This window comes from Pseudomonas sp. HC1(2025) (assembly GCF_058742075.1).
Genome location: NZ_CP196017.1, coordinates 3,313,258 through 3,428,600, shown reverse-complemented (window position 1 = coordinate 3,428,600; position 115,343 = coordinate 3,313,258). Strand labels below are relative to the sequence as shown.

92 protein-coding genes, 1 tRNA gene and 3 pseudogenes (1 of these 96 running past the window's edge) are annotated in these 115,343 nt (G+C 61.7%); 46 read left to right on the top strand and 50 right to left on the bottom strand.

Annotated elements, in window-relative coordinates; translation table 11 throughout:
- Positions 1 to 2: a 2-nt sliver of an AMP-binding protein gene (locus tag ACSSVH_RS15305; RefSeq protein WP_169955775.1), read on the top strand. It extends 1,702 nt beyond the left edge of the window; just 2 of its 1,704 coding nucleotides fall inside the window; its start codon lies off the left edge, out of view; only part of the stop codon is in view: it crosses the left edge, with 2 bases visible at positions 1 to 2.
- A 122-nt stretch (positions 3 to 124) separates the two neighbouring features.
- Here the strand turns inward: ACSSVH_RS15305 and ACSSVH_RS15300 are convergent, their stop codons facing one another.
- On the bottom strand, positions 125 to 1,240 hold the full coding sequence (locus tag ACSSVH_RS15300) for a Gfo/Idh/MocA family protein (protein WP_492633405.1): 1,116 nt from the start codon (positions 1,238 to 1,240) through the stop codon (positions 125 to 127).
- Between the two features lie 328 nt (positions 1,241 to 1,568).
- Here ACSSVH_RS15300 and ACSSVH_RS15295 point away from each other — a divergent pair, with 328 nt between their 5' ends.
- On the top strand, positions 1,569 to 2,609 hold the full coding sequence (locus tag ACSSVH_RS15295; protein ID WP_170041594.1) for a WD40/YVTN/BNR-like repeat-containing protein: 1,041 nt from the start codon (positions 1,569 to 1,571) through the stop codon (positions 2,607 to 2,609).
- 15 nt (positions 2,610 to 2,624) lie between these two features.
- Positions 2,625 to 5,000, top strand: coding sequence for an efflux RND transporter permease subunit (locus ACSSVH_RS15290; protein WP_169955773.1), 2,376 nt, complete (start codon positions 2,625 to 2,627; stop codon positions 4,998 to 5,000).
- A 65-nt stretch (positions 5,001 to 5,065) separates the two neighbouring features.
- Here ACSSVH_RS15290 and ACSSVH_RS15285 read toward each other — a convergent pair whose 3' ends face one another.
- Positions 5,066 to 9,727, bottom strand: a complete 4,662-nt coding sequence (locus tag ACSSVH_RS15285) for a hypothetical protein (protein ID WP_492633404.1) — start codon at positions 9,725 to 9,727, stop codon at positions 5,066 to 5,068.
- A 45-nt stretch (positions 9,728 to 9,772) separates the two neighbouring features.
- The gene (locus tag ACSSVH_RS15280; protein WP_492633403.1) at positions 9,773 to 14,626 is read right to left on the bottom strand and encodes a hypothetical protein; all 4,854 of its coding nucleotides are present in this window, start codon (positions 14,624 to 14,626) and stop codon (positions 9,773 to 9,775) included.
- A gap of 141 nt (positions 14,627 to 14,767) precedes the next feature.
- Here ACSSVH_RS15280 and ACSSVH_RS15275 point away from each other — a divergent pair, with 141 nt between their 5' ends.
- The 3 genes from ACSSVH_RS15275 to ACSSVH_RS15265 all read left to right on the top strand — a co-directional run bounded on the left by ACSSVH_RS15275 (position 14,768) and on the right by ACSSVH_RS15265 (position 16,555).
- A complete protein-coding gene (locus tag ACSSVH_RS15275) occupies positions 14,768 to 15,058 on the top strand; it encodes a DUF5629 family protein (RefSeq protein ID WP_492633402.1) in 291 nt (96 codons plus the stop codon).
- Positions 15,045 to 16,220, top strand: coding sequence for a lactonase family protein (locus ACSSVH_RS15270; RefSeq protein WP_169955769.1), 1,176 nt, complete (start codon positions 15,045 to 15,047; stop codon positions 16,218 to 16,220). The genes ACSSVH_RS15275 and ACSSVH_RS15270 overlap by 14 nt, the downstream gene beginning before the upstream one ends.
- A 155-nt stretch (positions 16,221 to 16,375) precedes the next feature.
- Positions 16,376 to 16,555 (top strand): hypothetical protein, encoded by a 180-nt coding sequence (locus ACSSVH_RS15265; RefSeq protein WP_169955768.1) that lies wholly within the window; start codon positions 16,376 to 16,378, stop codon positions 16,553 to 16,555.
- Positions 16,556 to 16,576: 21 nt separating this feature from the next.
- Here ACSSVH_RS15265 and ACSSVH_RS15260 read toward each other — a convergent pair whose 3' ends face one another.
- The 12 genes from ACSSVH_RS15260 to ACSSVH_RS15205 all read right to left on the bottom strand — a co-directional run bounded on the left by ACSSVH_RS15260 (position 16,577) and on the right by ACSSVH_RS15205 (position 32,014).
- Positions 16,577 to 17,185 carry a glutathione S-transferase gene (locus ACSSVH_RS15260; RefSeq protein WP_169955767.1) on the bottom strand — a complete coding sequence of 203 codons (609 nt, stop codon included), beginning with the start codon at positions 17,183 to 17,185 and terminating at the stop codon, positions 16,577 to 16,579.
- Positions 17,182 to 20,820, bottom strand: coding sequence for an AAA family ATPase (locus tag ACSSVH_RS15255; RefSeq protein ID WP_432754317.1), 3,639 nt, complete (start codon positions 20,818 to 20,820; stop codon positions 17,182 to 17,184). Before ACSSVH_RS15255 ends, ACSSVH_RS15260 begins: the two co-directional genes overlap by 4 nt.
- Positions 20,817 to 22,058: an exonuclease SbcCD subunit D C-terminal domain-containing protein gene (locus tag ACSSVH_RS15250; RefSeq protein WP_169955765.1), complete on the bottom strand. Its 1,242-nt coding sequence runs from the start codon at positions 22,056 to 22,058 to the stop codon at positions 20,817 to 20,819. Before ACSSVH_RS15250 ends, ACSSVH_RS15255 begins: the two co-directional genes overlap by 4 nt.
- A gap of 209 nt (positions 22,059 to 22,267) precedes the next feature.
- Entirely contained in the window at positions 22,268 to 22,567 is a 300-nt protein-coding gene (locus ACSSVH_RS15245) for a DUF6124 family protein (RefSeq protein ID WP_170041060.1), read from the bottom strand.
- A gap of 483 nt (positions 22,568 to 23,050) precedes the next feature.
- Positions 23,051 to 24,691 (bottom strand): BatD family protein, encoded by a 1,641-nt coding sequence (locus tag ACSSVH_RS15240; protein ID WP_492633401.1) that lies wholly within the window; start codon positions 24,689 to 24,691, stop codon positions 23,051 to 23,053.
- Positions 24,688 to 26,424, bottom strand: coding sequence for a VWA domain-containing protein (locus ACSSVH_RS15235; protein WP_492633400.1), 1,737 nt, complete (start codon positions 26,422 to 26,424; stop codon positions 24,688 to 24,690). Before ACSSVH_RS15235 ends, ACSSVH_RS15240 begins: the two co-directional genes overlap by 4 nt.
- Positions 26,421 to 27,509, bottom strand: a complete 1,089-nt coding sequence (locus ACSSVH_RS15230; RefSeq protein ID WP_169955762.1) for a vWA domain-containing protein — start codon at positions 27,507 to 27,509, stop codon at positions 26,421 to 26,423. Before ACSSVH_RS15230 ends, ACSSVH_RS15235 begins: the two co-directional genes overlap by 4 nt.
- Positions 27,502 to 27,996, bottom strand: coding sequence for a DUF4381 domain-containing protein (locus ACSSVH_RS15225; protein WP_169955761.1), 495 nt, complete (start codon positions 27,994 to 27,996; stop codon positions 27,502 to 27,504). The genes ACSSVH_RS15230 and ACSSVH_RS15225 overlap by 8 nt, the downstream gene beginning before the upstream one ends.
- Positions 27,993 to 28,925 carry a DUF58 domain-containing protein gene (locus ACSSVH_RS15220; RefSeq protein ID WP_169955760.1) on the bottom strand — a complete coding sequence of 311 codons (933 nt, stop codon included), beginning with the start codon at positions 28,923 to 28,925 and terminating at the stop codon, positions 27,993 to 27,995. The genes ACSSVH_RS15225 and ACSSVH_RS15220 overlap by 4 nt, the downstream gene beginning before the upstream one ends.
- A 5-nt stretch (positions 28,926 to 28,930) precedes the next feature.
- Positions 28,931 to 29,890: an AAA family ATPase gene (locus ACSSVH_RS15215; RefSeq protein ID WP_003218556.1), complete on the bottom strand. Its 960-nt coding sequence runs from the start codon at positions 29,888 to 29,890 to the stop codon at positions 28,931 to 28,933.
- Positions 29,891 to 30,135: 245 nt separating this feature from the next.
- Positions 30,136 to 30,489, bottom strand: a complete 354-nt coding sequence (locus ACSSVH_RS15210; protein WP_170041068.1) for a hypothetical protein — start codon at positions 30,487 to 30,489, stop codon at positions 30,136 to 30,138.
- A gap of 94 nt (positions 30,490 to 30,583) precedes the next feature.
- Positions 30,584 to 32,014, bottom strand: a complete 1,431-nt coding sequence (locus tag ACSSVH_RS15205; RefSeq protein WP_492633399.1) for a dermonecrotic toxin domain-containing protein — start codon at positions 32,012 to 32,014, stop codon at positions 30,584 to 30,586.
- Between the two features lie 683 nt (positions 32,015 to 32,697).
- Between ACSSVH_RS15205 and ACSSVH_RS15200 the strand changes: the two genes are divergently transcribed.
- On the top strand, positions 32,698 to 37,557 hold the full coding sequence (locus ACSSVH_RS15200) for an NAD-glutamate dehydrogenase (protein WP_170041071.1): 4,860 nt from the start codon (positions 32,698 to 32,700) through the stop codon (positions 37,555 to 37,557).
- A 216-nt stretch (positions 37,558 to 37,773) separates the two neighbouring features.
- Here ACSSVH_RS15200 and ACSSVH_RS15195 read toward each other — a convergent pair whose 3' ends face one another.
- The 3 genes from ACSSVH_RS15195 to ACSSVH_RS15185 all read right to left on the bottom strand — a co-directional run bounded on the left by ACSSVH_RS15195 (position 37,774) and on the right by ACSSVH_RS15185 (position 40,646).
- Entirely contained in the window at positions 37,774 to 38,451 is a 678-nt protein-coding gene (locus ACSSVH_RS15195; protein ID WP_492633398.1) for a GntR family transcriptional regulator, read from the bottom strand.
- A 15-nt stretch (positions 38,452 to 38,466) separates the two neighbouring features.
- Positions 38,467 to 39,168 carry an FCD domain-containing protein gene (locus ACSSVH_RS15190; protein ID WP_172311742.1) on the bottom strand — a complete coding sequence of 234 codons (702 nt, stop codon included), beginning with the start codon at positions 39,166 to 39,168 and terminating at the stop codon, positions 38,467 to 38,469.
- 152 nt (positions 39,169 to 39,320) lie between these two features.
- The gene (locus ACSSVH_RS15185) at positions 39,321 to 40,646 is read right to left on the bottom strand and encodes a C4-dicarboxylate transporter DctA (RefSeq protein ID WP_170041595.1); all 1,326 of its coding nucleotides are present in this window, start codon (positions 40,644 to 40,646) and stop codon (positions 39,321 to 39,323) included.
- Positions 40,647 to 40,863: 217 nt separating this feature from the next.
- Between ACSSVH_RS15185 and ACSSVH_RS15180 the strand changes: the two genes are divergently transcribed.
- Positions 40,864 to 41,493 (top strand): DNA-3-methyladenine glycosylase I, encoded by a 630-nt coding sequence (locus tag ACSSVH_RS15180; protein WP_492633397.1) that lies wholly within the window; start codon positions 40,864 to 40,866, stop codon positions 41,491 to 41,493.
- A gap of 29 nt (positions 41,494 to 41,522) precedes the next feature.
- On the opposite strand, the gene ACSSVH_RS15175 is transcribed toward ACSSVH_RS15180, so the two are convergent.
- The 8 genes from ACSSVH_RS15175 to ACSSVH_RS15140 form a co-directional block, all read right to left on the bottom strand.
- Complete coding sequence (locus ACSSVH_RS15175) at positions 41,523 to 41,930, bottom strand: cupin domain-containing protein (RefSeq protein WP_169955753.1); 408 nt, start codon at positions 41,928 to 41,930, stop codon at positions 41,523 to 41,525.
- An 84-nt stretch (positions 41,931 to 42,014) separates the two neighbouring features.
- Entirely contained in the window at positions 42,015 to 43,448 is a 1,434-nt protein-coding gene (pdxR, locus tag ACSSVH_RS15170; protein WP_169955752.1) for a MocR-like pyridoxine biosynthesis transcription factor PdxR, read from the bottom strand.
- A gap of 72 nt (positions 43,449 to 43,520) precedes the next feature.
- On the bottom strand, positions 43,521 to 44,288 hold the full coding sequence (locus ACSSVH_RS15165) for an SDR family oxidoreductase (RefSeq protein WP_169955751.1): 768 nt from the start codon (positions 44,286 to 44,288) through the stop codon (positions 43,521 to 43,523).
- Positions 44,289 to 44,305: 17 nt separating this feature from the next.
- Positions 44,306 to 45,373 (bottom strand): phosphotransferase family protein, encoded by a 1,068-nt coding sequence (locus ACSSVH_RS15160; RefSeq protein ID WP_169955750.1) that lies wholly within the window; start codon positions 45,371 to 45,373, stop codon positions 44,306 to 44,308.
- Positions 45,374 to 45,502: 129 nt separating this feature from the next.
- On the bottom strand, positions 45,503 to 46,456 hold the full coding sequence (locus ACSSVH_RS15155; protein WP_169955749.1) for a 2-hydroxyacid dehydrogenase: 954 nt from the start codon (positions 46,454 to 46,456) through the stop codon (positions 45,503 to 45,505).
- Positions 46,457 to 46,612: 156 nt separating this feature from the next.
- On the bottom strand, positions 46,613 to 47,032 hold the full coding sequence (locus ACSSVH_RS15150) for a hypothetical protein (RefSeq protein WP_169955748.1): 420 nt from the start codon (positions 47,030 to 47,032) through the stop codon (positions 46,613 to 46,615).
- A gap of 54 nt (positions 47,033 to 47,086) precedes the next feature.
- Positions 47,087 to 47,581, bottom strand: a complete 495-nt coding sequence (locus tag ACSSVH_RS15145) for a DUF4822 domain-containing protein (protein ID WP_169955747.1) — start codon at positions 47,579 to 47,581, stop codon at positions 47,087 to 47,089.
- Between the two features lie 433 nt (positions 47,582 to 48,014).
- Positions 48,015 to 48,209 (bottom strand): hypothetical protein, encoded by a 195-nt coding sequence (locus tag ACSSVH_RS15140; RefSeq protein ID WP_169955746.1) that lies wholly within the window; start codon positions 48,207 to 48,209, stop codon positions 48,015 to 48,017.
- Between the two features lie 237 nt (positions 48,210 to 48,446).
- Here ACSSVH_RS15140 and ACSSVH_RS15135 point away from each other — a divergent pair, with 237 nt between their 5' ends.
- On the top strand, positions 48,447 to 49,724 hold the full coding sequence (locus ACSSVH_RS15135) for an HAAAP family serine/threonine permease (RefSeq protein WP_169955745.1): 1,278 nt from the start codon (positions 48,447 to 48,449) through the stop codon (positions 49,722 to 49,724).
- A gap of 42 nt (positions 49,725 to 49,766) precedes the next feature.
- On the opposite strand, the gene ACSSVH_RS15130 is transcribed toward ACSSVH_RS15135, so the two are convergent.
- The 5 genes from ACSSVH_RS15130 to acnB form a co-directional block, all read right to left on the bottom strand.
- Complete coding sequence (locus tag ACSSVH_RS15130; RefSeq protein WP_169955744.1) at positions 49,767 to 50,345, bottom strand: acyl-homoserine-lactone synthase; 579 nt, start codon at positions 50,343 to 50,345, stop codon at positions 49,767 to 49,769.
- A gap of 28 nt (positions 50,346 to 50,373) precedes the next feature.
- Positions 50,374 to 51,099: an autoinducer binding domain-containing protein gene (locus ACSSVH_RS15125; protein ID WP_169955743.1), complete on the bottom strand. Its 726-nt coding sequence runs from the start codon at positions 51,097 to 51,099 to the stop codon at positions 50,374 to 50,376.
- A gap of 118 nt (positions 51,100 to 51,217) precedes the next feature.
- Positions 51,218 to 52,489, bottom strand: a complete 1,272-nt coding sequence (locus tag ACSSVH_RS15120; RefSeq protein WP_170057422.1) for a glycosyltransferase — start codon at positions 52,487 to 52,489, stop codon at positions 51,218 to 51,220.
- 25 nt (positions 52,490 to 52,514) lie between these two features.
- Positions 52,515 to 53,408, bottom strand: coding sequence for an alpha/beta fold hydrolase (locus ACSSVH_RS15115; protein WP_170057122.1), 894 nt, complete (start codon positions 53,406 to 53,408; stop codon positions 52,515 to 52,517).
- 314 nt (positions 53,409 to 53,722) lie between these two features.
- The gene (acnB, locus tag ACSSVH_RS15110) at positions 53,723 to 56,332 is read right to left on the bottom strand and encodes a bifunctional aconitate hydratase 2/2-methylisocitrate dehydratase (protein WP_169955792.1); all 2,610 of its coding nucleotides are present in this window, start codon (positions 56,330 to 56,332) and stop codon (positions 53,723 to 53,725) included.
- Positions 56,333 to 56,727: 395 nt separating this feature from the next.
- Between acnB and ACSSVH_RS15105 the strand changes: the two genes are divergently transcribed.
- On the top strand, positions 56,728 to 57,198 hold the full coding sequence (locus ACSSVH_RS15105; RefSeq protein ID WP_170041082.1) for a DUF1289 domain-containing protein: 471 nt from the start codon (positions 56,728 to 56,730) through the stop codon (positions 57,196 to 57,198).
- 864 nt (positions 57,199 to 58,062) lie between these two features.
- On the opposite strand, the gene ACSSVH_RS15100 is transcribed toward ACSSVH_RS15105, so the two are convergent.
- A complete protein-coding gene (locus ACSSVH_RS15100) occupies positions 58,063 to 58,929 on the bottom strand; it encodes a universal stress protein (RefSeq protein WP_170057123.1) in 867 nt (288 codons plus the stop codon).
- 157 nt (positions 58,930 to 59,086) lie between these two features.
- Here ACSSVH_RS15100 and ACSSVH_RS15095 point away from each other — a divergent pair, with 157 nt between their 5' ends.
- The 3 genes from ACSSVH_RS15095 (at position 59,087) to ACSSVH_RS15085 (ending at position 61,843) form a co-directional block, all read left to right on the top strand.
- Positions 59,087 to 59,689 (top strand): MiaE family protein, encoded by a 603-nt coding sequence (locus ACSSVH_RS15095; RefSeq protein ID WP_170041084.1) that lies wholly within the window; start codon positions 59,087 to 59,089, stop codon positions 59,687 to 59,689.
- Between the two features lie 161 nt (positions 59,690 to 59,850).
- Complete coding sequence (locus ACSSVH_RS15090) at positions 59,851 to 60,558, top strand: winged helix-turn-helix domain-containing protein (RefSeq protein WP_169957369.1); 708 nt, start codon at positions 59,851 to 59,853, stop codon at positions 60,556 to 60,558.
- Between the two features lie 4 nt (positions 60,559 to 60,562).
- A complete protein-coding gene (locus ACSSVH_RS15085; protein ID WP_169957368.1) occupies positions 60,563 to 61,843 on the top strand; it encodes an ATP-binding protein in 1,281 nt (426 codons plus the stop codon).
- A 165-nt stretch (positions 61,844 to 62,008) separates the two neighbouring features.
- Here the strand turns inward: ACSSVH_RS15085 and ACSSVH_RS15080 are convergent, their stop codons facing one another.
- Together ACSSVH_RS15080 and ACSSVH_RS15075 are read right to left on the bottom strand one after the other, a co-directional pair.
- Positions 62,009 to 62,800 carry a MipA/OmpV family protein gene (locus ACSSVH_RS15080; protein ID WP_169957084.1) on the bottom strand — a complete coding sequence of 264 codons (792 nt, stop codon included), beginning with the start codon at positions 62,798 to 62,800 and terminating at the stop codon, positions 62,009 to 62,011.
- 92 nt (positions 62,801 to 62,892) lie between these two features.
- The gene (locus tag ACSSVH_RS15075; protein ID WP_170041597.1) at positions 62,893 to 63,780 is read right to left on the bottom strand and encodes a LysR family transcriptional regulator; all 888 of its coding nucleotides are present in this window, start codon (positions 63,778 to 63,780) and stop codon (positions 62,893 to 62,895) included.
- A gap of 131 nt (positions 63,781 to 63,911) precedes the next feature.
- On the opposite strand from ACSSVH_RS15075, the gene ACSSVH_RS15070 reads away from it, so the two are divergent.
- The 14 genes from ACSSVH_RS15070 to ACSSVH_RS15005 all read left to right on the top strand — a co-directional run bounded on the left by ACSSVH_RS15070 (position 63,912) and on the right by ACSSVH_RS15005 (position 80,429).
- Positions 63,912 to 64,730 carry an HTD2 family dehydratase gene (locus ACSSVH_RS15070; RefSeq protein WP_170057126.1) on the top strand — a complete coding sequence of 273 codons (819 nt, stop codon included), beginning with the start codon at positions 63,912 to 63,914 and terminating at the stop codon, positions 64,728 to 64,730.
- Between the two features lie 28 nt (positions 64,731 to 64,758).
- Entirely contained in the window at positions 64,759 to 65,922 is a 1,164-nt protein-coding gene (locus ACSSVH_RS15065; RefSeq protein WP_169957080.1) for an acyl-CoA dehydrogenase family protein, read from the top strand.
- Between the two features lie 10 nt (positions 65,923 to 65,932).
- Complete coding sequence (locus ACSSVH_RS15060) at positions 65,933 to 67,282, top strand: MmgE/PrpD family protein (protein ID WP_492633396.1); 1,350 nt, start codon at positions 65,933 to 65,935, stop codon at positions 67,280 to 67,282.
- A 9-nt stretch (positions 67,283 to 67,291) separates the two neighbouring features.
- Positions 67,292 to 68,488, top strand: coding sequence for a CaiB/BaiF CoA transferase family protein (locus ACSSVH_RS15055; protein ID WP_169957078.1), 1,197 nt, complete (start codon positions 67,292 to 67,294; stop codon positions 68,486 to 68,488).
- Between the two features lie 14 nt (positions 68,489 to 68,502).
- Positions 68,503 to 69,324 (top strand): HpcH/HpaI aldolase/citrate lyase family protein, encoded by an 822-nt coding sequence (locus ACSSVH_RS15050; RefSeq protein ID WP_169957077.1) that lies wholly within the window; start codon positions 68,503 to 68,505, stop codon positions 69,322 to 69,324.
- Between the two features lie 123 nt (positions 69,325 to 69,447).
- The gene (locus tag ACSSVH_RS15045) at positions 69,448 to 70,431 is read left to right on the top strand and encodes a TRAP transporter substrate-binding protein (RefSeq protein ID WP_169899204.1); all 984 of its coding nucleotides are present in this window, start codon (positions 69,448 to 69,450) and stop codon (positions 70,429 to 70,431) included.
- 145 nt (positions 70,432 to 70,576) lie between these two features.
- Entirely contained in the window at positions 70,577 to 71,209 is a 633-nt protein-coding gene (locus tag ACSSVH_RS15040; RefSeq protein WP_169957076.1) for a TRAP transporter small permease, read from the top strand.
- Positions 71,209 to 72,489, top strand: coding sequence for a C4-dicarboxylate TRAP transporter large permease protein DctM (dctM, locus tag ACSSVH_RS15035; RefSeq protein ID WP_099169959.1), 1,281 nt, complete (start codon positions 71,209 to 71,211; stop codon positions 72,487 to 72,489). The genes ACSSVH_RS15040 and dctM overlap by 1 nt, the downstream gene beginning before the upstream one ends.
- 110 nt (positions 72,490 to 72,599) lie before the next feature.
- Positions 72,600 to 74,780 (top strand): transcriptional regulator NosR, encoded by a 2,181-nt coding sequence (gene nosR / locus ACSSVH_RS15030; protein ID WP_492633395.1) that lies wholly within the window; start codon positions 72,600 to 72,602, stop codon positions 74,778 to 74,780.
- A gap of 38 nt (positions 74,781 to 74,818) precedes the next feature.
- Positions 74,819 to 76,741 (top strand): TAT-dependent nitrous-oxide reductase, encoded by a 1,923-nt coding sequence (gene nosZ / locus ACSSVH_RS15025; protein ID WP_169957073.1) that lies wholly within the window; start codon positions 74,819 to 74,821, stop codon positions 76,739 to 76,741.
- A 172-nt stretch (positions 76,742 to 76,913) separates the two neighbouring features.
- Positions 76,914 to 78,161 (top strand): nitrous oxide reductase family maturation protein NosD, encoded by a 1,248-nt coding sequence (locus ACSSVH_RS15020; RefSeq protein ID WP_492634718.1) that lies wholly within the window; start codon positions 76,914 to 76,916, stop codon positions 78,159 to 78,161.
- Positions 78,161 to 79,072: an ABC transporter ATP-binding protein gene (locus ACSSVH_RS15015; protein WP_492634717.1), complete on the top strand. Its 912-nt coding sequence runs from the start codon at positions 78,161 to 78,163 to the stop codon at positions 79,070 to 79,072. The genes ACSSVH_RS15020 and ACSSVH_RS15015 overlap by 1 nt, the downstream gene beginning before the upstream one ends.
- The gene (locus ACSSVH_RS15010) at positions 79,069 to 79,899 is read left to right on the top strand and encodes an ABC transporter permease (protein WP_432754305.1); all 831 of its coding nucleotides are present in this window, start codon (positions 79,069 to 79,071) and stop codon (positions 79,897 to 79,899) included. The genes ACSSVH_RS15015 and ACSSVH_RS15010 overlap by 4 nt, the downstream gene beginning before the upstream one ends.
- Before the next feature lie 26 nt (positions 79,900 to 79,925).
- On the top strand, positions 79,926 to 80,429 hold the full coding sequence (locus tag ACSSVH_RS15005) for a nitrous oxide reductase accessory protein NosL (RefSeq protein ID WP_169957071.1): 504 nt from the start codon (positions 79,926 to 79,928) through the stop codon (positions 80,427 to 80,429).
- A 106-nt stretch (positions 80,430 to 80,535) separates the two neighbouring features.
- Here the strand turns inward: ACSSVH_RS15005 and ACSSVH_RS15000 are convergent, their stop codons facing one another.
- Positions 80,536 to 81,822: an MFS transporter gene (locus ACSSVH_RS15000; protein WP_169957070.1), complete on the bottom strand. Its 1,287-nt coding sequence runs from the start codon at positions 81,820 to 81,822 to the stop codon at positions 80,536 to 80,538.
- A gap of 144 nt (positions 81,823 to 81,966) precedes the next feature.
- Here ACSSVH_RS15000 and ggt point away from each other — a divergent pair, with 144 nt between their 5' ends.
- Positions 81,967 to 83,691, top strand: a complete 1,725-nt coding sequence (ggt, locus tag ACSSVH_RS14995) for a gamma-glutamyltransferase (RefSeq protein ID WP_432754302.1) — start codon at positions 81,967 to 81,969, stop codon at positions 83,689 to 83,691.
- Between the two features lie 239 nt (positions 83,692 to 83,930).
- Positions 83,931 to 84,004 (top strand) — tRNA-Cys (locus ACSSVH_RS14990).
- A gap of 267 nt (positions 84,005 to 84,271) precedes the next feature.
- Here ACSSVH_RS14990 and ACSSVH_RS14985 read toward each other — a convergent pair.
- Positions 84,272 to 84,364: pseudogene (locus ACSSVH_RS14985) on the bottom strand (VOC family protein); the annotation flags it as partial.
- Positions 84,365 to 84,675: 311 nt separating this feature from the next.
- On the opposite strand from ACSSVH_RS14985, the gene ACSSVH_RS14980 reads away from it, so the two are divergent.
- The 4 genes and pseudogenes from ACSSVH_RS14980 (at position 84,676) to ACSSVH_RS14965 (ending at position 88,158) form a co-directional block, all read left to right on the top strand.
- Entirely contained in the window at positions 84,676 to 85,578 is a 903-nt protein-coding gene (locus ACSSVH_RS14980; protein ID WP_170057135.1) for a hypothetical protein, read from the top strand.
- Positions 85,579 to 85,669: 91 nt separating this feature from the next.
- Positions 85,670 to 86,389: pseudogene (locus ACSSVH_RS14975) on the top strand (PAS domain-containing protein); the annotation flags it as partial.
- Positions 86,390 to 86,560: 171 nt separating this feature from the next.
- Positions 86,561 to 86,938: pseudogene (locus ACSSVH_RS14970) on the top strand (methyl-accepting chemotaxis protein); the annotation flags it as partial.
- Between the two features lie 182 nt (positions 86,939 to 87,120).
- Positions 87,121 to 88,158, top strand: coding sequence for a GGDEF domain-containing protein (locus tag ACSSVH_RS14965; protein WP_492633394.1), 1,038 nt, complete (start codon positions 87,121 to 87,123; stop codon positions 88,156 to 88,158).
- Positions 88,159 to 88,510: 352 nt separating this feature from the next.
- Here ACSSVH_RS14965 and ACSSVH_RS14960 read toward each other — a convergent pair whose 3' ends face one another.
- The 3 genes from ACSSVH_RS14960 to ACSSVH_RS14950 all read right to left on the bottom strand — a co-directional run bounded on the left by ACSSVH_RS14960 (position 88,511) and on the right by ACSSVH_RS14950 (position 90,703).
- Positions 88,511 to 89,131, bottom strand: coding sequence for a LysE family translocator (locus ACSSVH_RS14960; RefSeq protein ID WP_492633393.1), 621 nt, complete (start codon positions 89,129 to 89,131; stop codon positions 88,511 to 88,513).
- A gap of 63 nt (positions 89,132 to 89,194) precedes the next feature.
- Positions 89,195 to 89,695 carry a P-loop nucleotide/nucleoside kinase family protein gene (locus ACSSVH_RS14955; protein WP_492633392.1) on the bottom strand — a complete coding sequence of 167 codons (501 nt, stop codon included), beginning with the start codon at positions 89,693 to 89,695 and terminating at the stop codon, positions 89,195 to 89,197.
- A 90-nt stretch (positions 89,696 to 89,785) separates the two neighbouring features.
- Positions 89,786 to 90,703 carry a LysR family transcriptional regulator gene (locus tag ACSSVH_RS14950; RefSeq protein ID WP_172311721.1) on the bottom strand — a complete coding sequence of 306 codons (918 nt, stop codon included), beginning with the start codon at positions 90,701 to 90,703 and terminating at the stop codon, positions 89,786 to 89,788.
- Between the two features lie 66 nt (positions 90,704 to 90,769).
- On the opposite strand from ACSSVH_RS14950, the gene ACSSVH_RS14945 reads away from it, so the two are divergent.
- Entirely contained in the window at positions 90,770 to 91,375 is a 606-nt protein-coding gene (locus ACSSVH_RS14945) for a LysE family translocator (protein ID WP_169956596.1), read from the top strand.
- Here the strand turns inward: ACSSVH_RS14945 and ACSSVH_RS14940 are convergent.
- Positions 91,368 to 92,894, bottom strand: a complete 1,527-nt coding sequence (locus tag ACSSVH_RS14940; protein WP_492633391.1) for an MFS transporter — start codon at positions 92,892 to 92,894, stop codon at positions 91,368 to 91,370. The genes ACSSVH_RS14945 and ACSSVH_RS14940 overlap by 8 nt on opposite strands.
- A 149-nt stretch (positions 92,895 to 93,043) precedes the next feature.
- On the opposite strand from ACSSVH_RS14940, the gene ACSSVH_RS14935 reads away from it, so the two are divergent.
- Positions 93,044 to 93,919 carry a LysR family transcriptional regulator gene (locus ACSSVH_RS14935; RefSeq protein ID WP_169956592.1) on the top strand — a complete coding sequence of 292 codons (876 nt, stop codon included), beginning with the start codon at positions 93,044 to 93,046 and terminating at the stop codon, positions 93,917 to 93,919.
- An 18-nt stretch (positions 93,920 to 93,937) separates the two neighbouring features.
- On the opposite strand, the gene dhaL is transcribed toward ACSSVH_RS14935, so the two are convergent.
- From dhaL to ACSSVH_RS14900, 7 genes are all read right to left on the bottom strand, one after another.
- A complete protein-coding gene (dhaL, locus tag ACSSVH_RS14930) occupies positions 93,938 to 94,585 on the bottom strand; it encodes a dihydroxyacetone kinase subunit DhaL (protein WP_492633390.1) in 648 nt (215 codons plus the stop codon).
- A gap of 3 nt (positions 94,586 to 94,588) precedes the next feature.
- Positions 94,589 to 95,590, bottom strand: a complete 1,002-nt coding sequence (locus tag ACSSVH_RS14925; RefSeq protein ID WP_169956588.1) for a dihydroxyacetone kinase subunit DhaK — start codon at positions 95,588 to 95,590, stop codon at positions 94,589 to 94,591.
- 156 nt (positions 95,591 to 95,746) lie between these two features.
- On the bottom strand, positions 95,747 to 96,862 hold the full coding sequence (locus ACSSVH_RS14920; protein WP_029293713.1) for an MDR/zinc-dependent alcohol dehydrogenase-like family protein: 1,116 nt from the start codon (positions 96,860 to 96,862) through the stop codon (positions 95,747 to 95,749).
- A 26-nt stretch (positions 96,863 to 96,888) separates the two neighbouring features.
- Positions 96,889 to 97,644, bottom strand: a complete 756-nt coding sequence (locus ACSSVH_RS14915) for an SDR family oxidoreductase (RefSeq protein WP_169956586.1) — start codon at positions 97,642 to 97,644, stop codon at positions 96,889 to 96,891.
- Positions 97,645 to 97,799: 155 nt separating this feature from the next.
- Positions 97,800 to 98,807 carry a substrate-binding domain-containing protein gene (locus ACSSVH_RS14910; RefSeq protein ID WP_169956584.1) on the bottom strand — a complete coding sequence of 336 codons (1,008 nt, stop codon included), beginning with the start codon at positions 98,805 to 98,807 and terminating at the stop codon, positions 97,800 to 97,802.
- A 55-nt stretch (positions 98,808 to 98,862) separates the two neighbouring features.
- The gene (locus ACSSVH_RS14905; protein WP_169956582.1) at positions 98,863 to 99,840 is read right to left on the bottom strand and encodes an ABC transporter permease; all 978 of its coding nucleotides are present in this window, start codon (positions 99,838 to 99,840) and stop codon (positions 98,863 to 98,865) included.
- The gene (locus ACSSVH_RS14900) at positions 99,837 to 101,324 is read right to left on the bottom strand and encodes a sugar ABC transporter ATP-binding protein (protein WP_170041173.1); all 1,488 of its coding nucleotides are present in this window, start codon (positions 101,322 to 101,324) and stop codon (positions 99,837 to 99,839) included. Before ACSSVH_RS14900 ends, ACSSVH_RS14905 begins: the two co-directional genes overlap by 4 nt.
- A 282-nt stretch (positions 101,325 to 101,606) precedes the next feature.
- Between ACSSVH_RS14900 and rpiB the strand changes: the two genes are divergently transcribed.
- The 3 genes from rpiB to ACSSVH_RS14885 all read left to right on the top strand — a co-directional run bounded on the left by rpiB (position 101,607) and on the right by ACSSVH_RS14885 (position 105,099).
- The gene (rpiB, locus tag ACSSVH_RS14895; protein ID WP_029293723.1) at positions 101,607 to 102,068 is read left to right on the top strand and encodes a ribose 5-phosphate isomerase B; all 462 of its coding nucleotides are present in this window, start codon (positions 101,607 to 101,609) and stop codon (positions 102,066 to 102,068) included.
- A gap of 63 nt (positions 102,069 to 102,131) precedes the next feature.
- Positions 102,132 to 103,112 carry a sugar-binding transcriptional regulator gene (locus ACSSVH_RS14890; RefSeq protein ID WP_029293725.1) on the top strand — a complete coding sequence of 327 codons (981 nt, stop codon included), beginning with the start codon at positions 102,132 to 102,134 and terminating at the stop codon, positions 103,110 to 103,112.
- A gap of 424 nt (positions 103,113 to 103,536) precedes the next feature.
- A complete protein-coding gene (locus ACSSVH_RS14885) occupies positions 103,537 to 105,099 on the top strand; it encodes a TerC family protein (RefSeq protein ID WP_169956578.1) in 1,563 nt (520 codons plus the stop codon).
- Here the strand turns inward: ACSSVH_RS14885 and ACSSVH_RS14880 are convergent.
- Positions 105,096 to 105,458, bottom strand: a complete 363-nt coding sequence (locus ACSSVH_RS14880; RefSeq protein ID WP_170041174.1) for a thioredoxin family protein — start codon at positions 105,456 to 105,458, stop codon at positions 105,096 to 105,098. The two genes, ACSSVH_RS14885 and ACSSVH_RS14880, sit on opposite strands and share 4 nt — an antisense overlap.
- 306 nt (positions 105,459 to 105,764) lie before the next feature.
- Between ACSSVH_RS14880 and ACSSVH_RS14875 the strand changes: the two genes are divergently transcribed.
- The 8 genes from ACSSVH_RS14875 (at position 105,765) to ACSSVH_RS14840 (ending at position 112,354) form a co-directional block, all read left to right on the top strand.
- Positions 105,765 to 106,610, top strand: coding sequence for a transporter substrate-binding protein (locus tag ACSSVH_RS14875; protein WP_170057141.1), 846 nt, complete (start codon positions 105,765 to 105,767; stop codon positions 106,608 to 106,610).
- A gap of 52 nt (positions 106,611 to 106,662) precedes the next feature.
- The gene (locus ACSSVH_RS14870) at positions 106,663 to 107,325 is read left to right on the top strand and encodes an amino acid ABC transporter permease (protein WP_169956572.1); all 663 of its coding nucleotides are present in this window, start codon (positions 106,663 to 106,665) and stop codon (positions 107,323 to 107,325) included.
- A 12-nt stretch (positions 107,326 to 107,337) separates the two neighbouring features.
- On the top strand, positions 107,338 to 107,988 hold the full coding sequence (locus tag ACSSVH_RS14865; RefSeq protein WP_057440845.1) for an amino acid ABC transporter permease: 651 nt from the start codon (positions 107,338 to 107,340) through the stop codon (positions 107,986 to 107,988).
- Positions 107,985 to 108,752, top strand: a complete 768-nt coding sequence (locus ACSSVH_RS14860; RefSeq protein WP_169956570.1) for an amino acid ABC transporter ATP-binding protein — start codon at positions 107,985 to 107,987, stop codon at positions 108,750 to 108,752. The genes ACSSVH_RS14865 and ACSSVH_RS14860 overlap by 4 nt, the downstream gene beginning before the upstream one ends.
- 15 nt (positions 108,753 to 108,767) lie before the next feature.
- Positions 108,768 to 109,157, top strand: a complete 390-nt coding sequence (locus ACSSVH_RS14855; RefSeq protein WP_032857221.1) for a RidA family protein — start codon at positions 108,768 to 108,770, stop codon at positions 109,155 to 109,157.
- Between the two features lie 180 nt (positions 109,158 to 109,337).
- Entirely contained in the window at positions 109,338 to 110,102 is a 765-nt protein-coding gene (locus ACSSVH_RS14850) for an IclR family transcriptional regulator (protein WP_169956620.1), read from the top strand.
- Positions 110,103 to 110,119: 17 nt separating this feature from the next.
- Positions 110,120 to 111,328: an amino acid deaminase gene (locus ACSSVH_RS14845; RefSeq protein WP_169956568.1), complete on the top strand. Its 1,209-nt coding sequence runs from the start codon at positions 110,120 to 110,122 to the stop codon at positions 111,326 to 111,328.
- Between the two features lie 117 nt (positions 111,329 to 111,445).
- Positions 111,446 to 112,354 carry a sugar kinase gene (locus tag ACSSVH_RS14840; protein WP_492633389.1) on the top strand — a complete coding sequence of 303 codons (909 nt, stop codon included), beginning with the start codon at positions 111,446 to 111,448 and terminating at the stop codon, positions 112,352 to 112,354.
- A gap of 108 nt (positions 112,355 to 112,462) precedes the next feature.
- Here ACSSVH_RS14840 and ACSSVH_RS14835 read toward each other — a convergent pair whose 3' ends face one another.
- Both ACSSVH_RS14835 and ACSSVH_RS14830 read right to left on the bottom strand, forming a co-directional pair.
- The gene (locus ACSSVH_RS14835; RefSeq protein ID WP_029293742.1) at positions 112,463 to 112,738 is read right to left on the bottom strand and encodes a peptidylprolyl isomerase; all 276 of its coding nucleotides are present in this window, start codon (positions 112,736 to 112,738) and stop codon (positions 112,463 to 112,465) included.
- A gap of 41 nt (positions 112,739 to 112,779) precedes the next feature.
- Entirely contained in the window at positions 112,780 to 115,329 is a 2,550-nt protein-coding gene (locus ACSSVH_RS14830; RefSeq protein ID WP_492633388.1) for a PAS domain-containing protein, read from the bottom strand.
- Positions 115,330 to 115,343: the final 14 nt, after the last annotated feature.

Below are 115,343 nucleotides of genomic sequence, written 5' to 3'. Positions count from 1 at the left end.
GACTTGATGCGGTCTAATGTGGGAGCGGGCTTGGCCGCGATGACAGAGTGTCAGTCAATAAATGTGCTGACTGACAGCCCGCCATCGCGGCCAAGCCCACTCCCACATTGATCGGTGCAGGTCTTTAAATTTCGCTCACGTTGACCCACCGCTCTTCCCGCACCGCCAGCCGAAGCGCTGTCGCCAACCGCTCCACCTCCCATGCCGCGTCAAAATCAGTACCCGCTGCACCTTGCCCGGCCAGTGCCATGATCAACTCCTGCACCTCCAGGGTCTTCAGTTCGTTGTACCCCAACTGATGGCCCGCCGCCGGGCTGAACGCGGCATAGCCGGGCAGGGCGGGGCCTGCCAGCAGGCGCTGGAAACCCTGGTCACCGGCGCGAAACAGGCGCAGCTCATTCAACCGCTCCTGATCGAACGCCAGGGTGCCGCGTGTGCCGCTGATCTCGAAACTCAGGTGATTCTTGTAGCCGTGCTTGAGCCAACTGCTGCTGACGGTGCCGCGTGCGCCATTGGCAAAACGCAGCAGGGCATGTACCTGGTCGTCCACCGCAATTGAGCGCAATTGGGTGCTGCCAGGGCTGGCCGGGCGTTGGGCGTGGACGGTCTGGCTGTCGGCGCACACCGTGCTCACATCGCCCACCAGGTAACGCGCCACGGCCAGCAGATGACTGCCCAGGTCCGCCAGGGCGCCGCCGGCATGCTCTACCTCACAGCGCCAGGACCAGGGCGACACCGGGTCGGCCATGAAGTCTTCACTGAACTCGCCCTGGAAACTGATGATCTGCCCCAGCTCGCCCGCCTCGATCATCTGCCGCGCCAGGACGATCATCGGGTTGTGCTGGTAGTTGTAGCCGACTCGCGTCACCACCCCGGCGTCGCGGGCGGCGCGGCGCATGGCGTCGGCTTGCTGCAGGCTGGTCGCCAGGGGTTTTTCGCAATACACCGCCTTGCCCGCCGCCAGTGCCGCCATGGCCATGGGGTAGTGCAGGTGGTTGGGGGTGGTGATGGCCACCAGGTCCACTTGCGGATCCTCGATCAGTTGTTGCCAGTCGCCGTGTGCCTGGGCAAACCCCCAGGCACTGGCACAGCGCTGCGCACGCTCGGTGTCGGCATCGGCCAGGGCCGCCAGTGTCAGGTTGAAGGGCAAGTCAAACACCGCACGGGCGTTATTGAACGCCAGTGCGTGGGCACGGCCCATGAAGCCTGTACCGATCAGGCCGATTCCAAGTGCGCGCATGGCGGTGGTCCTTTTGATTATTGTTTTCAGGAGGGCAATTAATAGAATAAAAATTCCCTACAATCAATATGTGGAATAAAAATACCGCCAGCTGGCTGCGGGCAAGTCATCATTCCAGCGAATGCGGCTATATTCAGCGCGAAGGCAAAAGGCCTCTAGTTAACAAAAGATAACGTAGCGCCGATTGTCAGACGATTCCAAAGCCCGATAGGATGGCCCCTGCTTCCTCAAGGGGCTCTAGATTGCAGGTTTGCGCACTGCGAACACCCTGCAAGGTGTTACGACCTAACAATAATAAATGGGAGAAAGGTCTATGAGTGAGCCTGTCATGGGTGTGGGTTTTTGCCGCCCGCTCGCGTCGCGCAAGGTCGCGGTGCTGGCTACAGCGCTCTCGCTGCTGGGGGTTGTCGCGTTGTCGACGGCTGCCCAGGCTGCAACCGACGCCGCAGAACCTGCGGCATTTGCCATTGAATCGCCGAAAGCCGAAAAAGGCCTGATGATCGACGTCGTGCACGCCGGCAAGCGCCTGGTGGCGGTCGGTGATCGCGGGCATATCCTCTATTCCGATGATCAGGGCGCGACCTGGGTGCAGGCCAAGGTGCCGACCCGGCAGTTGCTCACGGCGGTGTTTTTCATCGACGAGCAGCATGGTTGGGCGGTGGGGCATGACGCCAAGATCCTCGCCAGCAGCGATGCCGGGGCTACCTGGACCGAGCAGTTCAAGGACCTCAGCCGTGAAGCGCCGCTGCTGGACGTGCTGTTCAACGACCCCAACCACGGCTTTGCGGTGGGCGCCTACGGTGCGCTGATCGAGACCACCGACGCGGGCAAGACCTGGGAGGATGTCAGCGACCGCCTGGACAACGAAGACCAGTACCACCTCAACGCCATCGCCCAGGTCAAGGACGCCGGCCTGTTTATCGTTGGCGAGCAGGGCAGCATGTTCCGCTCCAGCGACGCGGGCCAGACCTGGGAAAAACTCGAAGGCCCCTACGAGGGCTCGCTGTTTGGCGTGATCGGCACCGCCCAGCCCAAGACCCTGTTGGCCTATGGCTTGCGTGGCAACCTGTTCCGCTCCACCGATTTTGGCGACACCTGGATGCCGGTAGAGCTCAAGGCCGCCCGTGGCGCCCTGGAGTTTGGCCTGTCGGGTGCGACCCTGCTCGACGACGGCACCCTGGTGGTGGTTGGCAACGGCGGCAGCGTGGTGGTCAGCCACGACGATGGCCTGACGTTCAGCGTATTCAACCGCCCGGACCGCATTTCACTCTCGGCGGTGACGGCGGCGGGCAATGGCGACTTGATTCTGGTGGGGCAGGGTGGCGTGCGCGTCGCCGAGCCAACCGGCGCCGAACGCAAAAAACAATAAGAAGGCGGGGATAGAATGAGCAGTCATCACAACGATAAAGCGACCTTTCTTGAGCGCCTGATCTTCAATAACCGCCCGGCAGTGATCGTGATCTGCCTGCTGGTGAGCATCTTCCTGTTCTGGCAGGCGACGTTGATTCGCCCGTCCACCAGCTTCGAAAAAATGATCCCCCTGCAACACCCCTTCATCGAAAAGATGATGGAGCACCGCAACGACCTGGCAAACCTGGGCAACACCGTGCGTATCTCGGTGGAGGCCAAGGACGGTGACATCTTCTCCAAGGAGTACATGGAGACCCTGCGCCAGATCAACGACGAAGTGTTCTACATTTCCGGCGTCGACCGCTCCGGCCTCAAGTCCCTGTGGAGCCCCAGCGTGCGCTGGACCGAAGTGACCGAGGAGGGCTTCGCCGGCGGCGAAGTGATCCCGCAGAGCTACAACGGCTCGCCGGAAAGCCTCGACCAGTTGCGCAACAACGTGCTCAAGTCCGGGCAGGTGGGGCGCCTGGTGGCCAACGACTTCAAGTCGAGCATCGTCGATATCCCGCTGCTGGAGTCCTACCCGGACCCGCAGGACCAGGGAAAATTGCTGGCCCTGGACTACCAGAAGTTCTCCCACGAACTGGAAGACAAGATCCGCACCAAGTTCCAGGAGCAGAACCCCAACGTCCAGATCCATATCGTCGGGTTCGCCAAGAAAGTGGGCGACCTGATCGACGGCCTGATCATGGTGGTGCTGTTCTTCGGCGTTGCGTTCGTGATCACCCTGGTGCTGCTGCTGTGGTTCACCAACTGCGTGCGCAGCACCATCGCGGTGTTGAGTACCACGCTGGTGGCGGTGGTCTGGCAACTGGGCCTGATGCACTTTTTCGGGTTCGGCCTGGATCCGTACTCGATGCTGGTACCGTTCCTGATCTTTGCCATCGGCATCTCCCACGGTGTGCAGAAAATCAACGGCATCGCCCTGCAATCCAGTGAGGCCGACAACGCCCTGACGGCGGCCCGCCGTACGTTCCGGCAACTGTTCCTGCCAGGGATGATCGCGATTCTTGCGGACGCGGTGGGCTTTATCACCCTGCTGATCATCGATATTGGCGTGATCCGCGAACTGGCCATCGGCGCCTCCATCGGCGTGGCGGTGATCGTGTTCACCAACCTGATCCTGCTGCCGGTCGCGATCTCCTATGTGGGTATCAGCAAACGTGCGATTGCCAAGAGCAAAAAGGACGCCAACCGCGATCATCCGTTCTGGCGCCTGCTGTCGAACTTTGCCAGCCCGAAAGTCGCGCCCATCTCCATTGCCCTGGCCCTGGTCGCCTTCGGTGGCGGCCTGTGGTACAGCCAGAACCTGAAGATCGGCGACCTCGACCAGGGTGCCCCGGAGCTGCGCCCGGACTCGCGCTACAACAAAGACAACAACTTCATCATCAACAACTACTCCACCAGCTCCGATGTGCTGGTAGTGATGGTCAAAACCCCCGCAGAAGGCTGCTCGCGCTACGAAGCCATGGCGCCCATCGACCAGTTGATGTGGAAAATGCAGAACACCGAGGGCGTGCAGTCGGCGATCTCCCTGGTGACCGTGTCCAAGCAGATGATCAAGGGCATGAACGAGGGCAACCTGAAATGGGAAACCCTGTCCCGTAACCCGGATGTGTTGAACAACTCCATCGCCCGTGCCGATGGCCTGTACAACAACAATTGCTCCCTGGCGCCGGTGCTGGTGTTCCTCAACGACCACAAGGCCGAGACCCTCGACCGTGCGGTGCATGCGGTGCAGGACTTCGCCAAGGAAAACAACAAGGAAGGCCTGGAGTTCATCCTCGCCGCGGGCAACGCCGGGATCGAAGCGGCTACCAACGAGGTGATCAAGGAAGCCGAGCTGACCATCCTGATCCTGGTCTACCTGTGCGTGGCGACCATGTGCATGATCACCTTCCGTTCCTGGGCCGCGACCCTGTGCATCGTATTGCCGCTGGTGCTGACCTCGGTGCTGGGCAACGCGCTGATGGCGTTCATGGGCATCGGCGTCAAGGTCGCGACCTTGCCGGTGGTGGCACTGGGCGTGGGGATTGGCGTGGACTACGGCATCTACATCTACAGCCGCCTGGAAAGCTTCCTGCGCGCCGGTTTGCCGTTGCAGGAAGCCTATTACCAGACCCTCAAATCCACCGGTAAAGCCGTACTGTTCACCGGCCTGTGCCTGGCGATCGGCGTGTGCACCTGGATCTTCTCGGCCATCAAGTTCCAGGCCGACATGGGCCTGATGCTGACCTTCATGCTGCTGTGGAACATGTTCGGTGCACTGTGGCTGCTGCCGGCCCTGGCGCGGTTCCTGATCAAGCCGGAGAAACTGGCGGGGCAGAAGGGCAATTCGCTGTTTGCCCACTGAGCCTTACCGCAGGCAAGGCCCTTGTCCCCAGGGGCCTGTTGTCACCCGCGAGCGTGTGTGCCCTGTCAGGTGGCCAATGGCAGGAACCACCGCTCGGCCAACGCCTTGCCAATCAAACCACGGTGTACATCCACGACCGCCTGGGGGCTTTGTGCCCTGGCCAGTTGCGAGTAGTAGCCGACCCGGCGTTGCTCGCGTGTCTTGAGGTGGGCGGCGGTGTAGTGTTCCTTGGGCGTATCGGCTGCCGGGTAGTGGAAGTGGGCGTGCCACAACGGGTAACCGTGCGGGTCGTTGACGGCATACTCCTGGACGAAGTCCCGGCGCTCGCCGCTTAACCGGATACGCTCGCCCAGCAACGCCATATTGGCGTGTTTCTGCTCGATCAGGTATTCCAGGTTGCCGTGGGTTGGCGGCAGTTCCAGGCACAGTTGGATGCGTAGCGCCTGGCCACGCTCACTCAGGCGGGCCGCGGCCTGGCGCATGTCATTTTCCAGGGTCTGGTCAGCCGGTGTGCGGGCTTCGACGGGCTGGGCCTGGATCGCCTGGTGCAGCTCGGTGGCCAGCTTGTCATAGCGCGTCGACTCATACTGCAGCACCTCCTGGACCTCTTCCGGGTGCCGGGAAATCTTCTTGTATTGCTCGCCACGCTTGAGGTGCTCTTCAAGCATGGCCAGCAGTTTGCGGGCCTCACCCTTGACCAGGTTCAGCGCGCGCGGTGCCGCCGGAGAGCGCGGGGGCGATGCTTCTTTGAATGCGATCCATTGCTCGCCCCGCTGTGAATACAGGCCCAGCAGCTCGTCATTGACCTGGGAGCGTACTTCGACGGTTTCCACGCTGCCCACGGGTTTGACCTCACCGATAAACGTGCCTTTTTTCGGGGTGCGGATGACTTTTTTCAGCGGCTTGCCGGCTACCGCCGGGTTGCGCCGGCTCGGGCGCCTGGGTGGCTGGGCGACGGGTTTGATTTCGCTGGCCAGTTGCTGGGCCGCGTCCTGGTACAGTCCCTCCACCAGCTTGAGCAACTTGGCAAAATGCTCGCTGTCCAGCTCATCGGCTTTGACGATGCCGACCCCCTGCAACGAATCCAGGCCCCGGCCATAGTGCTCCACCAGGCTTTCCAGCACGCTGACGCGGTCCTCGGCCGTCAGTTCCAGATCGTTCAGCTCACTGTGGGTACGCAAGTGTTCCTGCAGGGGTTCAAGGATGTCGATCAGTACATTGACCAGTGGATGATCCGGGTGGTTGTGGGTCATCAGTGCGTAGTTGCGTATCAGCAAGTCCTTGACGGCCAGGGCGCTGATTTCCTGGGGACGGTCCCAGGTCAGGCGGCGGTAGTGTTCGCTGCCGGCGTTGCCCAGGTTGAACAGTTGGTCCAGGTAACGATCACGCTGCTCCAGCCAGTGGATCGAACGCTCATTGATGACAATCATTTCCCGGATGAACCGCCGGTAAGCTGCAAAGTTACCGAACACAGCCTCGGCCAGGCGTTCTCCTCGGAACGTGAAGTGTCTGTTGTTGCGGTACAGCGCGTCGCGATCTTTCTTGGCCACCACCACATGCTTGCGCGTGTTGTTGACGATATTTTCCAGCAAGCTCGCTACCGACTCGGGTGGCAAGGCAATCCCCAGCTCGCTGCGTTCTTTGAGGCTGTCCAACTGCTGCTGGTATTCCAATGTCTGTTCCTGCAGGGCCGTATCGAAGCGCTGGCGACTGTCAGCCTGTTGCGCTTCGCCAAAGCGTGGGTCTTCGGCGGTGCTGGTCATCACTCCCAGGATAATCTCGATCCGTTTTTGCCGGGCCACCTGCCCCTGGATGAACTGTTCGTAAGAACGCGTCAGTTGGCTGATCCGCTCAGCCCGTCGCTGACGTTCGGCGGCGATCCGCCTGGGGGGCATGCCACCTCGCAGGCGCAGGCGGGTATCTACCGACCACACGCCGTTGGCATCGCTGCGCAGGTAAGGGCCGCTGCGGGTGGTATCGCCAGGGGCGACGACCCTGATGTCGCCCTCCGGCCCCAGGGTCACTTGCAACCATTCGCCATTCGCCTCGGCGTGCCAAATGTTTTCAACCAGGTACAGCCCCTTGCGTGGCCCATTCAGCATGGGGCGCGGCAGGGGCGTCGGCCGGATGGCCTTGAAACTGCTCAGCCGCACGCGCTGGGCAGGCGTCAGGCGTTGACGGGTCTGCGCGAAACTGAAGTCCAACACATTGCGGCTGGTGTCCGGCAACATGCCCGGCAGGGTCACGGCTCCCTCGCGAATCGTCGGTGCCAGGGGCACCGGCCATTGTTCGGCAATACGCGGGGCGAGCGCCGAAGGCAGTGCACGCGCCTTGAGCCCGGCAGCCAGGGGCGGGTAAGACGCCGTCACCTCGGGAGCCGCCTCGAACAGCAGCAGGCCGAGATTGAGCAGCAGATCAACCGCTGCCAGCTCGCGCTGCTGCTGATCCTCGGCGGCCAGTGCCGCAATGTCCTGGCCCAGGCTGGCCATCAGGCCCAGCAGCCAGCCAGTGAGCATCGCCGGCCCGCGCAACAATGGCAGCAACAGATTGCCGAACAACAGGCTGCTACCCTCCAGCAGTACCTGCCAGCGGCTCTCGCTGTTGGACACCGACTCGCGGTTGGCCTGTTGCACCAGGGCGCGGGCATGGTCGCTGAACAGGTAGCTCATCAGGCGCCCGGTGGCCAGGCATTGTTGCAATTCCTCGTTGATGCCATCGCGGGACAGGGTCGCCGGCACCGGCTTGATCAAGGGCGCAAATTCATCGCCCTGGCCGAAGCGCAGGTAGTGCGGCTCACGGAACCCGCCGTGGGCATAAATCGGCCGGGCGCTGTCACTTAGCCAGGTCAGCACACTGTCCTGTAGCTCGCCGGGCTGGGCGATGGCCTCGAACAGCGTCTGGCGGCTGGCGAATTCCTGAAGCGCTTGGGCATACAACGGGCGATACAGCAGATGAGGGCCGACATCGGCATTCAACGCTTCGATCAGGTACATGTTGCAGACGCTGTCGGCAGGGGCGCCAGGGGCCCGTACCAACGCCAAATGGCGGATCACCACCTGGCGGTTGTCGACCTGCTGCTCGGCAACATTGCCCTGCATCAGCGCGGCCACCAGGCGTGCGCCCTGGCGGCTCACGCCGGCCTGTTGTTTGAGGCACAACTCCAGCGCCAGCAACGGCAATTGCGCGGCCTGCTGATCGGCAAACAACGTTTCACGCTGCTGCGCCTCGGGGCTGTCGCCCAACAGGTGCTGCTCCAGCAGGCGCGGGTAGTGCTGACCGATATCGACCTTTTCAATAAGGCCACCGGCGCCCATCAAATAGTCGGCGGTCAGCCAGGACGGCAGCGCCAGGCCATGGCGATTGCTCAAGGTCACGGTGCCGCTGGGGCGGCTGGCCAGGTTGTCGATGGCCATGTCCGTAAGGCTCATGCGCTCGTGGCGGATAATTCCGACGGCGCCCGGATAGCCCGAGGTGACAGTGAAGGTCAGTTGCAGGTCGTCGGGGTGCAGGGCGGCGACAGACGGTGGCGTAGGCAACAGGGAGTCGAAGGTCACCGCGTCGTGTTGCAGGGCTTGCAGCAGGGCCTTGACGGTGAAGGTGCGGATATCGTCCAGATCACTGAAAAAGTGGCGCCCGCCGCCGCGCTGTTTGGCGCTGGCCAGTGCCAGGGCATACCGCCGGTAAGTCGCGCGGTCGTCGACGCTGGCCTGTTGCAGCCAGCTCGGCAGGTGTTGGCGCAGGGTGTCCAGGGCCTGGAGTGGGGCGGCCGGTGAGTCGCGCAAAAACCGCCCGGGATCGGTGAGTTCAGCATACAGCGCCTGCCAGGCGCTGAAGGGCTGGGCCGTGGGCAGGCGCAGGTTGCCCAGGTCTACCAGTTGGCGATTGAGGATCATCGCTGCCTGGTGCTCGAAGATATCGCCGTCGGGCTCGTAGCGCTGGATGAGGATATCGTCGACCTGATATTGACTACCCAGGCGCTGGCCGTAGGCCTGGACCAACGCATCCATGGAGGCAAACGCTTCAATGCCACCGCCGGGGCTGCACAGCAGCGCCGGCGTCTTGCCTTGCACGGTACGGATCAACACCAGTTCCGGGCTCAGCAGGTGGCTGCTCTGTCCCGCGCTTTTGAGGGTGACTTCCAGGCCATAGGCGAACACCACACCTTGGCCATGGCGGGCGATCCGCGCTTCACGGTCGGGGAGGGTGACCAGTTGGTCGACCGCCTCCTGCGCCTGTGCATCCAGGCTTGTGTGACGCAGGGCGCAAACGCGCAAGGTGTCCATCAGTACGTGCGCAAGCCAGCGCCAATGACCGGCGTCCCAATAGTCGGCCAAGGCATTTTGCAGGGCGATGGGCAGGGTCTGGGGCAGTTCGCCAATCAGGCTGGCGATGACCTGCATATCGAGGTTTTCCCGGCTCAAACCGGGCAGTTTCAGGCGTTTTGGCGGCTCGTCCGAGAGGTACCAGGGCACGTTGTCCACGTCGCTGAAGTCCAGCGCGATACCACTGGCCAGCGCATCCTGAACCACTGCCATAAATGGCTGTAACAGCCAACTGCGGCGTTGCGGCCGGGCCAGGCGAGTGCGGCTCAGGTCTATCGTCAACGTGGGGTATTTGGCGCCGATGGCCGACGCGAGTTGTTGGCGGATTACCGTTTCCAGTGTCGGGCGATCAGCAAATTGAGCGCTCACGGCATGGGCGATAGAGGAGGGGGTGAGGGTTTGCATAAACATCCTTTTTTATTGGCAGTCGTTGCCCTTCATGGCCGGGTTCTAGGCGGGCACCAGGCTGAGGAACAGGCGTTGGTCAAGCGGCGCGGTGATCGGGTGGTACAGGTCTCGCACGATGGCCTGGCTGTCTGCACCGGCCTGGGCGATCAGGTCCCGCAGGGTTACAAAGCGCTGTTCGGGGCGCTTGAGGTGCGCGGCGGTGTAGGCGCCTGGCAGGCTGTCGGCCTGGGGGTAGTGAAAGTGGGCATACCACAGCACCGTGAGGCGGTTCTTCTCGCGCACGGCGAACTCCGACACGTAGTCCTTGGCCGCGGTGCGTTGCGGGCCGTGGACCAGGCCGATGTCGATCGCGGCGTGGGCGCGCAGGAATTCGATATTTTCCTGGCGCGGGCGTTGCGCCTTGTAGCCCTCGATGCAGTGTTGTGTGCCTTGTGCGCGCAGTTCGACGGCCCGCAGGCGCAGGCGCTCTACGGTCTGGAGCATGTCGGGCTTGTCCCCGTGGTGCTGGGCCAGCCCGGCCGCCACCGTTTCCAGGCGTTCGGCCTGGTGCACGAGCATGTCGCGCCAGTCCTGGGGGTTGAGTTCATCGCGGCGCGAAGGGTCGCTGAGTTTCTTTTTCTGGAACTCGATGGAGCGCTCGATAGCCGGCACTTCCTCCAGCAGCCGTTGCGCCTGGCTGCGCAAGGTCGCCAGCGCCGGCACCTGGGCGGGCTTGGCGGGTGGGGTGGGCCTGGCCTCGATGATCTCCACCCAGCCTTCCTGGGGCTGCTCCATGAAACGCCCACTGATCTGCTGGGTGATGGGATTGCGGGTCACGATGGTGGGGAAGGGGAGGTCGCGTTGGGCCGGTTCCAGATCGCCCACCAGGGCCCCCTTGTCCCTTGACTTGAACACGCGCTTGGTCCTTGACGGTGCCCGTACCGGCTTGAAGGCGCCCGGTTGGGGCGGGAGGAACTCATCTTCACGCAACAACGCAGCCAGATCAGCCACGGCGCTGTCACGCACGGTGTACAACCGCTCGATCAATAGCGGCATATACCGTGGGTGGGCCAGGGGCGAGTCGAGCTCCAGCAGGCTCTGATAAATCTGCAGGCGCCGGTTGTAGTGCTGGATCAGGTTGGTCAACACCTCCTTGCGCTCGGTGGAGGTGAACCCCTCGGTGGTCAGCAGGTCCAGGTGCGAGTCTTCCAGGGACGACAACGAGGATTGCAAGTGGTCATGGCGCTCCAGGAAGTACTGTTCCTGGGGCGTGGTGGCCGCAACCGTCTGGTCAATGCTCAAATCGGTCAGCACATCCAGGGATTCGAGGGTGGCGTTGAGGCGGTTGTAGAAGCGGCGCTTGGGATGACCATTGAGGTATTTGAGGCGTTGCGCAGGGCCGGTCTTCAAGCGCGCGGCCATCTCCTCCAGGGTGTTCTCGATGGCAAGCATTGCCTGGGCATGACGCTCGGAAACCGCAAAATTAGTCTCCAGCAGGTCTTTGACATAGTGCACCGCCGCCGTATCGTGCGCCGTGCCTTGCAGTTCGATCAGCGATTCGCCGTGCTCGGAGACAAAGCTTGCCAGATACAGGGAGGCCAGTTGGCTGACGCGTATCTCATCGGTGGCCAGCATCGACTGGTATTGCTCCACGCACTGGCCCTCATAGTCGAAGTGGCTGTCAACGGCCTTCATCTGCCCGTAGGCCTCGATCAGCAGGCGTCGTTGTTGCAGCAACTGGGCGGCGGCCTGGTCAAAGCGCTCCTGAAAGGCCTGGAACCCGGTCCTGGCCCAGGAGCGTTGGGCCACGCTGTTGCGGTGTTCGGCCACCCGCGCCGGGTCGTCAGGGGCACTGCGCAAGCGGTTGCGGGCCTCGCCCAGGGCATTGTGGGCGGTCTCGAACTTCAGTCGGGCAGCCTCCAGCACCCGGTCGATGGGTTGCAGGCGTTTGATCAGGGCGCTGACCTCGTCACTGATGCGATTGATCTCATCCGAGGCCTGGGTGCGTTGCTGAGCGATTTGCGCCAGCTTGGCCTTGAACCGGTTCTTCGGCCCACCACCGCGCAGTTTCAGGCCCAGATCCAGGACCCAGTGGCCTTGGGCATTGCGCGTGAGCGCGAACCCAGGATGTTGCGGTTTTTGCGGATGAATCAGGGACACTTCGCCCAGGTCCGGCACGATATTCACCCGAAACAGCAGGCCGGCCACCGAGGCGTGCCACTGTTGACCGATGCGGTACAACCCTTTGAAATCACCGATCTCCAGGGGCAACGGGGCCGGCACCGGCCAGGGTACATGCAGCTCGCGCAAGGCATCGAGCAGGCGGCGGCGGCTGCTGTCGCGCGCGTTGGAGTGGACAAAATCCACCAGGGTCTGGTCGCCGGCCGGTGGTTCGGCGGGCAGGCCCACCGGGCCCAGCTCGATCGGGATGGCCGGCTGGGTCGCGCCCGCCGGGCGGCGTAGCGCTGCGAGAGTCAGCGGCAAGGGCGGCTCGCTGTCGTGCGCCAGCCATTCAGGGGGGCGGGAGGCTACATGCAACAGAATCAGGCCGACATTGAGCAGCACATCGACCCAGGCCAGCTCCCTCGCGGCGTCATCCTCGCCTTGCAGGGCCGCGATATCGTGCCGCAGGCTGACCGCCAGTTGCACCATCCAGCCTGCAACCATCGCCGGCCCGCGCAGCAGCGGCAACAGCAAGGCGTTGAACAGCAGCCAGCCACCTTCGAGCAGCACCGCCCAGCGACTTTCGGTATTGGATACCGCGTCCCGGTCGGCCAGGTCCACCAGTGCCCGGGCATTGCTGCCGTACAGGTACTGGGTCAGGTTGCCGGTGGCCAGGGACTGGGCCAGGGACCCGGGGATTTGCCCACCGTTGGTGTCCTGCGCCAACTGTGCCGGGGGCGGCGCGGGCCACTGCACGGTGTCGTCGCCCTGGCCGAAACGCAGGATATGCGGGCTATGGAAACCGCCGTGGCTGTAGATCGGCCGGGCCTGGTCCGACATCCAGGCCAGCACGCTGTCTTGCAAGGCCCCGGGCGCGGCGATGGCGTCGAACAGGGCCGCGCGCTGGCTGAATTGCTGCAACGCGTCCTGGTACAGCGGGCGGTAGAGAATCGCCGGCCCGGCGTCGATATCCCGGGGCTCGATGATAAATATATTGCTGACGATATCCGGCAGCGCCCCGGGTTTGCGGGCGAAGGCCAGCGGGCGGATCACGATGTCCTGGGCATCCACCTCCCGCTGCGGCGCGCTGCGGTGCAGCACGGCCTTGACGTAGCGATAACCGAGGAAGGTGAATCCCTGTTGCCCGCGTATTGCCAGTTCCAGGGCCTGGCGTGGCAGTTGCACGGCCAGTTCGTCGCCGAACAGCACCTCGCGCCGGCGTATCCCGGGGCCGTCCCCCAGCAGCAGCTCGCGGATTTTCTGCGGATAGTGTTGGCCAACGTCCACCTGGCGGATCAGCCCGGGGGTGCTATGGAACAGGCCTTTTTCCCCGAGTATGTAGTCCTCGGTCAGCCAGTCCGGGACGGCCGCCCCCGATGTGTCCCGAAGGGTTAGCCGGCCCTGTGGCGCCGCAGCCAGGTTGTTGATGGCCAGTGCCGTCAGGCTCATGCGCACCGGGGCCAGGTAGCCGCTGTGGATGTCGCCGACCGGGACATGGAAGGTCAGTTCCAGGTTGTCCGGTTCCACGCTGGACTCGGGGTGGTCGCGGCGCATCTGCTCGCGCAGGGTGCGGGTGGTAAAGGCCTGCAGGTTCTCGACGCCGTCCAGAAAGGACGCACCTTCGGTTTTGCGTTGCAGGCGCGCCTGTTCCAGCAGCTCTTGGCGATAGGCAAAGCGCTGTTCGGCGCTGGCCGCCTGCAGCCAGGACGGCAACGCTGCCTGGAGGGCGGGTTGATGCGTCGGGTCTGGCGCGGGGGCGGCGCGCAAGGCGAGTGCCGGGTCGGTGGCCTCGGCGAACTGCTGCTCCAGGGCGCGTACGCCCTCGGCGGCCGGCAGTTGGATGGCTTGGAGGTCGTCCAATTGCTGGTTGAGCAGCAGGGCCGCCTGGGTATCGAAGAGATTGCCATCGGGTTCGTAGCGCTTGACCACGACTTTGTCGACCTGCAAGCGGCTGGCCAGGCGTTGGCCCCAGGCCTGGGTGAACGCCTCCAATGAAGCATACGGCTCCACATTGCCCGAGGCCTGGCACAGCAGGATCCGAGGGCCTTGTACCAACAGCAGGTCGGTGCTCAACAGGCGGGCATCGCTGCCCGGGCTGACGACGCAAGCCTCCAGGCAGTAGGCGTACACGATGCCCGCAGGCCCGGCCAGGCGCTCGCGCCGGTCAGGTTGGCGGGTCAGGTCAAACAGCATGTCCCGGGTTGGGCCTGCCGGCAGCAGGCTTGCGGTGCTTTTCAGGTTATCGGCCAACAGGTCGCCGAGCCATTGCCAGCGGCTGGCGCGGGTGTCTGCGCTGAGGTTCCAGTAGTTCGTCAGGGCCTGCTGGAAAGCGATCGGCAGGGTAAAGGGCAGGTCCACGATCAACCGTTCAATGACCGTCATGTCCGGTTCGCGCGGGCCATTGGCTTCATAGGTCAGGCGTGAGGGTGGCTGCTGGGAGAGAAAGCAGCGGCGTTCGTCGATGACCTGGGTCAGGTTCAGGGGCGTGCCATTGCCCAGGTGGTCGAGGACCACATCGCTCAGGCGCCTGAGGTCCCAGCCGCGTTTTTGGTTGGGGGTCGCCAGCTTGACGGTGGACAGGTCCAGGGCCAGCGCCGGGAACTGTTCCAGCAGGCGTTCCTGCAGGTGGTGTTCGACCACCTGACGCAAGGTCGGGCGATCGGCGAATTGGCGGGCGACGGCCAGGGCCGGGGTGTTGCTGCGGTGAGTGAACAGCAATGGGCCAGGGGGTGGGGCGGGTAAAGTGTCGGGCATAAGAGGTTCCGTTCTGCGCGATGGGGTTCTCCGGCAGAATGGCAAGCCGCTGGGGCCGCAGTGTGGTAGCCGGTTATCGCGACACGACGGCGACCACGGTTTGGCCTATCATCAACGTTTTTCCACTGATGAATGATCCTGATGACTGCTGCTACCCTGGCCACTGAACTTGCAACCAGCGACATGCTCGTAATCGATGGGCTGCATGCCTTTGATTTCACCTTCGATGATCGGCAGTTACTGATCAAGAGCATGGACGGTCGGGCCGAGAAACGCTGGGCGTTCAGCATCGCCCAGGTGCAGGCCGCGACGTTCGATGAAACCTTGCAAAGCTGGACCCTCAGCGGTGACTCGGGCGAGCACCGCCTGGTGTGCCTGAGCGCCATCACTGGCAGCAACGAAGACGAGGACGACGAACATGCTGATGCGTAAATTCTGGCCCCTGCTGATGGCCGGCAGTGTCGGCGCGATGTCGGCCCAGGCCGCGCCGCTCGAGACCTTTGCACTGCTGGTGGGCAGCTACACGGCAGGTACCAGCGAAGGTATCTACCGCCTGCAGTTCGACAGCCGTACCGGCCAGCTCAGCGGCGCGCCGGTGCTGGCGGCCAAGGCGCAGAACCCGTCCTGGCTGACCCTGTCCCAGGACCAGCAACACCTGTTCGTGGTCAATGAAAACGGCCCCGGCCAACAAGACCCGGTGGGGCGCGTGAGCAGCTACCGCATTGACCCGGCCAACCAGCAACTGACCCTGGTCAATCAGGTGCAGAGCCTGGGCAACGAACCCACCCATTCCAGTCTGGCCGCCGATGGGCGCTACCTGTTTGTCGCCAACTATTCGGTGTTGGAAGATCCGGGCGGCAGCCTGGCCGTCCTGCCGGTGGATGCCGCAGGCAAGCTGTCGCCGCCGGTGCAACTGAGCGCGCACCCGGCCAGCCGGGTCAACCCTGAGCGCCAGGCGTCCAACCACGTGCATTCAGTGGTGTCGTCACCCGATGGCAAGTACGTGTTTGTGCAGGACCTGGGGGCGGACAAGGTCTTTGCCTACCGCTACGACCCCAAGGCCAACCACGAACAGCCGCTGACCCCGGCTGATCCGGCTTTCGTGCAGTTACCGCCGGGCAGTGGCCCGCGCCACCTGTTGTTCAGCGCCGATGGCAAGCATGCCTGGCTGACCACCGAGATGAGCGCGCAGGTGGCGGTGTACGACTACCAGGACGGCAGGCTGACCCAGCGCCAACTGGTGGACTTTGCCGCCGGGCAGCCGCTGTCGGACAAGGCTGGCGCTGCGCTGCACGCTTCCAGCGATGGCAGGTTCCTCTACGTCAGCAATCGTGGCACCGCCAACCAGATCGTGGTGTTTGCCATTGATCCTGCCACCGCGCAGCTCACAGAGATCCAGCGCCGCACGGTGGAAGGCGACCATCCCCGTGAGTTCAGCCTCGACCCGAGCGGCAAGTTCTTGCTGATTGCCAACCAGAAGAGCAACCAGATTGTGGTGATCGCGCGTGACACCCAGACCGGTCAACTGGGCAAAACCGTACAAAAACTGCCGATTGATGCCCCCAGCGACCTCAAGTTCCTGGTGCGTCAATAAGCCACAGGCCCCGCCGTGCGGGGCCTGACTCCTTGTATCAATCCCAGTGATAACGGCTACTGTTTCAAAGCATTTCAGCCAGCCGGAACCCAGGCGTAAGTTTGCTCCAAGGCCTTCACAAGCCATCCAGCCAACTGAACACAAGGGTTACCGCCATGAACTTCAATCTCTTCTCGATCATCGCCGCCTCCGCTGTTTCCGCCACCGTGGCCTTGCCAGCCAGCGCCAGCGTGGAGATCAGCAGCAAAAAATCCAGCACCAGCGCCTACACCCAGAAATACCTGCAACAGAGCGCCAACTTCTATGCCGCCCTGGATCACAAGACCCAAGGCTGACACGCCAAGGCTGCACCGTGGCTACGGGTTTTTGGCCATGGATTGGACAAACAGCGGCGACGCCAAAAACCGCTCCAGCCACTGCTGCAAGTGCACATAAGGCGTCGTTGCAAACCACTCCCGGTCCACATGGGCAAACTGGCGCACAAACGGCGCCAGTGCCACATCCGCCAGGCTCAGGTGATCGGCCAGCAGGTAGTCGCGCTGCGTCAGCAATCCTTCAAGCTTGCGCAAAAACACCTCGCCCTCGGCCCGATAGTGTTCCATCGGCTGCTCCGGGTAGCGCTCGGCGTATTTGTAGCGATTCAAATGTTCCTTGAAGGCCTGGTCATTCTCGGCAATCAACGCTGCCATCAGCCCCTGCGCCGCCGGATCCTCCTTGAGCAGCCAATCTTCGGGATCATGCTGCGCCAATGCCCAGCCCATGATCGCCAGGCTCTCGTCGAGCACCTGGCCGCCCACACTCAACACCGGCACCGTGCCCTTGGGTGACAGGGCCAGCATCTGCGCCGGCTTGGCCTTGAGGCTGACTTCGACCACCTGCACCGCCACCGCGCAATAGCGCAAGGCCATCCGCGCGCGCATGGCGTAGGGGCAGCGGCGAAACGAATACAACACCCCTTCGCTCATTTCACCTCCAGGGTGCTCAACCCATTGCCCTGGCGCTTGACCTGGATCTGCACCGGAATTCGCTCGTGCATTTCCTGTACGTGGGAAATCACCGCCACCTTGCGCCCCTGGGCCTGCAAGCCGTCGAGGGCGTCCATGGCCAATTGCAGGGATTCGGGGTCCAGGCTGCCGAAGCCTTCATCGATAAACAACGACTCGATCTTCAGCGTGCTGGAGGCCATCGACGCCAGCCCCAGGGCCAGTGCCAGGGAGACAAGGAACGTCTCGCCGCCGGACAGCGAATGCACCGAGCGCAGTTCATCGCCCATTTCCGTGTCCAGTACCAGCAGGCCCAGCATGCTGCCGCCGCGCTTGAGGCGGTAGCGGCGCACCAGTTGGCGCAATTGCACGTTGGCGTGGTGTACCAGCAGGTCGAGGTTGTAGGCCTGGGCGAACTTGCGGAACTTGTCGCCGGTGGCCGAGCCGATCAGCGCATCGAGCCGCGCCCAGCGCTGCCACTCCTCATAGGCCTTGGCGGTGGTGAGCGCCAGGCTCTGGTTGGCGTCCTGGCGCCGCTGGTCTTCGGCTTGTTGCGCGCGCAGTTCGGCGCAGTGTTTTTCGCCGCCAAGCAGTTGCTGGTTCAGCTCGGCCAGGGCGCTGTCCAGCTGTTCGGCGTCAAGGTTGCCGTTGTGCAGGGCCTGGTGGTCCTTGAGGCGTTGCTCGCGTTCTTGCAGCAGGACCTTGGCCTGTTCGATGGCTTTTTCGCTGTGCTGTACCTGCTGGCGCAGTTCGCTGACCCCAGCCTCGTCGAAGGCCAGCAGATGTGCCAGGCCTGCGTCGTCGAGCTGCGGATGCTGGGCGCGCCACTCGCTGATACGGCTGTGCAACGCCTGGAGTTCGCTGTCCAGGGCTTGCTGGCGCTCCTGGCGGGCCTTGAGGTCGGCGGCCAGTTGGATCAGTTCGCTGCGGGTGTCCTGCAACTGTTGATTGGCCTGGGTCTCGCTGTGACGGGCCTGTTCCACGGCCTGTTCGAGCTGCTGCTGCCAGTGCTCGGCGCTGGCATGTGTGCCCAGCAGGGCGCTGAGTTTTTCCTGGGTGGCCTGCTGTTGCTGGGTCAACTCGGCCAACTGCTGGTGCTGCACGGCCAATTGTTGCTGGCGATGCTGCTGGCGGTCCTGTTCTTTTTCGATGGCTTGCTGGCGCTGTTGCTGCTCGGCCAGTTCATCCTTCTGGTAGCCAAGCTGCTCCAGGCGCTGGCTGATCTGCTGGTCCAGCAGCATGAACGTCGCCGCCGGCTGCGTGCGCAGGCCTTCGAGGGTCTCGGCCGGGAGCAGGCTGGCGAAAGCATTGAGCTCTTCGTCCAGGCGCTCGCGGTCGCTGGCCAGTTCCCGTTGCTGGTCGATCAACTGCTGGCGGGCTTGCTGGCTGGCATCCTGGGCGGCTTGCAGCTGTTGCTGCAGGCGCCCGGCATTTTGTTGCAGGTTGAGCAGGGCGCCCTGGCGCTGTTCGTCCTGGGTGATGCTCTGGCTGAGCTGGCCCAACTGCTGCGCCAGCCAGGCGCTGCGTTTGCCGCTGTCCTGGTTGAACAGCGCGGCGCTCAGCGGGTGGGCCTCGAGGCTCGGCGCCAGGCCCTGGAGCTGGGTCGCCAATTGCTCTTGCTGCTGCAGGAATTCTTTTTGCTGGGCGATCAAGCCGCCGACTGCAGCGCGCAGTTCGGTGAGCGTTTCCTTGAGGGTGTCGACCGCTTTCTGCGCATTGGCTTCTTCGCTTTCATCATGGCGCGTGAGGCTGTGCAACAGGGCTTCGGGCTGGTGATACGGATGCTCGACGCTGCCGCACACCGGGCAGGGTTGCTCATCCTGCAATTGCCCGCGCAGCTCCTCGACACTGGCGCTGCGTGCCAGCCGCTGGCGTTCCAGTAACTGCTTGGTCACGCTCAGGGTCTGCTCGGCCACTGTCAGCTCGGCCTTGGCTTGCAGGCCGGTCTGGTTCAGTTGCTCGCGCTGTTGCTGGGCACTGGCCTGTCTTTGGGCCAGCTCCTGTTGCTGCTGGTCCAATTGCTGCTGGCTGTCCCACAGCCGCGTCAGGTCTTCGAAGGCCCGTTGCTGCTTGCGATTGTCCTTGAGCAGGCTGTCGAGCAACTGGATCTGTTCGGCCACCGCATGGGGCTCGGCCCCGGCTTCCTGATACAGCAACTCCAGGGCCGTGCGTTGCTGGGTCCATTGCTCGCTGGCGCGGTTGGCGCGTTCTTCCAGTTGCGGCAGTTCGGCCTGGCCCTTGTTCAGGCGATTGCCGATCAGCATCAGTTGTTGCAGACGGTCGCGGTAGGCGTTCCAGGCGTCGCTCAAGGGCGCGAGGGTGGCGCTGCGTTCCAGTTGCGCCGCCAGTTGTTGCAGGCGGCTGGCAACCTGTTGCTGCTGGGTGTGCAACGTGTCGAGCGCGGCTTGGCCTTCGGTGCAGGCGGCTTGCCCCAGTTTTTGCTGTTCACTGCTTTGGGCCAGCTCGCGGGTCAGGCGGGCGAGGCTGCTTTGTTCCTCGAAGGCCTGGCGCAGCAACGGCACGGCTTCGGTCTGCTGTTGCAAGGCGGCGGCCAAGGCGCTGTGTGCGCTGGCTTGCTGCTGTTGCAGTTGCTCCTGGCGTGCGTGCAGGGCGGTTTGTTGCTCAAGGTGCTGGCGGATCTGCGCGGCCAGGGGCTCCAATTGGCCGTTCAGTTCGCTATGCCGCGCAAAATGATGACGCTGCGGCGCCAGTTGCTCCAGGCGGCTCAAGTCCAGGCGTTGCGGGCCCTGGGTGTGCCATGCCTGCTCGGCCTGTTGCAATTGCTCGGCCGCACTGTGTTGGCGCTCCTGCCACTCGCGCAGTTCCTTGAGCCAGGTGTGTTGCAGTTCCAGTTGCTTGAGCTGGGCCTGCTGGGTCTTGAGTTGCTGCTGGGCCGCGCTCAATTGTTGATCCAGCTCGGCGCGGGCCTCGGCTGGCAACGGCGTGACGCCAGTGGCCTGGTCTTGCAGCAGCTTGTGGGCTTCCTTGGCCTCCCGCGCCTTGATGAACGCGCGCTGGCCCAACTGGGTGTAGAGCGCGGTGTCGGTGAGCTTTTCCAGCAGCTCGCTGCGCTCGTTATCGTTGGCCTTGAGAAAGGCGCTGAACTCACTTTGCGCCAGCAGCACCGCACGGGTGAACTGTTCAAAGTTCAAGCCCAGGGCCAGCTCCAGTTGCGTCTTGTATTCGGTCTTCTGGCTGGCCAGCAGTTGCTCGCTGTCCAGGTCGATCAGGCTTTGCCGGCTGTTCTGCAGCTTGCCGCTGGCCTTGTCGCGGGCGCGATTGGCCTCCCAGCGCGCGCGGTAGCGCCGGCCGCTGACGCCGACAAAGTCCACTTCGGCATACCCGCCGCCGGTACCGCGGCGGATCAGGGTGCGCGGGTCGCCGATGGAGATATCGGTATCGGCATCGGGCATTTTTGCCTGGCCGGTGTCGCCCAGGCGTGGCACGGCGCCAAACAGCGCCAGGCACAAGGCATCGAGCAAGGTACTTTTGCCGGCGCCGGTGGGCCCGGTGATCGCAAACAACCCGGCGCTGGCCAGGGGCTCGGCGGTAAAGTCGATTTCGAACGGCCCGGCCAGGGACGCGAGATTTTTCAGGCGGATGGCGAGGATCTTCATGGCTGTTGCTCCTCGTGTTGCACGTCCTGGAGCAACACGGCGAAATCCTTGAGGGTCTGTTCGTCCACGTCACTGCCATAGCTTTCCTGCCAGGCGCGGCTGAACAATTCCTGGGGCGTGAGCTGGTCGAGTTCGATCAACGGCTCATCGCCTTGGTCCTGACGCGCGCCGCTGCCGGCGTACTCGGCGGCGATGCGCACCAGGCGCACGGCCTTGCCCAGCAGGGCGTTTTCCACTTGCTGGCGCAGGTCAGGCTGGGGTTCGTCGAGGCGCACGCGCACCTCCAGCCAGGGCTGGCGCTGGGTGTCGGCCAGCAGATCGACGTCGGGCAACTGCGCCAGTTGCTTGAGGATCTCGGCCAGGGGCGCGGCGTCCAGGCGTTGCAGATGCACGGCGCGGGGGATCAGGCGCGGTTCGACGCTGACCAGGGTTGCACCGTCCAGTTGCACGTCGAGGATCTGGTGTTGATAGCCGATTTCGGAAAATGACAGCGGGATCGGCGAGCCGCAATAACGGATGCGTTCCTCGCCATTGACCCGCTGGGGCTTGTGCAAGTGGCCGAGGGCGACATAGCTGACACTGGCATCGAACAGACTGGCCGGCAGCGCTTCGGCATTGCCGATGATCAGGCTGCGCTCGGAGTCTTCCGACACCGAGCCACCGGCCATATGTGCGTGGCTGATGGCAACCAGCGCCTGGCCCGGTTGGCGCTTGGCGTTGGCTGCGGCGATCAGGCGCTCATGCACCTGGCCGATGCCCTTGAGGTAATCGTCGCCCAACAGCGCACCGGTGACTTCGGCCGGGCGCAGGAACGGCAGCGCCAGGCACCAGCCGGCCACGGCGCCGGTTTTGTCCGGCAGGGCAATCAGCAAGCGCTCCACATCCAGTTGCCCGTCATCCAGCCACAGCACCCGGCCCAGGGCATGGGTACGCAAACGCCGCATCAATGGCGCCGGCAGCTCAATGCGCGAGCCGGAGTCGTGGTTGCCGGCGATCATCACAACGGTCAGGTCGGGGTTCTGTTCATGGGCGTTGATGATGAAGTCATACAGACGCTCCTGGGCCTTGAGGGGCGGGTTGACCGTATCGAAGATATCGCCAGCGATCAGCAGCACATCGGGGCCGTGCAGCTTGATCTGGCCCAGCAGCCAGTCGAGGAAACAAGCGTGCTCGAAGTCGCGTTCCTGGCCGTGGAGGTTTTGGCCCAGGTGCCAGTCGGAGGTGTGAAACAGACGCAAGGCGAACTCCGTGGGGGAATAGGTAAAGGAGCGGAGTTTACCTGTAATGGTAACGAGGCGCCCAAGATCAAGAACCGAGCGCGAAGCTGCATCCTTTGTAGGAGCTGGCTTGCCGGCGATGGCGATGGGTCAGCCAAGACATTTATCGGCTGATACACCGCCATCTCTAACGCATGGCCTTCGCATCCACGCAGGCTGCGTGTGGAAGGTCAATGGGGTTTGAGGCAGTCGAGCGCACGGTCGGCCAGGATTTTCGCCTTGTCTATCAAATGCTCGGTGGCGCCTGCCATGTGCCGTTGATTGCCGGTCAGCCCTTGGGTGGTGCCGGCTGCGGTGGCGGCTGCGCAGCGCAGCAGGTCGCTGATTTGGGCAAGGGCGTCTTCAAAACTGAGGTCTTGATGCACGGTGAAGGAAGGGGGCGAGGCGGGTTGTAGGTAGTGGCTCAGGGCGCGGTCAAATATTTCGCGGTCGGGGGTGAAGCGGGGTGGGTCGGGGACGATTTTGTTCATGCATAAGCTCCTACTGAAAAGGGAGCCATCCCGATGTCGGTCTCACTCGACAAAAAGGTGGCAGCTATGTGCAGGGTGAGAATACCGGACAGTAGGACTCCGGCCAGACCGAAGTCTGCCCGCACACAGCCGCCATAGAACATGGTAATGACGGTAGTGGCGCTTGGCGCCTACTGGTTGGCAGGTTCTCACACCCGATCGCTGATGCTCAGCGAAGGAGCGAAGGCTAGCCAGTGGACTGTGCAGGCGCAAGACCGAAGGATTGTCTAGGGAACGTCCTGCAAATTAAAGGGATATGGATTGCTGGCCTTTAACAATCTGTGACGAGCCCTCCAACGCCAGAGCGCGAAGCTGCATTCCCCTGTGGGAGCTGGCTTGCCTGCGATGGCGCTGGGTCAGCCAACACATTTATCGACTAATACACCGCCATCGCAGGCGAGCCAGCTCCTACAGCTGAGTTCACCGTCGGTACAGCGTGGGCGGTTACTTGGGATACAGCGGCGGCAAGCTGGTGCTGTCGGCCACCGGGGCCTGTTCGCGTTCGGCCATGGGAATGGCCTTGACTGCCCGCCACAACTCTTCGCCCTGCCAATACTGGCCGCTTTCGCTGTAGAGCGCGCCGTTCAACCCATCCAGGGCATCGGACAGCGGCACAAACCGCGCCGCCATCTCTGCCAGGGTTTCCGGTTGCTGGCGTGCCCAGGCGTCCAGCGCCTGGCGCGTGGCCTGGGGGTCGTTGGCCTGGCTCGCACGCCGCAGGTCGTCGAGCAAGGTGCGGGGGCTGGGCCCGGTCTGGGCGGCGCGTTGGATCGCCGGGCGCGAGCGGGCGCGCCACCACAGGCCGAAGCCGAGCAGGGTGGTGCAGGCGAGGAACAGGCTGGTGAGCTGCCAGATCCACAGGCGGCCATCGTCCGGTGCGGTGATCACGGTGGGGGTGGCCGGGGTGTCGACCACCAGGCTCGGGTTGACCGCCACCTGCAGGGTGCGGGCCGGCAGGCTGGTGCGCTCCAGGTGGTCTTCGTGGGTGTTCCACCACACCACTTCCACGGCGGGCAATTCCAGGGCGCCGGCGCGGTTGGGTACCAGGGCTTCGCGGTCTTCACGGCTGCCGATCACCCCGCGCTCGCTGTTCTGGTTGCTCAGCACCGGCTGGTCGGGGTAGCGCCGCAGGCCGGCGATTTCGGTGCTGGGCAGCGCGGGCAACTGGGCGCTGGCCAGGCCTTCGGCCTTGAGGGTAAGGATGCGGGTCAGGGAGTCGCCGACCTGCACGTTTGTAGGTTCCGGGTTCCAGCTTTCGCCCAGGCTCAGGCTGCGCGCCGGCAGCCAGGGGGCGTCCGCTGGATAGAGCGCAGGCTTGGGCTTGACCGTGAGGGGGATCTCGGTGGAATTGACATGCAACAGCTTGCCGGGCCTGGGCGCCTGGGGCGCGGTGCCCTGGGCCGGGCGTGGTTCGACCATGGTGGCGCTGAACATTTGCGCGGGGATCAGCAGTTGCCCGCTGTGCTGCGGGTAGATCCCATAACGCATTTCGATCACGCCATGGCGCACGCCGTTGATGACTTTTTCATAGGTGCGCGAATCACCCACTGGCTCGACGCGCGCGTCAGACAACTGCAAGGGCGTAAGGACGCTGTCGTCATACAGCGCCACCGAATGGTAGATACGCACGGTCAGCAGGGCCTGGGCCTGCACATATACGCTGTCCTCATCGAGGTTGGCTTCGATGAATACTGGTTCGAGCTGGTTGTCGCTGTCCTGGCCGAGGGTTTCGTCCACTTGCAGGCTGATCGGCTGGGTCTTGAATTCGCCCAGTTGCAGCGCTGGGATCACCACAGTGCCGGTGGTCTTGGGCTGCAAGGTGATGATCCAGCGGGTGGTGGCGTGGTTGCTGCCGTCGAGGGTGGTGAGCTGGTTGATCTGGCGGGTGCCGCGTACGTCGAACAGCGGGTCGAGGGGCGACAGGTCCGGCTTGCCGAACTGGGTAACGTCATCGGACTCGATTGTCAGCTCCACCGTTTCCCCGGAATTGACGCGGCTGCGGTCGATACTGGCGGCCAGGTCGGCCGCCTGGGCGTGACCGGCCCACAGCGCTAGCGATAAGACAAATGGGGTGCAGCGGCTCATCGAGTCTTGTCCTGATGTTGTTGCTGTTCGTACCAGAATTTGCGTCGCAACAACTCTCCGGGGTTGTCCGGGATCTGTCGCAGCCATTGTTCCAGGGCCTGGCGGTGCTCCTCGTCGAGGTTGGCATCGGCCGGGCGCAAGGGGGGCGTGGTGGTCTGTTCGTCGCCCAGTTCGCTGCCGGGTACTTCGTTGTTGCCCGCGGTGGGCGGGGTGCCGGTTTGTGTCTCGCCGGTGCCCGCCTGGCCTGCGCCCTGGGGCGATTGCTCGCCGCCGTTGGTTTGCTGGCTGTTGTCGCCTGGTTGCGCAGTTTGGCCGGGTTGGGGGGATTCGTCATCCTCGTTTTTTTCGGGTGCTGGCGGCTCGGGCTCCGGTTCTTCAAGGAGCAGGCGTTCCACCAGGGCTTTGTTTTTCAGGGCCGGCTGCAGGTCGGGCTGGGCTTCCAGGGCCTGTTCATAGGCGTCTATCGCGGCTTCCAGCTCGCCGGCGCGGGCCAGGGCGTTGCCTCGATTGTAGTGGGAGTAGGCGTCACTGCCCTCGGCAAAGCGCCGGGCCGCCTCGGCGTAGTTGCCCGCTTCATACAGGGCCACACCTTGCCATTGTGGGTTCTCAAAGTGTTCGGCGGCTTCGGCCGGGCGTTTGTGCTTGAGCAGGTACTGGCCTTGTTGGTCGGGGCGCAGCCACAGGTCATCAAAGCTGAACGCATAGCTTGGTTGCGGCGCCGCCAGCAGTAGCAGCGGCAGGCAGAACAGCCAGCCACGGCGCCCGGCGCAGGCGGCGAGCAGCAGCAGGGGCAGCAAAAACCAGTAACCCTGGTCGGCCCAGGTATCCAGTTGCAGGCGCTGGCCGTCGTCGCGCAGGTTTTGCGGGCCGTCCAGCAGGCCCAGGCTGCGCAGGTCTTTGTCGTCCAGGCGGGCCTGACGATAGCGGCCGCCCATTTCACTGGCGAAGGCCTTGAGCGTCGGGCTGTCCAGGCGCGGGATGAGGATCGCGCCTTGTTCGTCCTTGAGGAACTCGCCGCTTTCCTGAGTCACCGGCGTGCCTTCACGGCTGCCAATGCCCAGGATCGACAGGCTCGGTGCCTGCCCTTGCAGCAGCAGGCGAATGCCCTGGCGCTCCTGCTTGGACAGCGACGAGCCAATCAACAACAGGCGACCCTGGCCCAGGCCGCCGTGCTTGAGCAGGCCCAGGGCTTTTTCCACCGCGAGGTCAGCGCGATGGCCGGCCTCGGGCATGATCGACGGGCGCAGGGCTTCCAGAAGGTTGCGGCTGGTGGCCAGGTCGTCGGACAGCGGCACCAGTGTGTGGGCGCTACCGGCATACACGACGATGGCGGTCTGCGCGTCACTGCGCGCCTGCAGCAGGTCCACCAGCTTGCGCCGTGCCTGCTCCAGGCGGTTGGGCGGGCTGTCGGTGGCGAGCATCTCGGGGGTCAGTTCCAGCAACACCACCAGCGGGTCGGCGGGTTTCTGGCTGATCTGCTCGACCCGTTGCCAGCCTGGGCCGAGCAAGGCCAGCAGGGCCATCAGCCAGGCCAGGCCCAGCAGCAGCCACGGCGATTTGCTCTCCCGGCCATTGCCGCCACTGAGCAGGGCCGCGTGGAAGGCCGGCGGCAGGATCATCTGCCAGCGCCCAGCGCGTTTTTGCCGATGCCACAGTTGCCACAGCAACCAGCCGAGCACGGGCAGTAGCAACAACCACCAGGGACGGAACCAGTGCGGCCATAAAGCGATCATCGACGCCTCCGCAAACGCAGGCGTTGAAGGCGTTGGCGCCATTGTGGGTGCTGTTGCAGGAAATGGCCCTTGGTCGAGAGTTTATTGAGCAGCCGTTGCAAGGCGTTATCCGGCCAGCGTTCCTGGATCACCAACAGCAGGCTGAGAAACAGCGCCAGCGCCAGGGGCCCGCTATACAACGCCTGGGCCGGGCGGGCCTGGGTCGGCTGTTGCGCCACCGGCTCCAACTGGTCGAGGGTTTGCTTGATCGCTTGCAGCTCGGCACCGTCATGGGCGCGGAAATATTGCCCGCCGGTCGCCGCGGCGATGGCCTTGAGCGCCGGCTCGTCCAGATCCAGGCTGGGATTGAGGCCGAGCATGCCCAGGGTCCCGGTCTGTTCGGGGTTGGCGCCAATGCCGATGGGGTAGATCTTCACGCCTTCTTCGGCGGCCAGGCGGGCGGCGGTCAGTGGGTCGATTTCGCCGCCGTTGTTGGCGCCGTCGGTGACCAGGATCAACACCCGGCTTTGTGCCGGGCGTTGCCGCAGGCGCTTGAGGGCCAGGCCGATGGCGTCGCCAATCGCGGTATTTTTTCCGGCAATGCCGATGCGCGCCTCATCCAGCCAGGTGCGCACGGTACGCCGGTCGAAGGTCAGCGGCGCTTGCAGGTAGGCCTGGCTGCCAAACAGGATCAGGCCCACGCGATCGCCTTCGCGGCTTTCGAGAAAGTCCCCCAGCAGGTGCTTGACCAGGCTCAGGCGGCTGACGTCTTCGTCCTGCCATTGCATATCGGGGAAGTCCATGGAGCCCGACACATCCACCGCCACCAGCAGGTCGCGGCCGCTGGCGGCAATCGGCAGCGGCTCGCCGAGCCATTCCGGGCGTGCGGCGGCGGTCAGCAACAACAGCCACAGCACCACGAACGGCGCTTGTTGGCGCCAACCCGGCAGATTGATGCGCGCACGGCGCCGGGCCAGGCCTTCGAGGTCGCCCAGGAAACTGACCTTCAACGCCGGCTCGCCGCTGTCGGCCACTGGCAGGATCAGGCGCATCACCCACGGCAAGGGCAACAGGGCAAAGACCCACGGCCAGGCGAACTCAAACATGTTTGCGAATCCAGGTGTCGACCGCTTGCGTGAGGCCGGCGATGGCCTTGTCGTCGAGCTTGCATTCGGGTTTGTAGGCGCCTTCCACCAGGACCATCCAGCGCGTCAGGCCGGCCGCCGGGCAGCGGTTGTCAAGAAAGGCCAGCCATTTGCGCCCGTTGAGGGTGTGGCTCTGGCTGTAGGGGTAGTCGTTGCGGCACAGGCGTTTGAGCAGGCCATTGAGCTGCTGCAGCCAGGCGCCGGCCGGTGCGCCATCGTAGGGTTTGGGCATCAGCGCCAGCTCCGCGAGGGCGGCGATACGCAGAGGGTCCAGCGGTTGCTCGGCCCGGGCCAGCGGGCGTTTGCCGGGCAGAAAGCGCCGCAGCCACCACACGCCCCAGCCCGCCAGGGGGATCAGCACCAGCAACAGCCACCAGCCCGGCGCCGGTGGCCAGAAACCAATGGCCGGCGGGGCGATCAGCGGTTGCAACGAGTCCAGGCTGCTCATGGCTTTTTCACCGGGCGCTGCGGGTTGAGGTATTCACGTAGCTGCTCGACCATTTCGCTCTGGGTACTCAATGGCATCAGCAGCACCCGCAGCTTCTGCGCGAGCAGTTCCCAACGGGCGATGCGTGCTTCGGCCTGGGCCTTGTAGGCCTGGCGCAGCTCGAAGTTCAAGGTGTCGATTTCCAGTTGTGCGCCGCGCTCGGCAAAACGCAGCAGGCCGGCGGCGGGGAGGGCGTGGTCCAGCGGGTCTGAGACCGGCAGCAGCAGCAGGTCGCAATGGCGCGACAGCAGGCTCAGTTGCTGCTCGGCGCCTTCGGTCAGGGCGCGTTCATCGCAGATCACGATAACCAGGCTGCCGGGGCGCAGTACCTCGCGGCCACGGCGCAGGGCCATGCCCAGGGCATCGGCTTCGGGGCGGCTCTCGGTGTTGAGGCTCTGATTGACCCGCACCAGGCGGTTGAGCAGTTGCAGCAGGCTTTGTTTGCTGCGCCGGGGCTTGATCTCGTAGTGCTCGTTATCCCCGAACACCAGGCCGCCGACCCGGTCGTTGTGCCCCAGCGCGGCCCAGCCGATCAGGCTCGCGGCCTGGGCGGCGAGGACTGACTTGAACATCAGCCCGGAGCCGAAAAATAGCCGGCAGCTTTGCTCGACCATGATAAAGATCGGCCGCTCCCGCTCTTCATGGAACAGCTTGGTGTGCGGCTCCTGGGTGCGGGCGGTGACGCGCCAGTCGATGGTGCGCACATCGTCGCCGGCCTGGTACACCCGCACCTGGTCGAAGTCGACGCCGCGCCCGCGCAATTTGGAATGGTGCAGGCCGATCAGCGGGCTGCGTTGGCTCGGCGTGGAAAACAGTTGCACCTCCCGCACGCGATGCCGCATCTCGATCAATTCGCTGAGGGAAACACGGATTCCATCGCCGGCGTTCATGGGGATCAAGCGACGGCAACGACGTCGAGAATGCGTTGCACCACGCGGTCCTGGTCGATGCCGGCCGCTTCGGCTTCAAAGGACAGGATGATGCGGTGGCGCAGCACGTCGAACAGCACCGCCTGGATATCTTCCGGGCTGACAAAGTCGCGCCCGGCCAGCCAGGCGTGGGCGCGGGCGCAGCGGTCGAGGGCGATCGAGCCCCGGGGGCTGGCGCCGTAGGCAATCCACTCGGCCATTTCCGGGTCGAACTTGGCTGGTGTGCGCGTGGCCATGACCAGTTGCACCAGGTATTCCTCCACGGCATCGGCCATGTACAGGCCGAGGATTTCCTTGCGCGCGGCGAAGATCGCCTGCTGGCTGACCCGCCGTTCGGGCTTGGTCTCGCCGTTGAGCGCTTCGCCACGGGCCTGTTGCAGGATGCGCCGCTCCACGGCGGCATCGGGGAAGCCGATCTTGACGTGCATCAGGAAGCGATCGAGCTGGGCTTCGGGCAGGGGATAGGTGCCTTCCTGCTCGATGGGGTTTTGCGTGGCCATCACCAAGAACAGCGGCGACAGCTCGTAGGTACTGCGCCCGACACTGACCTGGCGCTCGGCCATGGCTTCAAGCAGCGCCGACTGCACCTTGGCCGGGGCGCGGTTGATTTCGTCCGCCAGCACCAGGTTGTGGAAGATCGGCCCTTGCTGGAACACGAAGCTGCCGGTTTCCGGGCGATAGATCTCGGTGCCGGTGATATCGGCGGGCAACAGGTCGGGGGTGAACTGGATACGATGGAACTGTGCTTCGATCCCTTCGGCAAGCTCCTTGATGGCCTTGGTCTTGGCCAGGCCGGGAGCGCCTTCTACCAGCATATGGCCGTCGGCGAGCAGGGCAATGAGCAAGCGCTCGATGAGTTTTTCCTGGCCGAGAATCTGCGTAGAAAGAAAGGTTCGCAGCGCGAGCAGCGCTTCACGATGTTCCATCGATGACGGTTCCTGGAAAGATGAGCCTGGGGATTGTGAAAAACGCCAAGGCCTGGGGCGCTTACTTTAATGCATTGGAGGGGCTGGCGACTAACGAACCGAGGGGTATTTTTTGCGGCTTACAGCAAAGGCCTGAGGTTTTTGGCGTTGATGAGGGCACCATCGCGGGCAAGCCCGGCTCCCACAGGTGGGAGCGGGCTTGTCAGGTCGCCCCATCGCTGCGATGGCGATTTAGCCGCCGCCAGTCAAAGCGTGCGGATGTAGGTGCCAGTGCCCTTGAGAATGTTCTGCAAGGTTTCTTCTACCTCGGCCAGGTCCGACTCGGCGGTGGCGTGGTTGATCTGCAGGTGATCACTGCCGCCCAGCGCATCCTTGTCTGCCGCTCCGATCTCCACCAGCAGGGTGGTCGCGCTCAAGGTGATCTTCAAGCCATCCAGGGTCGAAGGCTCGTAGTCCCAGGTCAGCTCCACCTCGTCCTCATCCGGATAACGGGACAGCATGAACATCTCGCCCTGAGTGCCGTGGCAGCACAGCATGGCCATGTTGTCTTCTTCGTCATCGCAAGGGGTGGCGAGCAGGTGGGCGGTGGTCAGTTGCATGTGGAGTCCTGTGTGGAAAGGCGGCGACAAGGCCGGCAGGCTGTAATTCTGCCATTACCTCGGGCTTTGTGTCGGCTTTTGTGTCAAACGGGCATCAGGGATTGAAGGCCCAGGCGCTGATTGTGCTGCTGATCGGTTTAAAGGCATTGCCCAGGCCACTGGTAAACAGCGGGACAAAGGTTTTCGCCGTGCCTTCGCTGATGAGCTTGTCTGCCTCGGGGCGCTTATTGATATAGCTGTCAATGCCAACGCCGAGCTCTGCTGCACCCACTGAGACGCTCGCTACTGTCAGTGCAGCGCCCAGCGGTGGGAAAGCGATACCTAGTGGAGCTAAAAGCAGCAGCCCATATTTGGCCCAATTCAAATACTTGAAGGCAGTCTTTGCCGTGACGTCGCGATTAAGTACGAATTGAAAGCGAGTGGCGTTTTTCAGGTCTTGCTCGGTGCGTTGCTGCAGTTCCTCAAACGGGTTCCCTTGGACTACCTGGCCATCGAATAGGCCGCCCTCGTCAAAGTACCCGAGCTTTTCTTGCGTAGCGACAGGAAGGTCACTGTTAAGCAAATTACGGGTGTTGTCTATGAGCGCATCAATGCCTTTGGACAGGAATTCATCGGGACGGTCCTGGGGGCGGAAGTACAGTTTGAAACTGTCGACTTGTTGCGGGTCCTTCAATTGTTCGGCCAGCCACTTATTCATGTGTTTCTTGGAGTCGAAGCCTTTCAACATGGACCCATGGCCAGGCAGGTACAACAAGACCCGGCCTGTGGACTTATCCAAAGTGTAAAAGGCGCGCATGTTAAAACCTTTGAACGTGAGGAATTTGGTTTGCAGATTTGGATCAGCCTTGTAGGGCTGTATCAGGTCATTGTGACTAAGGGACTGGTAACTTTGGTCGGCCGGTAGTCCTGCGGCACCCATGGCGATCTGTCGATCGTTTTCGCTCAGGGACCTGTGCGACGCCTGCAAGAAGGCGCCTCTGGAGGCTTGGGCATAGGCATGGCGGGAATTGCTGTTCCAGTAACTGTTCAGGTACTGGTCATAGGGGGACTTATAACTGTTATCCCATACCATCTGTTTGAAGTCGGTGGCGCTGATATCGACTCTATTGCTTGCATCATAGAGATGGGCAGTCGCTTGCGACGGCTCAGTGTAAATACCTTGAAAGTGGCTGGTGAACCCCGATTCATTTGGGCGCGCGAACCTGCCAAAGCCGTCAGGGTCGTGGGTATGTGTTGAGCTTTGTCTTATTTCAAAGGGCCCGTCTTCTTTTGAACGTAGCGCCCCGTGGAACTCAGGTTCGTCCTGCTGGTTGAGCCTTGCTGCCTGGGTCAGTGATATTTTTTGAACAATGACCCCGCTATAAGGTGGGGCGTTAGTGCGGTGATCATATTGAATGCTCACTAAGTAAGTTTTATCGGGGTCAATATCTTTACCGAACGTTTGCTTGATCTGGCGCCTGACGTGGAGCGAAGTGACTTCGTCCGGTGTCTTGGGGTAGGTGTAGTCGGTGATGAGTTGTTGCACGGCCTTATTGGTGGCTACGGGCGCTTTGAAACAGGCCGCCGTAAGGTCTTGCCCTGCAGTGACAGCACTACCCGGACGTGATGGTGCAGGGGGCTGCATGCAAGGGGGCTGGTGCCCTGGCAGCGGGGTGCGGAGGGCGGGGGAATATACGTTCAATAGCGCCTCGTTGAGTGGTAATAGAGCCTTTGTCGAAGGAAATACCTGCTCAAACTAAGTGACTCAATATTGAAATACGGTTCCTGCGCGGAGTTAGGAATTAGATTTTACGGATGTATGAAGTTTTACCGGGCGGCAGGTTGATCATGCCTGCGTGGCGGCTGCGCTTTTAATGCTCAACCTGCACCTGAGCGGTAGGAAGGGTTGCTCTTGGTGCAACCGCGCAATGCCGTGTGTTGACCGAATATGTCGCAGTGCAGCAAGCAGCCAGCTTGCCGCACTCGTTAAGCTGCGCAACGGATGTGCCTTTTGCGTGACTCTGACCTGCCCGCCGTACCGTCATGCGCAGGGGGGCATCCAGTGGACGTCGAATGTGACCTCATTGACTTGTCCAGCTTCACCCACCTGTCACCCTGATTCGTTTATGGTGTTTATCATCATCACCTGCGAACAGAAATGACGGTCTCCCCACCAGGGGATAACACGCGACGCTTCCATCAATAACAAGCCCAAGCGGAGTACCACAGATGGCGTTCTTCACCGCAGCCAGCAAAGCCGACTTCCAGCATCAACTGCAAGCGGCACTGGCGCAGCACATCAGTGAACAGGCACTGCCACAAGTGGCGCTGTTCGCTGAACAATTCTTCGGCATTATTTCCCTGGACGAGCTGACCCAGCGTCGCATGTCCGACCTGGCCGGTTGCACCCTGTCTGCCTGGCGCCTGCTTGAGCGCTTTGATCACACCCAGCCGCAAGTGCGAGTGTACAACCCCGATTACGAACGCCACGGCTGGCAGTCGACCCACACGGCGGTCGAGGTCTTGCACCACGACCTACCGTTTCTCGTCGACTCGGTGCGCACCGAACTGAACCGCCGCGGCTACAGCATCCATACCCTGCAAACCACGGTACTGAGCGTGCGCCGTGGCAAGAAGGGCGAGTTGCTGGAAATCCTGCCCAAGGGCACCCAGGGCGAAGACGTCCTGCAAGAATCGCTGATGTACCTGGAGATCGACCGCTGCGCCAATGCCGCCGAGCTGAATGTCCTGAGCACGGAACTTGAGCAGGTGTTGGGCGAGGTGCGCGTGGCCGTGGCTGATTTCGAGCCGATGAAGGCCAAGGTCCAGGAACTGCTGGCCGGTATCGACAACAGCCAGTTCGCCATCGAAGGCGAAGAAAAGGCCGAGATCAAGAGCTTCCTGGAATGGCTGGTGGGCAACCACTTCACCTTCCTGGGCTACGAAGAGTTTGTGGTGCATGACGAGCAGGACGGCGGTCATCTGGAATATGACGCCACTTCCTTCCTCGGCCTGACCAAACTGCTGCGCGCCGGCCTCACCGCTGAAGACCTGCGCATCGAAGATTACGCTGTGGCCTATCTGCGCGAGCCGACTGTATTGTCGTTCGCCAAGGCTGCGCACCCAAGCCGTGTGCACCGTCCGGCTTACCCGGACTACGTGTCGATCCGCCAGATCGATGCCGATGGCAAGGTCATCAAGGAATGCCGCTTCATGGGCCTCTACACCTCCTCGGTGTACGGCGAAAGCGTGCGGGTGATTCCTTATATCCGCCGCAAGGTCGCGGAAATCGAGCGCCGCTCGGGCTTCCAGGCCAAGGCGCACCTGGGCAAGGAACTGGCTCAGGTGGTTGAAGTACTGCCTCGCGACGACCTGTTCCAGACCCCGGTGGACGAGCTGTTCAGCACCGTGATGTCGATCGTGCAGATCCAGGAACGCAACAAGATCCGCGTGTTCCTGCGCAAAGACCCGTACGGTCGTTTCTGCTACTGCCTGGCCTACGTGCCGCGTGATATCTACTCCACCGAAGTGCGCCAGAAGATCCAGCAAGTGCTGATGGATCGCCTCAAGGCCTCGGATTGCGAGTTCTGGACCTTCTTCTCCGAGTCCGTGCTGGCCCGTGTCCAGCTGATTTTGCGGGTTGACCCGAAGAACCGCCTGGATATCGACCCCCTGCTTTTGGAAAAAGAAGTGGTGCAGGCCTGCCGCAGCTGGCAGGACGACTACGCGAGCCTGGTGGTCGAGAGCTTCGGCGAAGCCCACGGCACCAACGTGCTGGCGGACTTCCCCAAAGGCTTCCCCGCAGGCTACCGCGAGCGTTTCGCCGCGCATTCAGCCGTGGTCGACATGCAGCATCTGTTGAACCTGACGGAAGCCAAGCCACTGGTGATGAGCTTCTACCAGCCTTTGGGCCACGTGACCGGCCAGCAGGAATTGCACTGCAAGCTGTATCACGCCGATACCCCGCTGGCGCTGTCCGACGTGTTGCCGATCCTTGAAAACCTCGGCCTGCGCGTGCTCGGTGAGTTCCCGTACCGCCTGCGTCACGCCAATGGCCGCGAGTTCTGGATCCACGACTTTGCGTTCACCGCCGCCGAAGGCCTGAACCTCGACATCCAGCAGCTCAACGACACCCTGCAGGACGCGTTCGTGCATATCGTCAACGGCGACGCCGAGAACGATGCGTTCAACCGCCTGGTACTGACCGCCGGCCTGCCATGGCGTGACGTTGCACTGCTGCGTGCCTACGCCCGTTACCTGAAGCAGATCCGCCTGGGCTTCGACCTGGGTTATATCGCCAGCACCCTGAACAACCACACCGACATCGCCCGCGAGTTGACCCGGCTGTTCAAGACCCGCTTCTACCTGGCGCGCAAGCTCACCGCCGACGACCTGGAAGACAAGCAGCAACGCCTGGAGCAAGCGATCCTCACTGCCCTGGACGACGTGCAGGTGCTCAACGAGGACCGGATCCTGCGACGCTACCTGGACCTGATCAAGGCCACCCTGCGCACCAACTTCTACCAGACTGATGCCAACGGCCAGAACAAGTCGTACTTCAGCTTCAAGTTCAACCCCCACGCCATTCCCGAGCTGCCCAAGCCAGTGCCGAAGTTCGAAATCTTCGTCTACTCGCCGCGCGTCGAAGGCGTGCACCTGCGCTTTGGCAACGTCGCTCGCGGCGGCCTGCGCTGGTCCGACCGTGAAGAAGACTTCCGTACCGAAGTGCTGGGCCTGGTCAAAGCCCAGCAGGTGAAGAACTCGGTGATCGTGCCGGTCGGCGCCAAGGGCGGCTTCCTGCCGCGTCGCCTGCCATTGGGCGGCAGCCGCGACGAGATCGCGGCCGAGGGCATCGCCTGCTATCGCATCTTCATTTCCGGCCTGTTGGACATTACCGACAACCTGAAAGACGGCGCCCTGGTGCCTCCGTTGAACGTGGTGCGCCACGACAACGATGACCCGTACCTGGTAGTGGCGGCCGACAAAGGCACCGCGACCTTCTCCGACATCGCCAACGGTATCGCCATCGACTACGGCTTCTGGCTGGGGGATGCGTTTGCCTCCGGTGGCTCGGCCGGTTATGACCACAAGAAAATGGGCATCACCGCCAAGGGCGCGTGGGTCGGGGTGCAGCGTCACTTCCGTGAGCGCGGCATCAACGTGCAGCAAGACAGCATCACGGTGGTCGGCGTTGGCGACATGGCCGGTGACGTGTTCGGTAACGGCTTGCTCATGTCCGACAAGCTGCAATTGGTCGCCGCCTTCAACCACCTGCATATCTTCATCGATCCAAACCCGAACCCGGCCACCAGCTTCATCGAGCGCCAGCGCATGTTCGAGCTGCCGCGTTCGGCCTGGTCGGACTACGACACCAGCATCATGTCCGAAGGCGGCGGTATCTTCTCGCGTAGCGCCAAAAGCATTGCCATCTCGCCACAGATGAAAGAGCGCTTCGACATCCAGGCCGACAAGCTGACCCCGACCGAGCTGCTGAACGCCTTGCTCAAGGCACCGGTGGACCTGTTGTGGAACGGCGGTATCGGCACCTACGTCAAAGCCAGCACGGAAAGCCACGCCGATGTGGGCGACAAGGCCAACGACGCGCTGCGCGTCAACGGCAACGAGCTGCGCTGCAAGGTAGTGGGTGAGGGCGGTAACCTGGGCATGACCCAGCTGGGTCGTGTGGAATTCGGCCTCAATGGCGGCGGTTCCAACACCGACTTTATCGACAACGCCGGTGGTGTGGACTGCTCCGACCACGAAGTGAACATCAAGATCCTGCTCAACGAAGTGGTGCAGGCTGGCGACATGACCGACAAGCAACGCAACCAGTTGCTGGCGAGCATGACCGACGAAGTCGGCAGCCTGGTGTTGGGCAACAACTACAAGCAGACCCAGGCCCTGTCCCTGGCCGCCCGCAAAGCCTACGAGCGTGCGGCGGAGTACAAGCGCCTGATGAGCGACCTGGAAGGCCGTGGCAAGCTGGACCGCGCCATCGAGTACCTGCCGACCGAGGAGCAGCTCGTCGAGCGCGCCGCGACTGGCAAGGGCCTGACGCGCCCGGAACTGTCGGTGCTGATTTCCTACAGCAAGATCGACCTCAAGGAAGCGCTGCTCAAGTCCCTGGTGCCGGATGACGACTACCTGACCCGCGACATGGAGACCGCGTTCCCACCGAGCCTGGTGGCCAAGTTCTCCGAGGCCATGCGTCGCCACCGCCTCAAGCGCGAGATCGTCAGCACCCAGATCGCCAACGACCTGGTCAACCACATGGGCATCACCTTCGTGCAACGCCTCAAAGAGTCGACCGGCATGAGCCCGGCGAACGTGGCGGGTGCCTATGTGATCGTGCGTGACATCTTCCACCTCCCGCATTGGTTCCGGCAGATCGAGGCCTTGGATCACCAGGTCTCAGCCGAGGTGCAACTGGCGCTGATGGACGAGCTGATGCGCCTGGGCCGTCGGGCTACCCGCTGGTTCCTGCGCAGCCGTCGCAACGAGCAGGACGCCGCGCGCGATGTGGCGCACTTCGGTCCGCACCTGGCAGCGTTGGGCCTCAAGCTCGACGAACTGCTGGAAGGCCCGACCCGCGAAGGCTGGCAGAACCGTTACCAGGCCTATGTCGAAGCCGGTGTGCCGGAGTTGTTGGCGCGCATGGTTGCTGGCACCACGCACCTGTACACCTTGCTGCCGATCATCGAAGCCGCTGACGTTACCGGCCAGAGCGCTGCCGATGTGGCCAAGGCCTACTTCGCCGTGGGCAGCGCCCTGGACTTGCCGTGGTACCTGCAGCAGATCAGCGATCTGCCGGTGGGCAACAACTGGCAGGCCCAGGCCCGCGAAGCCTTCCGCGATGACGTGGACTGGCAGCAACGGGCGATCACCATCAAGGTTCTGCAAATGGCCGATGCGCCAGAAGACATGGAAGCCCGCGTGGCCCTGTGGCTGGAGCAGAACGCGAGCATGGTCGAGCGCTGGCGCGCGATGATGGTGGAAATCCGTGCTGCGGTCGGTACGGACTACGCCATGTACGCGGTGGCCAATCGGGAACTGTTGGACCTGGCAATGAGTGGTCAAGCGGTGCTGTAATCGGCTGCTAGAGCGTTAAAACAAAGCCCCGTCTCGCGAGAGACGGGGCTTTTTTGTGGGTTCGGCACAAGGTGGGGCGTATGCAAAATTTGCTGCCCCGACCGCCCCCTGTGGGAGTGGGCTTGCCCGCGATAGCGGCAGTCCAGTGACTGTTGCTGGCGGCTGACCCACCGCCATCGCAGGCAAGCCAGCTCCCACATTTGAATCTCTATGGGCTTACGCGAGTTTTGCTTGCAGATGATCCAGATGCTGGGTCATCAAGCATGCTGCCGTACCCGCATCCCGTCGCTCCACCGCTTCGACAATCTCTGCCTGCTCAAGCCAGGCGCTGGTGAACGCCCCTTGCCGGGCAATGACCAGCGAGGTCAACGGCACCAGGCTGTTGAGAAACTGCGCCAATGGCCGGTTGCCCGCAATGGCCGCCAGCAACAGGTGAAACTCGCCGTACAGGCGGATGGCCGGGCCTTGCTGGCCCTGCTCGACGCACGCCCGCTGGCGGGCCACCAGTTCGCGCAGGCGCCGCACCTGCCCAGGGCTGGCCTGTACGCACGCCAACTGGACCACGGTCACTTCCATCAAGCGCCGCGCCTCAAGCATATGTTGCACCTGCTCGGCATCCGGCGCCGCCACCTGGGCGCGCAGGTTGGGACGCAGGATGATCACTTGCTGCTCGGCCAGACGCGCAAGGACCCGGCGCAGCACGCTGCGGCTGACGCCAAATTGCTGGGCCAGGCCTTCTTCGGTAAAGCGGCTGGTGGGCACGATGCGCTGTTCGAGGATGGCATCGAACAGTCGTGGGTAAAGGTCATCCACCGATGGCCGTTTACCGGGCACCAGGCGCATGGCGGGTGGGGCGGTGACAGCAAAAGTGCGTTGCAGGGCGTGAGCGCTCATGGCCAGCCTCCAGAGTCAGTTGCCGAGATGGTCGTCGGGAATATTCAGGGCGGTGCCCATGCGCTGGCCCTCGTTGAGGATATGGCGGCGCATTTCGGCGCTGGCCAGGGCGCTGTTCTTGTTGCGGATCGCGCGCACCACAGCTTCGTTTTCCTGCAGGCGCTCGGCCAAGTGTTCGGGGGAATTGCGCAACACCTGGGCGCTTTGCTTGAGGGCGTTGCTGGTCTGCTGCACCACGTTCTGGAAAATCGGGTTGGAGGTCAGGGCGAACAGCTCCTCATGGAAGGCAATGTAGGCGTTCATCCCGGCTTCACTGTCGTTGGCTTCCAGGGCTTCGCGCATGTCCATCAGGGTCAGGCGCAGTTGGCCGATTTCCTTGCTGGTGATGGACTGGGCCACCAGGCCGACGATAAACGGCTCCAGGGTGTAGCGCAGTTGCAGGATATCGGCGAGGCTGGCGTCGGCCACGGCATCATGGGCGTGTGGCTCGCTGACGCTGGTTTCCAGGACGACCACGCCTTTGCCGGGCATCGAGCGCACCAGGCCGAGGGTTTCCAGGACGATCACCGCTTCACGCAGGCTGGGGCGGCTGATGCCCAGTTGTTCGGCCAGTTCGCGCTGGCCGGGGAGCATTTCGCCACGCCGCCATTGGCCCCGTGCCAGGGCGGCGCGCAGTTTTTCTACGACTGAATTGACGACGGTTGAGGTGCTGATCACGCCGGGCTCCTTATGTTGCAAACACAAACGGTAAAAATGGCGACGATTAACGGTGGGAGCGGGCTTGCTCGCGATAGCAGTGGATCAGTCAGCACAGGTAGGGGCTGACACACCGCTATCGCGAGCAAGCCCGCTCCCACATTCGATCTGCGCTAGAACTCCTGGTGCGCCGGCAATACCGGCTTCTTGGCCTGGAACGCATACCCTTGCTGCCCCTCCAGTACCTTGTTGGCCCGTTGCAGATCAATGTCCTTTTCCCAGCGGGCAATGGCCACGGTCGCGACGCAGTTGCCGATCAGGTTGGTCAGCGCACGGCCAATCCCCATGAACCAATCCACCGCCAACACCAGCACCAGGCCCACCACCGGGATGGCAGGAATAGCCGTCAGGGTGGCCGCCAGAATCACCAGGGCCGAGCCCGGTATGCCGTGGGCGCCCTTGGAGGTGATCAGCGACACCAGCAGGATGGTCAGCAGGTCGGTCATCGACAACGGTGTCCCGGTGGCATTGGCGATAAACACAATGGCCAGGGTCAGGTAGATCGAGAAACCATCGAGGTTGAACGAGTAACCAGTGGGGATCACCAGGCCGACGGTGGAACTGCCAATGCCCAGGTGTTCCAGTTTACGCATGATCTGTGGCAACACCGCATCGGACGACGCGGTGCCCATCACGATCAGCAACTCTTCGCGAAGGTATTTGAGCAGCGGCAGCATACGCAGGCCCGACAGGCGCATCACCGTGCCCAGGATCAGCGCGACAAAGGCCATGCAGGTCAGGTAGAACAGGCCCACCAGGCTGCCCAGGTGCTGCAGCGAATCCAGGCCATAGGTGCTGGTGGTAAAGGCGATGGCGCCGAAAACCCCAATGGGCGCCAGGCGCACGATCATGCCCATGATCCGGAAGATCACATGGCTCAGTTCGTTGATCAGCCGTGAAATGCCCGAAGCCGCTTCGCCCACCAGGTTCAGCGCACTGCCAAACAGCACCGAGAACAACAGCACCTGCAACACGTTGTTGTCGGCGAAGGCCCCGATCACGGAGTTGGGGATCAGGTCCATCAAGAACTGGCTGGTGCCCTTGATATGCTGGCCGCGATCCGCCAATTCATTGAGGCCTGCGGAAGACAGCTGTTCAAGGTGGATATTGGCGCCGCTGCCAATTCCGGTACTGAAGGCCAGGACCAGGCCGAGCACCAGGGCGATGGTGGTGAGGATCTCAAAATAGATCACTGACTTGAGGCCGATGCGCCCGACTTTTTTCAGGTCGCCCGCGCCGGAAATACCGCTGACCACCACGCAGAACACGATCAGGCCGATCAGCATCTTGATCAGCTTGATAAAGCCGTCACCCAGGGGTTTGAGTTGTGAGGAGAATTCGGGAAGGACCAAGCCGCACGCGATGCCGAGCATCAGGCCTATGACGACTTGCAGGAAAATCGAACGCGAGCACCATCTGAGCATGGGAGGGATCTCTATTCGGTGCCCTGGTGGGTCCAGGGCTTAATTGTTGTGGTCTTACCGGTAAGTCCAGTGCGCGGCCAGTCTACGCTCGGTTTTTTGCAAACTACAAGGGGATGAAGGGGTGTTTGTGTGCTCCGGTCTTACCAGTTGCTCGGTAACCGTGATGCTTGAGCGGTTGGCGGCCTGGAAAATTTTTCGCTTATCATCCCGGGCTTGGCCGCTGAGGTGATGTATGGATAAGCCGGGACTGACAACCGATGAAGCGGGACTGACCCGCTGTACATGGCGTATGGCCGCCGCCGAATACCCCGATTACCACGATCATGAATGGGGGGTGCCGGTGGCCGAGGATAGGGCGCTGTACGAGAAGATCTGCCTGGAAGGCTTCCAGGCCGGCCTGGCGTGGATCACCATCCTGCGCAAGCGCGAGCATTTTCGGCGGGCCTTCACCGGTTTTGATTTTCGCCGGGTGGCGCAGTACACCGAGGAGGATGTCCAGCGCCTGATGGCTAATCCTTGCATCGTGCGCAATCGCGCAAAGATCGTCTCGACCATCAACAATGCGCGCCGGGCGTGCGAGCTGGTGGATGAGCACGGCTCGCTGGCGGCGTGGCTTTGGGCGTTTGAACCGACGGCGGCCGAGCGCCCGGCGGTGGTGGACATGACCTATTGGACGGGCAACCCGACGTCGCCGGCTTCGGTGCGTTTGTCCAAGGCATTGAAGAAACGCGGCTGGACATTCGTCGGGCCGACGACGATGTATGCGTTTATGCAGGCAATGGGCATGGTCAACGATCACTTGGAGGGCTGCGCCTGTCGGCAACCGCTCGAAGACCTGCGGCGTCAGTTCAAGCGTCCCTGAATGGTAGGAGCTGGCAAGCCTCCTACCGTTCAGTTTTGCGGTGGCAGGGGCGTCAGCACCTCGGCCTTGTCATCCAGCACCATCACCACCAGCAGCCTGGCCGGCTGGGTCTGGCTGGCATTGCTTGATTCGAAGTGGCGCGAACCGGCGGGTTCGTAGAACGATTGCCCGGCCTTGTAGGTAATGGCCTGTTCATCATTGACGCGCGAGGTGATTTGCCCCTCAAGTACGTAGGCCACTGCCGTGCCGGTATGGCTATGGGGCACGGTGGCCTGGCCCGGCGCGTAATCCACGGTGAGCATGAGGGTTTTCTTGCCGGGTACGTTGCTCAAGGCGTGCTCTTGCAGGACCTTGATCGATTCCTGGTTGTACACCGGCTCGTGGGCAAAGGCGCTAAGCGAAGCCAGCAGGAGGGTGGTGCCGAGCAGTGTTTTCATGGTGCGGGGTTCCTATCGTTTCAGATCCCCTCACCCTACGCCCGGGCGCGCGGCGTACCTATAACCAATCTGCTGGAAAACCCCTCAGCCAATCTGCTGCAGGATATCGCGCACCTTGTCCAGGGACGGGTCGATGTCCAGGGTCTCGATGGCGCCAAAACCGATGATCAGGCCGCTACGCACCGGCGCCTGATGGAAAAACACATCCAGCGGATACAGCCCGACTTCCACCTGCCGCGCCAGTTCGATCAGCAGGGGGATGTTGATCGGCACTTTGCACAGTGCCGCCAGGTGGAACCCGGCCACGCTGGGCACGGCCTCGAACCAGGGTGACAGGTCGCCGGCCAGGCGGCTGAGAATGCGTTCGCGGCGGCTACTGTAGACGGTGTGACAACGCCGGATGTGCTTGAGCAGGTAGCCTTCGCTGATGAACTTGGCCAGGGCCCATTGCGGCAGGGTCGAGCTGTGCTGGTCGCTCAGTTGCTTGGCCTTGAGCACCGCGCCGCGAATGGCCGGGGGCAGCACCGTATAGCCCAGGCGCAGCTCCGGCAGCAGGGTTTTGGAGAAGGTCCCGACGTAGGCGACGATGCCCCGTGTATCCATACTCTGCAGGGCGTCGGTGGGGCGGCCTTCGTAGCGGAACTCACTGTCGTAGTCGTCCTCGATGACAATCGCGCCCAGGGCCAGCGCCCGCGCCAGCAGCGCTTCGCGGCGTGGCTGGCTCATGGGGATGCCCAATGGAAACTGGTGGGACGGGGTGACGTAGATCAGCCGGGTGCCCTCGGGAATCAACTCGACCTGGATCCCCTGCGCATCCAGCGGCACGCCGGCCACGGTGGCACCCATGGCTTCGAACAGCAGGCGCGCCGGGGTGTAGCCGGGGTCTTCCATGGCGACAATGCTGCCCGGTTCGAGGACCACGCGGGCGATCAGGTCCAGTGCCTGCTGGGCACCGTTGCACACCACAATGTCGTCATCCCGGCAGTTGACCCCTCGGGAAAACGCGATGTGCCCGGCAATCGCATTGCGCAAGGCCGGCAAGCCCTCGGGCTGGCCGTAGAAACCACTGTTCTGGGCGATGCGGCGCAAGGCGTCCTGGGTGCAGCGCCGCCATTCGTCCTGGGGGAACAGGCTGCGGGTGGTGGCACCGCCGATGAACTCGCAGCGCAACGTGCTCTCGCGCGTCGGGTGGCGCATGGGCGAGGGCAGGGCTTGCCACTTGGCGAGGTTGGCGGCGCAGGCCAGGTCGGCCGCACTTTGCAGGCCCTTCGGCCGCAGCGCATGGGCGCTGACGAAGGTGCCACGGCCGATCTTGCCGATCAGCAGGCCTTCGTAGGTCAGGGTGGTGTAGGTGTCGGACACGGTCTTGCGCGAGATCCCCAACTGCTCGGCCAGCAAGCGGCTGGGTGGCAACTGCGCGCCAGCGGCCAGGCGTCCTGACTCAATGGCGTCGCGCAGTTGCTGGTAAAGCTGTTCGGCCAGGTCCTTGCGGCCCTGGATGACGACGTGCAGTTCCATGTTTCATTCCGAGGCGATCAATCCTGCCAAGGTTACTCGTATGCAAGGGCAACGCCGATCAAAAATGTGGGATCAGGAGAGGAACCCACCGTCCACATTCAGCGAAACGCCGGTGGTGTAGGTTGACGCATCGCTGGCCAGGTACAGCACCGCGCCGGCCATTTCGCTGGGGTCGGCTACGCGCTTTAGGGGGATCTGGGCCAGGGCCATGTTCAGGATCGATTCGTTTTTCACCAGCGCCGAGGCGAACTTGGTATCGGTCAGGCCTGGCAGCAGGGCGTTGCAGCGGATGCCGAACGGCGCGCATTCCTTGGCAAACACCTTGGTCATATTGATCACGGCGGCCTTGGTCACCGAGTAGATGCCCTGGAAGTGCCCTGGGGAGATGCCGTTGATCGAGGCCACGTTGATGATGCTGCCGCCGCCGTTCTCACGCATCAGCTTGCCGGCTTCCACCGACATGAAGAAGTAGCCACGGATGTTCACGTCGACGGTTTTCTGGAACGCGCCGAGGTCCGTGTCCAGCACGTTGCAGAACTGCGGGTTGGTCGCGGCGTTGTTGACCAGGATGTCCAGGCGCCCGAACTGCTGGCGAATGCCGGCAAACACCTCGCTGATCTGCTCCATCTCGCCGATATGGCAGGCGATGGCCGTGGCCTTGCCGCCGGCGGCGATGATCGCATCGGCCACATGCTGGCAGCCGTCGATCTTGCGGCTCGAGACAATCACGTGGGCGCCTTGCTGGGCCAGCAGCTTGGCAATGGCTTCACCGATGCCACGGCTGGCGCCGGAGACAAAAGCGATCTTGCCGTCGAGGTCGAACAGGTTGGTCTTGGACATGGTGGTTCCTTGTCGGGTCAGAGCGTGGATTTGTGGATGACGTTCAGGCTCATCTGCTCCAGCAGCTTGTTCATGTGAATGAACTGCGCGAAGCGTTTGTCCTGGGTCTGGCCATGGAAGAAGCGGTAGTAGATCTGCTGCACGATGCCGGCCAGGCGGAACAGGCCGTAGGTGTAGTAGAAGTCGAAATTGTCGATCTGGATGCCTGAGCGCTCGGCGTAGTAGTCGACAAACTGGCGGCGGGTGAGCATACCGGGAGCGTTGCTCGGTTGGCGGCGCATCAGTTGCACGGGCGCGGGGTCAGCGGCTTCGATCCAGTAGGCGAGGCTGTTGCCCAGGTCCATCAGCGGGTCGCCCAGGGTGGTCAGTTCCCAATCCAGCACGCCGATGATTTGCATCGGGTTGTCGGGGTCGAGGATCACATTGTCGAAGCGATAGTCGTTGTGCACGATGCTTGAGGTGGGGTGGTCGGCGGGCATCTTGTCGTTGAGCCAGGCGCGCACGGCTTCCCATTTCGGGGCGTCGGGGGTCAGGGCTTTCTCGTAGCGATCGCTCCAGCCGCTGATCTGGCGTGCCACGTAACCTTCGGGCTTGCCCAGGTCGGCCAGGCCGCAGGCGTGGTAGTCCACCTGGTGCAGTTCGACGAACTTGTCGATAAAGCTCTTGCACAGGGCTTCGGTGCGTTCTGCGTCCAGGCCCAGCTCCGGCGGCAGGTCCGAGCGCAGGATGATGCCCTTGACCCGCTCCATTACATAGAATTCGGCGCCGATCACCGATTCGTCGGTGCAGTGCACGTAGGCCTTGGGGCAGTAGGGGAAGCCATCCTTGAGCTGGTTGAGAATGCGGAACTCTCGGCCCATGTCGTGGGCTGACTTGGCCTTGTGCCCGAAGGGCGGGCGCCGCAGCACGAATTCCTGTTCGGGGTATTCCAGCAGATAGGTCAGGTTGGAGGCGCCGCCCGGAAACTGGCTGATTCTGGCGCTGCCACTCAGGCCCGGGATATGGGCCTTGAGGTAGGGGTCGATGAGGCTGGCATCCAGTTCTTCGCCGGGGCGAATCTGGGTGGATTGGTCATTGAGCGCCATGCTTATCCCTTCTGCTTATTCTTGAGGCCTTGGACTATTGGCTAATCTAATGCGCACAGCCGACCCGCCACAAGGCGGCGACGGCTTAATAGGCTAGCGTGTTGGACGGCAATCAGCGTGCCTGATCGGTCACTTTTCGGGCGCAGGCAAGGCGACCGGTGTAAGGACCGGGCGCCCGGCGAAGTATTCGAGCAGGTTGTCTGCCACCCGTTGCACGGTGTCGTGGGCCGCTTCAGGCGACAGCCCGGCCACATGCGGGGTGAGTACGGTGTTGCTGAGCCGCTTGAGGGCGTCGGGCACGTTGGGTTCATCATCGAACACGTCCAGCGCTGCCCCGCCGATGCGCCGTTGTTCAAGGGCGCTGATCAGGTCGGCAGTGACGATCACGCTGCCCCGCGCGATGTTCACCACAAAACCGTTGGGGCCCAGGGCATCCAGGGCCTGGCGGTCGATCAGGTGGCGGGTGCCAGGGCCGCCGGGGGTGGCGATGACCAGGAAGTCGGAGTTGCGGGCCAGTTCCACTGGCGTGGCGCAGTAGGTGTAGTCCACATCGTTGCGGGGCTGGCGGCTGTGGTAGCTGACCTGCATGTCAAACCCCAGGGCCGCGCGCCGGGCAATCGCCAGGCCCACCGCGCCCAGGCCGAGGATGCCCAGTTGCTTGCCGGCGAGGGACGGGCGCATGACCTTGGGCCATTCGCTGCGGCGTACTGCGGCATCGGCCCGGGGAATATCGCGCACCATCGACAGCAGCAGCGCCATGGCGTGGTCCGCCACCGACGGTGCATTCACGCCGGCACCGTTGGTCACCACGATCCCGCGATTGCTGGCGGCCTGCAGGTCCACCTGCTCGTAGCCTGCGCCAATCACGCAGATGATTTGCAGCAAGGGCAGGGCGGCGATCTCATCGGCATGCAAGCCCAGCGGGCCACGGGTCAGCACGGCCTGGATCTGTGCGCCATGGCTCTTGATGGCCTGGCTGCGTTCGGCCGGTGTCGGGGCCAGGATCACATGAAAGCCATTGCTCTCGATGATGGGCAGGTAGTCATTGATGGTTTCAACCAGGACCAGAACAGTGGCGGGCATGGGGCGGCTCTTGTTGTGGGGTTTGAGTCCTGGATTATGCGGCATTTTTTGCAGTGCGAAATGCTTGCGGGTGAAAGATCTTCCCTGGATGCAAGGCTTTGGCGCGGGGATGCCAGCGTCTGCATAGGCTGAAGACGCTGTGCATCGAGTGGGGTATTACTGGGCCTGGCGTACCTTGTTCTGTTCGGCCTGGGCGATTTCCTTGAAATCATAGGTCGGGAAGAACTCGGTCCTGTAGGTCCCCCATGCGGTGTTTTCCAATGCCAGGTTGACCGCTGACAGGCGAGAGGCGGGCAGGCGTAGGACGATGACCTGTCCGATACCCATGGTGATGTTCCAACTGACGACTTCTACGCCCGCCGGTGGAAACACCTTATAGAACTCCTGTTTGGCCAGTTGTGCCCTTAGTTCGCTTAGTGGGCGTGATTGGTCATGTTTTAGAAATACCGTCAGCATGACTGCATTGTCGGGAGTGGCAACAGGTTCTTTGGCTATCGGTTGTGCATTGGCACCGCTCGAAATAAGGGCGGATAACCAAACGGTAGATATCAGTAAGGACTTGAGTTGGGTTTTCATAGGTAGTGTCTTTTTGTTGGTTTTATGGATATTGCGTGGGGTATTAATATGAAGTTAGTGGGAGGTGGACGTTTTGATCGGCCCTTTGTAAGGTGCGTGAACAACATAGATGCGCACGGTTTCATTAGTTTCGAGCATGTCGCGCGGGACTTCCCGAGAGTAGGTGAACTCCTGGTTGTTCAAGACTTCCAGCCGGCGCACCACGCTTCTGATCGGGCCTTTGTCGGGCACCAGGATGTGGTTTTTCTTGTCGCCCGTGACCAGGAAGTAACCGCCGCCGCCATGCTCATACTTTGACAACCCCGTGTCGGCGTAGAAGAACTCATAACGATTGCGCTCCGGGTCCCACATGGAGATGCCAACCACCCCCGGGTACTTGTCCTTGACGTCTACGTGCGGTGCGCCCTCGATGTAGACCTTGGTGGTCAGCCACTGAGGCGAGGCGGCCAGTGCGCGAATATCGGACGTTGCCCATTGTGCCTGGCTGGTGAGCGGGGTAAGCAGCCCAGCGAGAAAAAGGCCTGCAAAAATAGCATTGTATTTACGCATTAAATAACTCCGGGAGGGAATTTGATAAGTTGTTTTTTTGTTGTTGTCTATATTGGGGCGGGGGAAATATAGGGCTGATAGGGAGCGCTATCAATGCCTGGGTATATGTTTGTAACAATTCCATTGGTAATTAAGTTAAAAGATAATTTGAATGTTAAATATGAAGTGGGATAGGTAAGTAGGCCTATTCCTACAAATAGGTCGGCGTAACTTGCAGGTTTTAAGTATGTATAAACTTTGTGTTTGGGTGGCGCTTATAGGGTTCTTGGCTGATTGAGCGCAGTTGCACTGCTCACCCATTCCTCATCGACACCTGTGCATGTTCAAGCGTGTTCTGGGCCGTTGCATCCCAGCCACGGGGCGACGGCGGGGCGGATAGAGGGCGACGAATCTATTGCGCAATAGATCCGTGCCTTGGGCAGGTCGCGAACGTTTAGCCGATTCGAGGTGTGGGGATCAGGGTGTTGCGAGGCTTGGGCGCGGCGGTGTATTCAACGCCACCAAACGAGAAGGTTTGATTCTGGGGTTGCTTGAGCTTTTCCCGTGCCTCGATGTGATCGGCAACGCAAGACGTTACGCTATCGACCAATTGGCCGGCATTGAACAAATTCAGTCCTAATGTAGTCATGCTTGAGTCTCCAGGGTTTGGTAAAGAGCGCTTTTTGAGTGGCCCGCACTGGCGTAACGTTCCGGGTTCAAACAAATTGTCGTCAATCTGATTTATCTGCTACGCACAACCATTCCTCAGCTAAGTCTTTGCTTATTCAAGCGAATCCCGGACAATCGCGCCCCTGTTGCGGTTGTGGCGCTGCCTGTCAGGTTTTTCTGACTCGTCGCGATCGTATGAAAGCGGAGAACCGAGCGGATGAATGATCAGGCCAATAGCGTCGATGAACGCTACGCAACGACACCTGTAACCCTCACGGGCTGGAGCCGCCAGGACACGACCTGGATGCTTGGCCTGTTCGGCACGGCGATTGGTGCCGGTACTTTGTTTTTGCCCATCAACGCAGGTTTGGGCGGCTTCTGGCCGTTGCTGATCCTCGCGTTGCTGGCGTTCCCCATGACCTACTACGCACACCGTGGCTTGACCCGGTTTGTGCTGTCGGGGCGTGCGGGCTCGGACATCACCGAGGTGGTTGAAGAGCATTTCGGCATCAAGGCCGGTGCGCTGATCACCCTGCTGTACTTCTTTGCCATCTTCCCGATCCTGCTGATCTACAGCGTGGCGCTGACCAACACGGTCGGCAGTTTCATGTCGCATCAGTTGCACATCGAGCCACCGCCACGGGCGCTGCTGTCGTTCGTGCTGATCCTGGGCCTGCTGGCCGTGGTGCGTTGCGGCGAGCAGGTGATCGTCAAGGCCATGAGCCTGATGGTCTATCCGTTTATCGTCGCCTTGCTGTTTCTGGCGGTGTACCTGGTGCCGCACTGGAACGGCGGCATTCTCAGCACTGCCAGCACTGTGCCGGCACCGTCAGCGTTGCTGCACACGCTGTGGTTGGCGATTCCGGTGATGGTGTTCTCGTTCAACCACTCGCCGATCATCTCGGCCTTTGCCGTTGACCAAAAGCGCCAGTACGGCGCCCACGCCGAAGAGCGCAGCTCGCAGATCCTGTCCCGCGCGCACCTGTTGATGGTGGCGATGGTGATGTTCTTCGTGTTCAGCTGCGTCCTGACCCTGTCGCCAGGCCAACTGGCCGAGGCCAAGGCGCAGAACCTGTCGATCCTGTCTTACCTGGCCAACCACTTCGATAACCCGACCATCGCCTTTGCTGCGCCGTTGATTGCGTTCGTGGCGATTGCCAAGTCGTTCCTGGGCCACTACATCGGTGCCAGCGAAGGCCTCAAGGGCCTGATCGTGAAGAGCGGCCGTCGTCCGGGCGCCAAGGCCCTGGACCGCATGACCGCAGGCTTCATGCTGGTGGTGTGCTGGATCGTGGCCACGCTCAACCCGAGCATCCTGGGGATGATCGAGACATTGGGTGGGCCGATCATCGCCTCGATCCTGTTCCTGATGCCGATGTACGCGATCCGCAAGGTGCCGGCCATGGCCAAGTACCGCGGGCAGATGTCCAATGTGTTCGTGACCCTGGTCGGCCTGGTGGCCATCTCCTCGCTGATTTACTCGCTGATCCCTTGATGTGACCAGAGCCGGCTACCTCGGCTTTATTCGTACATTCAGCTAGGCAACGGCCGACTGCGCCTGTAACGCGAGTCGGCCGTTTTTCTGCCAGGCAGGAAAACTCAGCGCTACCACATGGTCTTTGTTCACCCGTTGCGGGGAGCCGAGGCGACTCAGCTGCACGCCATTTTTCAGGAAGTAACGCTCCAGCGCCGGCGTGGTCACCGCCACCACCCGGTTGGCGCCTTGGCTCCAGGCATGGTGCAGGCTGTTCCACCAGACGCGCATCGGCAGGCGGCCTTTTTCCAGGGCGCGGGCGGCAAAGCGCGACACTTCCCAGGTGTCACTGCTGCGTGGGCTCGGCTGGTCGCACAGAAAGCCGAAGACTTCCGACAGCAGATAAGGTTGTGTGGTTGGCAGCAGCCGCGCGCAACCGCAGACCTGGCCTTTTGGGTCCAGGGCGAGGATGTGGCGCGTGTCGGCCTGGTCGAACTGGTCGAATTCGCGTTGGGGCAGGGCGTAGGTGGAGTCCAGTTGCCAGCCCAGTTGCTGGATGAACACTTCGTGCCGGTAGCGACCCAGATCGTCCTCAAGGGCTGCAGACAGTTCATGGTGATGGCGGGTGATGATGCTGATCATTGGATGTCCTTATCGTGATCGGCGGGCCCTAGATCAGGCCCAGTGCGGCGGCATAGGCAGCCGCCAGTGTCTTGTTGGCCGCCCCGAATTTCTTCTGGATGGCCTTGAGGTGAAAATTCACCGTGTTGATGGAGATGGTCAGGATCAGCGCGATCTCGCCTGAACTCTTGCCATCGGCGGTCCACTGCAAAATCTCCCGCTCCCGCTGGCTGAGGCAGACCGACTGATGGCAGCGTTCGCTATGGCCAAGGTCTGTCAGGCGCTGTGTCACCTGTTCGAGGATGCAGCGCAGGCGCAATTGAATCTCGTCGCTTTCGGCCTGGGAAATCTGGTCCTGGCGCCGGGCCACCGACAGTACCCGCAGCGAATGATCGTGGCTGCGAATCGGCAGTGTGGCGCCGATGCACAAGCCCCAATCCCGGGCTTCCAGCCATAGCTTGCGGCTGTTATCAAACAGTGCGTCGTTCCACAGCACCATCTCGGTGGAACGCAAGCCACTGAGAATCGACGGATCGACCGCCGCGTAGTTTTGCTCCTTGTAATGCTCCAGCCATGTTTCGGGGTAGGAGCCGTAAATCTTGGTTTTAGGGCGGGTAAAGGGGGTCAGGTGGCGTACGCCATAGGCGTAGTACTCGAACCCCAGTTGCAACACTTCCCGCTCCAGCAGTGCGAACACTTGTGCCCCTTCCTGTTGCGTGAGCATCTCTATCCGCAAGCGATTCCACCAGCGGATGAGGTCGTTCTCCTTCTCCATGGACAGTCGCCTCGATTCCTGGAACCTTTGGCAATCTAGCCCACGAGATATTTCTGTCAAACTTTTCCGGCGCTGTGCCGACGGCTCTGGCACGGTACTTTTGCCGTGGAGGCCGTGTTTATGACGCTCGGCACAGGCGAGGCAGGGAGTGGCGCGCGTGGCACTGCTCAATGGCCATGACCGCTGTTTCACAGGACGCAGCATCCGTGGGCATCAGGTTGCTCGCCCGAAGGCAGGCCCCTTGCAACCGGGTGTCATGCAAGAGCGCTGAGATCGCACCTTGCAGGTCATGCCTGTCCAATGGCAGGGCAAGACGTATCCCACACCCCATGCGCACCAGTCGTTCGGCGTTATCGAACTGGTCATGGGCAATCGGCAGGACAATCTGTGGAATGCCGGCCGCCAGGGCCAGGCTCATGGCGCCAATGCCGCCGGGGTGGACCAGGCCGGCGGCGCGGGGCAACAGCGAACTCATCGGCAGAAACGGACACTGCAGCACAGTGGGTGGCAGGTCTTTGAGGAGTGGCCGATCACCGGTCAGAAAAATCCCACGTGCGCCGACCCTGTGCAGCGCTTCCAGGGCGAAGCGGTAAAACTGCTGGTCGAAGTGCTCAGTGGAACCTTGGGTGAAGACAATGGGGGCCGATCCTGCATCCAGGAAGGCCCGGGTCTGTTCATCGAGCCCCAGGGTGCCACCGTCGAACAGCGGGAAACCGGCCATGTGCAAGGGTTGTGGCCAGTCTTGCTGTACGGGGGCGAACCATTCGGGGAACAGGCAAATCACCCCGTGGGGCGCATGCATCCATTGGCTGAAGATGTTCTTCGCCACGCCTGGCAAACCACGCTTGCGACGTAACGCATTGATTTGTGGGGCACAGGTTCGGTCCAGGCTCAGGTATTCGATCCCGCGCCAGAGCAATTTGCGCACCGTCAATGGCAAGCGGGGCGACACATTGAACGTGGGGTGTACGGGCGGCAAGTGGGCCGACAGCAGCGTTGAGGGAGACACCTGGACGGAAAGGTAAGGGAAGCCATATTTTTCATGGGCGATTCGAGCGCCCAGGGCCCACAGCGAGCCCACCACCACCGTATCGTCGGTGTTATGGGCGGTTACATAATCGTAGACCGGCTCTAAAAGGCCGGCGATGGCTTGCCACAGCACGGCGAAGGAGGTTTTCGGATCCCACAGCCGAGGATCGCCCATGGCGGCGTTGTAGGTCGCTTCATCGCACAACGGCACGAACGCCAGGCCCCGTGCCTCGATGGTGCGCTGAAACGCCGGCATGCTGCACAGCGTCACCTGGTGGCCGCGCAGGGTCAGGGCCGCGCCCAGGCCGATGAAGGGAAAAACGTCACCGGCCGATCCGATGGCAATCATGATTACTCGCATCATCTACATCCTTGCTCAAAAGTGTTCAGGCGAAGCTCAACTGCGCTTGCTGAGGGGGCGGCACGCAGAACGCCTCTGGCCGGGCGTCATGCTGCCTCAGTAGATGGCCGAGCAGCGCGCGGTGCACGCCGTTGGCCGCGGCCCTGGACTCCAGATCGAGAAAATGCCCGCTGCACTCGGCCGTGGAGAAGCTGCAGTCGCGGATGTACTGTTTGAAGCGCTGCACGTCCATGGCGCTGGTGTACTCGTCCCAGGCACCGTTCAAGAAGTGCACATGGCTATCGATGTTCGACAACTGCGGCAGGTAAGCCCCTTCATTGAGCTTGAGGGCCTGGTCGATATGGAATCGCGCTTGATGTTGTTCGGCGTTGATCAACTGCGCCATGTGCTGTTGATTGGCGGTCTTGAGCCGGGGCGGCAGGTGCTTGCCCAGCGTCTGGTTGAGCAAGTGGCCGATACCTGCATTGTCATCCCGGGCCATGAGGGCCTGGGCACCGCTGACGTAGTCGAGCATCGGGCCGTTGAGTCCGGGGGCAAATGACATCACCACCGAGCTTTCGATGTTGTCCGGCTTTTGCGCGAGGGCCAGCAGGGTCGACAGGCCGCCCCAGGAGGCGGAGACCAGATGGTGAATGTTGAAGCCTTCGATCAGCGCCAGCAGGATCTGTACTTCGTCGTCCTTGGTCACCAGGCAGCGGCTCGGGTTGTGAGCCCGGGAGTTTCCGGCGAACGGTAAGTCGAACAGCACCACGTTGAAGTGTTCGGCCAGGCATTTGCTGGTGCGGGCAAAGGCCGATGTGGTGGCCATGGCGCCATTGACCAGCAGTACGTTCTTTTTATCGGGGGCATCGCCGATTTGTTCCACCGACACCGCATAGTCCTTGAAGACGTTCTTGATCACGTATTGGTTGCGCCACATAACACACCTCCATTAATCACTTAAAAACGGGTGAGAGCGCCCCTGCCACCGGGTTCGGGCATCGAGGACAAGGTTTGGCTGTTTTTATTAGAAGTAGTACGGCATACAGCGCGAGTACATCCAAAGCAGGCAGATCCCATGACGCGGGCATCAGGGTGTAGAGAGTTTCGGTCTTCAAGGTGTGGCGGGACAACTACCTGATCTGGTAGGTCGTGGGAGAAAGGCCGTCGACAGCCAGTGCCTGGCAGGTTTTTCCAGGCATAAAAAAACGCCGCGTACCTTGCGATACGCGGCGTTCTTCACATCAACAACCCTTAGGCTTGAACCACCGGGATGTTGGCGCTTGCTGCGATTTTTCGGAACTCGGCGATCTGGTCGAAGTTCAGGTAGCGGTAGACGTCACTGGCCATGGTGTCCAGTTTCGCCGCGTAGCCCATGTACTCTTCGACGGTCGGCAAGCGACCCAGGGTGGAAGCGACTGCCGCCAACTCGGCCGAAGCCAGGTAGACGTTCGCGCCATCACCCAGACGGTTCGGGAAGTTACGGGTCGAAGTCGACACTACAGTGGAGTTCGGCTCAACACGAGCCTGGTTACCCATGCACAGCGAGCAGCCCGGCATTTCCATGCGCGCGCCAGCCTTGCCGTAGATGCCGTAGTAGCCTTCTTCGGTCAGTTGGTGAGCATCCATCTTGGTCGGCGGCGACAGCCACAGACGGGTTGGCAGCTGACCCTTGACCTGCTCCAGCAGCTTACCGGCAGCGCGGAAGTGACCGATGTTGGTCATGCACGAACCGATAAACACTTCGTCGATCTTCTCGCCAGCAACGCTGGACAGCAGACGGGCGTCGTCCGGGTCGTTTGGCGCGCAGAGGATTGGCTCGTTGATTTCGGCCAGGTCGATCTCGATGACTTCGGCGTATTCGGCGTCGGCATCGGCTTCCATCAGCTCAGGGTTGGCAACCCAGGCTTCCATCGCTTGGGCACGGCGTTCCAGGGTACGTGCATCACCGTAGCCTTCACCGATCATCCAGCGCAGCAGGGTGATGTTGGAGTTCAGGTACTCGGTGACGGAGTCTTTGGACAGCTTGATGGTGCAACCGGCAGCCGAACGTTCGGCCGAGGCGTCGGACAGCTCGAAAGCCTGCTCCAGCGTCAGGTCGTTCAGGCCTTCGATTTCCAGGATGCGGCCGGAGAAGGCGTTTTTCTTGCCTTTCTTCTCAACGGTCAGCAGGCCGGACTGGATCGCGTAGTAAGGGATGGCATGCACCAGGTCACGCAGGGTGATGCCAGGTTTCATTTTGCCTTTGAAGCGCACCAGGATCGATTCCGGCATGTCCAGTGGCATTACGCCAGTGGCTGCGGCGAACGCTACCAGGCCAGAACCGGCCGGGAACGAAATGCCCATCGGGAAACGGGTGTGGGAGTCACCACCGGTACCCACGGTGTCTGGCAGCAGCATGCGGTTCAGCCAGCTGTGGATGATGCCGTCGCCCGGACGCAGCGATACACCGCCACGGGTCATGATGAAGTCAGGTAGGGTGTGGTGGGTGGTCACGTCGATCGGCTTTGGATAGGCCGCGGTGTGGCAGAAGGACTGCATCACCAGATCGGTCGAGAAGCCCAGGCATGCCAGGTCCTTGAGTTCGTCACGGGTCATGGGGCCAGTAGTGTCCTGGGAACCCACGGTGGTCATCTTCGGTTCGCAGTAGGTGCCTGGACGAACGCCTTTGCCTTCTGGCAGACCGCAAGCCTTGCCGACCATTTTCTGGGCCAGGGTGAAACCCTTGCCGGTGTCGACAGGGGCTTCAGGCAGCTTGAACAGGTCGGTGGGGCCAAGACCCAGCTCGGCGCGAGCCTTCTCGGTCAGGCCACGGCCGATGATCAGCGGGATACGGCCGCCGGCACGAACTTCGTCCAACAGGACCGGAGTCTTCATTTCGAAGGTGGTCAGGACTTCATCGGTGCCGTGCTTGCAGACTTTGCCAGCATGCGGGTACAGGTCGATCACGTCGCCCATGTGCATGTTGGTGACGTCGAATTCGATTGGCAGTGCGCCAGCATCTTCCATGGTGTTGTAGAAGATGGGAGCGATCTTGCTGCCGAAGCAGAAGCCGCCAGCGCGCTTGTTAGGCACATAAGGTACGTCGTCGCCGAAGAACCACAGTACCGAGTTGGTCGCCGACTTACGGGACGAACCGGTACCGACCACGTCACCGACGTAGGCGATCGGGAAGCCCTGGCCGCGCATTTCTTCGATCTGCTTCATCGGGCCGGTCTTGCCTTGCTCGTCCGGCACGATGCCTTCACGGGCCATTTTCAGCATGGCCAGGGCGTGCAGCGGGATGTCAGGACGGGACCAGGCATCGGGGGCAGGGGACAGGTCGTCGGTGTTGGTTTCGCCGGTGACCTTGAACACGCGCAGGCTGATCTTGTCGGCCAGGGTCGGGCGGTTCTTGAACCACTCGCCGTCGGCCCAGGACTGGATCACTTCCTTGGCGTGCTGGTTGCCGTTCTTGGCTTTTTCCGCGACGTCGTGGAACGCATCGAACATCAGCAGGGTGTGCTTGAGCTGGGCAGCTGCAACGGCCGCCAGTTCGGCGTCGTCCAACAGCTCGACCAGGGTCACGATGTTGTAGCCGCCTTGCATGGTGCCGAGCAGTTCAACAGCGCGTTTTTTGTCGATCAGGGGAGAAGAAACTTCGCCCTTGGCCAGGGCAGACAGGAAACCGGCCTTGACGTAGGCAGCTTCGTCAACGCCTGGTGGAATGCGGTTGGTGATCAGGTCAACGAGGAACTCTTCTTCGCCAGCCGGGGGATTTTTCAGCAGCTCGACCAGGCCTGCGGTTTGTTCGGCGTTTAGCGGCTGGGGAACGATACCCAGGGCTGCACGCTCTTCGATATGTTTGCGGTAGGCTTCAAGCACAGTTATTACCCTCATCAGTGGTCCCACGGGACGCTCATCCAGACATGCACGGCACGCAGGCGCTCGAGGGCTTTTTGGGCCGTAGAGCCAGCGCTGCCGGCATTTCTCACAGAAGCTGCTTTCAAAGTTTTACGCCTGCAGAACGGAGCTGATGAGGGTTGGTGCTGGTTATTTGGAGGGTAAATAACCAGCGCCAACACCGTTCTGAAGGAACGACTGTGCTCGTGACGCTTTGAAAACAGCTTCCAACGGATTATTTGGCGCCTTACAAGGCCGGATGATTCTACGGCAAAAAATTTCTAAAGGTAAGTTGCCGCAGCAAGTTTGCAGGGTGATGAACCTTAGACAAAGGGCTAACATGGGCCACTGTTTCGCTGATTTGTGCGCTGCCACCCATGTCCAATCACACCATCAAGACCCCCTGCATCGGCCTGTGCTCCACGGTTTACGGCGATCTCGTGTGCCGGGGCTGCAAGCGTTTCCACCACGAAGTGATCCAGTGGAACGGCTATGGCGAGGAAGAAAAGCGCGCAGTATGGCTGCGGCTTGAGCAACTGCTGGTGCAGGTGATGGCGGGCAAACTGGAGGTGTTCGACCCCAAACGGCTGCGCTGGCAGTTGGAACAGCGCAAAATTCGCTTTGTGCCGCACCAGTCCGAATACTGCTGGGCCTACCAGTTGATCGCCCGGGGCGCCCGGGTGATCAACAACCTGGACGCCTATGGCATGGTGCTGATGCCCGAGTTTCGCGACTGGAACCTGCCGGAACTGCGCGATGCCATTGATCGGGAGTTTTTTATCCTGTCCGAAGCGCATTACCAGCGCTACATCGCGCCAGGCTTCCTCAAGGATGCACTAGGCCACTGACTGTCGCTGATCAACCTGTGGGAGCGGGCTTGCCGGCGATGGCGCCAGTTCAGTCAGAGATGTATCAACTGACCTACCGCTATCGCAGGCAAGCCAGCTCCCACAATTGCTCTGCGGTGTGGCCAAAATATCCTGCCCTGCCAAGATCCCCTGTAGGAGCGGGCTTGCCCGCGATGGCGCCAGTTCAGTCAGAGTTGTATCAACTGACCCACCGCTATCGCAGGCAAGCCAGCTCCCACGATTGTTCTGCGGTGTGGCCAAAATATCCTGCCCTGCCAAGATCCCCTGTAGGAGCGGGCTTGCCCGCGATGGCGCCAGTTCAGTCAGGGATATATCAACTGACCCACCGCCATCGCAGGCAAGCCAGCTCCTACAATTGTTCTGTGGTGTGGCCAAAATATTCTGCACCGCCAAGATCCCCTGTAGGAGCGGGCTTGCCCGCGATGGCGCCAGTTCAGTCAGGGATACATCAACTGACCCACCGCCATCGCAGGCAAGCCAGCTCCTACAATTGTTCTGTGGTGTGGCCAAAATATCCTGCCCTGCCAAGATCCCCTGTAGGAGCGGGCTTGCCCGCGATGGCGTCAGTTCAGTCAGGGATACATCAACTGACCCACCGCCATCGCAGGCAAGCCAGCTCCTACAATTGTTCTGTGGTGTGGCCAAAATATCCGGCCCTGCCAAGATCCCCTGTAGGAGCGGGCTTGCCCGCGATGGCGCCAGTTCAGTCAGGGATATATCAACTGACCTACCGCTATCGCAGGCAATCCAGCTCCTACAATTGTTCTGTGGTGTGGCCAAAATATTCTGCACCGCCAAGATCCCCAGTGGGAGCGGGCTTGCCCGCTCGCACATGTTTGATCTTCATTTTGCCTTGCTGGCCAGTTCCTCCAGGTGATCGATGATGCTCTGGGGCTTGAGTACCAGCACGTCGCTCTCCAGTGCATCGAGCACCACTTCCGCTGTATTGCCGATCAGCGCCCCGGAAATCCCGGTGCGTGCCACGGTGCCTATGATCGTGACCGCCGCGCGCAGTTTATGGGCGGCATGGGGGATCAGCACATCGGCCGGACCTTCTTCGATGTGCAGCCGGCTGTCGTCAATGTCGAACTCGGCCTGGAACGCCTTGCACTGCTCGCGATAGCGGGCCTCGATGGTTTCCTTGAGTTGGAACACCGGGTCAGCCGCCGACAGCATGGGCGACGGATGGGCGCTGATCACATGTAACTGGCCCTTGGCCAGGCTGGCGATGTCAAAACCATGATCGACGATGGCGGCGTGCAGGGCTTTATGCTCGTTATCGAGGTTGCCCACGTCGATGGCCGCCAGGATCACCCCGTCGGTCCATGGGGTCGCTGTCTTGACCAGCAGCACGGCGGCCGGGCACAAGCGCAGCAGTTTCCAGTCTTCGGGTGTCAGCAGGGCCTTTTTCAGCGGGCTGTCGGGGTAGTGCTGCTTGATCACCAGCTTGCAGCTCTCGCTCTGCTGCACCCTGATGATGGTTTTATGCATGTTGTTGTGCCAGGCCTGTTCGGTGCTGACGCTATAGCCATCCTCTTGCAAGCCGGCCTTGAGCAAGCTCAACAAGGCCGAATGCTCATGCTTTTCATCGCACACCAGCAAATGCAAGTGAGCGTCGGTCACCCCGGCGATCAGCTTGGCGCGCTTGAGCGCCAGGCTTTCCGAGTGTTCGGGCTCGATGATCACCAGGATTTTGCCAATTTCGTTCATGAGCGGGATCTCCAAGGGTGGGAAGGACAAGGCTTCGAACAACTATAGTTGTTGCCCGCCGTACGTCATGTTGATGCACATCAAGGCCCGTGACTGGTGGTCTGCGGCGGGGTCGGTATAATCGGCGGCCTTTTGTGATCCTTTGCCCGTGAGCCCGATGAACCTGCCCGAAATCCATGAATTCCTCGGTTGCCGCACCCCTGACGCCTGGGTCCAGGCCGCACTGGCCGACCAGGAAACCCTGCTGATCGACCACAAGAATTGCGAGTTCAAGGCCGCCAGCACCGCCTTGAGCCTGATTGCCAAGTACCACTCCCATGTTGACCTGATCAACATGATGTCGCGCCTGGCCCGCGAAGAACTGGTCCACCACGAGCAAGTCATGCGCTTGATGAAAAAGCGCAAGATCGAACTGCGCCAACTGCACGCCAGCCGCTATGCCTCGGGCTTGCGCAAAGTGGTGCGCAGCCACGAGCCGGTGAAACTGGTGGATACCCTGGTGGTGGGCGCCTTTATCGAAGCGCGCAGTTGCGAGCGTTTCGAAGCACTGGTGCCGCATTTGGACGAAGAACTCGGCAAGTTCTACTTTGGCCTGCTGAAAAGCGAGGCGCGGCACTTTCAGGGCTATCTGAAGCTGGCCTATCAATACGGCGAGGCCAAGGATGTGGCCCAAGTGATCGAGCGGGTCCGCGCCGCCGAGCAGGAACTGATCGAATCACCGGATATCGAGTTCCGTTTCCACAGCGGCGTGCCGGCCTGATCTCAAACGCCCGTGATAGACTGCGGGCTATTTGTAAAAAACTCTTAAAAACATGAAGTTTGCGTCAAAGCCCTGCTGTATGGGGCCCTGCGTGCGCTTGTGGATCGCTGTTGCCCACTATAATGCGCGCACTTCAATCGGCGCTGGCACAGTGGAAACTTATGGAAAACTTGGGTCTGGGCAAGGTCCTGCTCGTTGAGGACGATGAGAAGCTGGCAGGGCTGATCGCGCATTTTCTGTCACAGCATGGCTTTGAAGTGCGCGTGGTGCACCGGGGCGATGAGGCGTTGGCGGTGTTCCTGGCGTTCAAACCGAAGATCGTCGTGCTCGACCTGATGCTGCCCGGCCAGAGCGGCCTGCATGTGTGCCGTGAGATCCGTAATGTGTCCGACACCCCCATCGTGATCCTCACCGCCAAGGAAGACGACCTGGACCATATCCTCGGCCTGGAGTCCGGCGCCGATGACTATGTGATCAAGCCGATCAAGCCGCCGGTGTTGCTGGCACGCTTGCGGGCCTTGCAGCGCCGCCATCTGCCGGAGCCGACGGTGCGCGGTTCCCTGGCGTTCGGCCAGTTGGCGATTGACCGCAGTTGCCGAGGGGTGAGCCTGGGTGACGAAAAGATCGACCTGACCACCATGGAATTCGAACTGCTGTGGTTGCTGGCCAGCAGTGCGGGCAAGATCCTCTCGCGCGACGATATCCTCAACCGCATGCGCGGGATCGCCTTTGACGGGCTCAACCGCAGTGTCGATGTGTATATCAGCAAGCTGCGCAACAAACTCAATGACAACCCCCGTGAGCCGGTGTGCATCAAGACCATCTGGGGCAAGGGCTACCTGTTCAACCCGTTTGCCTGGGAGGTCTAGCCCGATGTTGCGCCTGTTCCTGCGTCTGTACATCATCCTGGCCCTGGGCCTGGCCGGGGCGATCTGGCTGGTGAACTACACCTTCGATGAATTGCTGCCCGAAGCCAACGAGACCTACAACCGCGAAGCCATGCGCGGCCCGGCCTACGGCCTGGTGGAGCAATTACGCCCGTTGCCGGCGGGCGCAGCTCGCGAGGCGCGCCTGGCCGAGCTGCAAAAGCACTATGGATTGCGCCTGGGTTTTATCGACCGCAAGGCGGCGGGATTCGACCCTCGCGAGCAACAAATACTGGCTGACGGCAAGTTGGTGGTGCGCGGCGACTTCATGGAGTTCATCACCGAAATCGACGGCGGCGCGCAGTTGCTTCAGGTCAAACTCCCGGTGGAACCGCGCTGGCTGTACCTGTGGGCCTATAGCCTGTTGGGCCTGTGCCTGGCCATCGTCCTGTATTTCTGGGTGCGCCCGCATTGGCGCGACCTGGAGCATATCCGCGTGGCGGCCCAGGGTTTTGGTAACAATGACCTGGGCTCGCGCATCTTGCTGCCACGGCGCTCGAGCGTGCGCGAGCTGGCCGGGCACTTCAACCAGATGGCCGAGCGCATCGAGCACCTTATCGCCAACCAGCGTGAGCTGACCAACGCGGTGTCCCATGAGTTGCGCACCCCGATTGCGCGCTTGTCGTTTGAGCTCGATCAACTCAAGCAGGAAGCCGACCCGCGCCAGAGCCGCGCGCTGATTGGCGACATGTACGCCGACCTCGGCGAGCTGGAGGATATGGTTTCTGAGCTGTTGACCTACGCCAGTCTTGAGCGTGGCGCGACGCAGGTCACCCGCGAGAATATCGAGGCGCAAAGCTGGCTCGACAGTGTGATCGGCAGCGTGGCCCTGGAAGCCGAGGCCGAAGGCGTGCAGTTGTCGCTGCGCACCTGTGAAGTTGATTTCATCCAGATCGAACCACGGTTTATGGCGCGCGCGGTGATCAACCTGCTGCGCAATGCCATTCGTTACGCGGAGCAGCGGGTAGAGGTATCGTTGGTCAAATTTGGCAGTGGCTACGAGGTACGGGTGTGCGACGACGGCCCCGGCGTACCCGAAGACGGCCGGGAGAAAATCTTCCAGCCGTTTATGCGCCTGGACGCCAGCCGCGACCGCCGCACCGGCGGCTTTGGCCTGGGCCTGGCGCTGGTGCAGCGGGTCAGCCAGTGGCATGGCGGACAGGTGCAGGTGCTGGATTCGCAGTGGGGCGGGGCGTCGTTCCGCATGACCTGGGCCTACGCCGACTAACCTTTTGCAAACTCATGAAGGTTGTAAATGTGGGGCTGGCTAGTCGGGTCGCCGCCTCGCTGCGATGGTCGTAAACGATGACGTTGGGTACCTGACACTCTGTGGCGATCTATTGGGCCGCCATCGCAGGCAAGCCAGCCCCCCCTGTCTGATTGGGTTTGCAAATCAAAAGCTGTAGTTCAACACACCCATCACCGACGTCTGCATCCTGCGTTCCACAATCGGGCTTTTGCCCGCATCACCGGACAAATACTGCACATCCAGCAAGGTCGAGAAGGTTGTGTGGTCGCCCAGCGGCACGCTCCAATCGAGGTTCAAGCCCCGGCTGACCATCCCACCCTTGGCGTCATACGCGCGAAAGCGGCTGCTTTGGGCTTGGCCGGTGGTCACGCCATACCAGGTCTGCACATAGTTGCCATCGCCAAAGCGGCTGTTGAGGCTGGCGTCCACGGTGCCGTAGTCACCGTCATACAGGTTGGTGCCAATGCTCAGTTCCAGGGAGGTAAACGCCTTGCCGCTGTCTTTTTTATCGTCTTGCTCCAGCGCATGTTCCAGGGTTGCGCCGAGGATTGCGGTGCCCAGGGTATAGCTGGCACTCACGCCGAACTGCGGCCGCGACTTGATTTGACCCATGCCCTTGAGCCGGTCAGAGCCCAGGTGGGTGCTTTTTTTCTGGTCTTTGCGCGCAGTGCTGGCGCCGACATAGGCATTGAAACTGAGGTTGTCATCTTCATAACCCCAGCCCAGCCCCTTGTTGGTATCGAGAAAAATCCCCCACGGGCTGACGACATTTGCGCCGAGCATGGGCGCGGTCATGCGCTCATTGCTGCCGCTGTAGCGCGGCAGGTTGGCTGCCCCGGCTTGCAGGCTGTATTGCCAGTCGGCGGCGGCTGACAGTTGGGTGCAGCTGATCAGGCACACAGAAGTGGCAGCGAGGTAGATCGTTTTTGAACGCATGATGGCCTTCGTCGTTCCAAGGGAGGCTCAAATCCTAGGGACGGCGGGGGCAGGGGTCTTTGACAGCTTTGTCGGGAAACTGTCAAAGACTGTTAAACGGCTGGCCTCAGGGTCGCAATCAGCGCGCGGATCGCGCCCGGCAGGGCATCCAGCTCGCGCACCAGGATGCTGCGTTCGCGCACCGCCCAGCTTTCATCGAGCTTGATGCTCACCAGTTGCATGGTCCGACTGTGCCGCACGGCGGCGGACTCGGGGATGATGCCGATGCCGACTCCGGCCTCGACCATGCGGCAGATGGCTTCGAAACTCGACATCTGGATGCGCAGGGACAGTTGCTTGCCCAGGTGCTCGACGTGTTCACGCAAGAAGCTGAGCAAGGTGCTGCCTTCGTGCAGGCCAATATGCTGATAGGCCAAGGTCTGTTCCAGGGTCACTGACGGCTGGTTGGCCAGGGGATGGCCCACCGGCACCGTCAGCACCAGGTGGTCAGTGCTGAAGTGCAAGACCTGCAAGCCCGGCGCCTGCACGGGGCCGGCGATGATGCCCATGTCACTGGTGCCGTCGAGCACCCCGCGCACGATGTCACGGGACAGGCGCTCCTGCAGGTCGACCGTCACGCCGGGGCGCTGGGAGAGGAAGCCAGCGAGGATTTCCGGGAGAAACTCGGTGACTGCGGTGGTATTGGCAAAGATACGGATATGCCCGGCGGAGTCGGCGCCATATTGGGTGAATTCGCTTTTCAGGTAATCGACCTGGCGCATGATCAGCCGCGCGTGGTGCAGCAGCCGTTCACCGGCCGGGGTGACTTCCACGCCGCGACTGTCGCGGTACAGCAGGCGCGTATCCAACTGGCCCTCCAGGGCCTTGATCCGTGCACTGGCGGCTGCCGGCGAGAGGAACGCACGCTTGGCACCCTGGGTCAGGCTGGGGGATTCGGCGATATGGATAAACAGGCGCAGGTCGGCCAGGTCGAAGTGCATGCAAGGCTCCCAGGTGAAGATAGCGGCGTTCAGCATAGCCGAACGCTGGTTTATTGAAATGCAAATTCTCAGAACGGCCAGGCGCTTGCATGATCCGGGGCAGACACTCACTGCCCGAGGACCTGCCCCCGATGAGCGCCACTGATTGGATTGGCCGAAGCGAAACCGCCCACGACCATTTGAGCCGTAACCTACTCAAGCGTATTGCCGCCACCTTCGGCGAGGCGGTGCCGGACGACGGAGCAGATTTACCACCGCTATGGCAGTGGTGCTTCTTCCAGGACCCGCTGGCGGAAACCGCCCTGGGCGCCGACGGCCACCCGGCCCGTGGCGGCTTCCTGCCGCCGGCCGATAACCGCAACCGCATGTGGGCCGGTGGGCGTATCGAGTTCCTGCACGCCTTGCGTGCCGGTGAGGCGGCGACCCGCGTGTCGACCATCACCCAGGTCGAGGAAAAGACCGGGCGCAGCGGTTCGTTGCTGTTTGTCACCGTGCGCCACGACTACTCCCAGGAGGGCCGCCTGGCAATCCGTGAGGAACAGGACATCGTCTACCGCGAGCCCACACCGCCCAAGGCCGGCAGCGGCGATGCCCTGGCCCGGGGCGACTGGTACGAGGCGATCGAGCCCACGCCGACCTTGCTGTTTCGCTACAGCGCCGTGACCTTCAACGGTCACCGCATTCACTACGACTACCCCTACGTGACCGGCACCGAAGGCTATGCGGGGCTGGTGGTGCATGGGCCGCTGATCGCCACCTTGAGCCTGCGCGCCTTTTGCCGGGCACATCCCGAAGCCACCTTGCGCCGTTTTGCCTATCGCGGCGTGCGCCCGTTGATTGCGCCACAGGCGTTTGAGGTGGGCGGGCGAGTGACGGCGGCCGGTGTCGCCCAGCTGTGGGCCGGTAACGCTGCTGGCCTGGCGCAGCAGGCTGAAGTGCATTTCGAATAATCCAAGAACAACAGGCGGAGAGCCGTTAATGAACCCCCATGACAACGAAGAACTCAACGCCATCCGCGAAGGCGTGCGCGCCTTGTGCGCTGAATTCGACGCCGCTTACTGGCGCAAAATCGATGAAGAAAAGGGTTTCCCCGAAGCCTTCGTCAAGGCCCTGACGGACGCTGGCTGGCTGTCGGCGATGATTCCTGAGCAATACGGCGGTTCCGGCCTGGGCCTGGCCGAAGCCTCGGTGATCCTCGAGGAGGTCAACCGCTGCGGCGGCAACTCCGGCACCGTCCATGGCCAGATGTACAACATGTTCACCCTGTTGCGTCATGGCAGCGAGGCGCAAAAGCGCTTCTACCTGCCCAAGCTGGCCAGCGGTGAATTGCGCCTGCAGTCCATGGGCGTTACCGAACCCACCACCGGCACCGACACCACCAAGATCAAGACCACCGCGATTCGGCGCGGCGACAACTACGTGATCAACGGGCAAAAGGTGTGGATCTCGCGGGTGCAGCATTCCGACCTGATGATCCTGCTGGCGCGTACCACGCCGCTGGCCGAGGTGAAGAAAAAGTCCGAGGGCATGTCGATCTTCCTGGTGGACCTGCGCGCGGCCATCGGCAACGGCCTGACCGTGCAGCCCATCGCCAATATGGTCAACCACGAGACCAACGAGTTGTTCTTTGACAACCTCGAGCTGCCCCTCGACAGCTTGATCGGCGAGGAGGGCAAGGGCTTCAAATACATCCTTGACGGCCTCAACGCCGAACGTACGCTGATCGCCGCCGAATGCATCGGCGATGGCCGCTGGTTTATCGAAAAGGCCAGTGCCTATGCCCGCGACCGCGTGGTGTTTGGCCGGCCCATCGGGCAGAACCAGGGGGTGCAGTTCCCGATTGCCGAAGCCCATATCGAAATCGAGGCGGCGGACCTGATGCGCTGGCGTGCCTGCGAGGAATACGACCGCGGCGTCAATGCCGGGGCCAGCGCCAATATGGCCAAGTACCTGGCGGCCAAGGCGTCCTGGGAAGCGGCCAACGCCTGCCTGCAAACCCACGGCGGCTTCGGATTTGCCTGCGAGTACGACGTGGAGCGCAAATTCCGCGAGACGCGCCTGTACCAGGTGGCGCCGATCTCCACCAACCTGATCCTGTCGTACGTGGCCGAGCATCTGCTCGAGCTGCCACGCAGCTTCTGAGGGCCTGAGCATGAGCCATACCCAAGACTTGTGCCGGTTCCTCGCCGAGTTGAATGACGCGCAATTGCCCGACGCGGTGCTGGCGCGTATCGAAGAACTGTATCTGGATTGGCTGGCCTCGGCGCTGGCCAGCCAAGGTTCGCACCCGATTCCCTTGTTCGAGCGCTATGCACAAAAGATGGGCCCGGCCACCGGGCCTTCGCAGATAATCGTCAACGGTGGCAGCAGCAGCGCGTATTTTGCCGCGCTGGTCAACGCGGCCTCATCGCACCTGGTGGAGCAGGACGACCTGCACAACAGTTCGGTGCTGCACCCCGCGACGGTGGTGTTTCCCGCTGCCCTGGCGGCCGCGCAAGACCTCGGCAAATCCGGTCGCGAGTTGTTGTTGGCCGCGGTGGCCGGTTATGAGGCCGGGATTCGCATCGGCGAGTTCATGGGCCGTTCCCACTACCGGATCTTCCACACCACGGCCACAGTCGGCACCCTGGCGGCGGCGGTGGCCGTGGGCAAGTTGCTGGACTTCAACGAAGAACAATTCATCAACCTGCTCGGCAGCGCCGGCACCCAGGCCGCCGGGCTCTGGGAGTTCCTGCGCGATGCGGCTGATTCCAAGCAGTTGCACACCGCCAAGGCCGCAGCGGATGGCTTGCTGGCCGCGTACCTGACGGCGGATGGCCTGAGCGGTGCGCGCAATATCCTCGAAGGCGAGCAGGGTTTGGCGGCGGGTATGTCCACTGACGCCAAGCCGGGCAAATTGTCCGCGGGCCTCGGTAGCCGCTGGGCGCTGCTGGAAACCTCGTTCAAGTTCCACGCTTCGTGCCGCCATACCCACCCGGCCGCCGATGCGTTGCTGGACTTGATGCAGCGCGAAGGCCTGGCCGCTGCGGATATCGCCAGGGTCGAGACCCGCGTGTACCAAGGCGCTATTGATGTGCTCGGCCGCGTGACCGTGCCCGCCACCGTACACCAGGCCAAGTTCTCCATGGGTACCGTGCTCGGCCTGATTGCTGTGCACGGCAAAGCCGGGCTTACCGAGTTTCATCAGTGGGCCCTGAGCGATCCCGCCGTCGCTGCGTTCCGCGACAAGGTCAGCATGATCTTCGACCGCGCAGTCGACGACGCCTATCCGCAGCGCTGGCTGGGCCGCGTCACCGTGACCTGCGTCGATGGCCGCACGTTGCATGGTGCGATTGACGAGCCCAAGGGCGACCCGGGCAACACCCTGGACCGAGTGCAGTTGGCGGACAAGTTCCAGCGCCTCTGCCAGTTCAGCGGCGCCCGCACGCCGGCCCAGGCCAGCGCCTTGATCGAAAAAGTCTGGAACCTGCGCAACGCCGTATCCATGGCCCATTGGCTTTGAGGAATTGTCATGACTGCTAATCAACGACCGCTGGACGGCATCACCGTGGTCAGCCTGGAACACGCGATTGCTGCGCCGTTCTGTACCCGCCAACTGGCCGACCTGGGGGCGCGGGTGATCAAGATCGAACGCCCGGGCAGCGGTGATTTTGCCCGTGGCTACGACGAGCGCGTGCGCGGCCTGGCCTCGCATTTTGTGTGGACCAACCGTTCCAAGGAAAGCCTGACCCTGGACCTCAAGCAGGCGGAGGCCGGCGCTATCCTCGACACCTTGCTGGCCGATGCCGACGTGCTGGTGCAGAACCTTGCACCCGGTGCGGCGGCGCGTATGGGGCTCGCGTTCGAGGCGCTGCAGGCGCGCTTTCCACGACTGATTGTGTGTGATATTTCCGGCTACGGCGAAGGCGGGCCCTACGAGAAAAAGAAAGCCTATGACCTGCTGATCCAGAGCGAGGGCGGTTTTCTTTCGGTGACCGGTGGCCCCGGTGAAGAGCAGATGGCCAAGGCCGGTTGTTCCATCGCGGATATCTCCGCCGGCATGTACGCCTACAGCGGCATCCTGTCGGCACTGCTATTGCGCGGCAAGACGGGCAAGGGCAGCCGCATTGACGTGAGCATGCTCGAAAGCCTGGTGGAGTGGATGGGCTACCCGATGTACTACGCCTTCGACGGTGCCCCGCAGCCACCGCGGGCCGGCGCGGCGCATTCGACGATCTACCCCTACGGGCCGTTCCCCACCGGTGATGGCGGCACGGTGATGCTCGGTTTGCAGAACGAACGTGAATGGGCGGCGTTCTGCGACAAGGTACTGCTCACCCCGACGCTGGCGACGGATGAACGCTTCTCGGCCAACTTCAAGCGTTCGGCCAACCGCGAAGTGCTGCGCCAGATCATTGTCGACAGCTTTGCCCAACTCGACACCGAGGCCGTGATCCAGCGTCTGGAACACGCGCAGATCGCCAGTGCACGGGTCAACGATATGCAAGGCGTGTGGGACCACCCGCAACTCAAGGCCCGCGACAGCTGGCGTGAAATCGACAGCCCGGCCGGGCCGTTACCGTCGTTATTGCCACCTGCGCGTAACGCCGCGTTTAGCCCGCGTATGGACGGCGTACCGGGGCTGGGGCAGCACAGCCAGGCAATTCTCCAGGCGCTGGGCTACTCGGGTGAGGCCATCGACAGCCTGCGCGCGCGCGGCGTTATCTAATCAGGAGTTCTGTGATGCCTTTGATTCGTTCTGCCTTGTTCGTGCCGGGCAGCCGCCCGGAGCGCTTTGCCAAAGCACTGGCCAGTGGTGCCGATGCGGTGATCGTGGATTTTGAAGACGCGGTGGAAGAACCGCTCAAGCGCCAGGCCCGGGACAACCTCGGCGGGTTTTTAACGGTCAACCCCGATGCCTGTGTGTGGGTGCGCATCAATGCCCCAGAACACGCCGAGCACTTTGCCGATGTGGCGTTCTGCAAAGCCCACGGCAACGTGGCCGGGGTGTTGCTGCCCAAGGTGGAAAGTGCCGCCCAGGTGGCGGTGGTCGCCGCAGCCGGCAAAGTCATCTGGCCGATTATCGAAAGTGCACGAGGCCTGCTGGCGGTGGCCGAAATCGCCCATGCGCCGCAAGTGCAGCGCCTGTCGTTCGGTGGCCTGGACCTGGCGCTGGACCTGAACCTGAGCAGCCACTCGGCGGCGGCGAATTTCGCCCTGGATCAGGCGCGCCTGGCGCTGATCGTGCATTCGCGCGCCGCCGGCCTGGTGGCACCGCTGGACGGTGTACACCCGGCGATCGACGACCCGGAGGGCCTGCGCCACTCGATCCGGCATGCCTATGAAATGGGCTTTGCCGGGGCCCTGTGTATCCATCCCAAGCAGGTGCCGGTGATCCATGAGGCCCTGGCGCCGAGTGCGGCGGACCTGGCCTGGGCGCAACGGGTGGTGGAGGCCGGTGCCCATGGGGCAGGGGCCTACCAGATTGATGGGCAGATGGTGGATGCGCCGGTGTTGCTGCGGGCCCAAAGGCTGCTGGCAGCACAGAACTCCCACGCGGGATAGGCATTGCTCCCCAGGTTGGTGTTCGGCTTGGCCGAACGCAGTGTTTAAAAATTTCAAATTCACTACACGCATCACATCAGGCACCTTGCCTGACACCACCACAACAATAAAAAGGTGATACCCATGCTCAAGCTTTCTCGGGCGCTGTTGTGCGCCGCCACGTTGTTTGCCGCAGGCCTGGCCCAGGCGGCTGATCCGATCATCATCAAGTTCGCCCACGTGGTAGCGGAAAACACCCCCAAAGGCCAGGGCGCGCTGCTGTTCAAGAAACTTGCCGAAGAGCGTCTGGCGGGCAAGGTCAAGGTCGAGGTGTACCCCAACTCGTCGCTGTTTGGCGACGGCAAGGAGATGGAAGCGCTGCTGCTGGGCGATGTGCAGATGCTGGCGCCGTCCCTGGCCAAGTTCGAGCAGTACACCAAGCAGGTGCAGATCTACGACCTGCCGTTTTTGTTCAACGACTTGGCCGCCGTCGACCGTTTCCAGGCCGCTGAAGGCAAGCAACTGCTGACGTCGATGCAGGACAAGAACATCCTCGGCCTGGCCTATTGGCACAATGGCCTCAAGCAACTGTCGGCCAACAAGGCCCTGCACGAGCCCAAGGATGCCCGGGGCCTGAAGTTCCGCGTGCAGGCCTCCAGTGTGCTGGAGGAGCAGTTCAAGGCGATCCGTGCCAACCCGCGCAAGATGAGTTTTGCCGAGGTCTACCAAGGCTTGCAGACCGGCACTGTCAACGGCACCGAAAACACCTGGTCGAACTATGAAAGCCAGAAGGTCAACGAGGTGCAGAAGTACTTCACCGAGTCCAACCACGGCCTGATCGACTACATGGTGATCACCAACGCCAAGTTCTGGAACGGCCTGGCGCCGGACATCCGCAGCAGCCTGGAACAGATCATGGTCGAAGTCACCGTCGAGGTGAACAAGCAGGCCGAAGCGCTGAACCAGTCGGCCAAGCAGAAGATTATCGACGCCAAGACCAGCGAAATCATCGAGCTGACCCCCGAGCAACGCCAGCTATGGCGCGAAGCCATGCGTCCGGTGTGGCAGAAGTTCGAGGGGCCGATTGGCGCTGACCTGATCAAGGCCGCAGACGCGTCCAACCACTGATCGCCTGCGCGACCCCGACCCAATGTGGGAGCGGGCTTGCCCGCGATGGCGGCGTCTGAGCCAGCCGAGAGGCCGTTGATGCCCCATCGCGGGCAAGCCCGCTCCCACATGTTGCGACCCCTTTCCCTGTAAGCGAGGTTTTGCCATGCAATCCCTAAGGCGCGTCTGGGAGCACCTGGAGGAAGGTTTTATCGCCTTCCTGCTGGCCGCCATGACCCTGGTGACGTTTGTCTACGTCATGCTCAACAACATCTACACCCTGTTTTTTGCCCTGGCCGACAAATGGGCCTGGAGCAGCAGTTTTTTCAACGCCCTGGGCGACGGCACCATGACCTGGGCCCAGGACATGACCTGGAGCGTCGCGCTGACCAAGGCGATGTTCGGCTGGCTGATTTTCTTCGGGATTTCCTATGGCGTGCGCACCGCCGGCCACCTGGGGGTCGATGCCCTGGTGCGCCTGACGCCACGCCGGGTCCAGCGCCTGCTGGGAATGCTCGCGTGCCTGTGCTGCCTGGCCTACGCCGGGTTGTTCATGGTGGCCAGCTACAAGTGGGTGAGTGCCGTGCTGGCGGCCGGGATCGGGGCCGAGGACCTCGATCATTTCGGCCTGGAAGTGGGGCATATCGCGCTGATCGTGCCGATCGGCTTTGCCCTGGTGTTGATCCGCTACCTGGAAATTTTCTACCGCCTGTTTACCCACCGTCAGGTCGGGTTGGGGCTGGCCGACGAAGCCGGTGAAGCCAGCAAGTTGGCCGGTAGCCATGAGGAGCGTGACTGATGGCCGTTCTCTGTCTGTTTTTACTGCTGTTGGTGTTCATGTTTCTCGGCGTGCCCATCGCGATTTCCCTGGGGTTGTCGGGGGCGATGTCGATCCTGATGTTCAGCCAGGACTCGTTAAGCTCCCTGGCGATCAAGCTGTTTGAAACCAGCGATGCCTACACCTTCCTGGCGATTCCGTTCTTCCTGCTGTCGGGGGCGTTCATGACCACCGGCGGCGTGGCGCAACGCTTGATCGATTTTGCCAACGCCTGTGTCGGCCATATCCGTGGCGGCCTGGCGATTGCGGCGGTGCTGGCGTGCATGCTGTTCGCCGCGCTGTCCGGTTCATCGCCGGCGACGGTGGCGGCGGTGGGGTCGATTGCCGTGGCCGGTATGGTGCGTTCCGGTTACCCCAAGGAGTTTGGTGCCGGGATCATCTGCAATGCCGGGACCCTGGGCATCCTGATTCCGCCTTCCATCGTGATGGTGGTGTATTCGGCGGCGACGGAAACCTCGGTGGGCAAGTTGTTTATGGCGGGGGTGATCCCCGGCTTGCTGCTGGGCCTGATGCTGATGATCGCGATCTACATCGTGGCGCGTATCAAGAAGCTGCCGGCACAACCCCGGGCGACCTTTGCCCAGTGGCTGGGCTGTGCCCGTCGCGCGTTCTGGGGCCTGTTGCTGCTGGTGATCATCCTCGGCGGTATCTACAGCGGCATGTTCACCCCCACTGAAGCTGCAGCGGTGGCGGCGGTGTACTCGGCGTTTGTCGCGCTGTTTGTGTACAAGGACATGCGCTTGAGGGATTGCCCCAAGGTGCTGCTGGAGTCTGGGCGCCTGTCGATCATGCTGATGTTCATCATCGCCAACGCCATGCTGTTTGCCCATGTGCTGACCACCGAACAGATCCCGCAGGAAATCACGGCCTGGGTCATCTCCGAAGGGCTGACGCCGATCGGTTTCCTGCTGATGGTCAACGTGGTGCTGTTGATCGCCGGCAGCTTTATGGAGCCCTCGGCCATTGTGCTGATCCTGGCGCCGATCTTCTTCCCGATTGCGATGAAGCTGGGCATCGACCCGATTCACCTGGGGATTGTGATGGTGGTGAACATGGAGATCGGCCTGGTGCATCCGCCCGTTGGGCTGAACCTGTTCGTGACCTCGGCGGTGACCGGCCTGACCCTGGGCCAGACGATCCGCGCAGCGATGCCATGGCTGATGATCCTCCTGGCGTTCCTGGTCCTGGTGACGTACGTGCCGTTTATCTCACTGGCGCTGCCGCAGTGGTTGGGCATGTAGCCAGCGCCCAAACGCCGCACCACCCCCAGACTTGATTTCAATCAAGGGCTCACTGGCCACGTGCCACCTACCATCGGCTGCATATCCCGGCCGTTGAAGTCAGTGAGCCCATGAACCGCCCCAAGCCCTCGACCCTCGCTACCCTGGCTGCAAGTCCCGTTACCTGGCTGGTTGTCCTGGTGCTGCTGTTCAGCCTGGCCGGCCCGGCCCAGGCCAAGTCCTACGGCGCGATTGAACAGCAGCGCATCGACAAGATTTTCCCGCAGGCCGACGCCATTTCCGCCGCCCAAGGCCCGTTCAAGGTGCGCACGCTGTCGGCCAAAGGCGCGGTCATCGGCTATGTGTTCCAGAGCCTGGACGTGGTGGACATCCCGGCGTACTCCGGCAAACCGATCAACACCCAGGTGATTCTCGACCCGGCCGGGGTGATCCGTGATGCCTATGTGCTGGAGCACCACGAGCCGATTCTGTTGATCGGCATTCCCGAGGCCAAGCTGCATGACTTCACCGCCCGCTACAGCGGGATCAACGTCAAGCAGCGGGTGGTGGTGGGGCATTCCAGTGACAGCCAGGCGGTGACCGTGGATGCGGTGGCCGGTGCCACGGTCACGGCGATGGTGGTCAATGAGGTGATCATGCGCGCCGCCCACGAAGTGGCGGTGTCGCTCAAGCTGATCGAGGACAAGGCCAGCACCGCGCAGAAAGTCGCGCTGGTGCGCGCTGACCTGTTCGAGCCGGCCAACTGGGCGCAGTTGACCGGCAATGGCGCGGTGCGCCGCTTGCACCTGACGCGCGGCCAGGTGGATGCCGCCTTCAAGGGCACCGAGGCCGAAGGCGTGGACGTGGCGGGGGCGGGGCAGGTCGACGAGACGTTTATCGACTTGTATGTGGCCGATCTCAACGCGCCGACCATCGGCCGCAACCTGTTGGGTGACGCGCAGTACCGGGTGTTGATGCAGGGCCTCAAGCCTGGCGAGCAGGCCATCGCGGTGCTGGGACGCGGGATTTTTTCGTTCAAGGGCTCGGGCTATGTGCGCGGCGGGATTTTTGATCGGGTGCAGTTGCGCCAGTTCGGCAATGTCATCAGCTTCCGCGATATGGACCACCAGCGCCTGTACGACGTGTTCGCCGAGGGCATGCCCGAGTTCGATGAAATGTCGGTGTTTATCGTGCGCCCCCAGGCTGCGTTCGATCCAGGCTCAGCGTGGACCCTGGAGCTGCTGGTACGGCGCCAGACCGGCCCGGTCAGTGGCACCTTCAGCAGTTTTGAATTGCCCTACCAGATGCCCGAGGCGTATCTGGAGCGCCCGTTGCCCACCGCCGCCGAACAGGCCGCCATCGACGAAGCCAACCGGCCGATGTGGCTGACGATCTGGTACCAGAAACACGTGCAGATCCTGATCCTGGGCGCCGCCCTGGTGCTGCTGACGGTGATTCTGTTTTTGCAGGACAGCCTGGCCCGGCGCCCGCGTCTGCTGCACTGGGTGCGCCGTGGCTACCTGCTGTTTACCGTGGTGTTTATCGGCTGGTACGCCCTGGGGCAACTGTCGGTGGTCAATGTGCTGACCTTTGTGCATGCCCTGTTCCAGCAGTTCCGCTGGGAGCTGTTCCTCACCGACCCGCTGATCTTCATGCTCTGGGTATTCACCGCCGCCAGCATCCTGCTGTGGGGCCGGGGGGTGTTCTGTGGCTGGTTGTGCCCGTTCGGGGCGCTGCAGGAGTTGCTCAACGAGGCGGCGCGCAAGCTCAAGGTGCGCCAGTTCGAGTTGCCGTTTGCCGTGCATGAGCGGCTGTGGGCGATCAAGTATTTGATCCTACTGGGGCTGTTTGGCCTGTCCCTGGAGTCGATGGCCACCGCCGAGCGGTTTGCCGAAGTGGAACCGTTCAAGACCGCCATCACCCTGCATTTCGACCGCCAGTGGTGGTTCGTGCTGTACGCCGTGGCGCTGCTGGTGATCAACCTGTTCACGCGCAAAGTCTACTGCCGCTACCTCTGCCCACTGGGCGCGGCGCTGGCGATCCCCAGCAAATTCAGGCTGTTCGACTGGCTCAAACGGCGCAAGGAGTGTGGCGATCCGTGCCAGTTGTGTGCCAGGGAATGCGAGATCCAGGCGATCCACCCCGACGGCCATATCAACGCCAATGAATGCCACTACTGCCTCGATTGCCAGATGACCTGGCACAACGACCACAAATGCCCGCCCCTGATCAACAAGCGCAAGAAACGCAACAAGGCCGCACCCACCCCTGGGCAATTGATCCCGGTGGTGCAGGTGGCGGTGCCTGAATGACGGCCTTGGGCACCCACTTTTCATATCTGGAGCACATCATGAACGACAGCGAATCGAACAAGACCGGGACCACCCCGGAACCCGAAGGCATGAGCCGGCGTGGTTTCCTTGGCACTGGCGCCGTCACCGGCGCGGTGCTGGCAGGGGCCTCGGCCCTCGGCGGTACGGTGTTTACCCGCGAGTCCTTTGCGGCGGCGGCCAAGGAAGCCAAGTCGAAAATCCATGTGGGCCCAGGGGAGCTGGATCAGTACTACGGGTTCTGGAGCGGCGGCCACCAGGGCGAAGTGCGGGTGTTGGGCGTGCCGTCAATGCGCGAGCTGATGCGCATCCCGGTGTTTAACGTCGATTCGGCTACCGGCTGGGGCCTGACCAACGAGAGCAAGCGCATCCTGGGGGAGGGCGCCAAGTACCAGAACGGCGATTGCCATCACCCGCACTTGTCCACCACCGATGGCCGCTACGACGGCAAATACCTGTTTATCAACGACAAGGCCAACACTCGCGTGGCGCGGATCCGCCTGGACATCATGAAGTGCGACAAGATCGTCACCGTGCCCAACGCCCAGGCGATCCACGGCCTGCGCCTGCAAAAGGTGCCGTACACCAAGTACGTGTTCTGCAACGCCGAGTTCATCATCCCGCACCCCAATGACGGCCACACCTTCGACCTGCAGGACAAGAACAGCTTCACCCTGTTCAACGCCATCGACGCCGAGAAGATGGAAATGGCCTTCCAGGTCATCGTCGACGGCAACCTCGACAACGCCGACATGGACTACACCGGCAAATACGCGGCGGCCACCTGCTACAACTCGGAAAAGGCCTCCGACCTGGGCGGCATGATGCGCAACGAGCGCGACTGGGTGGTGGTGTTCAACATCCCGCGCATCGAGGCAGCGATCAAGGCCGGCAAGTTCATCAACCTCGACGGGGTCAAGGTGCCGGTGGTGGACGGGCGCAAGGGCGACGACGGCAAGGACAGCGAATTCACCCGCTATATCCCGGTGCCGAAGAACCCCCACGGCTGCAACACCTCGCCGGACGGCAAGTACTTTATCGCCAACGGCAAGCTGTCGCCGACCTGCACCATCATTGCCATCGACAAGCTCGACGACCTGTTCAGCGACAAGATCAAAGACCCGCGCGGCGTGGTAGTCGGCGAGCCGGAACTGGGCCTGGGCCCGCTGCACACCACCTACGATGGCCGGGGTTTTGCCTACACCACGCTGTTTATCGACAGCCAGGTGGTCAAGTGGAACATCGCCGAAGCCATCCGCGCCTACGGCGGTGAGAAGGTCAACTACATCAAGCAGAAGCTCGATGTGCACTACCAGCCTGGCCACAACCACGCCTCGCTCACCGAAACCCGGGATGCCGACGGCCAATGGCTGGTGGTACTGAGCAAGTTCTCCAAGGACCGCTTCCTGCCCACCGGCCCGTTGCACCCGGAAAACGACCAGTTGATCGATATCTCCGGCGATGAAATGAAACTGGTCCACGACGGCCCGACCTTCGCCGAACCCCACGACTGCGTGATGGCGCGGCGCGACCAGATCAAGACCAAGAAAATCTGGGAGCGCAACGACCCGTTCTTTGCCGAAACCGTGGCCATTGCGGCCAAGGACGGGATCAAGCTGGAGACCGATAACAAGGTGATCCGCGACGGCAAGAAAGTGCGGGTGTACATGACCTCCATGGCGCCGACCTACGGCCTGACGGAATTTACCGTCAAGCACGGCGATGAGGTCACCGTGACCATCACCAACATCGACCAGATCGAGGACGTGACCCATGGCTTTGTCATGACCAACCATGGCGTGAGCATGGAAATCAGCCCGCAGCAAACTTCTTCCATCACCTTCATCGCCGACAAACCGGGGCTGCATTGGTACTACTGCAGCTGGTTCTGCCATGCGCTGCATATGGAGATGGTGGGGCGGATGCTGGTGGAGCGCACTTAACGGCGAGCACCCAATAAATGTAGGAGCTGGCTTGCCTGCGATAGCGGTGCATCAGAAAACTGTCGGTTGCCTGACACACCGCTATCGCAGGCAAGCCAGCTCCCACATGGGATCTGTTTTGATCAAAAAGGAATACTCCGTGGCTCGACCCCGCACGTTATGGACCGGGTGTGTGTGGCTGCTATTTTCGGCCACCGCCAGTGCCGCTGTACTGCCCATCACCGACCTGCCGTTGGTAGCCGCAGGCCCGCACCACTGGCAATTGCCCGCCGGTGACTACCAGGGCTCCTTCAGCATCGACCAGCCCTTGCAACTGACTTGCGAACCCGGTGCGGTGATCCACAGCCAGGGCCAGGGCAATGGTCTGTTGATCAACGCTGCCGACGTCACCGTCGAGGGCTGCACCTTCCTCGACTGGGGCCATGACCTCACCGCGATGAACGCGGCCATTTTCATCCAGCCCAAGGCCCACGGCGCCTTGATCAAGAACAACCGCCTGCGCGGCCAGGGGTTTGGCGTGTGGGTCGATGGCACGGCGGATGTGAGCGTGATCGACAACCAGATCCAGGGCGACCCGGCCATGCGTTCCCAGGACCGGGGCAATGGCATCCATTTGTACGCGGTCAAGGGCGCGCGGGTGATCGGCAACCTGGTGCGCGATGCCCGCGATGGCATCTACATCGACACCTCCAACGGCAACCTGCTGCAAGGCAACACCCTGGAAGACCTGCGCTACGGCATCCACTACATGTTCGCCAACGACAACCAGGTGCTCGGCAACATCACCCGCCGCACCCGCACCGGCTATGCGCTGATGCAAAGCCGCAAGCTGACGGTGATCGGCAATCGCTCCGAGCAGGACCAGAACTACGGGATCCTGATGAACTACATCACCTATTCCACCCTGCGCGACAACGTGGTCAACGACGTGCGCGACGGCACCACCGGCGACACCATGATCACCGGGGCCGAAGGCAAGGCGCTGTTTATCTACAACTCGCTGTTCAACAGCATCGAACACAACCACTTTGGGCGCAGCGCGGTGGGCATTCACCTCACGGCCGGCTCCGAAGACAACCGGATTGCCAACAATGCCTTTGTCGGCAACCAGCGCCAGGTCAAGTACGTGGCCACCCGCTTGCAGGAATGGTCGGCAGATGGCCGCGGCAATTACTGGAGCGACTACCTGGGCTGGGACCGCAATAACGACGGCCTGGGGGATGTGGCCTACGAGCCCAACGATAACGTCGACCGCCTGCTGTGGTTGTATCCCCAGGTGCGCCTGCTGATGAACAGCCCCGGCATCGAGTTGCTGCGCTGGGTGCAACGGGCGTTTCCGGTGATCAAGTCGCCGGGGGTGATGGACAGCCATCCGCTGATGAAAGACCCCACGCTTTCCCTGCTCAAGGAGCCCGCATGATGCCTGTCGTCGAAATCGAAGGCGTGACCCAGCGTTATGGGCCCGCCACTGTGCTGCATGACTTGAGCCTGACCCTGGCGCCCGGGGAAGTGCTGGGCCTGTTCGGCCATAACGGCGCGGGCAAGACCACCAGCATGAAACTGATCCTCGGTTTACTGCAGGCAAGCAGCGGCCAGGTACGGGTGTTTGGCCGCGCGCCCAGTGATCCCCAGGTGCGCCGGATGCTCGGCTATCTGCCGGAAAACGTCACGTTCTACCCGCAACTCAGCGGCCTGGAGACCTTGCAGCATTTTGCCCGGCTCAAGAGCGCGCCGATGAGCCAGGTCTCGACGTTGCTGGAAGACGTCGGCCTGACAGCGGCGGCGCGACGGCGGGTCAAGACCTATTCCAAGGGCATGCGCCAGCGCCTCGGCCTGGCCCAGGCCCTGCTTGGCGAGCCGCGCCTGTTGCTGCTCGACGAACCCACCGTGGGCCTGGACCCGATCGCCACCCAGGATTTGTACTGCTTGCTCGACCGCCTGCGCGGGCAGGGCACCAGCATCATCCTCTGCTCCCATGTGCTGCCGGGCGTGGAGGCCCATATCAACCGTGCCGCGATCCTCACCCAGGGCCGCCTGCTGGCCCTCGGCACCCTGGCGGCCTTGCGCGAAGAAGCGGGGCTGCCGACCCTGATCCGCAGCAGCGGCCTGCAACGTGCGGCGCTCTTGCAAAAACGCTGGAGCGAGGCCGGCCACGTGACCCAGCGCTGGGGCGCGCAAGGGCTGCAAGTGGCGGCGTTCAATGGCAACAAGCTGGACCTGCTGCGCCAGTTGCTCGACCAGGATAGCCCCAGTGACGTGGAAATTGTCGTGCCGTCCCTGGAAGACCTGTACCGCCATTACATGGACAGCCCTGTGGAGCGTGCCCAATGACGCCGATCTGGAACATGGCCCGCAAAGAATTCAGCGATGGCCTGCGCAACCGTTGGTTATTGGCCATCAGCCTGTTGTTCGCGGTGCTGGCCATCGGTATTGGGTGGCTCGGTGCGGCGGCGTCCGGGCAACTGGGCTTTACCTCGATCCCGGCAACCATCGCCAGCCTGGCCAGCTTGGCGACCTTCCTGATGCCATTGATTGCGCTGTTGCTGGCCTATGACGCGATTGTCGGCGAGGACGAAAGCGGCACCTTGCTGCTGTTGCTCACCTATCCCCTGGGGCGCGGGCAGATCCTGCTCGGCAAGTTTGTCGGGCATGGGCTGATCCTGGCGCTGGCGACCTTTATCGGATTCGGCTGCGCCATGCTCGCCATCGCGCTGCTGGTGGATGACGTCGAATTCAGCCTGCTGCTCTGGGCCTTTGGCCGCTTCATGCTGACCTCGACCTTGCTCGGCTGGGGCTTTTTGGGGATGGCGTATGTGTTGAGCAGCGTCTCGGCGGAAAAGTCCACGGCGGCCGGGTTGGCCCTGGGGGTGTGGTTCTTTTTTGTGCTGGTCTTTGACCTGGCATTGCTGGCGCTGCTGGTGCTCAGCGAGGGGCAGTTCAGCCCGACGCTGCTGCCCTGGCTGTTGCTGTTCAACCCGGCGGATGTGTACCGGCTGATCAACCTGTCGGGCTTCGATGCCGGCCCCGCGTCGGTAGGCGTGATGGCCCTGGGCGGTGACTTGGCAGTGCCGGAGGCGGCGTTGTGGTTGTGCCTGGCGGCGTGGGTCGCCGGGCCGCTGGCCTGGGCCTATTGGCTGTTCGGGCGGCGCGCGGCATGAATTTTTTATCGGTGGAGTAGCTGAGCATGAAAATCGGATGGGTGTTGCTGTTGAGCCTGCTGTTGGTGGGGTGTGACAAACCAGTGGCGGCCGGGGCAGGTGATGGGCCGGTGGCGTTCCATCCGGCGGATGAGTGCCATGTGTGCGGCATGGTGATCAGCGAATTCCCGGGGCCCAAGGGCGAGGTGGTGGAGCAGGGCGCGGCGAAGAAGTTCTGCTCGACCGCAGAAATGCTCGGCTGGTGGTTGCAGCCGGAAAATCATCATGCCCAGTCAAAGCTGTATGTGCATGACATGGGGCGCAGCCATTGGAATACCCCGGACGATGCCCACCTGATCGACGCCAAGACCGCCTACTACGTGCTCGGCACCGGGCTCAAGGGCGCCATGGGCGTGGTGCTGGCCTCGTTTGCCGAGCAGGCGGTGGCGCAGAAAGTCGCGGCAGATACCGGCGGGCGGGTGCTGCGTTTCGAGGAGATAGACCTGGCACTGTTGCAGCAGCCGAGTGGCATGGCCCATAGCGGTCATTGAGCCTGCCTCCCCCCTGTGGGAGCGGGCTTGCCCGCGATGACGGCAGTTCAGTCAGCATTTCTGGCGGCTGACACACCGCTATCGCAGGCAAGCCAGCTCCCACAGCCTAGCGGTTGACCAATTTCGCCGGCAACGCAATCACCAGCAAACAACTGAGCAGCAGGCTGGCGGCAAAGAACCACATGGCCCCAGCGCTGCTGCCGGTGATATCTATCGCCAGGCCCATCAACGAGTTGCTGACCAGCCCGGCGATATTCGCCAGGGAGCACGCCAGGGCAAAACCGGTGGCCGCCGCAGTGCCGGTAAGGAAGGTCGCCGGCAGGCTGAAAAACACCGGCACCGCACCGAGGATCGCTGCCGAAGCCACGGCAAACAGGGCCACGGTGGCGATCACGTTATGGGTGAAGAACGTGCTGCTGGCCATGGCCGCGGCGCCCACCAAAAACGGCACGATAATGTGCCAGCGGCGTTCACGGTATTTGTCGGAACTGGCGCCGATCAGCAGCATGCCCGCCAGCGCGGCGACGCTGGGCAGGGCGGTGAGCAGGCCGATATGGAACGTGTCGCTGACCCCCGCGTTGCGGATCAGGGTCGGCATCCAGAAGCCCATGGCGTAGGCACTGAGCAGGATCGAAAAATCAATCCCGCCAAGCATCCACACCTTGAGGTTGAAGAACCCCTCGCGAAAGCGCCGTGGGCTTTGGCTGGCCTGGCTGTCATCGGCCTGCAACTGCTGTTGCAGCAGGGTCTTTTCGGCGGCTGACAACCATTTGGCCTGGTGATAGGTATTGGGCAGGGCCCAGAACGCCAATACCCCCAACAGCACGCTGGGCAGCGCTTCGAGCAGGAACAGCCATTGCCAGCCACGCAGGCCGCCCACCTGGTCGAAGTGGCCCATGATCCAGCCGGACAACGGCCCGCCAATCACACTGGACAGCGGCAGGCCGATCATGAACAGCGCAATCACCCGCCCCCGGCGATGGGTGGGGAACCAGGTGGTCAGGTAATACAACACCCCCGGCAGGAATCCCGCTTCGGCGACGCCGAGCAAAAACCGCAGCACATAGAACTGGGTGGTAGAGGTGACCAGCAACGTGCAGGCCGAGAGCAGGCCCCAGGTGATCATGATGCGCGCGATCCAGATCCGAGCGCCGACGCGCTCGAGGATCAGGTTGCTCGGCACTTCAAACAGGATATAGCCGACAAAAAACAGGCCGGCGCCCAGGCCGAACGCGGTTTCGCTGAACTGCAACTGGTCTTGCATCTGCAACTTGGCAAAACCGATGTTGATCCGGTCCAGGTAGGCCGCCAGGTAGCAGAAGCACAGGAACGGAATCAGCTTCCAGGTGATCTTGTGGTACAGCGCGTGGATTGGGTCGGCGACCGTGGGCATCGGTGTGTCTCATGGGCAATGAGGAGGGCGGGGCGAATATAGCATTCCGTCACCGACAAGCTCTGTCTGAAAAGCGCCACTTGGCTGGGGTTGCTGTGCGAAAGAAGCTACGTTTAACGCTTCTAATAAACAGAGTATCCACGGATGAACTACCAACCCTTTACCCGAACCTTGATCGCGACGGCCCTGGTCCTGACATTCAGCGGTGTGCAGGCGGCCTCCCAGGCCCCGGTGGCCGGTGAAAACGGCATGGTGGTGACGGCCCAGCATTTGGCGACCCACGTGGGTGTCGATGTGTTGAAGGCTGGCGGCAACGCCGTGGATGCGGCAGTGGCCGTGGGATACGCCCTGGCGGTGGTCTACCCGGCAGCGGGCAATCTCGGCGGCGGTGGTTTCATGACCGTGCAGCTGGCGGACGGGCGCAAGACCTTCCTCGACTTCCGCGAAAAAGCCCCCTTGGCGGCCACCGCCGACATGTACCTGGATAAAGACGGCAATGTCGTCCCTGGCCTCAGCGCCAAGGGCCACCTGGCGGTCGGCGTGCCCGGCACCGTCTCCGGCATGGAGCTGGCCCTGAGTAAATACGGGACCCTCAAGCGTGCCCAGGTGATCGCGCCGGCTATCAAGCTTGCAGAAAACGGCTTTGCCCTCGACCAGGGCGATATCGACATGCTGCACAGCGCCACCGAAGAATTCAAAAAAGACCAGGACCTGCGTGGCATCTTCCTCAATAAAGGCGAGCCGCTGCAGGTTGGGCAGAAACTGGTGCAAAAAGACCTCGCGCGCACCCTGCGGGAAATCTCCGCCAAGGGCGCCGATGGCTTCTACAAAGGCTGGGTGGCCAAGGCTATCGTCGACTCCAGCCAGGCCGGCAAGGGCATCATCGCCCAGGCCGACCTGGACAAATACCAGACCCGCGAGCTGGCGCCCATCGAGTGCGACTACCGTGGCTACCACGTGGTCTCGGCACCACCACCGAGCTCGGGCGGCCTGGTGATCTGCCAGATCATGAACATCCTCGAAGGCTACCCCATGGCCGAACTGGGCTACGGCTCGGCCCAGGGCACCCATTACCAGATCGAAGCCATGCGCCACGCCTACGTCGACCGCAACAGCTACCTGGGCGACCCGGACTTCGTGCAGAACCCCGTGGAGCATCTGCTGGACAAGAACTACGCGGCCAAACTGCGCGCCGCCATCGAACCGCAAAAGGCCGGCGACTCCATGGCCATCAAGCCCGGCGTTGCGCCCCATGAAGGCAGCAACACCACCCATTACTCCATCGTCGACAAATGGGGCAACGCGGTGTCGGTGACCTACACCCTCAACGACTGGTTCGGTGCCGGCGTCATGGCCAGCAAGACCGGGGTGATCCTCAACGACGAAATGGACGACTTCACCGTCAAGGTCGGCGTGCCAAACATGTACGGGCTGGTCCAGGGCGAAGCCAACGCCATCGCCCCGGGCAAGGCGCCCCTGTCGTCCATGAGCCCGACCATCGTGACCAAGGACGGCAAGGCCGTGATGGTCATCGGCACACCGGGGGGCAGCCGCATCATCACCGCCACCTTGCTCACCATCCTCAACGTCATCGACTACAAGATGAACATCCAGGAAGCCGTCAACGCTCCACGTTTCCACCAACAGTGGATGCCCGACACCACCAACCTCGAAACCTTCGCCTTGAGCCCCGACACCCAGAAAATCCTCGAAAGCTGGGGCCACAAATTCGCCGGCCCCCAAGACGCCAACCACCTGGCCGCGATCCTCGTCGGCGCCCCGTCCCTGGACGGCAAGCCCGTGGGCAACAACCGCTTCTACGGCGCCAACGACCCACGGCGCAATACCGGGCTGTCACTGGGCTACTAAGCATAGGCAGGGCAGGGGCGTGTTCTCCCAGACCGCCCCGGCTCTGCCCTACAGAAGAATATTTTTTGAAATCAAGGGGTTGCCAGCCCCGGCAAATGAGTACATAATTGCCGCCATTGAACGCGCTGAGACATAAAAAACTTCAATGTTTTCAATGAGATAGAGTAGAGGCAAGCTTCACATAGCCCACTCAAGTTTATATGCGGTGAATGTCAGTGGTTTTGGCATTGATCGTTTGAGGCCGAGTAGCAAAATGGTTATGCAGCGGATTGCAAATCCGCCTACGCCGGTTCGATTCCGACCTCGGCCTCCACTCTTGAAAGCCCCGTAGATCAATGGTCTACGGGGTTTTTTATTGCCTAAGATTTGACGATCACTTCCGCAATTTTTCGGATCGCTTCCGCAACCCTATCTTTTTACGGGAAATTTAAGACGCCGTTATCGGTATGGCTCTGCTCGATTGGGCGTGGGATTGTGCTCGAGACTCAGGAGCCTGAGCGTTCACTAACGGCCATTAGCGGACGTTGAACTGCGTCCGCTGAACCCAAAACCTGAACATCGGCTTGGCTCAGATTCAAATTCAGATTGAGTAAGTCGGCCTCTCACCCAACCGCGCTACCAACCTGACGAGACAACCGTCAGGATCCTGGCCGATGAATTCGCGCTGGCCTACTCCAAGATGGGTTAGATCCTACAACTATAGTTCGGTGGCACGAGGGGAACGTGGCGAGGATCATGATGCAAGAACGGGCGGGAATTATCGTGATGCGTTGTTGGCTGCAATTGGTCGAACGGATTCATGCACGCAGCGCGTCTTTAAGCCGGAGGGCATCGATCAGACACGCTTGCGGATGACCGGTAATCGAAGCGAGTCAGGTCATAAAACATTTTTGGGGTGAACCTGCCAGCGGTTCGAATACACATATACTGTGCGTATTGTGAATGGTAGCCGTTTGATATTACCGATTAAGGGTTGTGTACTCGATGAACAAGACTGATCTGCTTGAGAATTTGAAAGAGACCAGTTACGAAATGACCCGAGGCAATATAGACGAAGCTGTTCTCCTGCATTTCGATTTGGTTATGGAGAGCTATCGACAAAAGCCTTCATTCTATAAAAACCTGTTGAAATATGACCGGTTCATGGTAGCCCTGTCTTTGTTGAGCTTTAGTTATAAAGATGAGCAAGTTCCCTTATCCAAAGTGAAAGCATTTTGCCAAGAACGTGGCTATATGTCTCGCAACAGCCTGGACTCATATTGCTCGTTCTTATCTATCGCCGGATATCTGGATGTCCGGTTACATGTCCAGGACGGACGCCAACGTAGCTTCCGACCCACGGATAAAGCGCTGTGCAATACCGCGCAGCTAATCAAATCGTATCTACTGCCTTCGCAGATGATCTCTCCATACGACAGTTGGTTGTCGGGCATGGGGAAAAGTGCGGATCTATTGCGCGTTTTTTTTCGAGGTTTTGCCAGAATACTTGAAGGCGACTTCCTGCTCGACAAGCTTTTGCCTGAAGCGAAATGGATTCTCAACCGGGATGGCGGTCACCTGCCGATGCTCGCACTCTATGCTGATGCCTTGCGCAACGGCTCGTTAGAGACTGGCTACAAAGTATCCTCTTACGTTGAGCTTTCATCGCGTCTGGGCGTATCCAAAACACACATGCAGCGCATGATCAAGGAAGGCCAGTTACACGGCTATTTCAAATGCGATAAACGCTTGGTGGAGTTGAGCCCGGCCTTTCTCGAACTGATGCGGCGGGCCATGTCAATTTACTTCGCAGTTGCACGGGTCAGCATGGAACTGGGAGTTGATGAAAGCGAAGTGGAAAATAAGTCTGGCTGTATTTGCATTGTTAGTGGACGCTGGCCCCAATGAGTTCGTTTGTTATTTAACCTTCCCTCTCGGGATCGACTTAAACACTGAGCAATGTCTTTTTCTGTTGTAATTTTTTATACCGGAGTTCAGCGTGTTTAATCGCCAGATAAAGAATGCTCTTTTTGCCTGCCAAGAGGAACTGTCCCTGTCGCTCGGTACAGTTGCCAGTATCGAAGCGGTTTTTCTTTCAATACGTGTCGATGGTGCTGGTCGGATTATCTCGGCCAACCAGCGGTTTGCGCAAACGCTGGGATACTCGCTCGAACAGCTTTCAAATATGGCAATGAGTAACATCAACGCGGAGCCGCAGAATGATTTTGCACCCAGCCTGTACGCCATCCAACGGCAACGCTATCGTGCCTCCGACGGCCGGGCTGTGACACTCAATGTAGGTTGGATCGCTGCAGCGAACCGGACGTTTCAAGGCTACGGCATGGTTGCACCACCTCTGGCGCAAGACGAACAGGAGGTCATCGAAATGTTCAACGCACTGAACCGCTCGATGGCGATGATTCAGTTCAGTCTCGCGGGTGAGGTCATTTACGCCAACGAATCGTTCGTCCAGGCCATGGGTTATAGCCTTGCGGAGATACAGGGCAAGCATCACCGCCTGTTCTGCCTCGCGGAGGACGTGGCGTCGGCGCATTACGCCGAGTTCTGGAAGAGTCTGAACAAGGGCGTGTTTAACGCTGGTCGCTTTCGCCGGGTAGATAAAAGCGGAAAAGTGGTGTGGCTAGAGGCCACTTACAATCCCATCAGAGACGCTTCCGGTCGGGTTTATAAAATTGCCAAATTCGCCAGTGTAGTGACCGAGCAAGTTGAAAAAGCCGACCAAATCAAACAAGCAGCGACCATGGCTTACGAGGTGTCGCTAGATACCGATGTAAAAGCTAACCGAGGTATGGAATTGGTCGCCGACTCCGTACTTGGAACACAGAATATCGCCCAACAGATGGCCTTGGTGACCGACAGCATGACCGCGCTTGAATCGCAGTCGCAGTTGATCGGTTCCATCGTCGACACGATTGGCGCCATTGCCACCCAGACCAACCTTTTGGCGCTTAACGCCGCTATCGAAGCTGCACGCGCTGGAGTGCATGGGCGAGGATTCGCTGTGGTGGCGGATGAAGTGCGCAAGCTCGCCGGCCGTACCAGTGCAGCCACGCGGGAGATTAACGGCGTGGTCAGGCAAAACCGAGAATTGGCCGGCGCAGCAGCGTTGCATGTCCAGTGCAGCAGAGACCAAGCCGACGTTTTATTGGAACTGTCCGAACAGGCAGGTATGGCGATGGTGGCTATCCAGTCAGGCGCAAAGCAAGTCGTGAAAGCCATTGGCAGAGTCACCAGCGACCTGCATTGAATGCTCTATCTGCGTCGCGGTAACGCCTCTTCGTTGATGGTGAAAGCAATATGAAAGTTTTGCGTGCAGTCTTTTCCGATTGATAACAGGAGTATAGATGCCGAAATACACTTAAGTCATTGGTCAGGTATTGCTCACACGTTCACGTCACATTCAGGCCGTTTCGGAAAAGGAGTTTAGGGATGCCGGCGATTTTCAAAATCCGACCAAGAATGCGAACGCTGCTGTCACCAGCGGTTACCAAGATTGAAATGGCAGGAATTGTTTCCTGGCTTTGCGTTTTGCTGATTGAGCCTGCGACAACGTTAAATCTACCGAACCTATTGGTCACAACATTGTTGTTTGTTATTTGGTACGTCCATCGCGTAGTTTCTGATTTCCGCATATGGAGAATGCTCGGCGGCGTCTATATATTGATTTTGTCACTCGGCTTTGCATATGTGATTGACACCAATGTGCAGTTACGCGTCTTTACGCTGCCCCTTGCTGTGATCATCGTGGTAAGCAGTGCTATCTTATTCGTCACAGTTCAGGACTATCTTTTTTCTACATTACTGGTCTGGATGCTGATGTGGCCCACTTTGGACGTTGGCTTTTACCGGGGACTGGAAGTTTATGTGGTGATTTTTTGCGTTGCCTCCATGTCCATTGGTTTTACTCTTAGCTTTACCTTTTTAAGAAGCATGCGGTCGGTATTGTTGGTCGAAAGTGAGTTCAGGACATTGGCGGAGACAGACTTTCTCACCTCCTTACTTAACCGGCGGGCCTTTATAGAGACCTTAAAAAAGGCATTGGCTGAAGGTCCCAGCGGCTACTTCATAATGTTGGACATTGACGACTTTAAATTAAAAAACGATCAGTACGGTCACGATGTCGGTGACAAGATTTTGTGTGCCATGGCCGGGTGCCTGAAAACCACCGCTGGCAGCCACTGTGTCGGACGGATTGGAGGTGAGGAGTTCGGTGTCTTGTTGTTGGGCGAAGATGATGCGGTTGCTAATGAATATGCGTTGCGCCTGCTGGCCAACATCCGTAGCAGCGTATTGCCTCCGCATCAATTCACTTGCAGCGCGGGCGTCGCGCCGTTCCGAGCGACATCGGACATGTCAACGGTGCTCAAATGCGCCGACAGCAATATGTATAAAGCCAAGCATGATGGTAAGGATCGGGTGTTTCAGGATGGAAGGCAGGTCAAACCGCTACTTCCTGTAACTACGTAATTAAGGTTTGACTGGAGGACGTCTGTGAAAATCGTTTTCGAAGAAATCGAATCTCCCCCTTGCTGCTTGCTTACGCTGGGCACCTTCACTTTGATGTTCCATAACCGTTCTGAGGCTGAAAGCTTTCTGAAGCTTATTATGGGATGAAATACATCGCTTAGCCCCCATCGCTGAGCGTCTGCTTTTGGCCGTTTTCAGTCGGTTGTCACCGGCAGAAATCGGCCAAAAGCGGACAGTTATGCAGGGTTAGCAACCCTTCCTTGTAGCTTGATGGCGCCTACGAAACTAGGGGCGATTCAGCTTGCGTCCGCTTGAAGATCAATCTGTCCCGTTTTTGTTTTGTTGATGAGACTCACCCACGCCGCGCTATCAATAACATCGAGGCAGCTGCGGACAACAAACCCGCGCAGCAACGATTAAAAATCTTCTTGCCTCGAGGCTGGGTAAACCAGCGGCGCATGTGCAGTCCGATGTATGCGTAGATGCCAATGGCAATCCATTCCAATACCAGGAACAGCAATCCCAGCAGCGTCAACTGGGAGCCCACGTCTACCGCTGGGTCAACGAATTGAGGTAAGAACGCGGTAAAGATCAGAATGGCTTTGGGGTTGCCGGCGGCCACGAGGAATTCCTGTCTTGCCAACCCCCACAGTCCCACCTGAGGGGTTTCGGATTCGGCTGCTACTTGCGGTGCGGCGTTCCACAGTTGATACGCCAGGTAGAAAAGATAAGCCGCGCCAATTATTTTGATCCCGTAAAAGACTAGCTCTGAAGTTTGCAACACCACGGCCAAGCCCGCCGAGGCAAGTGCGATCATGATTGCGAACGCCAGCAAGCGACCTACGCCAGCCAGGCAGGATGTGCGATAGCCATAGCGGGTTGCATTGCTGATAGACAGCAGATTGTTGGGCCCTGGCGCCATATTCAGCGCAAAGCATGCGGGCAGGAATAACGCGAGTGTTGCCAAGTCCATATGCATCTCCAGAGTCGCTGTGCATCAATCCTATGTTTGAAGCTTTATAGACGCCATTACCCGCTAAGACAGTAATCGGTCGGTGATCATCGAGAGCGCTTGCGTCGGTGAAACCAGCGCAGTGTCTATGCAAAACGGAGCTTCTTCCCAGGCTTCGTATTCATGATCCAGCACAGACTGCCAGGTGGGTGGGATCAGCCCTGCAATATCACTCTTCCTGGTTTCCACCCGCTGCTGGTGTTCATTTTTATCAGAGCAAATCACTTGAATATTGAATAACTCGACACCCGCCTTTACGGCGATTTCGGTCCAGGCTATTCGGCTTTCGCTTACAGGGTTTACGCAGTCAACGATGACCGTGTGGCCAAGGCGAAGATTACTCAGGGCAAGTTCATTCGCGACCCTGTAGCCGCTGGACCCCACGTCTTGTGCAAGAACTGCGCAGTTGCGGATCGCTTGCTCAATCGTATCGATCCGCAGGTAAACGGCGCCGGTTTTAGCCGCTAGCTCCTTGGCGATTGTGGTTTTGCCGGTGCCGGGAAGGCCGCTGAATACGATAAGCACGGTATGTCCTTTTCTATCGCCTGTTATTTAGGGGCTTCGCGTTCGGCAAGTTGGCTAGTTCGCCGGGGTATGACTGAACACCCAGACATCTCACCCCACAGTTTGCAACCATTCAAGTAGCGCCATCTCCACGCTACCGGGCCTTGGCGCTGTAGGCGATAGCAGGCAGTACCGCGAGCCATCTTCAACAAAGCCCAATGGCGCGGCTAACACACCGCTTTGGATATCGTCGCGCACCAGGTGCCATGGGCCGATGGCTACCCCAAGGCCTGCAACGGCGGCCTGGATGCTGAAATAGAAGTGCTCGAAAGATTGCATTTCCATTTCTGGAGCAGGCAGTTGCTTTGCGTAAGCCCATTCGTGCCAAGCCGTGGGCCGGCTAGCTGTTTGCAGTAGCGGGGCAGAGGGGAGCAGGGATTTGCGATTTTTGCCAAACCACTGATCTGCCTTTTCTGGCCGGCATACGGGGCCGACCTGCTCTGGGAATAGCGTCTCGGTATGGTAGCCGGGAGGACAGGGAAAATCGTCGCGCCGGATGGCCAGGTCGATACCCTGGTTGAATGAAAAGGGGCCGCCGCCAGCAACCAGGTGAATGTCCAGGCCTGGGTGAAGGGTCTGGAAGTCGCTCCAGCGAGGAATCAACCAGCGCATCAACAGCGTGGGCTCACAGGACAGAACGAGCTGGCGAGCTCGACGGGCGTCGGTGCGTATCTCGCGTACGGCCTGGGTCATCAACCCCAGCCCTTCACTGGTGGCTTTTGCCAGGCGTCTTCCGGCATCGGTTAAAAACACCCTGCGACCACGCCGCTCGAACAGGTCGACGCCCAAATCCTCCTCAAGCAGGCGCACTGCGCGGCTGATGGCCCCCGGTGTCAGGTGCAACTCGTCAGCTGCGCGGGCGAAGTTTTCCAGGCGTGCGGCTGATTCGAAGCAGCGCAATGCCAGCAGAGACGGCATGCGAGTCTCAGAAGTCAGTGAGTTGTAGTCACCATTTTCTTCAGAAATCATCGTTTTTACCAAGGCATAGGATCTGTAAATATTGCCCTACACCACCAAGAATTCAAAGGGTACAGCATGGGCGAATGGATAGCGGTAATCACCATCACACTACTGGCGTGCATCAGTCCAGGGCCGGATTTCGCCATGGTGTCTCGCAACGGATTGCTCCTGTCTCGAAGGGCGGGCGTGCTCACCGCTGTCGGAATTGGCCTAGGGGTGCTTGTTCACGTGTGCTACACGCTGCTCGGATTGGGCTTGGTGCTGCAACAAACGCCTTGGTTGTTCAATGTGTTGAAGCTGGCTGGAGCGGCCTATCTCGTCTACTTGGGCATCAAGATGCTTCGTTCCGGGCCGGCCACTGAACCGTCGGATGCGCCACCGCCCGCCATGTCTGATCTGGGAGCGCTGCGTACGGGATTTCTCACAAATGCGTTGAATCCTAAGACATCGATCTTCATCGTCAGTCTGTTCATGGGAGTCGTACGGCCGGACACCGCTGTGACGGCACAAATCGGGTACGGGCTATTTATCGCTGGAGCACATGTGGTGTGGTTCAGCCTCGTCGCACTGTGCTTCTCCGCCGGGGCGGTGCGCGCCAGGTTATTGGCCGCGCGACAGTGGATCGACCGGATTTTTGGCGCATTGCTGGTGAGCTTCGGGATCTTGCTGACGCTCACTTGACTGGGGCTACGGGCTGCAGCAGCGGAATCGGATGCCTCATCAACAGGCCTACTACCAGCGCTCCCAGCAGGCTCAATAGCCCCGCCACCCACAACACCCTGCCAAACCCACCGACAAATGCCTGCCATGCCAAGGGTTGCATCGGCCCCTGCGCCGATTCCGGCAGCAGCGCCATGGCTGCTGGCATATCCCCGGCCACCACCCGCGAGGCAATCCCCGGTACCTGGGCCTGCCATTGCGCGCCGAGGCTGGCGTGCAGCAGATGCTCGCTATGGCTGGCCAGCAGCGCGCCATACACCCCAATCGCCAACATGATCGCGCTGAAACGCATGGTGGTACTCATGCCCGAGGCCATGCCCGCACGGTCCCTCGGTACGCAGGCCATGATGTTTTTCTGGGTGTCGCCATTGAGCAGGCCGGCACCGGCGCCGGTCACGGCTATCGCCAGGGCGAACGGCAGGTAACCGCCGACACTGACCGCCCAGGCGCTGAACAGGTTGCCGCAGCCCACCAGGGCCAGCCCGGTCGCCATCATGGTCGCGGGGGCGAAGCGGTTGGCCAGGCGTGCGCCGATACGCGGGCAGATCAGCATGGTCAGGGCAAACGGCAGCATTCCCAGGCCCGAGGCAATCGCAGAAAACTCCAGGCCGTTTTGCAGGTAGAACGGTAGCAGCGTCATCATCACCTGGGCGCACCCGGCGTAGGCAAACATCCCCAGCAGCGCGCCGATAAATCGCGGGTACTGGAACAGTTGCAGGTCTACCATTGGCCGGCGCTGCACGCGCTCCACCAGCACAAACAGGCCCAGCAGGAACGCACCGCCGAGCAGGCGCGCATAGGTCAGTGGGTTGTCCCAGCCGATCCGGTTGGCTTCGATCAGGCCCCAGATCAGGCACAGCAGGCTGGCGCTGAAGGTCAGGCTGCCCCAAGGGTCGAGGCGCGCCGATTGACTGTCGCGCGATTCCGGGATGGCATGCAGGACCAGCGCCAGCAACGCCAGGCCCACCGGCAGGTTGAGGTAGAAAATCCAGCGCCAGCCCATGTAATGGGTAATCAGGCCGCCGAGGGTTGGGGCGGCGGTCATCGCCACGCCCATGCAGGCCCCCCAGAACGCCCAGGCCTTGGCCCGTTCCAGTTCATCGTGAAAGGCATGGCCGATGGAAGCCAGGGCCGAGGTCAGCAGCAGTGCGGCACCGACACCCTTCACGGCGCGGGCAATATCCAGCAGCAGCACGCTGGGCGCAGCGCCACAGCCCAGGGAGGCGAGGATAAAAATACCCAGGCCCCACACCAGGGTCTTCTTGCGGCCGAAGCGGTCGGCAATGCTCCCGGCCGGCAACAGCAGGGCGGCGAAGGCCAGCATATAGGCGCTGACCACCCATTCGATATCGGCGAAATTGGCGCCCAGGTCGCGGGCAATGGTCGGCAGGGTCACCGCGACGATGTTGGTGTCGAGGACAATCAGCGAACAGACCCCGGAGGCGGTCAACAGGGTAAGGCGTGGGCTGACCCGACTCATGGCGTGATTACCTGGCAGGCAACAGGCAAGCTGGATTTGACGGGCATCATGAGGGTTCTCTACTGTGGGCGTCCCTGAGCTTAACGTCAACTTCCGGTGGTTCTGTTAGCCGAAGCCAAGCACATCATTACCTTTGAGCTAATCCTTATATGGAAATACGTCATTTCCGCTACTTCCTGGCCGTTGCCCGGCACCGCAATTTCACGCGTGCCGCCGAGCAACTGGATATTGCCCCGCCGACGTTGAGCCGGCAGATCCAGGATATGGAACGTGCCCTGGGCACGCGCCTGTTTATCCGGCGCCAGCGTGACGTGAGCCTGACCGAGGCGGGCAGCGCGTTGCTGGGTGAAGCCGAAAGCACCGTGCGCCAGTTCGAGTTCGCCCAGCGCAATGCCCAACGCGCCGGGCGTGGCGAGATCGGTCATATCGAATTGGGCTATGTCGCGTCGGCGGTGTATTCCGGGGTATTGCAACGCCAGGTGCAGGGGTTTTGCGCGCAGTTTGCCGATGTCAGCCTCAGCGTGCGGGAAAGCCCCATGGCGCTGTTGCCGGGGCTGGTGGCCGAAGGGCGCTACGACATTGGCTACATTCGCTCACCCATGACCTTGCCCGACGGTGTGGAGGCGCTGCGCCTGGGCAGTGAGGGTTTTGTCCTGGCGCTGCCCCAGGGCTCGTGGCTGCTGGGGTTGAAGGCGATCACCTGCGCGCACTTGCAGAACGAGACCTTCATCCTGCCCGAGCAAATCAGCGGCACCTTGCAGGTGGCCGCACAAGGCGGCTATGCCCCGCGCCTGGGACCGCAGCCGGGCGGCCTGGTGGCGGTGATTGCCCTGGTGTCGCTGGGGCAGGGCGTGGCGGTGGTGCCGGAGTCGGTGGTGGGGCATGTCAGCCTGCCGGGTGTGCACTACCGCACCCTCCAGGGCAGCGATGCATCGTCGTGGCTGTCGCTGATTTACCGGCGCTTTGAAAAAGCCCCGGCGGTGGCGCGGTACATCCAGCACATCAAGCAAAACCCCACCCCGTAGGCGCCGGCAATCCGGTTCCTACCGGGCCAGGCGCGGCTGGATCGAGTCTGCCAGTTGCGTGAGGATCAGGCAGCAGGACACCGCCCCGGCATCCAGCACCCCCAGCGAGCGTTCGCCCAGGCGGCTGGCCCGGCCGATCCTGGCCACCAGGTCCTTGGTCGAATCGCGGCCCTGGGAGGCGGCGCTTTTCATCGCGTCCAGGGCGTCGCTGAAGGACGCCCCCGCCGCTTGCGCCCGCTCAAACGCCTCCACCGCCGGGATCAAGGTGTCCATCAGGCACTTATCGCCGACGCCGGCTTCGGTGATGTCCTGCAATGAAGTCAGGCCACCGCGCAGCAGATGGGCGAAGGTGGCGGCGTCGATGTTGTCGCTGCCACGCACCTCGTCGGCCATGCCGATAAACAGGCTGCCATACAGCGGGCCCATGGAGCCGCCGATGCCTTCCATCAGGCTCAGGGTCAGTTCATCCAGGGCCTCGGCCAGGGTCAGTTGCCGGCCTTCGATCGTACGGCCGCAATGGGCAAAGCCCTTGGCCATGTTGATGCCGTGGTCGCCATCGCCAATCGCGCCGTCAACTTCGCTGAGGTATTCACGGTTGGCGACGATCACGCTGACCAGGTCGGTGACAATCGCGCTGCCGTCGTGGGTGGAAAAATGCTGGCTCATGGTTTATTCCGCCTGGGTCATGCCGATGGAGCGGCAAGGTTGGTCGATCAGGGTTTTCAGCTCGGCATCCAGGCCCAGCAGGGTCAGGGTCACGCCCATCATTTCCAGGGAGGTGAAGTAGTTGCCGACGTAGCAGCGATGGATCTTCAGGCCCTTGGCCTTGAGCTGGCTTTCGACTTCGGCGTAGAAGATGTACAGCTCCATCACCGGCGTCGCGCCCAGGCCCGAGACCAGCACCACCACGCTGTCATCCTGGCTGAAATCGCGGTCGGCGAGGATCGGTGCCAGCATGCGTTGAGCCATGGCCGCCGCGGATTCGATCGGGATCACCTCGATCCCGGGTTCGCCGTGGTGGCCGATGCCCAGTTCCATCTGGCCGTCCGGGATCTGGAAGTTCGGCTTGCCCACCGCTGCAATGGTGCAGGGCGTCAGGCCGATGCCGATGGAGCGGCAGTGATCGACCGCCTTCTGCGCGACGCGGATCACCCCGTCCAGGTCATAGTGCTGCGCGGCGGCGGCCCCGCCGATTTTCCACATGAAGATTTCCCCGGCCACCCCGCGCCGCTTGGCGATATCGGCCTTGGGCGCCGACGCCACGTCATCGTTGGCGACCACGGTGCGGATCCGCATGTCTTTGCTGGCGGCCATTTTCATTGCCAGCTTCACGTTCATGTTGTCGCCGGCATAGTTGCCGTACAGGCAGGCCACGCCGGCACCGTGATCAGCGACGCGAAACGCATCGAAAAAACTCTTGGCGGTGGGTGAGGAGAAGATTTCGCCGACGGCCACCGCGTCCACCAGGCCGGGGCCGACATAGCCTAGAAACGCCGGTTCATGGCCGGAACCGCCGCCGGTGACGATACCTACGCGGCCCTGGCCGGAGGGCTTGGCCTTGCTGATCACACGGGGGTTGCTGTCGCTTTGGCGCAGCTCCGGGTGGGCGACCAGAATGCCGCGCAGCATGTCTTCGACCACTTGGTCCGGATCGTTGATGACTCGATTCATAACGCGGGTTCCTGTTCTTGTTGTGAGCAACTAACTGTAGGAGCGAGCTTGCTCGCGAAAAACGTTAACGCTAACGCGGGCTACCTGGATGAGTGCGTCGCCCTCAGGTTTTTCGCGAGCAAGCTCGCTCCTACAGTAAAAAGCGGTTGGGGTGTTTTAGGGTTCGAGCACAACCTTCAAGGACTTGTCCCCGCGCTCCATCACCGCAAATGCCTCCTTGAAGTCCGCCAGCGCAAACTTGTGGGTGACCACGTCGCGCATGTCGATCTTGCGCTTGCCGATAAAGTCGATGGCCCGTGGGTACATGTACGGGCCCAGGTGCGAGCCGAGTACGTCCAGTTCCTTGCGGTCGCCAATGATCGACCAATCTACCGTGGCCTCGTCGTTGAATACGCTGAATTCGACGAAGCGCCCCAACTTGCGCAGCATCGCCAGGCCCTGGTTCACCGCCTTGTGGTGCCCGGTGGCTTCGATATAGATATCGCAGCCATAACCGTCGGTGATTTCGCGGATTTTCGCCAGTACATCGACCTCGGCCGGGTTCCAGACTTCGTCGGCGCCCATGCGCAGGGCCAGTTCGGCGCGTTCGGGTTTCATGTCGAGCACGATCAGGCGTTTGGGGTTGCGCATGCGCACCGCGCCGATGATCCCCAGGCCCAGGGTGCCGGCGCCGGCGACTACCACCACGTCGTCGAAATCCACATTGGCCCGTTCCGCCGCGTGCAGCGAGCAGGCCAGGGGTTCGATAAGGATCGCTTCGTCTGGCGCGATGGAGTCGGGTACCTGGTGGATGATGCCTTCCTTGGTGAAAATCATGTACTGGGCCATGGCGCCCTGGACGTTGTTCTGGAAGCCGTAGAGATCGTGTTTCTGGCACATCCAGTACTGGCCGTGGTTGCAGAAACGGCAGCCCCAGCACGGCACGATCTGCTCGGAAATCACTCGGTCGCCGACCTTCACCCCACGCTTCTCGGCGCCGGGGCCCAGGGCGACCACGCGGCACACAAACTCATGCCCGGGAATCATCGGCGGCTTGACGTAGCGCGGCTGCTCGGCGTCGCCCCAGAACGACGGTGCGCCGCGATAGGTCTTGATATCGCCCATGCAGATGCCGCACAGCTCGACCTTGGTCAGGATCTCGTCGGGGCCTGGCGTCGGTACATCGACGGTTTCCAGGCGATAGTCTTCCGGGCCATGGCAAACCACGGCCTGCATGGTCTTGGGGATTACCGGGTGGAGTTGTTCGGCGGTACGTTCGGTAGCGGTGGACATGACAGACCTCACGACGAATAGATGGATTACTGAATGCTGTAGCCGCCGTCGATCACCATATTGGCGCCGGTGATCATCTGGGCTGCGTCGCTGAGCAGGTACAACGCCAGCCCGGCGATTTCATCCGGCTGGGCAAAACGGCCCGCCGGGATCTGCAATTTGGCCCGTTCGCCTACTTCACCGGCCCAGGCTTTCTTGCCCAGGGCGGTTTCGACGATGGTGGGGGAGATGGCATTTACAGTGATGTGCGGCGCCCATTCCATGGCCAGGACCTTGGTCATGCCGACAATCGCGGCCTTGCTCGCGCAATAGGCCACATGCCGATCCAGGCCGATCACCGCCGCCTGGGATGCCAGGTTGACGATGCGCCCGCTGCCCTGGGCGAGCATGTGCCGGGCGCAGGCCTGGGCCACGAAAAAACTGGCCTTGAGGTTGATATCCAGGGTGATGTCCCAGGCGTTTTCGCTGACATCGATGGCCTTGTCGAGCATCACCACGCCGGCGCTGTTGACCAAATAATCCAGGCGCTTGAAGTGCGCGAACACGTAATCGATGCTGCTCTGCACCTGGTCGAGCTGGCGCAGGTCGACGGCCAGGCCCAGATGCCCGCTGCCCAGGCTGGCGGCCACTTCAACCACGGCCGGATCACGGTCGAGCAGGGCCACGCGCGCGCCACGCTCTGCCAGCAGGCTGGCACACGCCAGGCCAATCCCGGCGGCCCCGCCGGTGATCACGGCGCAACGGCCGGTGAGGTCGAAGGCTTGGTTCCAGAATCCAGACATTGGTTTAACTCCATTCTCTCAGTCGCTGGAGATTCAAAGGTGGGAGCGGGCTTGCTCGCGAAGGCGGTGTGTCAGTTGACACATCAGTTGGCTGACCCACCGCCTTCGCGAGCAAGCCCGCTCCCACATTTGGATAGCATTTATAGGTCGAACTGCTATTTAGTACCGCTGACCTGCTGGTACAGCGCATCCGCATTGGCATTGGTCACCGGCACCCACGGCAGGATGTAGTTCTTCGCGGTGCCGTCGCCCCAGGTCACGTCCTTGGCATAACGCTCCCAGATCACCGACTTGGGTTTGTAGTCCTTGCCCGCCAGTTGCCGCAGGGCCACGTCCAGTGCGCCCTGGGACTGGGCCTGGGCGTCTTGCAGGAAGGTGGTGACTTCGTCTCTTTTGGCCGCCTGGATGGCGTCGGGCATGCCGTCGATGGAGGTGACGGGCACCTCCTTGGAGGTCAGGCCATGGGATTTGAGGGCCTGCACGGCGCCCAGGGCCATGTCGTCGTTTTGCGCGATCACCCCGTTGATGCCCTTGGGGTGGGCGTTCAGCCAGTCTTCAGTCAGGGTCAGGGCCTGGGCGCGGTCCCAGTTGGCGGTCTTTTTCTCGATGATCTTGATTCCGGGGTGCTTGCCCAGCACTTCCAGCTCGCCCTTTTCGCGGTCGATCTGCGCCGACTGGCCGATCGGGCCCTGGATGATCACCACATTGCCCTTGCCCTGGAGCTTGTCGACCATGGCCTGGGCCTGCAGGCGACCGCCCTCGACATCGTCGTTGCCCACGTACGGCACGCTGGCATCGGCGACCTTGGTGTTGGAGGCGATCACCACCACATCATTGGACATCGCCTGCTTCACCGTGCCGACGCCGGCCTTGGTGTCGATGGGTACAAACAGGATCGCGTCATAGCGCTGGGTGACCATGTTTTCGATCTGGTTGTTTTGGGTCAGTGCGTCATAGTTACCGTCGAACACGGTCAACTGCACGGTGCCGTCCTTGACTGCCGGATGTTCCTTGAGCTCGCGCACCCAGTTCTGCATGAACTGGCCCTTGAGGCCGTACACGGCGGCGCCGACTTTGTAGGTCTTGCCATCGGCGGCCAGGGTGACGCTGCTGGCGAGCAGGGAGAGGGCCGCCACGGCGGCAAACGATGTAGCGAATTTCATGATGAGAACCCCGTTTATTGTTGTGGTCGTTCAGTTCGGTTCAGAGCAAAAGCGACTAGCGTTTTTTCTTGCGCCACACGTCGATCAACACCGCGAGCACGATGATCAGGCCCTTGGCGACCTGTTGGTAATAGGAGGACACGCCGAGCAGGTTCAGGCCGTTGTTGATCACCCCGATCAGCAGCGCGCCGAACAGCGTGCCGACAATGGTGCCGACGCCGCCGGACAAGCTGGTGCCGCCGATCACCACGGCGGCAATCGCATCCAGCTCATAAGACATACCCGCCTGGGGCAGGGCGGAGGTGGTGCGCGCGGACAGCACCACGCCTGCCAGGCCGGCCAGCAAACCCGAAACCACATACACCGAGAACGTCACCTTGCGCACGCCGATCCCTGAGGTGCGCGCGCTTTTTTCATTGCCGCCCACCGCGTACACATAGCGCCCGTAGGTGGTGTAGCGCAGCACCATCCAGAAAATCAGTGCGACCACGGCAAAGATGACGACCGGTACGCCAATCGGTCCGAGCTTGCCGATGCCCAGCGCCAGGTAGGCGTCCGGCAGGTCGGTGACCGGGCTGCCGTCGTTGAGGATAAAGGTCATGCCTCGGGCAATACTCAGCATGCCGAGGGTGGCGACAAAGGGCGGGATCGACAGGTTGGCCACCATGAACCCGTTGACCACCCCCAGCATCGCCCCGGCAAACATCCCGGCGCTGACGGCAGCGAGCAGGCCGTAGCCCTGGGTCGCGACCAGGGCGCTGCACAGGCCGGCGAAGGCGAGGATCGAGCCTACCGAGAGGTCGATGCCCTTGGTCAGGATCACATAGGTCATGCCCACCGCCAGGATGCCGTTGATGGATGTCTGGCGCAGGATGTCCATCCAGTTGCGCCAGGTCATGAAGTATTCGCTGGCAAACGCCATGACCACGCACAGCAGGATAAACACCAGCGGCAGGCCAAAGCGGTCGAGGGAAAGCCGCAGGCGGCTGCGCGCGGGGGTGGTCAGTGGCGTGGCAAGGGTTTTGGCGTTCATGAGGCAAGACTCAACAAGGCTTCCTGGGAAAGGGCGGTGTCGCTGCTGATAGTCACCAGGCGGCCGCCCTTGAAGACCGCGATACGGTCACTCAGGTGCAGCAGTTCCGGGGCCTCGGACGACACCACGATAGCCGCGCCACCGGCGCGCACGAACTGGTCGAGCAAGTGATAGATCTCCTGCTTGGCGCCTTCATCGATGCCCCGGGTCGGCTCGTCGCACAGCAGGCACACCGGTTGGGTCGACAGGCATTTGGCGAGCACCACCTTTTGCTGGTTGCCACCGCTCATGGACGCCACCGGCAGGTCCAGGGAGGTGGTCTTGATTTGCAGGCGCTTGACCATGTCCTCGGCCAGTTGGTTTTCCTTGCGCGCGTTGATCAGCGACCAGCTCGACAGCTGCTTGTACGCCGACAACGCGATGTTCGAGAGGATGCTGGAGCTGAGCACCAGGCCGCTTTCCTTGCGGTCTTCGGTGACCAGGGACATGCCGGCGCGGATGGTCGCCTTGGGCAGGCCGATGGGCATCGGCTTGCCTTGCAGGGTGACGCTGCCGGCGTCCGGGGTGGTCAGGCCGTAGATGCAGTTGAGGAACTCGCTGCGCCCCGAACCCATCAGGCCGTAGATGCCGAGGATTTCACCCTGGCGCAATTGCAGGCTGATGTCCTGGAACTCGCCGCTGCGGCTCAGGCCCTGGACGTCCAGGCAACACTCGGCGGCGCTTTCGCGTCCAACCTTGTGGTCGATGCGTGTCAGTTCCTGGCCGACGATGCCGCGCACCAGGTGGGCGCGGTCGATATCGGCCATGCGCCCGCTTTCGACGAAGGCGCCATCGCGAAAGATGCTGTAGTCGTCGGCAATCTGCGCAAGCTCGCTGAGGCGATGGGACACATAGACAATCCCGGCGCCACGGGCGGTGAGGCGGCGGATGGCCTTGAACAGGGTTTCGGCTTCGCGCTCGCCGATGGCGGACGTGGGTTCGTCCATGATCATCACCTGGCAGTCATGGCTGAATGCCTTGGCGATCTCCACCAGTTGGATCTGCGCCACGCTCAAGCGATGCATGGGCGCGCTGGCGTCGACCTCGAACTCCAGGCTTTCCAGGAGTTCGCGGGTACGCCGGTGCAGTTCCTTGCTGTCGACGATGCAGCCGGCGCGCCGAGGTTCGCGGCCCAGCCAGATGTTTTCGGCGACACTCATGTAGGGGATTGGCTCCAGCTCCTGGGTGATCATCGCGACCCCCGCCGCCAATGCTTCGCTGGGGCGATGGAAATGCACGGGGGCGCCATTGAGCAGGATGCTGCCGGCGTCACGCTGGGTGATGCCCATCAAGATACTGAGGAACGTGGATTTGCCGGCGCCATTGCCGCCGCACAGGGCATGCACACTGCCGGCCCGCAGCGAGAGGCGGCCGTCACGCAGGGCAGGGATGCCGGCGTAGGCCTTGGCGACGTGTTCAGCCTGGAGCAGTAATGGCGTGGCCATCGGCGTGTCCTCGTGCTGTGAGTTCTTATTAGGTACACAGTCGTGTTGCTGCGTGAGCATATGTGTATCAAATGAAATTCTGATCAGTCAATCTCTTTCATTGAAAACTTGTAATCGCCAAGGTTTTCTTGATGTATGGCGTTTTAGAGGGGTTTGACTGGAGGGTCAGTTAAAACGTGCTTGACAGTTGCGAGGGAATATCCGAGAAATGACTGATCGAAATTTCATCGAGTGATCATATGATCAGTCTTAAACTTCACCACGGCAGCGGAGCCTAATGCCATGAACACACCTTTTCCGGTGGCTATCGGATGTGACGAAGCGGGTTTTGAGCTCAAGGAGCTGTTGAAGCGCCATATCGAGGCGCTGGGGTATCCGGTGACCGACTTTGGCACCCATTCCACAGCGCCGGTGCTCTACCCGGATATTGCGCTGGCGGTGGCCACGGCCATCAATGCCGGGCAACAGCGCCTGGGGGTGCTGGTGTGTGGCACGGGCATCGGCATGGCGATATCGGCCAATAAAGTCTTGGGTATTCGCGCGGCCCAGGCCCATGACACCTATTCGGCGGAGCGCGCGCGCAAGAGCAACGATGCGCAGATCCTGTCCATCGGTGCGCGGGTGGTGGGGGCGGAGCTGGCCAAGAGCATCGTCACCGCGTTTCTGGCCTCGGAGTTCGAGGCGGCGCGGTCCGGGGCCAAGGTCGAGCGCATCAATGCCATTGAGCGTGATGGGCATCAGTAGTGGACGGAGCAGGGCAAGAGTCGGGAGAATGCGCCTTTGACGCCGAAACGGAAGCCCGTCCCCATGAGTGACAGTACCCTGCGCACCGCCAGCGATATCGATCTGATGACCGAAGTGGCGATGCTCTATTACCTTGAGAACGTCACTCAGGAAGCCATCGCCAAGCGCTTTGACCTGTCCCGGGCGAAAGTCAGCCGGCTGCTCAAGCGTGCGCGCGATGAAGGGATTGTCGAGGTGCGGGTGCTGCAGCATCCGGCGATGAACAACGAACTGGAACAGGCGCTGGTGGAGCGTTTCCAGTTGGATCGCGCGTTGATCGCGGTCGACCACAGCGACGCCGACACCCAGCGTTCCGCCGTGGCCAGCCTGGTGGCCAACTACCTGAACAAGACCCTGGGCGACGGCATGATTGTCGCCGTGGGCATGGGGCGCAATGTGGGGGCGGTGGCCGATAACGTGTTTTTGCCGGTGACGCGCAACTGCACGTTTGTCTGCGCCATTGGCGGTTCGCTCAAGGCCGGCGAATACATGAACCCCGACCATATCTGCCGCCGCCTGGCCCTGCGTTTTGGCGGCGAGAGCGAAAGCCTGTACGCCCCGGCGCTGGTGGCCAACCCGGAACTGCGCAGCGTGCTGATCAGCAACGACACCGTACGCTCGACCCTCGACCGCGCACGGCGTGCCGATATGGCGCTGATCGGTATTGGCGACATGAGCGAAAACAGCAACATGGTGCGCATGGGCTGGTTCTCACCCCAGGAAATCGCCCAGGCGCGCTTGTCCGGCACGGTGGGTGACATGATGGGTTACGACTTTATCGACATTCATGGCCAGCCGGCGGTCAACGCCATCCAGGGGCGGGTGATCGGCTTGACGGTGCAGGAGTTGTTCCGCATTCCCGATGTGGTGGCGATTGCCAGTGAAAACACCAAGGCCGCCGCGACCTTGGGGGCGTTGCGCTCGGGGGTGATCAATACCCTGGCGACCACGGTAACCAATGCCCACACCATCCTGGCGCTGGACGACGCTACCCGTAAAACCTGACCTGTCTCCTCTCAAAATATGGGCTCTGGTGTGTGTGGGGGGGGGCTGGCTTGTGTAGGAGCTGGCTTGCCAGCGATAGCATCGCCTCGATCTACCTGATACACCGAGGTGTCTGCATCGCTGGCAAGCCAGCTCCTACACAAGCCCACAGCACAGGCTTCTGGGGGCGGCTTTTACAGATCTTGTAATAGTTTTAAATTGTAGGAGATTTGTATTTCCGCTGTAGGATTAAAGTCCTTTTCTCACTGCAGGACTTGCATGAACACCCTCTCGGAGCCCCCCAGTCGTCTTTCCCCAAGACCGCTACTGCCGACGTTCCCGCTGAAACATCCTCTATTCAGACTGCTAACCTTTTCCCGGTCACCCGACCGCGTCTTGTTGTGCCCGGCATTCTGAAAATCAATAAAGAGACAGAGACTTCTATATGGAATGGTTAGCGGATCCAACGGCCTGGCTCGGCCTGTTGACCTTGATTGTGTTGGAACTGGTGCTGGGTATCGACAACCTGGTGTTTATCGCGATCCTCGCGGACAAGCTGCCGCCGGAGCAGCGTGACCGTGCGCGGTTGATCGGTTTGTCCCTGGCGCTGATCATGCGCCTGGGCTTGCTGGCGAGTATTTCCTGGTTGGTGACCTTGACCCAGCCGTTGTTCGAGGTGTTCGACAAGAGCTTCTCCGGACGCGACCTGATCATGCTGTTTGGTGGTGTGTTCCTGTTGTTCAAGGCCACCATGGAGTTGCATGAGCGGCTCGAAGGGCATGTCACCGAACGCACCGGCAATGCGGCCTACGCGATGTTCTGGCCGATCGTGGCGCAGATCGTGGTGCTGGACGCCGTGTTCTCCCTCGACGCAGTGATTACTGCGGTCGGCATGGTGGACGAGCTGGCGGTGATGATGATCGCGGTGATCGTGTCCATCGGCGTGATGATCGTGGCCAGCAAGCCGCTGACCCGCTTCGTCAACGCGCACCCGACGGTGATCATGCTGTGTCTGGGCTTCTTGATGATGATTGGTTTCGCCCTGACCGCCGAAGGCCTGGGCTTCCACATCCCGAAAGGCTACCTGTACGCGGCCATCGGTTTCTCGATCCTGATCGAGGTGTTCAACCAGATCGCCCGGGCGCGCCGCAAGAAGTCGGCGCAAGGCGTGCGGCCGATCCGTGAGCGCACTGCCCATGCGGTGATGCGCTTGCTGGGTGGTCGCAGCCTGGCGGTGGAAGAGGTGGGTGAGGACGTTACGGACCTGCTGGGCGACTCCCAGGGCAGTCAAGGCCCGCTGTTCGACCGCCGTGAGCGCGTGATGATCAGCGGTGTATTGCAGTTGGCCGAGCGGCCGATCCGCACCTTGATGACCCCTCGGGCGAATGTCGACTACATCGACTTGGCCGACGACCCGGAGACGATTCGCCTGAAATTGATGCACTCGTCCTACTCGCGCTTGCCGCTGATCCGTAATGGCGCGGTGGATGAGCCCCTGGGCTTCGTGCATAAGAAGGAGCTGCTCAAGGAGTACCTGGCCGGCAACGAGCCGAACCTCGAACACCTGGCGCGGCGGGCGATCAACCTGCTCGACAGCTTCTCGATCCTCAACGCCCTGGAGCAGATGCGCCAGGAGTCGACGCACATCGCCTTTGTGATCAACGAATTCGGCGATTTCATGGGGGTGTTGAGCATGACTGACATCCTCGAATCCATCGCCGGTGAGTTGCCCGATGCCAGTGAAGTCGAAGGCCCGGACATCGTCCAGGAGCAGGGCGGTTACCGTGCCAACGGTGCGTTGAACCTGAACCTGATTCGCCAGCGCACGGGTTTCCAGGCGGTGGCCACCGAGGATTACCAGACCTTGGCTGGCCTGGTCATGAGCCTGTTGGATCGCCTGCCGGTGGTGGGTGACAGCCTGGAATACGAAGGCTGGCGCTTGACGGTGGCGGCGGTGGAGGAGCGCCGGGTGACGCAGGTGTTGCTGATGCCTGTCACGGCGGGTTAACGGGGTTTTGCCCTTTTGGTTGGCACACCACGGGTGTGCCGCTCGAAGGTTCTCTTCAGGGTCTGCTCCTGGGTCTCCCAGGGGCCGAACCCCTTGAGCTTTTCGACCAGCCTGCCGTTTTTCAATATCAGCAGCGTCGGTGTGCCGGTCACTTCGGGATGCCGTGGGGTCTGGCTCGTATCGAGTACATAAAGCGCTGCCTGACGGCGATAGCGGCCGGCCACTTTGCGAAACAGTGGCTTGGCCGCGCCGCACGCCGGGCACTGGGGCGATACAAAGAGCATGAACACCGTGCGTTGTGTCTGCAGCGCCCGTCTATACGCATCTGCGTTGTCGATCAGCGTGTTGATCAGTCCCATGACAATCTCCTTATAGGCCGGTGGCCAAACCCTAAGCCGGGCGGGCCGGACGGTCTACTGTGAGAATTCACAGGTAACGCACCCAAATGTGACGGATCGCAACGGATTGGGGCGCACGGTAGCAGTGTGCCTGGTGTGACTGGCGCGGCGCTGGTTCGTCGATGCCTTGTTATCTGGCTGATTTAAAACACCTTTAACTCTTCAATATTTTTCTGTTACTGGCTGTGGCACACTTTCTGCTGTCTATTCCGTTGTTACATACCATGTTCCGGTATAGCGGAATACACAACTCCTGGAGTGCTTGTCATGCATCGCCGACCTTCCGTGTTTAAAGCCTGTGTTTTTCTGTTCGCCGCCTCGGCTTCCCTCGCCAGCCAAGTGCAGGCCGACAGCAAGCTCGACGATGTGCTCAAGCGTGGGCACCTGATTGTCGGTACAGGCAGTACCAATGCGCCGTGGCACTTCCAGGGAGCGGATGGCAAGTTGCAGGGTTTTGATATCGATATCGGACGTATTGTCGCCAAGGGCCTGTTCAACGACCCGAGCAAGGTCGAGTTTGTGGTGCAGTCCTCCGATGCGCGGATTCCCAACCTGTTGACCAACAAAGTCGACATGAGCTGCCAGTTCATCACCGTCACCGCCAGCCGCGCGCAACAGGTGGCGTTCACCCTGCCGTACTACCGCGAAGGCGTGGGCCTGCTGTTGCCGGCCAACAGCAAATACCAGCAACTCGAAGACCTGCAGGCAGCGGGCGACGACGTCACCGTGGCGGTGCTGCAAAACGTCTACGCCGAAGAACTGGTGCACCAGGCGCTGCCCAAGGCCAAGGTCGACCAATACGACAGCGTCGACCTGATGTACCAGGCCGTGAACTCCGGGCGTGCCGACGCCGCCGCCACCGACCAGTCTTCGGTCAAATACCTGATGGTGCAGAACCCCGGCCGCTACCGCAGCCCCACCTACGCCTGGAGCCCGCAAACCTACGCGTGCGCGGTCAAGCGTGGCGACCAGGATTGGCTGAACTTCGTCAACACGGCGCTGCATGAAGCCATGACCGGCGTCGAGTTCCCCACCTATGCGGCCTCGTTCAAGCAGTGGTTTGGCGTCGACCTGCCGAGCCCGGCGATTGGCTTTCCGGTGGAATTCAAATGATTGTTGAGCGCGCGGCGTCGCAGCGGGCGCCCCGCTCAAGGTACTGCCGACCATGAACTATCAGTTGAATTTTGCCGCAGTCTGGCGCGATTTCGACACCTTGCTCGCAGGCCTCGGCCTGGGCCTGCAACTGGCCTTGCTGTCGATTGCCATCGGCTGCGTGATCGGCCTGTTGATGGCTTTTGCCATGCTGTCCCGGCACCGTGCGCTGCGCATCCTGGCCTCGGTGTATGTGACGGTGGTGCGCAACACGCCGATCCTGGTGCTGATCCTGTTGATCTACTTCGCCTTGCCCAGCCTGGGCATCCGCCTGGACAAGATCCCCTCGTTCATCATCACCCTGTCGCTGTACGCCGGGGCGTACCTGACCGAAGTGTTTCGTGCCGGCCTGTTGAATATTCCCAAGGGCCTGCGCGAAGCCGGCCTGGCGATTGGCCTGGGGGAGTGGCAGATCCGCGCCTATATCACGGTGCCGGTGATGCTGCGCAACGTGCTGCCGGCGCTGTCGAACAACTTTATCTCGTTGTTCAAGGACACCTCCCTGGCGGCGGCGATTGCGGTGCCGGAGCTGACCTATTACGCCCGCAAGATCAACGTCGAAAGCTACCGGGTGATTGAAACCTGGCTGGTGACGACCGCGCTCTATGTGGCTGCCTGTTACCTCATCGCCCTGCTGCTGCGTTACCTGGAACAGCGCCTGGCGATTCGTCGATGAGAGGGGGTTTGCATGTATTGGCTGCATGAGTTGTGGATCGCCCGGGCAACCCTGTGGGCGGGGTTCCAGACCAGTGTGTATTGCTCGGTGCTGGCGATTATCTTCGGCACCCTGATCGGCATTGTCGCCGGGTTGGTGCTGACCTACGGCAAGTTCTGGATGCGCGCGCCGTTTCGTCTGTACGTTGACCTGATCCGTGGCACCCCGGTGTTTGTGCTGGTGCTGGCCTGCTTCTATATGGCGCCGGCGCTCGGTTGGCAGATCAGTGCGTTCCAGGCCGGCGCCCTGGGCCTGACGCTGTTTTGCGGCTCCCATGTCGCCGAGATTGTGCGCGGTGCGCTGCAAGCCATTCCCCGTGGGCAACTGGAAGCGGGCAAGGCCATCGGCCTGACCTTCTATCAGTCCCTGGGCTATGTGTTGCTGCCCCAGGCACTGCGGCAGATTTTGCCGACCTGGGTCAATTCCTCCACCGAGATCGTCAAGGCCTCGACCCTGCTGTCGGTGATCGGCGTCGCCGAATTGCTGTTGAGCACTCAGCAAGTGATCGCCCGGACCTTCATGACCCTGGAGTTCTACCTGTTCGCCGGCTTTCTGTTCTTTGTCATCAACTACGCCATCGAGTTATTCGGGCGCTACATTGAAAAGCGGGTGGCCTTGCCATGAATCAACCATTGCTCAACATCAGCGGCCTGCGCAAACAATACGGCGCGGTGGAGGTTCTCAAGGGCGTCGACCTGTCGCTGCAGCGCGGCAACGTGGTGACCCTGATCGGCTCCAGCGGCTCGGGCAAGACCACGCTGCTGCGCTGCGTCAACCTGCTGGAAGAGTTCCAGGGCGGGCAGATTACCCTCGACGGAGAGTCCATTGGCTATGCCGATGTTGCCGGCAAGCGCGTACGCCACCCGGAAAAACTCATCGCCCAACACCGCGCCATGACCGGCATGGCGTTCCAGCAATTCAACCTGTTCCCCCATCTGAGCGCGTTGCAGAACGTCACCCTGGGCCTGCTCAAGGTCAAGCATATGGGCAAGGACGAGGCAGTGGCCCTCGCGGAAAAATGGCTGGAGCGCGTGGGCCTGCTGGAACGGCGCAACCACTTCCCCGGTCAGTTGTCCGGCGGTCAGCAACAGCGGGTGGCGATTGCCCGGGCGATTGCGATGAACCCCAGCCTGATGCTGTTCGACGAAGTGACCTCGGCGCTGGACCCGGAGTTGGTCGGCGAAGTGCTCAGTGTGATCAAGGGCCTGGCGCAAGAGGGCATGACCATGTTGCTGGTGACCCACGAAATGCGCTTTGCCTACGAGGTCTCGGACAACATCGTGTTTATGAACCAGGGCCGGATTGAAGAGCAGGGGCCGCCCCAAGACATCTTCGAGCGCCCGCAATCGCCACGCCTGGCGGAATTTCTGAAAAGTATTCGTTTTTAATCAAGGAGCAACATTATGAGCATTACTCGTTACGGCGCCGGCAGCACCGCCGGTGGTGGCCAACCCCGTCCATTCGCCCGTGCGGTGGAGGCCGATGGCTGGTTGTACGTGTCGGGCCAGGTGCCGGCGGTGGAGGGCGAGATCATCAATGGCGGGATTGTCGAGCAGACCCACCAGACCATGAAGAACGTGGTGGCGATCCTTGAAGAGGCCGGCTACGGGCTTGAAGACGTGGTCCGGGTCGGCGTATGGCTGGAGGACCCGCGGGATTTCTGGAGTTTCAACAAAGTCTTCGGCGAGTACTTCACCCCCGAACACGCCCCGGCACGGGCCTGTGTGCAGGCGAATATGATGGTCGATTGCAAGGTTGAGATCGATTGCGTGGCCTACAAGAAAAAAGGCTAAATGCCCGATCTCAAGACCATTAAAAATTCAATGTGGGAGTGAATTCGGGTGGGAGCGGGCTTGCTCGCGAAAGCGGTGTATCAGTGCCAGATTTGTTGGCTGACACACCGCTTTCGCGAGCAAGCCCGCTCCCACAACAGCTCCGCCCCACGTGGACCTCTTACGCTGATGAAGACCGCCATGACCGAAGACACCATCAAACGCCGCGCCAAAGGCCTGGACCGGGCGTTCGATATCCTCGATTTTCTCAAGGAAGTCGGCCAGCCCCTGCGCCCCAACGATATTGCCAGTGGCATCGGCAGCCCCAAGTCCACGGTCTACGAACTGGTCGCCTCCCTGCTGGAGCGGCGGATTCTCGAAACCGTGGGCAAGGACGGGCACGTGTACCTGGGGCGTCAGTTGTACTTCCTCGGCCAGGCCCACTTGCGCCATTTCGACCTGACCCGCGAGGCCGATCACGCCTTGCAGGAGATCGTCAGCCAAACCCACGAGACCGCGCAGATGTGCCTGCTCAACGGGCGCAAGTACACGGTGGCGCTGATGCGCGAGGGCGAGCGGCATTTCCGGATTTCTTCGGATATCGGTGAAAACGCGCCGATTCCCTGGACCGCTTCCGGGCGCTTGCTGCTGGGGCATTTGAGCGACCAGCAGATCATCGACCTGATCGACCACGACGACTTTATCCTGCCGGACGGCCAGCGTTTACCCCTGGACACCTTCCTCGGGCAGATCCGCCAGGCCACTGTCGACGGGTTCTTTTCCTTCGACAGTGTTGCCGACACCTTTACCCACTGCTTTGCCGCCCCGGTGCGTGACGCCCAGGGCGTCGCCATTGCGACCCTGTGCATCGTCGCCCCACGGGCCGACGCCAAGAACAATTACGCCGACTACCGCCGGGTGCTGATCGAAAGCGCCAATAACCTGGCCCGTCGCATCAATGAATAGCGAAACGGAGTAACGCCATGTCTGCCTTCAATGCCGTTGAAAAAGGTGCCGCCGCCAGCGGTGCCCACCTGGTACGCGACGTCAGCCTGCCTGCCCTGGTGCTGCACCGCGCGGCCCTGGAACACAACATCCGCTGGATGCAGGACTTTGTCAGCAGCAGCGGCGCGCAACTGGCGCCCCATGGCAAGACCAGCATGATGCCGGCGCTGTTCCAGCGTCAGTTGGCGCAGGGCGCCTGGGGCATCACCCTGGCCACCGCCGTGCAGACCCGCGCGGCCTATGCCGGTGGCGTGCGCCGGGTATTGATGGCCAACCAATTGGTGGGCGCGCCGAACATGGCGCTGATCGCCGAGCTGCTGGCTGACCCCGGCTTTGACTTCCATTGCCTGGTCGATCACCCGGACAACGTGGCTGACCTGGGCGCGTTCTTCGCTGCCCGTGGCCTGCGCCTGAACGTGATGATCGAATACGGCGTGGTCGGCGGCCGTTGCGGTTGCCGCAGCGAGCAAGAGGTGCTGGACCTGGCGCGGGCAATCAAGGCCCAGCCGGCCCTGGCGCTCACCGGCATCGAAGGTTACGAAGGGGTGATCCACGGCGAGCATGCCGTCAGCGGCATTCGCGAGTTTGCTGCGTCCCTGGTGCGCCTGGCGGTGGATATGCAGAACAGCGGGGCCTTTGACCTGGGCAAGCCAATCATCACCGCATCGGGCTCGGCCTGGTATGACCTGATCGCCGAGTCCTTCGCCGCACAAAACGCCGAAGGGCGCTTCCTCAGTGTGCTGCGCCCCGGCAGCTATGTGGCCCACGACCACGGCATCTACAAGGAGGCGCAATGCTGTGTGCTCGACCGGCGCAGCGACCTCACTGAAGGCCTGCGCCCGGCCCTGGAAGTCTGGGCCCATGTGCAATCGTTGCCGCAGCCGGGGTTTGCAGTGATTGCCCTGGGCAAGCGTGACGTGGCCTACGACGCCGGCCTGCCGGTGCCACTCAAGCGCTACAAGGCCGGCGTGTTGCCTGCGGTGGGCGATGACGTGAGTGCTTGCAAGGTTACGGCGGTGATGGACCAGCACGCCTTCATGAGCGTGGCGGCGGGGGTTGAGCTGCGCATTGGCGACATCATCTCGTTTGGCACCTCGCACCCGTGCCTGACCTTTGATAAGTGGCAGGTGGGGTGTTTGGTGGATGAGCAGTTGCAGGTGATCGAGACATTGCACACCTGTTTCTAGACCGCGTCGCGGCCATCGCAGGCAAGCCAGCTCCCACATTTGAATGTGTTCACAAATCCCAATGTGGGAGCTGGCTGGCCTGCGATGAGGCCCCAAAACCCAGCCGAGAATCCGAGCATGACCCCACACCCGCGCATTGCCCTGATCGGCGAATGCATGATCGAACTGCAACACCGCGCCGACGGCAGCCTGCAACAGAGCTTCGGTGGCGACACCCTGAACACCGCCGTCTACCTACGCCGCGAGCTGGGCGCCAACAGCACGGTGGATTACGTCACCGCCCTGGGCGATGACAGTTTCAGCGATGCCATGTGCACGCAATGGGCCGCCGAAGGCCTTGGCCTGGACCGCGTCCAGCGCCTGCCAGGCCGCCTGCCGGGTTTGTATTGCATCCAGACCGATGCCAATGGCGAGCGCAAATTCCTCTATTGGCGCAACGAAGCGGCGGTGCGCGATTGCTTCACCACGCCAGGGGCCGAACCGGTCCTGGCCGCCTTGCCCAGCTACGATGTGCTGTATTTGAGCGGCATCACCCTGGCGGTATTGGGTGAAGTGGGGCGCGCACGCCTGCTGGCCATGTTGCTGCAAGCCCGCCAACGTGGCGCCCGGGTGGTGTTCGACAACAACTATCGGCCGCGTCTGTGGGCCAGTGTCGAAGCCGCTCATAAGGCCTATCAGCAGGTGTTGGCGCTGGTGGATATGGCCTTGCTCACGGAGGACGACGAACGTGCGCTGTTTGGCTATGCCGACAGCGAGCAGGTGTTCGCCGCCTACCCGGGGATTGATGAAGTGGTGCTCAAGCGCGGGGCGGATGACTGTCTGATTCGCCGGGGCAGCGAGCGTTTTGCGGTGCCGGCGGTGGTGGTAGAGAAGGTGGTGGACACCACGGCGGCGGGGGATTCGTTCAGTGCGGCGTATCTGGCCAGCCGGCTCAGGGGTGGGTCGCCACAAGAGGCGGGCTTGGCGGGGCACCGGTTGGCGAGCCAGGTGATCCAGGTTCCGGGTGCGCTGATTCCCAGGCTATAAGGCCGCCTGCGGCGGATCGCGGGCAAGCCCGGCTCCCACATTTGGCCGGGTTCACATCTCCAAATGTGGGTGCTGGCTTGCCTGCGATAGCGGCCTTGAGCCAACCCCTCAGTCGCGGTAGAACACCTGCACCAAGTGATACCCAAACTTGCTCTTGATCGGCCCATGCACCACCCGCAGCGGTTTCTTGAAGATCACCGCATCAATCACCCCCACCATCTGCCCCGGCCGCACTTCACCCAGATCGCCGCCGCGCTTGCCGGACGGGCAGGTGGAGAACTTCTTGGCCAGCACATCAAAGGCTTCGCCCTTGGCAATACGCTGCTTGAGCTGTTCGGCTTCTTCGCTGGTCTTGACCAGGATATGGCGGGCTTGGGCTTTCATCGGGCAGTTACCTTGCAACGGTCGGGCTTGAAGGCGCGGGATTATGCATCAACTTGGCCATTGACGCCGATCATGCTGCGGATTTTCGTGGCCAACTGGTCGATGGAAAACGGCTTGGCCACCATGTCCATGCCGTCTTCCAGGAAGCCCCGGCGCTCGGCGGCCGTTTCGGCATAGCCGGTCATGAACAGCACTTTGAGCTCAGGGCGGTGCTGGCGGGCGATTTCCGCCAGTTGCCGGCCGTTCATGCCGGGCAGGCCGACATCGGTCACCAGCAAGTCCACCCGCAGGTCAGACTCCAGCAACGGCAAGGCCGCGCGTGCATCGGCAGCCTGGTGGGCGGTGTAGCCCAGCTCATCGAGCAGGTTGACCACCAGCATGCGCACTGCGGCATCGTCCTCGACCACCACCACGGCTTCGCCATCCAGCGCCACGGGGGCTTCCACGGGGATTTGCGGCAGGACTTTTTCCAGGGCGGTGCCGTACAGGCGCGGCAGGTACAGGCGCACGCAGGTGCCACGCCCCGGTTCGCTGTGGATCGTGACGTGGCCGCCGGATTGCTGGGCAAAGCCATAAATCATCGACAACCCAAGGCCGGTGCCCTGGCCGATGGGCTTGGTGGTGAAAAACGGGTCGAAGGCCTTGGCCAGGATCTTGGGGGTCATGCCGGCGCCGTTGTCGCACACGCCGAGCATCACGTAGTCGCCGGCCTTGACCGGTTCCAGGGTGGTGATGTCGGTGCCGTCGAGGTAGCTGTTGGCCGTCTCGATGCTCAGTTGGCCGCCATCGGGCATGGCGTCGCGGGCGTTGATCACCAGGTTGAGCAGGGCGTTTTCCAGTTGGCTGGCGTCGGTGTTCACCGGCCAGATATCACTGCCCAGTTGCACCTTGAGGTCGATATGGGCGCCTTTGGTACGGCGGAACAGGTCTTCCAGGGACGCAACCAACTGGTTTGGGTCCAGGGGCCGGCGGTCCAGCGACTGGCGCCGGGAGAAGGCCAGCAGGCGATGGGTCAGGGCCGCCGCACGATGGGCCGAGGATACGGCGGCATCGGTGAAGCGCCCGATCTCATCGCTGCGCCCGGCGGCGATGTAGCGTTGCATCAGGTCCAGGCTGCCGATGATGCCGGTGAGCATATTGTTGAAGTCATGGGCGATCCCGCCCGTGAGCTGGCCGACCGCTTCCATTTTTTGCGCATGGCGCAGCGCATCTTCAGCGCGCTCGCGCTCGAACATTTCGTTTTGCAGGCGCTGGTTGGCCTCGGCCAGGGCCTGGGTACGCTGGGCCACGCGTTCTTCGAGGTTGTCGTTGAGGTGGCGCAGGGCTTCTTCGGTGAGTTTGCGTTCGGTCTCATCGATCACAAAGATGTAGAAGCCATTGACCGAGCCATCGGCGCTGAAGCGTGGCAGGTACTTCATCAGCGCATGCCGGGGCCGACCGTCGCGATGGGGAGTGACGGTGATGAAACTGCACGCCTTGCCCTTGAGCGCAGCAGCGATTTTTTCGGCGCGCCCGGCGTACACCTGGGCACCGATCACTTCGAGGATGGTCTTGCCATACAGCTCTTGCGGGGTCAGGCCGTACCAGTCGAGGTAGGCGCTGTTGTTCAGGCGAAAGCGCTCCTGGTGATCCACATAGCCGATCAGCACCGGCATCGCGTTGATGATCAGTTGCAGCTCGGTCTGGCTCTGGCGCAGGGCTTGCTCGGTGTGCTTGCGTTCAGTCAGGTCCAGGGCCGCACCGAGAAAACGCGCCGGTCGGCCGTGGTGATCCTTGTAGCAGCGGCCCCGGGCGAACACCCAGCGTATCTGCCCGTCGGCCTGGAGCAGGCGATATTCTTCGGCGTACTCGGTGCCATGGGTGATGCAATGCTTGATGCTGCGGGCCACCATGCCGCGGTCTTCCGGGTGCACGCCTTGCAGGTAGTCACTGATGGGCAACTGGTGGGCGTTAACCGGATCAACCCCATGCAATTGGGCAAAATGGCTGTCGGCGATAAAGCGGTCTTCGCTGATATCCCAGTCCCAGGTGCCCACTGCATCGGTGGCGGCCAGGGCCAGTTGCAAGCGTTGCTCGGTATCGTGCTGGGCCTTGAGGCTGGCCTCGGAGCGTTGTTGCAGCTCCTGGGCCAGTTGCCGGCGCTCGTTGGTTTCAATCGCCGTCACCAGGACCCCGGCGACCCGGCCACGTTCGTCGCGGATCGGGCTGTAGGTCAGGTCCAGCCAGATTTCCGTATCGCGGTGGTTGCGTTGCAGGACAAAACGCTGCTCGCTGAAGGTGCGCACCTGGCCGGCCAGCACGGCGCTGTAGATGGGGGCGGTGAAGTGTTGCAGTTCCGGCCAGACCCGGTGGGTCGGCTGGCCAAAGCCCTGGGGGTGCTTGTTGCCGGCCAGCAGGGCGAAGCCATCGTTGTAGATCTGCGTGAGTTCGTCGCCCCACAGCAACAGCATCGGCATCGGTGAGTGGATGACGATATCGATTGCCGTGCGCAGGCTTTGTGGCCAGTGGCTGGCATCACCGAGGGGGCTTGTGGCCCAGTCCAGCCGTGCGATCAGGGCCGCGGCCTCGCTGCCGGTGGGTGATCCGTTCATGTAAGTGTCCCGCG

Bases quoted from the DNA above. Each gene is read 5' to 3' on its own strand.
- ACSSVH_RS15050 (WP_169957077.1), top strand. From the start codon at position 68,503: ATGCCTTTGATTCGTTCTGCCTTGTTCGTGCCGGGCAGCCGCCCGGAG.
- ACSSVH_RS15270 (WP_169955769.1), top strand. From the start codon at position 15,045: ATGCTGATGCGTAAATTCTGGCCCCTGCTGATGGCCGGCAGTGTCGGC.
- ACSSVH_RS14880 (WP_170041174.1), bottom strand. From the start codon at position 105,458: ATGGGACTGATCAACACGCTGATCGACAACGCAGATGCGTATAGACGG.
- ACSSVH_RS14840 (WP_492633389.1), top strand. From the start codon at position 111,446: ATGACCCCACACCCGCGCATTGCCCTGATCGGCGAATGCATGATCGAA.
- ACSSVH_RS15220 (WP_169955760.1), bottom strand. From the start codon at position 28,925: ATGAACGCCGGCGATGGAATCCGTGTTTCCCTCAGCGAATTGATCGAG.
- ACSSVH_RS14915 (WP_169956586.1), bottom strand. From the start codon at position 97,644: ATGTCTGGATTCTGGAACCAAGCCTTCGACCTCACCGGCCGTTGCGCC.
- ACSSVH_RS15180 (WP_492633397.1), top strand. From the start codon at position 40,864: ATGGATAAGCCGGGACTGACAACCGATGAAGCGGGACTGACCCGCTGT.
- ACSSVH_RS15090 (WP_169957369.1), top strand. From the start codon at position 59,851: ATGGAAAACTTGGGTCTGGGCAAGGTCCTGCTCGTTGAGGACGATGAG.
- ACSSVH_RS14870 (WP_169956572.1), top strand. From the start codon at position 106,663: ATGAACTATCAGTTGAATTTTGCCGCAGTCTGGCGCGATTTCGACACC.
- ACSSVH_RS15060 (WP_492633396.1), top strand. From the start codon at position 65,933: ATGAGCCATACCCAAGACTTGTGCCGGTTCCTCGCCGAGTTGAATGAC.
- ACSSVH_RS14925 (WP_169956588.1), bottom strand. From the start codon at position 95,590: ATGAATCGAGTCATCAACGATCCGGACCAAGTGGTCGAAGACATGCTG.
- ACSSVH_RS14980 (WP_170057135.1), top strand. From the start codon at position 84,676: ATGAACAAGACTGATCTGCTTGAGAATTTGAAAGAGACCAGTTACGAA.
- dctM (WP_099169959.1), top strand. From the start codon at position 71,209: ATGGCCGTTCTCTGTCTGTTTTTACTGCTGTTGGTGTTCATGTTTCTC.
- ACSSVH_RS15105 (WP_170041082.1), top strand. From the start codon at position 56,728: ATGTCCAATCACACCATCAAGACCCCCTGCATCGGCCTGTGCTCCACG.
- ACSSVH_RS14940 (WP_492633391.1), bottom strand. From the start codon at position 92,894: ATGAGTCGGGTCAGCCCACGCCTTACCCTGTTGACCGCCTCCGGGGTC.
- ACSSVH_RS15070 (WP_170057126.1), top strand. From the start codon at position 63,912: ATGAGCGCCACTGATTGGATTGGCCGAAGCGAAACCGCCCACGACCAT.
- ACSSVH_RS14935 (WP_169956592.1), top strand. From the start codon at position 93,044: ATGGAAATACGTCATTTCCGCTACTTCCTGGCCGTTGCCCGGCACCGC.
- ACSSVH_RS15085 (WP_169957368.1), top strand. From the start codon at position 60,563: ATGTTGCGCCTGTTCCTGCGTCTGTACATCATCCTGGCCCTGGGCCTG.
- ACSSVH_RS15135 (WP_169955745.1), top strand. From the start codon at position 48,447: ATGAATGATCAGGCCAATAGCGTCGATGAACGCTACGCAACGACACCT.
- ACSSVH_RS15055 (WP_169957078.1), top strand. From the start codon at position 67,292: ATGACTGCTAATCAACGACCGCTGGACGGCATCACCGTGGTCAGCCTG.
- ACSSVH_RS15150 (WP_169955748.1), bottom strand. From the start codon at position 47,032: ATGAAAACCCAACTCAAGTCCTTACTGATATCTACCGTTTGGTTATCC.
- ACSSVH_RS14885 (WP_169956578.1), top strand. From the start codon at position 103,537: ATGGAATGGTTAGCGGATCCAACGGCCTGGCTCGGCCTGTTGACCTTG.
- ACSSVH_RS15000 (WP_169957070.1), bottom strand. From the start codon at position 81,822: ATGCCCACGGTCGCCGACCCAATCCACGCGCTGTACCACAAGATCACC.
- ggt (WP_432754302.1), top strand. From the start codon at position 81,967: ATGAACTACCAACCCTTTACCCGAACCTTGATCGCGACGGCCCTGGTC.
- ACSSVH_RS14960 (WP_492633393.1), bottom strand. From the start codon at position 89,131: ATGGACTTGGCAACACTCGCGTTATTCCTGCCCGCATGCTTTGCGCTG.
- ACSSVH_RS14950 (WP_172311721.1), bottom strand. From the start codon at position 90,703: ATGATTTCTGAAGAAAATGGTGACTACAACTCACTGACTTCTGAGACT.
- ACSSVH_RS15160 (WP_169955750.1), bottom strand. From the start codon at position 45,373: ATGGCGCTCAATGACCAATCCACCCAGATTCGCCCCGGCGAAGAACTG.
- ACSSVH_RS14830 (WP_492633388.1), bottom strand. From the start codon at position 115,329: ATGAACGGATCACCCACCGGCAGCGAGGCCGCGGCCCTGATCGCACGG.
- ACSSVH_RS15080 (WP_169957084.1), bottom strand. From the start codon at position 62,800: ATGCGTTCAAAAACGATCTACCTCGCTGCCACTTCTGTGTGCCTGATC.
- ACSSVH_RS14875 (WP_170057141.1), top strand. From the start codon at position 105,765: ATGCATCGCCGACCTTCCGTGTTTAAAGCCTGTGTTTTTCTGTTCGCC.
- ACSSVH_RS15130 (WP_169955744.1), bottom strand. From the start codon at position 50,345: ATGATCAGCATCATCACCCGCCATCACCATGAACTGTCTGCAGCCCTT.
- ACSSVH_RS14855 (WP_032857221.1), top strand. From the start codon at position 108,768: ATGAGCATTACTCGTTACGGCGCCGGCAGCACCGCCGGTGGTGGCCAA.
- ACSSVH_RS15215 (WP_003218556.1), bottom strand. From the start codon at position 29,890: ATGGAACATCGTGAAGCGCTGCTCGCGCTGCGAACCTTTCTTTCTACG.
- ACSSVH_RS15175 (WP_169955753.1), bottom strand. From the start codon at position 41,930: ATGAAAACACTGCTCGGCACCACCCTCCTGCTGGCTTCGCTTAGCGCC.
- ACSSVH_RS15065 (WP_169957080.1), top strand. From the start codon at position 64,759: ATGAACCCCCATGACAACGAAGAACTCAACGCCATCCGCGAAGGCGTG.
- ACSSVH_RS15115 (WP_170057122.1), bottom strand. From the start codon at position 53,408: ATGTGGCGCAACCAATACGTGATCAAGAACGTCTTCAAGGACTATGCG.
- ACSSVH_RS15295 (WP_170041594.1), top strand. From the start codon at position 1,569: ATGGGTGTGGGTTTTTGCCGCCCGCTCGCGTCGCGCAAGGTCGCGGTG.
- ACSSVH_RS15285 (WP_492633404.1), bottom strand. From the start codon at position 9,727: ATGCAAACCCTCACCCCCTCCTCTATCGCCCATGCCGTGAGCGCTCAA.
- ACSSVH_RS15125 (WP_169955743.1), bottom strand. From the start codon at position 51,099: ATGGAGAAGGAGAACGACCTCATCCGCTGGTGGAATCGCTTGCGGATA.
- ACSSVH_RS15155 (WP_169955749.1), bottom strand. From the start codon at position 46,456: ATGCCCGCCACTGTTCTGGTCCTGGTTGAAACCATCAATGACTACCTG.
- ACSSVH_RS14920 (WP_029293713.1), bottom strand. From the start codon at position 96,862: ATGTCCACCGCTACCGAACGTACCGCCGAACAACTCCACCCGGTAATC.
- ACSSVH_RS14900 (WP_170041173.1), bottom strand. From the start codon at position 101,324: ATGGCCACGCCATTACTGCTCCAGGCTGAACACGTCGCCAAGGCCTAC.
- ACSSVH_RS15140 (WP_169955746.1), bottom strand. From the start codon at position 48,209: ATGACTACATTAGGACTGAATTTGTTCAATGCCGGCCAATTGGTCGAT.
- ACSSVH_RS14910 (WP_169956584.1), bottom strand. From the start codon at position 98,807: ATGAAATTCGCTACATCGTTTGCCGCCGTGGCGGCCCTCTCCCTGCTC.
- ACSSVH_RS15240 (WP_492633401.1), bottom strand. From the start codon at position 24,691: ATGAGCCGCTGCACCCCATTTGTCTTATCGCTAGCGCTGTGGGCCGGT.
- ACSSVH_RS14965 (WP_492633394.1), top strand. From the start codon at position 87,121: ATGCCGGCGATTTTCAAAATCCGACCAAGAATGCGAACGCTGCTGTCA.
- ACSSVH_RS14905 (WP_169956582.1), bottom strand. From the start codon at position 99,840: ATGAACGCCAAAACCCTTGCCACGCCACTGACCACCCCCGCGCGCAGC.
- ACSSVH_RS15200 (WP_170041071.1), top strand. From the start codon at position 32,698: ATGGCGTTCTTCACCGCAGCCAGCAAAGCCGACTTCCAGCATCAACTG.
- ACSSVH_RS15045 (WP_169899204.1), top strand. From the start codon at position 69,448: ATGCTCAAGCTTTCTCGGGCGCTGTTGTGCGCCGCCACGTTGTTTGCC.
- ACSSVH_RS15230 (WP_169955762.1), bottom strand. From the start codon at position 27,509: ATGTTTGAGTTCGCCTGGCCGTGGGTCTTTGCCCTGTTGCCCTTGCCG.
- ACSSVH_RS15005 (WP_169957071.1), top strand. From the start codon at position 79,926: ATGAAAATCGGATGGGTGTTGCTGTTGAGCCTGCTGTTGGTGGGGTGT.
- ACSSVH_RS15290 (WP_169955773.1), top strand. From the start codon at position 2,625: ATGAGCAGTCATCACAACGATAAAGCGACCTTTCTTGAGCGCCTGATC.
- ACSSVH_RS15225 (WP_169955761.1), bottom strand. From the start codon at position 27,996: ATGAGCAGCCTGGACTCGTTGCAACCGCTGATCGCCCCGCCGGCCATT.
- ACSSVH_RS15010 (WP_432754305.1), top strand. From the start codon at position 79,069: ATGACGCCGATCTGGAACATGGCCCGCAAAGAATTCAGCGATGGCCTG.
- ACSSVH_RS15265 (WP_169955768.1), top strand. From the start codon at position 16,376: ATGAACTTCAATCTCTTCTCGATCATCGCCGCCTCCGCTGTTTCCGCC.
- ACSSVH_RS15100 (WP_170057123.1), bottom strand. From the start codon at position 58,929: ATGAACGAAATTGGCAAAATCCTGGTGATCATCGAGCCCGAACACTCG.
- ACSSVH_RS15255 (WP_432754317.1), bottom strand. From the start codon at position 20,820: ATGAAGATCCTCGCCATCCGCCTGAAAAATCTCGCGTCCCTGGCCGGG.
- ACSSVH_RS15260 (WP_169955767.1), bottom strand. From the start codon at position 17,185: ATGAGCGAAGGGGTGTTGTATTCGTTTCGCCGCTGCCCCTACGCCATG.
- ACSSVH_RS14945 (WP_169956596.1), top strand. From the start codon at position 90,770: ATGGGCGAATGGATAGCGGTAATCACCATCACACTACTGGCGTGCATC.
- ACSSVH_RS15280 (WP_492633403.1), bottom strand. From the start codon at position 14,626: ATGCCCGACACTTTACCCGCCCCACCCCCTGGCCCATTGCTGTTCACT.
- ACSSVH_RS15275 (WP_492633402.1), top strand. From the start codon at position 14,768: ATGACTGCTGCTACCCTGGCCACTGAACTTGCAACCAGCGACATGCTC.
- ACSSVH_RS15075 (WP_170041597.1), bottom strand. From the start codon at position 63,780: ATGCACTTCGACCTGGCCGACCTGCGCCTGTTTATCCATATCGCCGAA.
- ACSSVH_RS15165 (WP_169955751.1), bottom strand. From the start codon at position 44,288: ATGTCCAAGACCAACCTGTTCGACCTCGACGGCAAGATCGCTTTTGTC.
- pdxR (WP_169955752.1), bottom strand. From the start codon at position 43,448: ATGGAACTGCACGTCGTCATCCAGGGCCGCAAGGACCTGGCCGAACAG.
- rpiB (WP_029293723.1), top strand. From the start codon at position 101,607: ATGAACACACCTTTTCCGGTGGCTATCGGATGTGACGAAGCGGGTTTT.
- ACSSVH_RS15095 (WP_170041084.1), top strand. From the start codon at position 59,087: ATGAACCTGCCCGAAATCCATGAATTCCTCGGTTGCCGCACCCCTGAC.
- ACSSVH_RS15300 (WP_492633405.1), bottom strand. From the start codon at position 1,240: ATGCGCGCACTTGGAATCGGCCTGATCGGTACAGGCTTCATGGGCCGT.
- ACSSVH_RS14845 (WP_169956568.1), top strand. From the start codon at position 110,120: ATGTCTGCCTTCAATGCCGTTGAAAAAGGTGCCGCCGCCAGCGGTGCC.
- ACSSVH_RS14890 (WP_029293725.1), top strand. From the start codon at position 102,132: ATGAGTGACAGTACCCTGCGCACCGCCAGCGATATCGATCTGATGACC.
- ACSSVH_RS15040 (WP_169957076.1), top strand. From the start codon at position 70,577: ATGCAATCCCTAAGGCGCGTCTGGGAGCACCTGGAGGAAGGTTTTATC.
- ACSSVH_RS14860 (WP_169956570.1), top strand. From the start codon at position 107,985: ATGAATCAACCATTGCTCAACATCAGCGGCCTGCGCAAACAATACGGC.
- dhaL (WP_492633390.1), bottom strand. From the start codon at position 94,585: ATGAGCCAGCATTTTTCCACCCACGACGGCAGCGCGATTGTCACCGAC.
- ACSSVH_RS15195 (WP_492633398.1), bottom strand. From the start codon at position 38,451: ATGAGCGCTCACGCCCTGCAACGCACTTTTGCTGTCACCGCCCCACCC.
- nosR (WP_492633395.1), top strand. From the start codon at position 72,600: ATGAACCGCCCCAAGCCCTCGACCCTCGCTACCCTGGCTGCAAGTCCC.
- ACSSVH_RS14835 (WP_029293742.1), bottom strand. From the start codon at position 112,738: ATGAAAGCCCAAGCCCGCCATATCCTGGTCAAGACCAGCGAAGAAGCC.
- ACSSVH_RS15235 (WP_492633400.1), bottom strand. From the start codon at position 26,424: ATGATCGCTTTATGGCCGCACTGGTTCCGTCCCTGGTGGTTGTTGCTA.
- ACSSVH_RS15120 (WP_170057422.1), bottom strand. From the start codon at position 52,489: ATGCGAGTAATCATGATTGCCATCGGATCGGCCGGTGACGTTTTTCCC.
- ACSSVH_RS15245 (WP_170041060.1), bottom strand. From the start codon at position 22,567: ATGAACAAAATCGTCCCCGACCCACCCCGCTTCACCCCCGACCGCGAA.
- ACSSVH_RS15145 (WP_169955747.1), bottom strand. From the start codon at position 47,581: ATGCGTAAATACAATGCTATTTTTGCAGGCCTTTTTCTCGCTGGGCTG.
- ACSSVH_RS15210 (WP_170041068.1), bottom strand. From the start codon at position 30,489: ATGCAACTGACCACCGCCCACCTGCTCGCCACCCCTTGCGATGACGAA.
- nosZ (WP_169957073.1), top strand. From the start codon at position 74,819: ATGAACGACAGCGAATCGAACAAGACCGGGACCACCCCGGAACCCGAA.
- ACSSVH_RS15015 (WP_492634717.1), top strand. From the start codon at position 78,161: ATGCCTGTCGTCGAAATCGAAGGCGTGACCCAGCGTTATGGGCCCGCC.
- ACSSVH_RS14865 (WP_057440845.1), top strand. From the start codon at position 107,338: ATGTATTGGCTGCATGAGTTGTGGATCGCCCGGGCAACCCTGTGGGCG.
- ACSSVH_RS14850 (WP_169956620.1), top strand. From the start codon at position 109,338: ATGACCGAAGACACCATCAAACGCCGCGCCAAAGGCCTGGACCGGGCG.